The sequence below is a fragment of the Nannocystis pusilla genome (assembly GCF_020073745.1).
GTDB classification, from domain to species: Bacteria; Myxococcota_A; Polyangia; order Nannocystales; family Nannocystaceae; genus Nannocystis; species Nannocystis radixulma.
The window spans coordinates 1-115,343 of sequence record NZ_JAIRAU010000040.1 but is presented as its reverse complement, the minus strand read 5'-3'; the positions used below and the strand labels follow the sequence as shown (position 1 = coordinate 115,343).

The following is a 115,343-nucleotide window of genomic DNA, read 5'->3' as shown; positions in this document are numbered from 1 at the left end:
AAAGGTCACGCGCACGACGCACCGCAGGCGCCCGTCGTCGCCGCTCAGCCAGCGCGGATAGGACCCGATCTCGACGTCCGGGTAGTCGGCCACGACCGCGTTCAACGGGGCGGCGAGGTCCGACTCGTCCATCTCCGTGTGCAGGGTCTCCAGCGCCCAACCTCCGGCGTCGGGCAGCTCGCCCGGGATCTTCTCGAGCGCCTCGATCTTGGCCCGACACAGCTCGGGGATCCCGGGCAACACGTAAATCCGCCGCGCACCGGGCTGCGCACCCGGAGCCGCCGAGGCCGGCGCCGGCAGGTCGATCCGCATCACCGGCCAACCCTTGGCGGCGGTCAGCGCGGTGCCCTCGGGCAGGTCGGCCATCTTCAGCGCGGCCTCCGTGATGCGCTCGCCGAAGTGCGCGCGCAGGGTCCGCTCCATGTCGGGGTCGCGGCGCAGCGGGCGATCGATGGCGCGGGCGATCGCCTCCATCGTCACGTCGTCGTGGGTGGGGCCGACGCCGCCGCTCGTGAACACCAGCGGCACCCGGGCGAGCAGCCGCAGCAGCGCCTCGCCGATCCCGGCCAGGTCGTCCTCGACGGTGCACATCTCGACCAGGCGGATCCCTCGCCGGCGCATCATCTTCGCCAGCTCGTGGCCGTTCTGGTCGCGGATCTTGCCGCTGAGGAGCTCGTTGCCGATGAGGAGGACGGCGGCGCTGGTGACGGAGGGTTCGCGGTCCATGGGCCTCGTCGCAGCGTACCAGGAGTGAGCGGCGGGTGAGCCAGGACACCGCCGCGGTCCGGGCGCGAGGGGGTGCGCGGGTTGACGCGACGCTCGGCCCGGCGCTATCCCTCCGCGCCAGGTAGAAGCGATGCACCGCGCAGGCGACAGCGGCGACCGGGGCGCGGCAGCGCGGCGGGTTCGTCGTCCCGGCCGCGACCTGTGCGAGATCGCCGACCTGTCGCCCGCCGAGGCCTGCGCCGTGCTCGCGGCCGCGACCCGCGTGCTGCCGCTGGCCGAGGGCACCGGCGCGCGCGAGCTGCCGATCCTCCGCGGGGCCCAGATCTTGAGCGTGTTCTCCGAGCCGAGCACGCGCACGCGCCTCAGCTTCGAGGTCGCGGCGCGCCGGCTCGGCGCCGAGGTGGTGCACTTCGTCCAGGACGCGGCGAGCTCGGCCAGCAAGGGGGAGAGCGAGCGCGACGCGCTGCAGAACCTCGACGCGATGGGCTTCGACGCCGTGATCGTCCGCGACCGCCGCGACGGGGTGCCGCGCGCCTGGACCGAGGTGATGCGGGCCCGCGTCGTCAACGCCGGCGACGGCGTCAACGAGCACCCGACGCAGGCGCTGCTCGACGCGCTGACGATCCTCGAGGCGTTCGGCCGCGCGCCGGCGCAGGACGCGATGGCCGGCTTGCGCGTGGCCGTCTGCGGCGATGTCCGCCACGGCCGGGTGGCCCACTCCGACCTGCAGCTGTTCCGCACGCTCGGGGCCGAGTGCGTGGTCGCGGGTCCGGGCGACCTGGCGCCGCCCGACCTGGCCGCGCGCCTGGGGGCGAAGGTCGCGCCGAGCCTCGACGAGGCGCTGGTCGGGGCCGACGTGGCGGTGATGCTGCGGATCCAGCGCGAGCGCCTCGGCGCCGACGTGGCGATCCCCGACGCCGCGAGCTATCACGCCGCCTGGGGGCTGACGCCCGCGCGGGTCCGCCTGCTCAAGCCCGGGGCGATCGTCATGCACCCGGGGCCGATCAACCGCGGCGTCGAGATCGCCGACGCGGTCGCCGACGGCCCGCACAGCCGGATCCTCCGCCAGGTCACCCTCGGCGTGGCGGTCCGCATGGCGGTGCTGGCCCGCGCCTGCGGGGTCGAGCTGCTCTGAAGAACATGTCTGGAGGACCATGACCCAAGCAACAGCCCGCCCCGACCTCGCCGCTCGTCCGCTCACCGCCGCCGGCCCGGCCGCGCGCCCGGGGGCGCTGGTGCTGGCCGACGGCCGGGTGTTCCGCGGGCTCGGCTTCGGCGCGGCCACCACGGTGGTCGGCGAGGTGGTGTTCAACACGTCGATGACGGGCTACCAGGAGATCGTCACCGACCCGTCGTACACCGGGCAGCTGGTGTGCTTGACGGTGTCGGAGGTCGGCAACGTCGGGGTCAACGCCGACGACGAGGAGTCGCGCGAGCACGGCTGCGCGGGGCTGATCGTCCGCGCGCTGTCGCCGGTGGTCTCGAGCTGGCGCTCGCAGCAGGACCTCGGCGGCTACCTGGCGCGCAAGGGCCTGCCCGGGCTGGCCGAGGTCGACACGCGGGCGCTGACCCGCCACCTGCGCGACCGCGGGGCGATCATGGCGGCGCTGTCGAGCGAGCACGACGACGTCGACGAGCTGCTGGCGCTGGCCCGCTCGGCGCCGTCGATGGAGGGCCAGGACCTGACCGGCCGGGTGACGACCGGCAAGACCTACGCGTGGGACCAGCCGAGCTGGCAGCACGCGGCGCCGCCGGCCGACGTGCACGTGGTCGTGTGGGACTACGGGATCAAGCTCAGCATCCTCCGCCGCCTGCGCGACGCCGGCGCCCGCGTGACGGTGGTGCCGGCGAGCACGCCGGCGAGCGCGGTGCTGGCGCTGCGACCCGACGGGATCCTGCTCAGCAACGGCCCCGGCGACCCGGCGGCCGCGACGGCGGTGATCGCCGAGCTGCGCGCGTTGCTGGCGGCGCAGGGGCTGCCGCCGGTGTTCGGGGTGTGCCTCGGCCACCAGCTGCTGGCGCTGGCGCTCGGCGGCCGCACCTTCAAGATGAAGTTCGGCCACCACGGCGGCAACCACCCGGTTCGCCACGAAGACAGCAAGAAGGTGGCGATCACCTCGCAGAACCACGGCTTCGCCGTCGACCTCGAGTCGCTCGGCGCCGGCGCGACGCTGACCCACCTCAACCTGTTCGACCGGACCTGCGCCGGCCTGCGCGTGCGCGGCCGGCCGATCGGCTCGGTCCAGTACCACCCCGAGGCCGGCCCCGGCCCCAACGACGCCACCGACCTGCTGGCGAGCTTCGTCGCCCAGGTCCGCCGGCTCCGCCGCGAGCGCGCCGACTAGCCGAACGGACAGGTCCGATCGGGCATGGCTGCGGGGCCAGGTGTGAACGGACAGGTCCGCAAGGACATTGATCGAAGGACAGGCGCGGCCGTCCGGCGGGGCAGGTCGCCCGGGAGGCCGGCGTGAGCGGCGAGGGCGAGTTCCTCGGCCGCGCGTGGCTGTCGGCGGCGCTCGACGAGCTCGGCGAGCAGGTGTTCGGCGGGCGCGACGGGGCCCGCCGGGCGGCGCCGCTGCTCGAGCGCTGGGACCGCGAGGTGGGGGTGCACACGTCGCTCGACAGCGGCCACGAGGCGCTGTCGGCCGCCCGCATCGACTGGGCGCTGTGCGACGCGACGCCGCCGGGCGCGGCGCCGGGCGACACGTGGGCCTGGCGGGCGGCGACCGGCCGCGTGCCGGGGATCGAGCCGACGCCGGTGATCCACCTGCTGGCGACCACGCAGGTCGGGCTGTTCGAGGTCTGGCCGGGCAGCCCGCTGCTGCTGCGCGATCGCCTGCGCGGGCTGGTGGCCCGCGTCGACGAGCCGGCGCCGTGGCTCGGCGAGTCGCGCCGGGCGGTCGCGCTGTGGGAGATGCGCCTGGCCTTCGGGGCAGGTGGTCCGTGGGCCTGCCGCACGCCGATCGAGTACCCGCTGGCGATCGCGCCGCTGCTGCAGCGGGCCCACGAGGGCCACTGGCGGGCGCCGGAGCGGATCGAGCTGACGCCGTGGCGCCGCCAACGACTCCGCTGGGCCCGCGACCGCCGCGGCGAGGATCCTCGCGGGTTCTTCTCCGGCCTGTGAGCCGGCCGGGAGCGGCGTTGCGAGGGTGCGGGCAGTCTTTGTAGACTGCGTGCTTCGGATGGCTGAAGCCGCGCAGTGGGCGAGCAGACTCGCGATCGTCGGCGCGCTCGGGCTCGGGTGTCACGACGCCGACGACGACGCCGACGCGCCGGCGTTCGCGGGCGAGTACGTGGCGGTGTACGCCGAGCACGAGCTCGAGCCGTGCGGCGGGACGCTCGCGCACATGGACGCGTTCGTCGTGGCGCTCGCGCAGGAGTTCGCGCTCGCGTTGCCGTCCGGGGCCGAACGGATCCGCTTTCACTGGGAGACGACGGCGTCCGTGGCGGCCAGTTGCGGCCGCGAGGTGGCCGGCTGTGTCGTCCGCGGCGAGGCGTTCGCCGCGTCGATGCCCTTGAACCACGAGCTCGTCCACGTGGTCGCACGTGCCCTCGGGCAGCCGCCGGCGTTCCTCCGCGAGGGCCTGGCGGTGGCCTACGAGGGGCTCGGCGCCGAGTTGTTCGGGATCGGCTGGGCGCCCGAGGAGCCGGACCTGCGCGCGCTGGTGACGATGTCGGGGTTCGAGCTCGCCGACCTGCTCGGGGTGTACGAATTGGTCGGCGGGTTCACGGCGTTCCTGATCGAGACGTACGGGTTGCCGGCGTACCTGCGCGTGTACGGGGGGCTCGCGGCGGGCGCGTCGGTCGCCGAGGTGGACGCCGTGTTCCGCGAGGAGTTCGGCGACTCGTTCGAGGAGACGGTGGTCGCGTTCGAGGCGGACGCGTCGGCGTGTGCGCACCAGCGATTCGACGCCAAGCTGATCGAGTGCGCCGCGCCCGAGGTGGCGTGGGACGGCGCGAGCTACTCCGAGCGAGTCGAGCGCGCCTGCGATCAGGACGACGCGATCGGCCCGTACGGCGACGAGCCCCCGTACGGCGACCAGATGTTGTTCCTGCGCACCATCACGATCCCGACGACCGGCAAATACGAGCTGCGCATGGCCGGCGACGACGCGCCGAGCGCGACGCTCCCGGACACCGGATACATCGGCGGGCAGGCGCTCGGCGTGTCGCTGATCCGCTGCGGGGCGTGCGACGAGGGCGGGTGGTTGACGACCCGTCGCGGCGACAGCCCGCGGGCGTGGACGCTGGCGGCGGGTCGCTACGCGCTGCGGGTCCACGCGCTGGCGAGCGAGCCGGCGGAGGTCGGCTTCTCGCTGACGCGCGTGGCCGAGGATGCTCCTTGAATCGCAAGTCACACCGCGCCCGGAAGTCATATGTCCTTGAAGCCATCTCGACTGTATCTGCCGCCGCTGTTGCTCGGCGTGTGGGCCCTCGCGGGGTGTTTCTACAACCCCACGGGCAGCACGACCGACACGGCAGGCACGACCGGCTCGACCACGAGCGCGGAGCTCCCGCCGCAATTGCGCGGCTGCCTCGAGTGTCCGGATACGGCGAAGCTGTGCTTCTGCCTCGACCCCGACCCCGGCCCCGAGGATGACCCGTGGAGGCCGCCCGACTTCGCGTGCACGCACGAGAGCGCGGCGAACCACGAAGAGGCGTGTCGCAAGGTGTGGGACCTCGAGGAGGAGGAGGCGCTCACGCCGGAGCAGTTCTTCTGCGCGTCCCTGATGTGCGGCGAGGACACGGAGGACGTGCCGACGACCACCGAGGAGCCGCCGGAGTGCACGAGCTGGAGTCCGGCGAGCATGGTCACCAGTTCGGGCGGCGTGCACCTCATGGACGACGCGGACGTCGAGGCCCTGATCGCCGACCCGTCCCCGCTGATCCTGTGCGACGACGTCACCCTGACGGAGCTCCCCGCCGGCGGCGGCTTCGAGGTCGATCAGGCCGACCTCGGCGAGCTCCTCCACGCGCTCGGCCTGCGCGACGGCGACATCCCGCTGACGCTCAACGGGCTCCCGCTCGCGACGGTCGAGGACGCGATGTTCGCGTTCAACGAGCTGTGGTTCGTCGAGGGCGAGACGGACTTCGAGCTCGAGGTCCAGCGCCCGTTCGCCGTCGTCACGCTGTACTACAGCCTCTACTGAGCGGCGGCGCCGGCGCGACGGGGCTCGCGGCGGAAGCCGACCTCTGGTATTGCACAGGCTCGCCGTGACCGCCGACGCACCCCCGAGCGCCCCGCCCTCCTCGCGCGAGTTCACGGTCCGCGCGGTCGTCACCGGCGTCGCCCTCGGGGTCGTGTTCGGGGCCGCCAACGCGTACCTCGGGCTCAAGGTCGGGATGACGGTGTCGGCGTCGATCCCGGCGTCGGTGATGACGGTGGCGCTGCTGCGCGGGCGGGCCAGCCTGCTCGAGGCCAACCTGTCACAGACGATCGGCTCGGCCTCGACGTCGCTGGCGACCGGCACGATCTTCACCATCCCGGCGCTGTTCCTGTGGGGCCTCGCGCCGCCGTTCTGGCAGATCGCGCTGCTGGCCCTGCTCGGCGGGATCCTGGGGCTCGCGGCGATGATCCCGCTGCGGCGCATGCTGATCGTCGAGGCCCACGGCGAGCTGCCGTACCCCGAGGGCCGCGCGTGCGCGGAGGTGCTGAAGGCGACGACGACCAGCGCGAGCGGCAGCGCGTGGATCTTCCGCGGCATGGCCGTCGGCGCGGGCATGAAGCTGCTGGTCGCGCTGCTGTTCGCGGTGCCCTCCGAGGCGGGCGCGGCGGTGCCGCTGCTGCCGAAGGCCGAGGTGGCGCTGGAGTTCGCGCCGGCGCTGCTGGCCGTCGGCTTCATCCTCGGCTACCGCCAGGCCGCGGTGGTGGTCGCCGGGGCGGTGGTGTCGTCGCTGGCCCTGATCCCGCTGATCGCGTGGATCGGCGCCGGCCTGCCCGGGCCGCTCTACCCCGAGCGCGAGCTGACGATCGCGCAGATGGACGCGTCGCAGATCTGGCGCCAGTACATCCGCTACATCGGTGCGGGGGCGGTGGCGACCGCGGGGATCCTGACTGTCCTGCGGAACATGCCCATGATGGCAGGTGCTTTCGTATCTGTCGCAAGGGGCATGCGCAAAGAGACAGGTTCAACGGCGGGCGCCGCGGCGCCGACCGACCGCGACCTGCCGGGCGGGTTCATCGCCGCGGCCATCGCGGTGGTGATCGCCGCGGTCGCGCTGGTGCCGGGGCTCATCGCCGGCGACCTCGGGTTCGTCGGCCGGCTGGTGTGCGCGGTCGGGGTGGCGGTGTTCGGCCTGCTGTCGGTCGCGGTAGCGGCGCGGATCGTCGGCATCGTCGGGGTGTCGTCGCAGCCGACGTCGGGCATCACGCTGGTGACGCTGCTCGGCACCGCGGCCGTGTTCGCGGCGTTCGGCTGGGACGACCTCGGCGCCCGCGCGGCGGTGCTGACGGTCGGCACCGTGGTGGCGGTGGCGACGTCGAAGGCCGGCGACATCTCCCAGGACCTGAAGACCGGCTACCTGGTCGGGGCGACGCCGGCGCGGCAGCAGCTCGGGCAGCTCATCGGGGCCGCGTGCGCCTGCTGGGTGGTGGCCGGGACGGTGCTGCTGCTGTCGAGCTACGGCTTCGGCGGAAAGGAGCTGGCGGCCCCGCAGGCGACCCTGATGAAGACGATCATCGAGGGCGTGCTGAGCGGCGAGCTGCCGTGGGGCCTGGTCGCCACCGGCGCGGGGATCTCGGGCGCGGCGATGCTGTGCGGGGTGTCGGGGCTGGCGTTCGCGATCGGGGTGTACCTCCCGATCGCGTCGATGCTGCCGATCTTCCTCGGCGGCTGCGTGCGCGCGCTGTCCGAGCGCGGTCGCCCGACCGGCGGCGAGGCCCGCAGCGGGATCCTCGCCGCCGCGGGGGTGGTGGCCGGCGAGGGCCTGGCAGGCGTGCTCGTGGCCGGGCTCGTGGTCTCGGGGCTGGTGCCGAAGAAGGCCCCGCCGCTGCTCGGCGGCGAGGTCGGCGAGCTGGCGACGCTGGCGCTGGTGGCCGCGATCTGCTGGTTCCTCTACCGCGGGGCGCGGACGGACGCGTGACGACGGCGGTGTTATCGGACATGTTCGGAGAGACATGTTATAAAAGGCATGTCGTTGCGGACTCGCGCGCGGGGACATGTGTCGCGGGACATGTTCGAATGCACATGCCGGAAGGGCGGGGGCGATGAGCGCGGGTGGTGAGCTCGACGCGGTCGATGTGCTGGTGGTCGGCGGCGGGCCGGCCGGCAGCACGGCGGCGGCGGTGATGGCGAAGGCTGGGCTTCGGGTCCTGCTCCTCGAGGCAGGTTCGCATCCCCGCGCGCACGTCGGCGAGAGCCTGCTGCCGGGGATCATCCCGATCCTGGCGGAGATCGACGCGCTGGCGGAGGTCGAGGCAGCCGGCTTCGGGCGCAAGACGGGGAGCACGCTGTGGGGGTGGGGCAAGACGCCGCGCTGGGACCTGTGGTTCCACGACAGCGACGCGTATGAGCACGCGTGGCTGGTCGAGCGCTCGCGCTTCGACGCGATCCTTTTCAACGCGGCCCGACGCGCCGGCGCCGAGCTGCGCGAACGTGCGGTCGCGCGGTCGCTGCTGTGGGACGGCGAGCGGCTGGTCGGCGTGACGTGGGAGCAAGAGGGCGTGTCGCGCGAGACGCGGGCGCGGCTGGTGATCGACGCGACCGGGCAGTCGATGCTGCTCGGCCGCGCGAAGGGCCGGCGCGAGGAGATCGGCGGGCTGAAGCACCAGGCGATGTGGGCCCACTTCACGGGCTGCGTCGGGGTGCCGCCGCCGCGCCACGAGCAGGCGCTGTTTTTGGCCGAGGCCGATCAGTGGTGGTGGTTCTTCCCGATCGGCGGCGGGCGGGCGAGCGTGGGCGTGGTGCAGCTCGACGCCGGCGAGGCCCGCGGGGCGCCGCGGCGCGACTACGACGGGCTGCTGGCGGCGGTGGGCGAGCTGCGACCGGTGCTCGGCCCGGCGGCGACGCGGGTGACGCCGGTCCGCCACGAGCGCGACTGGAGCTACCGCATATCCGAAGTGACAGGTCCGGGGTGGATCCAGATCGGCGACGCGGCCGGGTTCATCGATCCGGTGCTGTCGACCGGGGTGCTGCTGGCGCTGCACTCGGCGTGGCACGCGGGGCGCACGGCCGTGGCGGTGCTGCAGGGCGGCGCCGACGAGGCGGCCGCGCGCGCCCGCTACCAGGCGCACCACCGCGAGATGTTCGGCGACCTGCTGCGGATGGTCCGCTTCTACTACCAGCAGAACCTGTACCGCGACGACTACTTCTGGGAGTCGAAGCGGATCTTGCTGACCCGCGACACCGAGCTGAAGCCGCAGAAGGCGTTCGTGGTGCTGACCAGCGGGCTGGTGCAGAACCTGGCGCTCGACGAGGTGCGCGACGAGGCGACGGCGCGCCAGACGGCCCGCGCCGAGGGCCTGGGGCGGCCGCTCGGCGAGGCGCCGCCCGAGCGCCTCGGGTTCGTGTGCGTGCACCTGCGCGAGCGCGCGGCGGCGCCGGGGCAGGGCGACCTGTACCTGCTCGTCGAGCCGCGCGACCCGGTCGCGCCGGCGCTGGCCCGCACGCGCAACTTCGACGTCGGGGCGATCGCGCCGCGCCACGGCAACGACCCGCTGCGCGTGCCCGCCTTCGCGCCGGTGATCCGCGGCTTCGTGGCGGCGGTGCAGGGGCTCGACGCGGCGGCGGGGACCGATCTGGCCGCGTTCTGGCGCGAGAGCCGGGTGCGCCTCGGGACATGGCTGAAGGAGCATGTCCCGGAGAACATGGAGCTGGTGCGCGTGTTCGGCGAGTGAGGCCGGAGGCGCGCGACGGGATCAGTACTCGGCGTCGGTGTCCGCCTCGGCCAGCGCGGGCAGACCGGGGTAGCCGTGGAGCGGGGCGCCGATCAGCCACAGCGGGTCGACGGCGAGCGCGCCGATCTTGACGGTGAGGTGGAGGTGCGGGGCCTCGCTGCGGCCGGTGTTGCCGACCAGGCCGAGGGCGGTGCCGCGGTCGACGGGCAGGCCGACGTGGACCAGGAGGTCGTGCATGTGCCCGTAGTAGGAGGTGACGCCGAGGCCGTGGTCGACGATCACGAGGTTGCCGAGCAGGATGTCCCGGCCGGCGAACACGACCACGCCGGGGCCGATGCTGAGGATCAGGTCGCCGATCCCGCCGCGCAGGTCGAGGCCGCGGTGCAGCTTGGTGCCGACGCCCGTCATCGGGTTGGTGCGCCAGCCGAAGTACGAGGTGATGTGCGGGCTCTCGACCGGCCAGCCGAAGCGCAGACCCGGTCGCGCGGCCTCGATGTCCTCGGCCGTGAACGGGTCGCGCGGCGGCGGCGGCGGCTCGGCGGGGGCCTGCTCGACGGCCGCGGCGTCGGACGCCGCGTCGGCCGGCGTCGCGGGCTCCTCGGCGCCCCCACACGCGAGGACCACGGCGAGGGCGATGGACGAGGATGTCCGGAGGGACAGCGTCACGGCGCGCGCACACTAGCAGATCCGCGCGTCGCGGTCACCGGGGCCGGCGAGCGCGGGCGTCGTGTATCGTGGGCGGGCGTGCGTGACTCGGACCCCCTCGTCGGCGCGGTGCTGGGCGACAAGCTGCCGGTGCGGATCGTCCGCCGCCTCGGCGAGGGCGGCATGGGCACGGTCTATCTGGCCGAGAGCACCGCGGCCAGGCTGCCCTACGCGGTCAAGGTGCTGCAGCCGCGCCTGTGCCGCTCGGAGCCGGCGCTGCGCCGGTTCTTCCGCGAGGCGCTGGCGGCCTCGAGCATCCGCCACCCGGGGGTGATCAGCGTCGTCGACGCCGGCAATCTGCCCGATGGGACAGGTTACTACGTGATGGAGTTCCTGGCCGGGGAGGACCTGTCCGTCACGCTGTCGCGCGCGGGTCGGCTGCCGTGGCGGCGCGTCCGTCACATCGCGCTGCAGATCTGCGACGCGATGGCGGTGGTCCACGCGCACGCGATCGTGCACCGGACGAGGTGACGGCCGCGGACGAGCTGCGTTCGCGCTGCGCGACGGTCGACTGGATGGCGGCGACGAACGGCGAACAGGGGGTGGTGCCGATGATCTGCTCCACGTTCACGAGCACCCAGGAGCTCCTCGATTACGTGTGGGCGACGTTCCCGCCGCGTCGCCGGCCGCCGCCGCGCACCTACGGCTCGCTGTGGCTGCTGCGCAACCGGGCCTCCGGCGAGACCGTGCCGCTCGACCGCAGCGGCGCGACGCCGGTCGCGGCCGTGGACTTCGTGCCGGGGGCCGAGTTCGAGGTGGTGATGTTGCCGCCGGAGACATGAATGTCAGGGCATGTCTGAGCGGGCATGTGTTTACAAACATGCCTGATCGGGCAGGCCCCTTCGGGCATGGCCCGAAGCTCAGGCGACGGCGGTCAGGAGCTCGAAGTCGACGAGCAGGCGCAGCAGGTCGGGCGAGACCTCGACGCCGAGGCCGCGCAGTTCGGTGAGGACGTCGCCGGTGGGGCGGCCGTCGAAGCGCGGCAGGAGGTCGAGGAGGGCGGTCGGCAGCTCGAGGGCGTCGGTGTCGAGGTAGGTGACGACGCGGCTGCGGTCGTCGCCGCGGTGGGACACGCGGATCGTGCCGAGCCGGAGGGCGGCGGGCAGCGGGCCGGCGAGGGCGGCGTGGGCGGCCAGGAGGTCGCCCACCTGGACCTCGATCGCGGGGCCGACGAGCGCCTGTACTTCGGACCAGGTCAAGGCCTCGACCAGCTCGGCGGCGCGGCGGAAGAAGTCGGCCTCGCGGCCCGACCAGCGGCTCCACGCGGCCTCGCCGTCCTCGATGTCCGGGGTCTCGTCGAACAGGATCGTGCAGGCGCACCAGTGGCTGAGCTCGCGCTCGACGGCGGTCAGCAGGACCTCGAGCGCCTGCCAGAACCGCTGGCCGCGGGCGCCGCGGTCGTGCTTGCAGTACCAGGTGGCGCAGATGCCGTTGCGGTGGCGCCACACGCCGCACAGACCGCCGGCCTCGTCGATGTAGTAGGGGCAGAACAGCGAGGGGTCGCGGCCGAACTGCTCGGCGGCGAGGATGTCGCGGTAGCGCTCGCGCTCGTCCTCGGTGGCGTCGAGGCCGTGCGGGGTGACGCTGGCCGGCAGCGCGCTCATGCGCCGCAGCAGGCGCTCGCGCCCGACCAGCGAGCCGGCCTTGAGCCCGCCGCCGACGAGGAAGTTGGCCAGCGCCGGCACGTAGGTGCAGCACTTGGTGGCGTCGGCGAACCGGTAGCCCTCGGGCACGTGGCTCTGACACTGCACGCAGTCGCCGCACGTCGCGGCCTGTTCTTCGGGTAATGGCCCTCCGAGCAGGTCGGAGATCCAGCGGCCGTACAGCGACGGGAGCATCGGCGACGAGGTCGGGGACGACGCTAGCACGCGCCCGGGGGCGAGGGCGCTCTGCCGTCACCCGCCGACCTTGCGGGCGGGGCCGCGTGCCGGATAGGTTCGCGGCATGGGTGGGGTGCAGGCGGGGCCGCGTCCGGCGGCGCAGGTGAAGTTCGACGTCGACGCGATCCGGCGGGTGCCCGGCGGGATCGCCTCGCACCGGGCGACGCTGCAGGTGCTGGGTCCCGACCGGCCGAGCCCGGCCGCCGACGCGCGCCGCTGAAGGGCTCGCGCGCGCCCGCAGGCCCGTGCTCTACTGGCGGCCGATGACGGCCGACCTCACGGCGATCGCGGGCGTGTTCGATCACCACCACACGGTGACGCCCGCGGAGATCGACGAGCTCGATCACGTCAACAACCTCCACTACCTGGCGTGGACGCAGGCCGCCGCGAAGGCCCACTCGAGCGCGGCGGGCTGGCCGTTCGCGCGCTACCGCGAGCTCGGGGCGACGTGGGTGGTGCGCTCGCACGCGATCGAGTACCTCCGCGCGGCCCGCCTCGGCGACGGCGTGGTGGTCCGCACGTGGGTGACCGAGATGGGGAAGATCCAGTCGCTGCGCCGCTACCAGATCGTGCGGGCGAGCGACGCCGAGGTGCTGGCGACCGCCGAGACCCGCTGGGTGTTCGTCACGATCGCCGGCCAGTCGCTCGCCCGCGTGCCCGAGGAGCTGCGGGCGGCCTTCCCCGTGGTCGCGCGCTGACGCAGACGCGGTGTAAAACCAGAGGCGATGACGAACGACCCCGCGTCCCCGCCGCCACCGACGGTCGCCGTGCTCGGCGCCGGCAGTTGGGGCACCGCGCTGGCCCTCCACTGCGCCCGCCGCGGCCTCGTGACGCGCCTGTGGACGCGCAGCCGCGAGCACTTCGAGGCGATGGCCGGGGCCGGCGTCAACGGCCGCTACCTGCCCGAGTTCCCGTTCCCCGACAACCTGTCGGTCGAGCACGACCTCGGCCGCGCGCTCGCCGGGGCGGGCTTCGTGATCCTCGCCATCCCCAGCCACGGGCTGCGCGCGACGCTCCACCTGGTCCACGCGGCGCTGGCCGGGCTCGGCGCCGCGGCGCCGCGGCCGTACTACTTGGTGGCCGCGAAGGGGGTCGAGATCGACAGCCTGCGGACCATGGCCGACGTGGTCCATGAGACATTGCCCAAAGAACATGCGGCCCGCATGGCGGTGCTCGGCGGGCCGAGCTTCGCCGCCGAGGTCGCGCGCGGGCTGCCGACGGCGGTGGTGATCGCCAGCGCCGACCCGGCGGCGGCGGGGGCGATCCAGCAGTGGATGCACGGCGACGGGCTGCGGGTCTACGTCACCCACGACGTCGTCGGCGTCGAGCTCGGCGGGGCGTTCAAGAACGTGATCGCGCTGGCGGCCGGCGTGTGCGACGGGGCGGGGCTGGGACAGAACGCCCGCGCGGCCCTCATCACGCGCGGGCTGGCGGAGATCGGCCGGCTCTGCATCGCCCTCGGCGCCGACCCCGTGACGCTGTCGGGGCTCGCCGGGCTCGGCGACCTCGTGCTCACCTGCACCGGCGGTCTGTCGCGCAATCGCAGGGTCGGGCTGGCGCTCGGCCAGGGTCGGGCGTTGCAGGAGATCCTCGACGAGATGGGGATGGTCGCCGAGGGCGTCAACAACACCCTCAGCGCCCACCGCCTGGCCCAGCGCGAGCGGGTCGAGATGCCGATCACTCAGATCATGCACGCGATCCTCTACGAGGGCATGAGCGTGCGCCGGGCCGTGGCCGCGCTCATGCAGCGCGACCTGAAGCCCGAACGGGATTGACGCGGCGCCCGCCCGGTCGGCCGCGTCGCCCGAACTGCAGGTCTCGACTTGCCCGGACGACAGGTGGGCGCCCGCCTACCATTGCGACGAGAGTGCGCGATCCCGGTTGCGGCCTGGGCGCAGGTTCAGGTCTCCATCGCCCGACCGGCGGCCCCGAGCGCGCGCTGCCGGGAATTTAGCCCGCAACGCCGCGGCTTTATCCGCGTCGCCGCGGGCGCAGGTCGGCGCCCGCGGCCGGGGCTTGGCGGCAGATCGCAGATCCGTTAATCTGGAGCCGCCTTGAGCAACATTGAGCCAACGCCCTTCGGCGACAAATATGTGCTTGTCGAGCACATCGCTACCGGCGGCATGGCCGAGATCTATCGCGCCACGTACTCCGGCATCGAGGGGTTCGCCAAGGAATTGGTGGTCAAGCGTCTGCGCGAGGAGTTCGCCGAGCGGCCGAACGTCGTGCGCATGTTCCTCGACGAGGCGCGCGTCGCCGCCACGCTGACGCACCAGAACGTGGTGCACACCTACGACCTCGGCGAGATCGGCGGCGAGTACTTCATCGCCATGGAGCTCCTGAAGGGCGAGGAGCTGGTCGCGGTCCTGCGCAAGTCGGCCAAGACGGGGCTGCAGCTGCCGCTGCAGATCTCGCTCGGCATCATCATGCAGTCGCTCGAGGGGCTCTACTACGTGCATTCGCGGGCCGACGATCGCGGCCGGCTGCTCGGGCTCTGCCACCGCGACATCAACCCGACCAACATCCACGTCGGCTACGACGGCACCTGCAAGATCGTCGACTTCGGCATCGCCGCCACGCGCGCGAGCGTGCAGGGCGGCGAGGGCCAGTTCGCCGGCAAGCTGGCGTACATGGCCCCGGAGCAGGTGCTCGGGCACCCGATCGACGCGCGCGCCGACATCTTCGCGCTCGGCGTGGTGCTCTACGAGATGTGCCTCGGTCGCCGCCTGTTCCGCGGCGCGGCCGACGAGGTGGCCGAGCGCATCGTCGAGGGCGACATCCCGGCGCCGACGTTCGTCGACCCGGAGTTCCCGCCGGCGCTCGAGGCCATCATCATGAAGGCGCTCGAGGTCGACCCGGCCGACCGCTACCAGAACTGCGACCACATGTTCCGTGACCTCGAGCGGTTCACGGAAGAGGCGGGCATCCGCAGCACGCCGCGCATCATCTCGAACTACATGGCCGAGATGTTCGGCGAGGGCGCGCCGGCCGAGGTCAACTACGACGACCTCTACGACGACCTCGCCGACGAGGCCCTCGACTTCGACCAGTTCGACCGCCTCGACTCGCAGGACCAGAAGGACGACGCGCCCGACTGGGCCAAGCCGGCGCAGTCCGACTCGCGCAGCAAGAAGTCGATGACGATCGGCAACCTCGACGCGGTGCTCGCCGAGGCCCAGCGGCTGCAACAGGCGCAACAACAGCAGGCGGCGCAGCAGCAGAAGCCGGCGACCGGGTCGGCGCCGACGGCCCGCAGCAAGCGCGCGGAGTCCGAGGCGGCGGCGGTGGCCGGGGCGCGCCGCGCCCACCGCAAGTCGTCGTCGGCCCGGCACAAGACGGTGCCGCCGGCGGCGACCCAGAGCACGGGCTCGGGTCCGCGGCGGCCGCCGACGGGGGCCAACCGCTCACTCACGGCGGGGCGCTCGATGACGAAGGGCACGCCGACGACGGCGACGTCGTCGATGCCGGTGGTGGTGGTCGATCCGGGCGCGACGAGCACCACTTTCGGCCACGGCATCATGGCCGACCAGACCAAGCGCGGCGGCGCGGCCATCACCTGGATCCTCGTGCTGTTCGGGCTCGGCGGCCTCGGGTACGTCGCGTACACGATGTTCTCGATGAAGTAGGGCGAGGCGGGCGCGGGGCAGCAGACAAGTAGCGGGCGAGACGGGAAAAGCCGATGCACAGCGTCGAGGTCCAAGGCAATCACACCTGGGGTAAGTTCTCCGCCTTCCGCGTGCTCGGCGATCACGAGCCGATGCCGGGGTTCCGTCTGGTGATGCAGTTCGCGCCGCGCCCCGAGGGCGTGGCCCGCCTGCTCGAGATGCGCGCGCGCGCCAACGACCCGCTCGACTCGGAGCTGGCGCGCCTCACCGTGCGCGCCGGCATCGGTCTGCTGCAGTCGCACAACGTGTCGTTCGCGTACGCCAGCGCCGAGGAGGTCGTGGCCCTGGTCCGCGCCGACGCGGTCCAGCGCATGGGCAGCTCGATGGCGGTCTACGAGCAGCTGCTGTCGATGTACTCGGCCCGCCTGGCGGTGCTGCTCGGCGAGGAGCTGGTGGTCCACGGGCACATCTTCGAGTTCCCCGACATCGGCATCGCCCGCCGCGCCTTCGTGTCGGCGCAGGAGTGGCTCGAGGAGGCCACGCCGCTCCGCTCGTCGCGCCGCCTCGGCCTGCAGATGCGCGGCCTCGGCCAGCCGTTCCACCCGTCCAGCCTCGAGACCGTCGAGGCCCAGGCCAGCCTGCTCCGCTCGGCCGGCGTCGACCTCGAGACGCTGCCGCACTGGTGGTGGCGCGGCGTCGCGGCCCGCTTCCGCTCGGACGGCGGCGTCGAGCTCTACGACGATGTCCCCCACGGCGCCGACTTCGCCGCGCTCGTCTCCGACGTGTGACGCGGCAGGCGCCGCGGGGCGAGGCCGGGGCGCGGGGACGCGGACGAGGGCGCTCCGGCGCGTCGTCCCGGGCGTGACGGGCGTCGGGCCCCGCGGCGGTGCATGAGCGAGGTGCCGTGATGCGCGGGCTCTACGTCCACGTGCCGTTCTGCGCCCGGGCCTGCCCGTACTGCGACTTCGACTTCCAGGTCGGCCGGACGCCCGACGCGGCCGGCTTCGTCACCGGGCTCGAGCGCGAGCTGGACGCGCGGGCGCAGGAGCTGGCCGAGTGGACATGCCCGGACGAGCATGTCGATTCGGGCATGTCCGATGGGACATGGTCGACGGTGTACCTCGGCGGCGGCACGCCGAGCCTGCTCGGGCCGGCCGGGCTGGGGCTGCTCGGCGAGTGGCTGGCGCGGCGCTTCCCGGGCGCGGGCGGGCGCGAGTTCACGGTCGAGGTGAACCCCGAGCACGGCGATCCGGCGCTCTATTCGGCGGTCCGGGCGATCGGCGGCACGCGGGTGTCGCTGGGGACGCAGAGCCTCGAGCTCGCGGGCCTGCGCACGCTCGGGCGGATGCACACGCCGGCGCAGGCGCTCGCGTCGGTGGCGGCGGCGGCGGCGGCGGGGCTGCGCGTGAGCGCCGATCTGATCGTCGGCTGGCCGGGGCAGACGGCGGCGGGCGTGGCGGCGGATGTCCGCGGGCTGGTCGAGGCCGGGGCGGAGCACGTGTCGGTGTACGCGCTGACGATCGAGGCCGACACGCCGTGGCCGACGCTGGTGCGGCGCGGCAAGCGGCGGCTGCCCGACAGCGACCACCAGGCGGACATGCTGGCCGCGGCCGAGCAGGCGCTGACGGCCGCGGGGCTGCGGCACTACGAGGTCGCCAGCTACGCGCGCGCGGGCGCGGAGGCGCGGCACAACCTGCTCTACTGGACCTGGCAGGACTACCTCGGCCTCGGGCCCTCGGCGCACTCGGCCCGCTACTTCGCCGACGGCGCGGTGCTGCGGCGCGGCAACCTCCGCGGGCTGCCGGCGTGGGTGAACGATCCGGGGACCCCGGCCGAGGCGGAGCGGCTGACGCCGGAGGCCGCGGCGATCGAGGGGCTGTGGACGGGGCTGCGCGACCTCCGGGGGCTCGACGTGGCGGCCTACCTGCGCCGCTTTCCCGCGGTGACGCGCGCGTGGGTCGAGGCGCGGGCGCGCCGACAGGTGATGCGCGGGAACCTCGAGTGGGTCGACGAGGATCGGGTGCTGCGGATCGCGCCGGGGCGCTGGTACTGGCACGACGCGGTCGCGGCCGACCTGCTGGCGTGAGGTGAGAGTTGGCGCGGGGCGAACCGGGTGCATCGGGCCGCCGGTCGCGAGCGGTGATGGCCGAATGGCGGGAGGTACGGGGGGGGTTGGCGCTGGCACGACGCGGTCGCGGGGCGTGCCCGCGGGGGATCTATCTGTATGGTCGACAGGACATGTCCTGCGAGGCATCTCGATGGACGTGGAACGATGTCCGTCCGGACATGCCATCAAGGACATGTCCGGACAGACATGAGCTAGCCGAGGTCGAAGACCAGGGCTTCCCCGCCCGTGGTGCCCTCGAGGGTCACCGCCGGCTCGTCGGACAGGGCCAGGGCGTCGCCGGCCTGGAGGTCGTGGCCGTTGACGCGGACGCTGCCGCGGGCGACGTGGACCCAGGCGTGGCGACCTGGCGCGAGCGGGTGCTCGGCGCGCTGGCCGGCGGCGAACAGGCCGGCGTAGACGGCGGCGTCGGTGTGGATCGTGACGCTGTCGTCGCGGCCGTCGCGGCTGGCGACCAGGCGCAGGCGGCCGTCCTTGTCGGCCGTGCCGAAGCTGCGCTGCTGGTAGCCGGGCTTGAGGCCGCGGCGCTCCGGGAGCAGCCAGATCTGCAGGAAGTGCACGGGCTCGGTGCGCGAGGCGTTGAACTCGCTGTGCGTGACGCCGGTGCCGGCGCTCATGACCTGCACGTCGCCGGGGCGGATGACCGAGCCGGTGCCCATGGAGTCGCGGTGCTCGAGGCCGCCCTCGAGCACGTAGGAGAGGATCTCCATGTCGCGGTGCGGGTGGGTGCCGAAGCCGCGGCCGGGCTCGACGCGGTCCTCGTTGATGACGCGGAGGTCGCGGAAGCCCATGTGCGCCGGGTCGTGATAGTCGGCGAACGAGAAGGTGTGGTGGGAGTCGAGCCAGCCGTGGTCGGCGTGGCCGCGGGCGTCGGCGGGGCGCTTGGTGATCATGACGGAGCCCATCATGACGCGGCTTTTCATGCTGTAAACGAATAAAAATGTGATGTCATCCATCAGTTTCTGCGATACTTCGTGGATGATCGGCGAGGTCACGCTCGACCAACTGCGCGTGCTGGTGGCGGTCGCCGAGGCCGGCAGCTTCTCGGCGGCGGCCCGTCGGCTGCGGCGGGTGCAGTCGGCGGTCAGCCAGGCGATCGCCAACCTCGAGCGCCAGCTCGAGGTCGCGATCTTCGACCGCTCGACCCGGGTGCCGACGCTGACCGAGCCGGGGCGGGCGATCCTGGCGGCGGCCCGGCGGGTGGCCGGAGAGGTCGACGCGCTGCGCGGGGTGGCTGCCGGGCTGGCGCAGGGGCTCGAGCCGGCGGTGTCGCTGTGCGTCGACGCGTTGTTCCCGCTGCAGGTGCTGGTGGCGCTGTGCCGCGAGTTCGCGGCGGCGTTCCCGAGTGTGGCGCTGCGCGTCGACACGGAGACGATGTCCGACGTGGCGGCGCGCGTGCTGGCAGGAGCCGCGACGCTCGGGGTGGCGGCGCCGATCGCCGTGGCCCCCGGGCTCGAGCGGCGGCCGCTGGCGCCGATCCGGATGATCGCGGTGGCGGCGGCCGGGCACCCGCTGGCGCGCGTGCGGGGCAAGATCGCCAGCGCCCGCCTGGCCGACCACGTGCAAGTGGTGCTGTCGGAGCGCGGGACGGCGGGGGTGCCCGACCAGGCGGTGCTGTCGCCGCGGACCTGGCGCGTGGCCGATCTGCACACGAAGCAGGCGCTGCTGCGCGCGGGGCTCGGGTGGGGCAACTTGCCGGCGGCGATGATCGAGGACGATCTGCGGGCGGGTCGACTGGTGGCGATCCGGCCGGCGGCGTGGGCCGAGGACGAACACACGCTGCACCTGGCGGCGATCCACCGCGCGGACACGATCCTCGGGCCGGCGCACCGGTGGATCGTCGAGCGCCTGGCGACGCTGTGCGCGGCGGACCAGGCGAGCGCAGGGACGGCGGGGGCGGACGCGAGCTCGAGCAGGACGCGAGCGGGCGCGGCGGGCAGGAGGACGGCGAATTCGGTCGCGCCGGGGCTGACGAGTGAGACGCAGCCGGGGCGGGCGAGGGAGACGCGGGCGGCGAGGGCTCGGGGTCGGCCGGGCAAGCGCGGGCGTCGGGACAAGGCCGCGAGGCCGGTGAAGGCGGGCAAGGCTTGAGCCGCGGCTGCGCGAGCGCGCGGGCGAGCGTGCTGGCATCCGGGGGCGAGACGAGGTAAGAGCGAGTCGAGTGGAGCTGAGCCCGAGACGCCAGCGGATCCTGTTCGCAGTGTGCCGCGAGTACATCGTCTCCGGGCGCGCGGTGGCGTCGGGGGCGCTGGTTCAGGTCCACGGGCTCGAGTGGTCGCCGGCGACGATCCGCAACGAATTGGTGGCGCTCGAGGAGGCCGGGTACGTGTCGCAGCCGCATCAATCGGCCGGGCGCCTGCCGACGGCGCTGGGGATGCGGCTGTACGTGCGCTCGCTGGTGCGGCCGCCGCCGCTGCGGCCGGAGCTGCGGCGCGCGGTCGACGTGTCGCTGTCGGAGCCGGTCAGCGGCCCCGAGGGGATGCGGGTGGCGGCGCAGGTGCTGAGCGAGGTGGCGAGCTGCGTGGCGGTCACGTTCGTCAGCGAAGACCGCGGCGGCCGGGACGGGAAGGTCCAGCAGGTCGACCTGGTGCCGGTGCAGGGCTGCCGGGCGATGGTGGCGCTGACGCTGGCGGGGATGCACACGCGGCTGCACCCGGTCACGATCGACGCCCGCTTCGCCGAGGGCGGCGGGATGCTGCGGCTGCAGGAGCGGCTGCGCGGGCTGTGCGTCGGCAAGACGCTGGCCGAGGCGCGCGCCGAGCTGTCGCGCCTGTGGGCCGAACACGAGGCGCGCCTCGACCGCCTGCTGGCCGAGAGCCTGCGGCTCGGGCTGTGGCTGTGCACGGCGGCGGCGCTCGACCCGTTGTGGGTCCAGATCGCCGGGCAGCGGCTGCTGGCGGGCCAGAGCGACCAGACGCTGGCGCAGGTGCTGGCGCTGTTCGACGACTATCACGGGCTGGCGGAGCTGCTGTGTCAGCTGCTGCCCGAACACTCGCTCGACCAGGCGCGCGCCGAGGTCCACGTGGCGGCCGAATTGCGGCCGGCGCTGACGGGCCTGGGGCCGACCGGGCCGTGCGTGCTGGCGGGCATGAGCCTGATCGGCTGCCGCGTGCAGCCGGTCGAGGACGGTCGCACGGCGGCGGTGGCCCTGCTGGGCTCGGATCGCATGGATTACGAGGCGGCGATCCCTCTGGTAGAGTACGCGGCGCAAGCGCTGGCGGCGCGCACGAGCGAGTGATCCCTCACTGCGGTCGGCGCTCCGAATTCGAGGTCGCGATTCGGGCTTGTCTCGCGCGCTCGCCGGCCTTAAAGCGGGAGCCGCATGAGCCAGGATCCACAGGAAGAGAACACGGACGGCGCGGGCGAGAACGGCAACGGCGCGCCCGTGGAAGCCGAGTTGGTCATCACTCCCGAGGAGCGGGCCGAGCAGGCCGAGGCCGAGAAGGCCGACCTCAAGGACAAGTGGCTGCGCGCCCTGGCCGAGCTCGAGAACTACAAGAAGCGGACGCGGCGCGAGATCGACGACAACGTGTTCCGGGCCCAGCAGAACCTGCTGAACGCGTTCCTGCCGACGGTCGACAACCTCGGGCGGGCGCTCGATCTGGCGCGCGACAACGAGCAGCTCCACAAGGGCATCCAGATGGTCGTCAACGACTTCATGAGCGCCCTCGGCCGCTTCGGCGTCGAGCCGGTGCCGAGCGTCGGCCACCCGTTCGACCCGGCCATCCACGAGGCGCTGCAGCAGATCGACACGCCCGACTTCCCGCCCGGGGTGGTCGCGCGCGAGTGGGAGAAGGGCTTCCGCCAGGGCGACCGCCTGCTCCGCCCGGCCCGCGTGGTCATCGCCGGCCCCGGCTCGACCGGCGGCAAGGCCGAGGGCGCAGCGTCGTAACGCATGGCCGGTCCGCGACCGAGCCCGATCCTCGGCATCGACCTCGGGACCACCAACTCGTGCGCCGCGGTGATGGACGGCGGCGAGGTCCGCGTGCTCGTCAACGCCGAGGGCAGCCGCACGACCCCGAGCGTGGTGGCGTTCGCCGGCCAGGAGGTCCTGGTCGGCACGCTGGCGCAGCGACAGGCGGCGGTCAGCCCGGCGACCACGATCTACGCGGCGAAGCGGCTGATCGGCCGCAGCTACGCGGCGGTCGCCGGCCTGCGCGCGCGGCTGACCTACGACCTCGTGCCCGGCGACAACGGCGACGCGTGGATCGAGGTCGCCGGCCGCACGATCGCGCCGGCCGCGGTCGGGGCGCACGTGCTGGCGGCGCTGCGCGACGCGGCGGAGGCGGCGATCGGGCAGCCGGTGACGCGCGCGGTCATCACGGTGCCGGCCTACTTCGACGACGCGCAGCGCCAGGCGACCCGCGACGCCGGGACGATCGCGGGGCTGCGGGTCGAGCGGATCGTCAACGAGCCGACGGCGGCGGCCCTGGCCTACGGGCTGGCTGACCGCAAGGACAGGCCGCCGAAGATCGTGGCGGTCTACGACCTCGGCGGCGGGACCTTCGACCTGTCGCTGCTCGAGCTGCGCAGCGGGGTGTTCGAGGTGCTGGCGACCGCCGGCGACACGCTGCTCGGTGGCGAGGACTTCGACGCGGCGCTGGTCGACCACCTGGCCGAAGGGTTCAAGCGCGAGCACGGCGTCGACCTCCGCCGCGACCGCGCGGCGCTGGTGAAGCTGCAGGACGCGGCGCAGCGAGCCAAGCACGAGCTGAGCTGGTCGCTGGCGACGGACATCGAGGTGCCGTTCGTGGCCTCGGCCGGCGGCCGGCCGTTGCACCTGCAAGCGAGCCTGTCGCGGCTCGAGCTCGAGCGCCTGGTGCGGCCGCTGATCGCCCGCACGCTCGAGCCGTGCCGCCGCGCGCTGGCCGACGCGAAGCTGCGCGCCCGCGACGTCGACGAGGTGATCCTGGTCGGCGGGCAGACGCGCATGCCGCGGGTGGTCGAGGCGGTGGCCGAGTTCTTCGGCCGGGCGCCCAACACGTCCCCGAACCCCGACGAGGTGGTGGCCGTCGGCGCGGCGATCCAGGGCGCGGTGCTGGCGGGCGAGGTCGAGGAGGTGCTGCTGCTCGACGTGGTGCCGCTCGACATCGGCGTCGAGACGCAGGGCGGGGTGTTCACATCGCTGGTGCCGCGCAACACGACGGTGCCGACCCGCCGCGCGGAGGTGTTCGGCACGACGCTCGACGGCCAGACGGCGGTCGACGTGCACGTGCTGCAGGGGCTGCGTGAGATGGCGGCCGACAACCAGACGCTGGCGCGCCTGCGCCTGTCGGGCATCGCCGAGGCGCCGCGCGGGGCGCCGCAGATCAAGGTGACGTTCGAGGTCGACGCCGACGGGATCTTGCACGTGTCCGCGCGTGAGCTCGGGTCCGGCGCGGAGGTCGCGACGACGGTGCAGCCGGCGGCCGGGCTGACCCGGGCCCAGGTCGAGCAGCTGGCCCGCGAGGCCGCAGCCGCGCGCCAGGCCGATGCGGTCCGCAAGGACGCGGCGCTGCTGCGAAATCGCGCCGAGGCGCTGGCCTACGCGTGCGAGCGGGCGGCAGAGGGGCTGCCGGGGCTGCAGGCGCCGCAGCGCGCCTCGCTGCAGGCCGAGGTGACCGCGCTGCGCGAATTGCTCGCCGCGGCGGCGCCGGCGACGGCGATCGAGGCGGCCCTCTTGACCCTCGAGCGCTCCTCGCAGCAGATCTACGCGGCGCTGCTCGGCGCCGAGTCCACCGGGAGCTCCTGACCGCGGGAACCGAGAAATTCATGGCGCAGCACCAAGACCACTACGCCGTGCTCGGCGTGGCCTCCGGGGCCACGCTCGACGAGATCAAGCGCAGCTATCGCCGCCTGGCGCTGGCCAACCACCCCGACCGTCACCCGGGCGACGTCGAGGCCGAGGAGCGGTTCCGGGCCGTCAGCACGGCGTACGCGGTGCTCAGCGATCCGGTCCAGCGGGCCAAGTACGACGCGCAGCGGCACCTGCCGGTCGGGCTGTTCGACCAGCCGGTGACGATGCAGACGGCGCGCGACCTGCTCAGCGCGGTGGTCGGCGACGTGTTCGGCCGCCAGCGCCGCGAGCGTCGCCGCGGCCGCGATGTCCGCTACACGTTGACGGTCGACCTGGCAGAGGCGGCCCTGGGCTCGGAGCACGAGATCCAGTTCGAGGCGCTGGGACCGTGCGCCAGCTGCGGGGGCACGGGGGCCAAGCCGGCCGGGCGCCCGCCGACGACCTGCCCGCTCTGCCACGGCCGCGGCGAGGTCAAGGGCGAGGGTTTTTTGGCGCGCCACACGACGTGTGGCCGCTGCGCCGGGACGGGGATGATCCAGCTCGACCCGTGCGAGACGTGCCGCGGCCGCGGAGCCCGACGCGAGCAGCGGTCGTTCAAGGTCCGCCTGCCGCCCGGGACCGAGGGCGGGGCGGAGAAGGTGATCCAGAACCACGGCGAGCCGGGCCAGTTCGGCGGCGGGCCCGGCAACCTGCGCGTGACCGTCAGCGTGCGCCCGCACGCGTGGCTGCGCCGCGAGGGCCAGGACATCCACTGCGACCTGTTCGTCAGCCCGCTCGAGGCGGCCCGCGGCGGCAAGGTCCCGGTGCCGACGCTGACCGGCTCGGCGCTGCTCGAGCTGCCGCCCGGGGTGGCCACCGGCGCCAAGCTGCGCCTGCGCGGCAAGGGCGTGCCCAGCGAGGGCGGCCGCGCCGGCGACCAACTGGTGACGGTGGTGGTCGAGACGGCGAACCTGTCCTCGAGGACTGGCGCGGTCGTGGCCGCGCTCGAGGGGCTCGAGCGCGCGCTGCAGGCCGAACCGCAGGCGCTGCCGAAGCGGGCGGCCCAGCGCGGGCTGAAGTGAGCGCCCGAAGGGGCATGCCCGAAGGGGCATGCTCGGAGGAGCATGTCTTGAGGCGCAGGTACGTCGCCGCGCGCAGAGCTGCCGCGTGAACCGGGACTGGCTCGCGCGCGGGCGAGAGCTCGAGACCCGGCGGCGGTGGGACTCGGCATGGCGACGCGTGGCCCGATCTGCTCGAGCGCCGCGCCGCGGAGGGCGACCTCGATCGCGCGGGGCCCGCTGGGCGGTCCGCGGCGAGCACTGCGCGTCGAAGACGGCGCGAGTGACCAGGTGTCCTCCGAGACATGTGATGCGCCCGGGTACGCCCCGATAGGTTGGAAGGGACAGGTGCGGAGGCGGCCGGTGGCGGCGAGTGACATGTCCGGAGAGACAGGTGCACGAGCCATCCGCTGCACCGGGGTCTGGAGCCCGTGGGGGCTCCAGTATTGGCAGGGGCGGGCTGGGGCCGCGGCGGGCCGCTGCTTTGACGCCGGGCTGCAGTTCTTCAACAATGCCGGCGATGCTCCGCCCGTGCGCCGCCTCGCTCCTCGCGCTGCTCATGTCCGGCTGCTTCTCGCCGAGCGGGAGCGACTCGAGCGGCGGCCCGCTCACCGCGAGCGAGACGCAGGCGGCGAGCACGAGCACGCTCGGGATGACGAGCACGAGCGAGCCGACGACGACGCCGACGACCATCTCCACCGGGTCGACGACGGAGCACGTCGACCCGCCGACGACCACGGAGAGCACGACGGCCGAGGTGTCGAGCAGCTCGACGACCGGGATGGCGGGGGAGTGCGGCAACCAGATGCTCGATCCCGGCGAGGAGTGCGACGACTCGAACGCGTTTCCGGGCGACGGCTGCTTCCAGTGCATGAACGAGGCGATCTGCGGCGACGGGGTGGTCGACGCGGGCGAGGAGTGCGACGGCGGCAAGGCCTGCTCGGATTGCGTGCGCACGCATTTCTGGGCGTTCGTCACGACCGATCCGGTCTCGGTCGTCGAGTTCGGCAGCGTCGACGGCGCGGACTCGTACTGCACCAAGCGGGCCAACGACGCGGGTCTGCCCGGCAAATTCGTCGCCTGGCTGGGCACCGGCACGCAGCCGGTGGCGATGCGGCTGGTCCATTCGTCGCGTGAGTGGCGGACGACGAACGACCTGCCGATCGCCGCCAGCTGGGACGACCTGGAGGACGGGGATCTGGCGCGATCGCTCAACGTCACCGAAAAAGGCGCGGAGCTGCTGCTCCGGCCGCAGTGCGGCGCCTGTCCGGTGTGGACGGCCTCGACCGTCGACGGTCTGGCGCTGATGCCGAACTGCAGCGGCTGGACCGCGGTCGGCATGGAGTCCGCCGCGGTCGGCGAGTGCTCGATGGCCGACAGCCACTGGACCGAGGGTTGCGACACGGCCCCGTGCACCGCGACGGCGCGGCTGTACTGCTTCGAGCAGCCGCCGCCGCCGTGAGTCAGTAGTCGAGCCGCACGCCGAGCACGGGGAGGATCGGGACGCCGACGATGCTGCGCGTGCCCGAGTAGTCGTCGAGGTACCACACGCCCTCGGCGTTCTGCCGGTTGTACACGTTCTGCACGTCGAGGTAGGCGGAGACGATGGCGCGCGAGAGGACCCACGTCTTGTCGACGCGCAGGTCGAGCTGGTGGAACACGGGCATGCGGGCGCTGTTGTACTCGCCGGCGAGCGGCTGGGTGATGGGGCGCGCGCCATCCTGCTTGATGCCGCCGACGATCGGGGTGTAGGGCAGGCCGGTGACGACGCGGAAGCGGCCGGCGAGCTGCCAGCGGCGCGGCAGCTTGAGGCCGAGCACGGCGACGAGGTTGTGCCGCTGATCGAACTCGTTGGGGAAGCGCAGCTCGGCCCGGCCGTCGCTGGTGAAGGTGCCGAAGCGTCCGCGCATCCAGGTGTAGGCGAGCCAGCCGAACAGCCGCCGCGTGAGGTCGTGGCGCAGCATCACCTCGAGGCCGTAGGTGAGGCCGGCGGCGTCTCGCTGCCCGTAATGCCAGCCGCCGGTCGGCGCGGGCGACTGCGTGCGATCGCGGCGCCAGAAGGCGGTGGCGTCGAGGCCGAGCGCGGCGGTGAGCTGGAGGTGGACGCTGGCGCTGAGCTGCAGGGCCTGGCGCAGGCCGAGCCGGCTGTGCGGGCTGATGTCGAGGCGCGGATCGAGGTAGCGGATCGCGCCGGGGAGGACGATCTGGGTGTCGATGCCGAGGCTGTCGAGGGCACTGAAGCTGTTGGAGACGTTCGGGAGCGGGCTGCCGGGGACGAAGTGCGGCTGCGAGTAGCGGCCGGCGCCGAGCTGGACGGCGACGCGGGCGTGCGGGGCCCAGCGAGCGTGCAGCCGCGGGTCGATCGAGAACTTCGGCTCGCCCCTGGCGGCGAACAGGCTGGCCCGAAGACCAGGTGAGAGGGTGAGCCGGCCGAGCGTGAGCAGGGGTGTGACGTAGGCGCCGCTCGTCGAGGTCACGCCGCGGGCGACGTCGTCGACGGAATTTATGTACGAGACGTCGATGTGCGTGCGCGTGCGGTGGCGATCGATCTGGGCGTCGGCGCCGAAGGTCAGCTGGAACCGCCGCGACACGCGCGCGGTGGCCTCGGCGCGCAGGAGGCCGACGACGTCGGTGCGCCGCTGGACCTGGGCCTCGCTCTCGACGCCGCTGCGATCGAGGCGCAGCGCCGGCGAGAGCAGGAAGTCCCACGCGCCGTGGCGCTTCTTGTAGACGAGGTCGAGCCGGTGGAAGGACGAGCTGAGCGCGACGCCCTGCGCGCCGGCGATGTGGCTGTCGAAGCGGAGGAGGTCACTGGCGCCGAGCAGGCGCGCGGTGAGGCTGGCGCCCGGGCCGACGGGGTGATCGAAGACGACCTGATAGTCGCTGTACTTGGGGCGCAGGTAGTCGCGGCCAAACGCGAGCCGGCCGACGACGCCGAGCGCGAGGTCGAGGTAGCCGCGCTGGGCGGCGATGAGGAAGGAGCCGCGACCGACCGGGCCCTCGACGAGCGCGCCGGCGGAGATGATGTCGAGCTTGGCGTGGCCGTGGAGGCCGTCGCGCCGGCCGACGCGCGGGGTGAGGACGACGAGGCCGCCGGTGGCGTTGCCGTAGTTGGCGGCGAAGTTGCTCGGGACGTACTGCAGGCCCGAGAGCACGCCGCCGGGGACGATGCTGGCGAGGCCGGGGATGTGGAAGGCGCGCGGGACGGGGTGCTCGCCGACGAACACCTGCGACTGGTTGGGCGCGGCGCCGCGGAGGACGAGCAGGCCGAGGCCGCCGGGGACGCGCGCGGCGCCGGGCAGGTTCTGCAGGGCGCGCAGCGGGTCGCCCTGGCTGCCGGGCAGCGCGGCGATCTCGTCGGGTCCGAGCTCGACGCTGAACGGGCTCGGTCGCGGGGTGCGCTCCTGGGCGACGATGGTGCGGTAGCGGCCCGAGCCCGTCGGTTGCAGGTAGATGACGGGCGGACGCCGGCGGCGCCAAAAGGCGGCGGTGGTCGGCTGCTCGAGCCGCTCGTGCCCGCCGGCGACGACGACGAGCTCGAAGTCGAGGGCGGGCAGATCGGCGAGGACGAAGCTGCCGTCGCCGGCGGTGACGGCCTCGCGCGTCCACGCGGGGCCGCGCCGGGCACGGGCGAAGATTCGCGCGCCGGCGAGCGGCTGGCGCTCGCCGGCGCTGCGGAGGGTGCCGCGGGCCTCGAGTCGGATGGTCGAAGGGACAGGTTGATTGCGGGTGGTCGAAGGGACAGGTCGTGAGGTGGCCGCGGCGAGGGCCGGGGTTTGTGTCCGGCTGGTTGAAGGGACAGGTTTTGCGCCGACGGCGGGGGGTCCGGCGAGCGCGAGGAGGAGCCCGAGGAGCGCCGTGATCATGGGGCGGGGGCGGCGTCCTCGGCGACGAAGCGCAAGGTGGCGAAGGCGCGACCCTGGCGGGTGTCGGCGACGTAGAGGTAGAGGTCGACGGGCTCGGGATCGTCGGGGACGACCCACAAGCGGATCTCATCGTCGAGCGGGTCGCCAATCTCCTGGACCTCGGCGGACAGGCCGATCCTGGCGACGAGTTGCTCCTCCCTGGGCATGACGGTGAGGTGGTCGGAGGCGGCGACGGAGGTGAAGGCGTAGTACTCCTGCTGCGAGTCGTCGCTGTACTGCGGGGTGACGGAGATCCGGTCGCCGGCGTGGACCCGCACGGTGTCGCCGTCCTGCGCCAGCTGCTCGCGGCCGTTGCGGCGCACCAGCAGGCCGGTGAGGACGGGGTTGAGGTCGGGCGGAGTGTCGGCGAGGTCGGGCGGCAGCTCGCCGTCGAGGGGGTACAGGCTCATCAGCGCGGGTACGGTGGTGAAGGCCTTCCACTCCGGCCCGAGGGTCAGGGCGCGCTGCTGCATGAGGCACGACTCGAGGCCGGCCCGCGGCAGGCTGGTGTAGCGCTGCAGGCAGGTCTCGGGGTCGACGTCGCCGTGGGCGGTGAAGGCCATGACTTGGATCCACCCGCGGAACTCGGGGTTGGCAGTGTAGGCCCCGCCGAGGCTCAGGCGCACGCGCTCGCCCTCGCCGAGGCGGCACGTCTCCGGGAACGACAGCGGCAGCGGGACGGGGCAGGCCGGGAGCTCCTCGTAGGTGAACGGGAAGCCGCAGCCGAAGGGACACGCCAGCCAGGTCGGCGGCGGGACGGAGATGTCGGGCGGACCGACGCCGATCCACTGCAGCTCGAGGGTGTCGAGCGGCAGGGCCTCGGCGCGCTCGCGGCCGTCGGGGACGACGAGGTCGGAGGAGTAGCCGCCCGGTTCGACGACGCGGACGACGAGGCCCCACGCGACCGGATGATCGACGACCCAGGGCGGTCGATCGTACTGCACGCAGCCGCCGAGGAGCCCGAGGCCGACGACCAGCGCTGTCCGCATCGCCGCTCAATGTAGCGGGCATGAGCGGGCGAGGAAAGCGGTATGCACGGGGCGCGAGCGTCGGGGCGAATCGGATGTCCGGAGGGACAGGTCGTGGTGCGGCGCGTCGGATGTCCGGAGGGACAGGCCGCGGCGCGGGACCGGCGGATGTCCGGAGGGACAGGTCGTGCGCGGGGCGAATCGGATGTCCGAAGGGACAGGTCGTGGTGCGGCGCGTCGGATACCTTCGCCGCCCGAGGTCGACGGTGTCGAGGGGATATGTCCGCATGGACATGTCGCGGCGGGTCGTGCGGGGCTGGCCTCGGGGACAGGCCGCTCGCGCCGGGCCGCGAGGCTGTGTGATGGGACATGTCCTGCGGGACAGGCTGATCTCGGTGCGAGGCGAGACGAGCTGTCCGGGGGGACAGCTCGATCTCGACGAAGCTCGGCTGTCCTCGGGGACAGGTTAGTCGTGCTCGATGCGGACCCAGCCGGCGCGGGTGCGGCGGAGCTCGTAGGTGGGGAAGTACTCGAGGTCGAGGCGGAGGGTGAGGAGGTCGACCTTGCCGTCGAGGTCGACGGTCTTGAGGCGGACGGAGGCGCGGTCGGGCTTGCCGGAAACGGCAGCGAGGAAGCTGTCGATGTCGGGGGTGGGGCGGTCCTCGGCCGCGACGATCCTGCGAGCGGCGCGCAGCCGCGAGCGGCTGGCCGGCGAGCCGTACCAGTAGAGCGAGATGTAGACGCCCTCGTCGGGGACGGCGCGCTGGATGAGGGCGGCGTGGTGGGGGGCCTGGAGCAGGGCGCCGGCCCAGTGGAGCACGCGGTCGGTGCCGCGGCCGTCGTCGGGCCGGGTCACGACCTCGAGGTCGAGCTCGACGCCGTCGCGGAGGAGGCGCACGGTGACGCGGCCGCGCCGCAGCGCGCCCTCGATCTCGCGGACCGAGGTGACGGCGACGCCGCCGGCCCGCAGGACCAGGTCGCCGGCCTGCCAGCCGCGGGCGAACGCGGCCAGCCGCTGGACGACCAGCACCTGGCGGCGCAGCGGGTCGTGGCCCTCGAGCTCGGCGGCTGTCTCGGGGGACAGGCCGCGGTGGCGCGCCTCGGCGAGGGTGACGGTGCCGAACTCGACGCCGAGGTCGCAGACGATCGGCGACTCGCCGCGGCGGAGGATCTCGACGGCCTCGGCGAACAGGTCGGCCGTGATGCCGTACTCGGCGACGCGGTGGTCCTTGCCGTCCTGGTAGGAGAAGCCGGCCCACAGCGCGAGCACGCGGGCCTCGCTGTCGACGATGGCGCCGCCGAGCGAGGCGGTGGCGCTGGTGAGGGAGATCCGCTCGAGGTTCATGGCCCGGAAGCGGGGCGGGCGCGGCAGCGGCAGGTCGACGGCCTCGACGGCGGTGCTCTGGGCGAACACGCGGTGGCCGGACTTGAGGCCGACCAGCCAGACGGGGTCGCCGGGGTGGAGCGGCCGCGGGGCGAGGTCGACGGCGCGGATCGGCGTGTCGCCGAGGAGGGCCGGGTCGTACGAGAGGATCCCGTAGTTGTGGTGCGGGTGGAGGAACGCGATCTCGCCCGGGATCTCGACCGCGCCGGCGACGGTGAGGGTGATGTCCGCCAGCGGGATCGGGACGGTGTTGCGGTCGACCAGGACGAGGCCGCGCTTGGCGTCGACGACCAGGCCGGCGCCGACGAAGCGGGTCGCGTGGATGCCGTCGATCTTGTAGGGGATGTTGCAGGTCACGGTGACCAGCGAAGGCTGGACCTGCTGCACGCGGACGTCGTCGCTCGGCGGCAGGTTGGTGGTGACGGGCGTGCGCGGCGGCGGGGGCGGCGGGGGCGGCTCGACGGTCGAGGGCCAGCGGCCGGTGCGGTCGTCGCGGGTCGAGCGGGTCATGGCGAACCACCGCCGGTCCATGGTGATGACGGTGACGTGCTCGCGGGTCGGCTGGTCGAGGTCGATCCAGCGGACCATGAACGGTGCCGCGTGCGGCAAGCCGGACAGCACGGCCTCGGCCGCGGCCAGGTCGGGCGTCGGCACGCCGGCGATGGCCCGGATCACGGCGCCGCGGTCGAGGTCGAGGGGCGAGAAGAGGTAACCGCTGTTGGCGAGGTAGACGCCGGTCAGCGCGACCTGGGGGTTGCGGGCCCGCTGGTACGAGAGGTCGTGGAGGATCGCGCCGCCGACCTCGAGATAGGTGCTGGGCGTGATGGCGTGGAGGTCTTGCACGCGGGCGCGGACGGTCAGCGGCCGGCCGCCGCGCTCGAGCTCGAGGGTGACGGTCTGGCCGACGGAGGCGTCGAGCACCGCCTCGAGCGGGACGAAGCGGGGGATGAACTGGCCCTCGACGCGCAGGAGGATGTCGCCCGGCTCGAGCAGGCCGTGGGTGACGCCGCCGGGGATCAGCTTGTCGACGATGAGGAGGCCGATCCCGCCCGGGTCGGCGGCGCGGGCGACCTGCTCGGTCTCCGGACGCAGGCCGAGGCGCGCCAGCTCGTCGAAGGGGGTGTACGAGAAGGTTGTCATCAAGGTGCCGCGCGGGATGGGCTGACCCGTGCGCAGCAGCTCGAATGCGCGCAGCACCCGCTCGAGCGGGAGGAAGAAGCTCGAGGCAGCCTGGGTCCGACTGCCGGCGTTGAGGGCGATGACGTCGCCCTCGATGTCGACCACCGGCGAGCCGGAAGATCCACCTGTCGCACCACTTGCAGCCTGCAGGTAGAACGTATTGAAATCGTTATACTTGCTCTGGCCGTATAGCGGCGCCGGGCGATCGACGCGGGCGAGCGTGCCGGCGAGGATCGAGAGCTTCTCGCCGGCGTCGTTGCCGACGACGCGCAGCTCGGTGCCGACGATGGCCTTGTCGGGGCGCAGGCGCAGCGCCGGCGGCCGGATGAAGCGCAGCGCGGCGGGGTCGTAGCGGAAGAAGCCGAAGTCGTGGACGGGGTCGCGGTAGACCGGCCGCAGCGGGATCTCCTCGTGGTTGAGGAACACCGCCTCGGCGACCACGGGGCCCGGCTGGACGACGTGGCGGTTGCTGAGCATGAGGCCCTGCTCGGCGTCGACGACGAACGCGGTCGCCTGCGAGCTGCCGTTCCACTCGGTGTCGAAGGGACGCGGCGCGTCGATGCGGACCGAGACCACGGCCGCGTAGACGCGCTCCAGGCTCTCGCGCCAGGTCGGGGTCATGGCTGGAGCTTCAGGTACGGTCACGAGGAGCATCGTGGTAGCACTCGCCCCATGGGGGGCGCAAAGGCATCCGTACACAGGCTCGAAACAACTTGATATTATGTGGCGTAAGTGTTTGAAATGTGATGATTAAGAATATGCGACATTTTCGGTCGTGATGACCGCGATCGCGGCCCTCGTCGCGGGCCGTGCTCAGCCGATGGCGGGGTATGCGTCATCGATCCCCTTGCAGGCGAGCGGGCCGAGCCGTCGCTCGCCCGTCGCTCGCGGTCGTCTGTCCGCGGGGCCCGACGGACGGACGTCGGCGAGGGCGAGGCGAGCGCGAACAGAGGTGGATGCGTAATTTGCGAGGGGTGCGGAGGGTTCGAAAGCGAAGGTCGCGAGGCTCGGACGATCGCGCGTGTCGATCGGAGGATGCGGGCCGGCGATGGTGCTCCGTGGCCGACCTCGCGAGGGTGCCGGTGCTGCTCGAGTGGAGCGTGTCCTGCTTCGCGGACGGTCGCGAGATCGAGGCCCGTCGTGCCGTGGAGTCAGGACCCTGCCAGTGAGGCCGTGATGGCGCGCGGGTGCTCGCGACTCCACTGGCAAAAGCCGCGAGGCCCGTCGAGCCGTGGCCGGCGAAACCCGTGCGGCAGGTCTCGGAAATGGCTTCCGTGAGCCCCTGTGCCTGGGCTCGCTTTTCTCTTGACCCCCGGGCAGCGCCATTGGGATAAAGGCGCCATGATCGCCTGGCGTACGCTCGCTTGCTCCGTTGCTGTCCTGTGCCTCGTCCCCGGCTGCGGTGATGATGGCGAGCCCGGTGGGTTCGGTACCGGCACCAACAACCCCTCCGGCACGCCGGCCACGGACACGTCTTCCGGCACGGACACCTCGACCAGCGCGCCGGGGACGACCACGAACCCCGACCCGACGACCGGCCCCGATACGACCAGCACGACGGCCGCGCCGACCACCAACGGGCCGACGACGACGCCGCCGACCTCGACGACCGACGCCGACACGACCACCGGCGACGTCGACACGACGACGACCCAGACGACGACGACCCAGACGACCGACCCGGCCGGCTGCGGCAATGGGCAGATCGATCCGAACGAGCAGTGCGACGGCGCCAACCTCAACGGGTTCACCTGTGAGTCGCTCGGCAACGCCGGCGGCTCGCTCGGCTGCGACCCCGTGACCTGCACCTTCGACACGTCGCTGTGCATGGGCAACAGCTCCAGCGGCACCTCGGGGTAATCGCTGAGTTCGTCGAAGCCGAGCTTGAATCCGCGTACGCCCGGCGCAGCCGCCCTGTTGGTGGCCTGCGCCGTGTTGTTTTTGTGCACCGCGCCCGGGCGGATCCAGTTCCCGGACGACGAGATCGTGTTCCAGACGACGGCGAGCCTGGTCGACCGCGGCTCGTTCGCCATCGCCGGGATCGGCCATCGCACCGGGGAGCCGCCCGGCCGGCCGCCCGGGACGTTCGGCTGGGCCGAGGGGCGGGACGGCCGTCGCTACGGGTTCTTCGGCCACGGCCTGTCGCTGGTCGCCGCGCCGATGTACGCGCTGGCGCGCGTGACCGCGCCCGTGGTGCCGTTCGCGTGGACGCGGGCGGTCCGCTCGGACCACTTCACGTTCCATGTCCGCGAGGCCAGGTCGGACTGGCACCACCTGGTCGTCAGCCTGACGCACTGCCTGGTGACGGCGGCGACGGCGTGGCTGCTGGTCCGCTGGCTGGCGTGGCTCGGCTTCTCGGCCCGGGCGGCGCTGTGGACGGGGGTCGCGTACGCGACGGCCACGGCGGCCTGGCCGTACGCGCGCACGTTCCTGAGCGAGCCGCTGTCGGCGCTGGTGCTGCTGGCGGCGGCGCTGGCGATCGCGCAGGCGCACGCGCTGCGGGCCGACCGGCCGCGCGCGGCCGATTGCCGGTTGTGGCTGGCCGGGGCGGCGGCCGGCTTCGCGGTCCACGTGCACGTGGTGAACCTGGTGGCCTGGCCGTGCCTGGCGGGGTACGCGCTGTTGCCGATGCTGGCAAGTCTGAAAGGACAGGACCTCAAGGGCAGGTTCGTGAGGACATGTCTGAAAGCGCTGGCGCCGGCGCGACGCGGGCTGAGCGGGGCGGCGCTGCTGGCCGGCGCGGGCCTGGCGGCGCTGCTGCTCGGGCAGTGGCTGCGCTTCGGCGATCCGCTCGAGACCGGTCGCTTCGGCCACTACAGCGCGTGGACGAACCCGTGGACGGGGCTGTGGGCGCTGATGGTGGCGCCGGGCCGGAGCCTGTGGCTGTACGCGCCGGCGGCGACGCTGGGGCTGATCGGAGTAGGCGCGGCGCTGCGGCGGGCGCCGGCGGCGACGTGGTTGGCGCTGTCGCTGCTGGTGACGCGCTGGCTGGTGGTGTCGGCGCGCACCGACTGGTACGGCGGCTGGGGCCTGGGGCCGCGCCACCTGGTGCCGGCGATCCCGCTGCTGATGCTCGGCTTCGCGGCGGCGGTCGAGACGCTGCCGCAGCGCGCGAAGGCGGTGCAGCGGGTGTTCTGGGCGGCGCTCGCGAGCAGCGCGGCGCTGACCGGGTTCCTGGCGACGCGATCGATCTTCGAGTGGATGATCGTGCTGACGAACGATCCGCGCGCGGCCGGGCACGTGCTCGAGACGTCACACTTTGCGCCGTGGGCCAGCCCGATCGCGGGGTTCATGACGCTCCAGCCCGACGTGCTGGTGCTCGGCGCGGTCAAGCTGGCGCGCGCAGGACACCCGGGGATGCTGATCGGGTTCGCGGGGCTGGCGGTGATCGGGGCGATCGCGGCGGGGCTGGTGGGGCGCGCGCTGTGGCGGGCGCGCGAGCGTCGGTGAATGTTTTTGGGGACAGGTGTGCAGACTGTGGAACAGGCGCGTCGCGTGTCCGAAGGGACATGTCCGAGGCGTCGGTCCGAGGCTGTCCGCGAGGACAGGTCGATCAGCCGGCCTTGAACTTGTGGGTGTAGGTCTCGCCGGGGGTCCAGGCCAGCTCGCTGCGGGTGAGCTGGCGGACGGCGCAGGTCTCGGCGTCGTTGAGGAGGGTGCGCTTGCCGACCAGCGCCTTGACCGAGCCGGGGATCAGCCGGCCGTCGGCGTCGGCCTTCCACTGCAGGGTGACGTCGTAGCCGAAGGTCTCGCCGCAGCGGCGGCGGATGGCCTTTTGGACAGCTGCAGGGCTGCCGGGCGGGAGCGGCTTGCCGGCCTTCGGGGCGGGCCCGGGCGGCGCGGCCGAGGGGTCGATGGCGGTCGGCGACGGCTCGGAGGGAGCGGGAGGTGGCGGGTCGGGCGACGCCGGCGGCGGGGCGGCGGGTTCGAGCGCGAGAGGGACGGCGACGGGCGGCGGGACGGGAGCGGGAGGCGGCAGGGCCGGGCGCTGGAGCTCGAGCGGGCGCGGAGCGAGGGGCGCGCCGACGGGCTCGGTGGGCGGCAGGGCGACGGCGCGCAGGCTGAAGTAGGCGAACACGCCGAGGCCGAGCACCAGGGCGCCGAGCAGCGGGGCGCCGATCGTGAACGAGAGTCCGCGGGCGTCGCGGGTGACGGTCAGCAGCGGGCCGCTGGCGGCGGGCGGGTCGGAGCCGGGGTCGAGGCTGACACCTGTCCCTGCGGCCAGGCGCCGGAGGTCGCCGGCGAGGGCCTGGGCGGTCGGATAGCGGGCGGCGGGGTCGTCGGCGAGGGCGCGGCGCAAGATAGCCTGAAGGCCAGGTGGGACGGCGGCCAGCGCGAGCTCGGACGGGCCGTCGAGGCCGAGGCGCATCGGCGGCAGCTCGCCGGTGAGCAGCTTGTGCATGAGGGCGCCGAGGGCGTAGATGTCGACGCGATGGTCGGCCGCGAGGCCGCGGTACAGCTCGGGGGCGATGTACCCGGGCGTGCCGAGGAGCGCGCCGGTCTGGGTCAGCGAGGCGTCGCCGTGCCGCGAGGCGCCGACGACCTTGGCCAGGCCGAAGTCGAGGACCTTGATGTAGTCGGGGTCGTCGTCGCGGGTGAGGCGGAAGCAGTTGGCCGGCTTGATGTCGCGGTGGACGACGCCGTGCTTGTGCGCGGCCGCGAGGGCGCGGGCGATCTGCTCGCCGATGTGGACGACGCGCTGCCAGCCGAGCGGCCCCTCGCGCGTGACGGTGGCGGCGAGATCCTCGCCCTCGAGCCGCTCCATGACGAAGAAGGCGGTGCCGTTCTCGGTCTCGCCGAAGTCGGTGATCTCGACGACGTGGGCGTGGGCGATGCCCGAGGCGGTGCGCGCCTCCTGAATGAAGCGCTGGGCGATGCCGGGGTCGTCGCCGAAGCGCGGCTTGATGATCTTCACGGCGATCGGCCGGTCGAGCAGGAGGTGCGTGCCGGCGTACACCGCCCCCATGCCGCCGCTGCCGAGCCGGCGATCGATGCGGTAGCGGCCGGCGAGGACGCCCCCGAGCAGCGAGTCGGGGGCGTCGGCGCGGCGCGGCCCGGCGTCGGAGGCGAGATCGGTCGGGGCGTCGCCGGGGGGACTGGCCTGCGTGGGACCGGTGCCGTCGACGTCGTCGCCCGTCATGGGGGCGATTATACGGGCGCAGGCGCCGGGTTCGGGGCCTCGCGGAGGCGCGGAAGCGACCGCTGCCCGGGGCGCCGAACTGGCCGATACTCGCAGGGCGATGGCGAGGAGCAGGACGACGGCGCTGGCCTGCGCGCTGACGCTGGCGAGCACCCACGCCGAGGCGGCGAACCCGGCCACGGAGGCGCTGCGGCGCGAACACGAGGGGTGCAGGGCGCTGCGCAAGGACGGTCGCAACGCCGAGGCAGGGGCCTGTTTCGAGCGGGTCTACGTCGGACTGACGGAGCTCGAGCCGCGGGCGAGCCGCGATCTCTTCAATGTGCTGAGCGACACTGTGGCGGCCTACGAGCAGGCCCATGCGGACAACAGCGCGGAGAGCCCGATGTGCCGCGCGGCCGGGGTGGTGCGCGACTACCTCGAGCGGCCGCAGAAGGCCGAGGCGATTTACCTGCGCCGGCGAGCGCTCGGGCTGGCCGACCGGATCGATCAGAGCCTGCGCGGGGCCAGTCAGTCGGTCGGCCGCGACGTGTGCGCGGAGCCGCCGGGGCTCCCGGCGGCCGAGCCCGAGCCGAGCGCGACGGGGGAGGCGGCGCCGGCGACACCGGCTCTGCCGGCCCTGAAGCGGCTGCCGCCGCCGCGCCCCGGTCAATGGCGCGGGCAGACCAGCTGGGCCGCGCCGTCGGAGCCGTCGCTGGAGCTGCTGGCCGCCGGCTTCGGGGTGTCGATCGGCGGGGCGCTGACGTCGGCGGTGGGCATCGGCCTGTTGCTGTACCGCGCGGAGTGCACGACGGCGACGCCCGACTGCTCCGACGCAGCCCTGGCCAGCTACCACGACGCGGGCTACCTGACGCTGGCCGCGGGCGCGGGCGTGCTGCTGGCCGGCGCGAGCCTCCTGTTCGCCGACCGGATCCAGGAACGCAAGCGCCGGGCGGCCCGCGCGGTCCCGACGTTCGGGACGAACGGGGCGGGGATCGCGGCGTTCGGGCAGTTCTGAGCCGAGGGTGTCTCTCAGGGCATGTGCGATCGGGCAGGTCTGGCGGCGGCGTCGCAAGTGAGTCGAGCGCGGCCGGCGCGACGGTTGCCGCGGCGGCGCGGCTGGCGTAGATCGTCGCCGTGGAGCTGCCGGAGATCGGGGCGCGCTGCGAGGTGGTGATCGAGTACCCCCGCGGCAGCTTCGTCAAGCGGCGCAGCGACGGGCGCGTCGACTTCGTGTCGCCGCTGCCGTGCCCGTACAACTACGGACATGTCCCGGGGGTCATGTCCGGCGACGGCGACCCGCTCGACGCGGTGGTCCTCGGCGGCCGCCTGCCCGCGGGGGCGCGGGTCGAGCGGGCGGTGGTGGGGATCATCGGCTTCGTCGACGTCGGCCAGGAGGACCCGAAGGTCATCTTCAGCGCGCAGCCGCTGACGCGCGCGCAGCGGCGGGGGCTCGAGCTGTTCTTCACCGTGTACGCGCTCGGCAAGCGCGCGCTGGCGGCCGCGCGCGGGCTGGACGGCCCGACGCGGTTCGCGGGCTGGCGGGCGCGCTGAGCCTGCGGTTCGCGGCCCCGTCCCGCGAGCGCGCACCAACTCGATCTTCGCCGGTCTCGTGGCGTTCAGCCTGCCGGCGGCTTGCAAGCGGAACAGTGACTCTCGCGGCCGGATGAATGCGGCGGTTTGTGTGGCAAGGGCACTCGCCGCGACCGCGGGGCGTCGGGCGGCTAGACCTCAAAGACATGTTCTGAGGGACATGTCCCGGCGCGCGGCCAGGCGGGCTACTTCGCCGGGGCGACGGCGACCGGCGGGGCGGCGACCGGGACGAGGCCGTCGCGGCGCGTGCCGGCGATGTCCTCGGGGGCGGCGATGATGTGGCGGAGCAGGCCGCCGACCTTGTCGTCGCTGCAGCTGGAGGTCTTCCAGGCGAACATGCGCACGGACTTCCAGCCGGGGAGGAAGGCCCAGCGGTACTCGTTTTGCCGGGTCCAGTAGGCGCCGGGGACGTCGGGCACGGGCTCGACGGTGACGGTAGGGTCGGTGTGGCGCATGACCTTCAGGTTGTCCTCGGCGGCCTGCAGCGGGGTGTCGCCCATGATGAAGGCGATCCGGAACCACTGGGCCAGGCTGTTGGGCTCGGGCACGAAGTAGAAGCCGCAGCTGTTGTGGAAGGACTCGCCGAGGTAGACCTGCAGGCCGCAGGTGGCGGCGGCGACCTTGCTGTCGAACCCGAGGGTGTGCTCGCAGCACTCGGGGTTGGGCAGCTCGGGGGCGTAGAGGCGGCACACGCCGTTGGTCTCGTCGGGGCGGCCGGTGCCGGGCGACTTGGGCGCCGGGTCGGCCTCAGGTTGCTCGAGCGCGGTCGGGGCGGCCTGGGCGGCGTAGAGATCGCCGGTGACGGCGACGACGCGCGGATCGTCGGGGGCCGGGTGGGCGCCGTCGACGGTGGGCGTGGGCGCAGGCGGCTGTGCTTGGGGACAGGCGGCGAGGAGCACGAGGGCGAACGGGGCCAGGTGCAGGCGGTGCGTCACGGGTTCTCCATGTAGCGCGGCGCGGGCGAGGTTGCCAGAGCCGGAGGACGAGGCCGTCGCCGGCGGGCGAAGAGGAGGAGGAGCGGCCAGGCGGGCCCCGTCGCGGCGAGCGCGAGGTCGCAGCCCATCTGCTCGGACGACCCGCCGGACCCGCTGCCGCCGGTGTCGGTGTCGCCGGGGTCGTCCCCGGTGGTGCTGTCGGGATCCTCGCTGCCCTCGGGGAGGATCGTGAAGCGCACGCGGTCGCTGCCGGCGTTGCCGCCCTCGTCGCGGACGGTGACGAGCAGGTCGTAGGTGCCGGGCGGCGGGTTCTTGAGCCGCAGGTCGACGCGGATCGCCTCGTCGCTGAACAGGGTCTGACCGTCCTGCTGGATGTCGACGGCGTAGAACTGCGGCTCGAGGTCGTCGGTGACCTCGCCGTAGAGCGAGAGCTCGACCGGCAACACGTGGTACGAGCCGTCGGCGGGGCTGGTGAGCTCGAGGACCGGGGCGACGATGTCGGGCTGGGCCGGGCCGAACAGGTAGAGCAGCTCGCGGAAGCTGTTCTGAAAGCCGGTCTCGCAGAACATCTCGTGCACGAGGTTGCAGGTGCCGGCGGTCTCGACCAGGTCGGTGTTGGCGACGATCTTGTTGCACTGATCCTGGAAGAACGGGGTCGGGGCCTCGACGAACGGGTGCAGGTTGTCGAACGGGCTGTTGACGTGCTCGAGACCCCAGGTGTGCGCGGCCTCCTGCAAGATGATGGTGGCGCCGGTGTTCGAGCCCTGGAAGGCGCCGGCGAAGCAGGTGTCGTTGGCCCACAGGTTGCCGCAGTCGATGTACGGGGCGATGCCGGCGAAGTCCTGGGCGCCGATGTCGCCGTAGAGGACCATGGTGTAGCCGGGGTCGTCCGGCGGGCGCCTCCAGGTGGTGCGCACGCCGATCTCCCGCAGGTCCTTGCGCACCGACTCGATGATGGCGACCCGCCGCGCCTCGGTGCCGACGAACGGACCGATGTAGCCGTCGAACAGATCGGCGAGGGTGCTGCAGTCGTGGCGCGAGTCGTTGCCGCAGCCGCGCCGCAGGACCGCGCCGTCGAAGTTGACGTAGAGGGTGTGCGGCGTGCCCGGCATGGCCGGGAGGACGTCCGGGCCCCGCGCCGTCAGCGGCGCCGTGGCTGCCGGGCGCGGGCGCTCGAGCTCGGGGCGCGCCGAGGATGGCCGCAGGGACAGGTCGAGGGCGGCCGGGGATGTGCTTCGGGACAGGTCCGAAGGGGCATCCGCGGATGCGCTTCGGGACGGGTCCGAAGGGGCAGGTTGACTCGCGCTCGGGAGAGGCGGGGCCGACGCGTCCGCGCCCCGCTCGCCGGCGGCGGACAGCGCGGCGAGGAGGGCGGGAGCGAGCGCGGGGTTCACCGGGCCAGGGTACGCGCTTTGGCGCGGAGGCGCAGCGGTCAGCGGCGGGCGCGTCGACGCCCGCGCGCGAGGCCGAGGAGGAGCAGCAGGGCCGGCGCGCCCGAGGTCGGTGCGAGGTCCGATCGACAGGCGCAGCCGTCGTCGCCGCCGCTCTGGTCGCCGGTGGTGGCAGAGTCGCCGGGGCCGCCGGTCGCGCCGGTGACGCCGCCGGTCTGGCTGCCGCCGCCGGTGGTCGGGGTCGGCTCGCCGGTGGGATCGGGCTCGTCGCCGGTGGTGCTGTCGTCGCCGGTGGTGGTGCCGGGCTCGCCGGTGGTGCCGGGCTCGCCGGTGGTGCCGGGCGCCGGCTCACCCTTGACGGTGAAGTGCACGATGTCGACGGCCTCGTTCTTGTCCTCGTCGACGACGGTGGCGGTGATGGTGTACTCGCCCGCAGCGAGGCCGGCGATCGGGAAGGTGAGGTCGGAGGGGCTCGGCCAGGCCGTGGGGTCGGTCTCGGCGGCGCTCGGACCGTCGATCTTGAGCGAGACGGCGAGGATCTGCGGGCTCAGGTTGTCGGCGGCGGTGATCTGGAGGTCGAACTTGGGATCGACCTCGGCGCCCTCGGCCGGCGCGGTGATCTCGACCGTCGGCGCGGTGAGGTCGGGCGAACCAGGGCCGAAGATCTGGAGGAGCTCCTGGTAGCTGTTCTGGAAGTTGCTGCCGTTGCAGAACTGCGAGTGCTGGTTGGGGCACGAGATGTTGTTCTCGGGCACCGGCTGGGCGTTGTCGTCGAGCCGGACGATCTGGAAGCACTCGTCGAGGAAGGTCGGGTCGGGGACGCTCTGGGTCGTCGGGTAGAGCAGGTCGGACTTCGAGTCGACGTGTTCGAGGCCCCAGGTGTGGGCGATCTCCTGCAACACGGCCTTGGCGATGCCGGTCGCCGCGTTGGTGTAGTCGAGCGTGTAGCTGACCTCGCCGCCGTCGCTGTTGAAACAGTCGATGCTCGGCGCGACGCCGGCGAAGCCGCCGCCAGGGGCAGGGTTCCAGTCGCCGATCATCTCCATGTCGTAGTCGCCGCTGGCGGGCCGGACGTCGGTGACGTGGATGTTGAACTTGCCGAGGTCGTTGCGCATGACCTGGACGACGGCTGCCCGCCGACCGGGGTCGCCGGTGAACGGCAAGACCTCGCCGTCGAAGATCGTCGAGCAATTGTTCTGCGGGTCGTTGTTGCCCCAGCCGCAGAAGTTCATCTTGCCGCCGTCGAAGTTGGTGAAGACGATCCACTCGCCGGCGCGCACGGGCGGCTCGGTGAGATCGGCGCCGAACACCAGCGGCTCGTGAAGCGGCGAGGTGATCGGGATCGCCGCGGTGAAGTCGTCAGGTCCGCCCGCAACGGCCAACCCGGGCACGAACAGAGCGGTCAACACGAGGCAGGAAAGACGGGTCCGGGTGTTTTGAGGGGCCATCGTGGCGACGGTACCAGAGGGCCTGCAAAACACCGCGGACGCACCCGCGTGTGTGTGATCACCCGTGGATGGTGATGTCAGCCGCCCTCAACGAGTCGCCGCACGAACTCGGGCAAGGCGAAGGCACCAGCGCCGAGGCTCGGACCGACGTAGCGCCCGGCGACCGCAGCGAGTCGCGTGGCGTCGAGATCGGCCGGGCCGACGCGGTCGCCGGCGAGGGCGAAGGTCCAGCAGCCGCTCGGATAGGTGGGGATGCAGCCGTAGTAGGCGTGGACGCTCGAGAAGACGCCGCGCAGCTCGGCGAACACGCCGCGCACGGTGTCGGCGGCGTAAAACGGCGACTCGGTCTGGGCGCTGACGATGCCCCCGGGTCGCAAGGCGCGGCGCAGATCGGCGAAGAAGGCCCCGCCGAACAGGCCGGCCGCGGGACCGATCGGCTCGGAGCTGTCGACGAGGATGGCGTCGAAGCTGTCGGGGTTGTTGCGCACGTAGTCGACGGCGTCGGCGAACACGAGCTCGACGCGCGGGTCGTCGAGGCGCCCGGCGACCGCGGGGATCCACTGCTGGCAGACGCGGGTGACTCGCTCGTCGATCTCGCACAGGACCACCCGCTCGACGCCGCGGTGGCGCAAGACCTCGCGCACGGTGCCGCCGTCGCCCCCGCCGACGACGAGGACGCGTCGCGGGTCGCGATGGATGCACAGCGGGATGTGGCTGATGAGCTCGTGATAGACGAACTCGTCGAGCTCGGTCAGCATGACCATGCCGTCGAGCATGAGCAGACGGCCGTGGCCCCGGGTGTCGTAGACCTCGATGCGCTGGAAGGCGCTCTGCTCCTCGTGCACCTTGTCGGTGACGTGGAGGCCGATCGCGGAGAGGTCGTGGTAGTGCTCGTATAACCAGGGCATGGCGGGCTCGAGTGGGTGAGTGAGTGAGTGATTAAAAGGCTCCGGGCGGAGGCTGGGCCTTATAGCCCTGCCGCCGCCCGGGACTCAAGCCGCGGAGCGAGTCCGCGGCGCGAGAGACTCAGTGCAGCCAGCGACCGCGGCGCTCGTCCTCGGCGTCCTCGTCCGCCTGCTCGTCGGCGTCGGCCGCGGCAGCCCGCGCCTGGTCGCGCTCACGCAGCAGGGCGGTGAGGATGAGGCCGAAGCCGGCGCCCCAGGTGAGGATCATGAGGGCGATCCAGTAGGGCGAGGCGTTCATGCCGTAGAGGAACGGCATGCCGGCGCTGTGGGTGAGGGCGACGTGGTCGACCTCGAGGCGGTAGACCAGCACGGCGAACACGATCTGCAGGAGGAGCAGCGCGCCGCCCATCATGGCGATGCCGAGCTTGCCCTCGCGCTTGCGCGAGGCGAGCAGCAGGGTGGCGACGGCGGTCTCGGCGATCAGCAGGACCTGCGTCAGCGTGGCGTACATGATCTCGCTCTGCTCGCCGGCGAGGCCGTTGCGCTGCATCACGGCGCTGTAGGCGAAGCCGACGACCAGCATGGCGACGGCGAGGACGCCCTGGAAGCGCATGAAGGCGCCGCGGGCCTCGACGTGGCTCGGGACGGCGTGCGCCCGGGCCGGACGACGCAGGCTGGCGACCAGCAACCAGCCCAGGACGGGCAGGAGGAAGGCGCTGGCGAGGAAGGTGACGAGGTTGAGGCCGTCGAAGGTCTGGGTGTTGGTGCGCGACGAGAGGTCGAGCAGCGTGAGGCCCGAGCAACCGACGCACGCGAGCGCGAGCGCGATGCCCTCGGCCGGCCGGAACAGCGGGGCCCAGGCCTGCTCGACGCGGCGGCGCCAGCTGAACAGGCAGATCGTGGCGAGCATGACCTGGGTGCCGACGGCGTAGGCGAGGAAGGAGGAGCCGAGCTCGGGGTCGCCGGCGGTGACGAGATCGGCCGAGCCGGGCAGGCCGGTGAAGCCGAGGATCCCGCCGAGGACCGCAGGCAGCGGCCCGAGCAGGAGGCCGGCGCTGGCGATGTTGGCGCCGACGAGGGCGGTGCCGAAGAGGCCGGCGCCGGCGATGCCGACGGCCATCAAGGCGCCGACGAGCAGGGCGTTGACCCGCTGGCCGAGCGCGTCGCCGAGGCCGATCGCGGTGAGGTGCGTGGCGCCGGTGAAGAGGACGAGCAGGCCGAGCGGGAGCAGCAGCGGGCCGACGCCGACGGTGAGGCCGAGCAGGGCGAGCGCGGGCAGCAGCAGCAAGGCGCCGGCGACCATGGCGAACACGTTGGGCCCGACCGACATGGCGAGGGCGAGGTCTCCCGCCGACAGGCCGGTCATGCGCAGGACCGGCAAGGTGCCGGCCTCGCGCTCGCGGGCGGTGTGCGTGGCGGTGACGACCGGGCCGACGAGCAAGAGCATGAAGGCGGCGAAGCCGAACAGCACCGAGCCGATCAGCTGGCCGCGCTGGGTGTCGGAGACCGGCGAACGGTAGCGGACCGAGGGCTTCTGCAGGGCGGTGAACTCGGCGATCGGGTCGACGAGCCCGCCCTGCCACAAGGCGGCGCTGGGGTTGAAGACGGCCTCGGCGAGGGTGCGCAGGTCGCCCTGGGCGAGGTTGGCGAGGGTGTTGGAGATGTGCGGCAGGCCGCCCGAGCTGAGCACCCAGCCGGCCAGCTGACCGCCGTCGCCGTAAGGATCGTTGTTGAAGAGGTCGGCCCACAGGGCCTGGCGATCGGTGCCGTTGGTGTCGATGGCCACCGCGCCGTCGCGCCGCTCGAGGCGGTCGATGCGGGCGGCGAGGGTGGTGAGCTGGCGGCGCTGGGCCTCGATCTCGCGCAGGAGCGGGCCGGCCGGGTCGCCGAGCTTGCCGTTCTCGACGTCGACGGCGAAGGCGGCGGCCTGGATCGCGGCGGTGCGGGCGAGGTCCTCGTCGCGGGTGGTGAGGGGGCGGAGATCGACGGTGCTGAGCAACAGCTCGTGCAGGTCGCTGCGCCCGCCGAGGAGGTCGCCGCGCAGGTCGACGGCCTCGCGCTTGAGGATCGCGGCGGCGCGGTCGAAGTTGCGGATGGTCTGGTCGACGCGGGCCCGCAGCTCGGTCAACACGGCGACCCGCACGCGCTGCTGGGCGGCGAACTCGCGGTCGACCACGGCCTGCTCGCGGTCGTCGAAGCTGCAGCGCGGCATCTGCGGGCCGTCGCACACGGCCCAGGCGTCCTCGAGGCCGACGGCCACGCGCACGTCCTGGGCGGCGGGGCTGTCCATGCGCGTCAGGGCGGAGGTCCCGAGCCACGTAAGGCCGCTGATCAGGGTCGCGGCGACCAGGGCCGAGGCGGTGCGCGACCGGAGGTCGCGGCGGAGGAAGGGTCGAAGTCGTTGAGAGAGGGACCGGGTCGGGCTCGAGGTCCCGGTCGGTCGTGAAGGTGTACGAGGATCCTGGTTCGCCATAAACCCGCCTTGCGTTGTGGCCCGGACAACCGGCAGCCTTTGAGTGTTCCACAAAACGTAGGCGCGGCGCAGATGATTTCACTGGCGTGCATGTCGCTGAGGTAAGATCCGCCCGTGACCGCGAACCCCAGCGCCCTCCGCCTCCCCGCCGATGTCGAGCGCACCCTGTCCCACTGGCTCTCCGAGGCCCGTTTCGCGTCGGAACGCGAGGCGCTGCAGGCGCTGGTGAGCGCCGCCGAGGCCGGGTCGGCCACCGCGCAGGCGGAGATCCTGGACGCCTTCTCCCAGGTGCTCCCGATCGGCACCGGCGGCCGCCGCGGCAAGGTCGGGCCCGGTCCCAACCGCTTTAATAAGGTAGTGGTGCGCGAAACGGCGCAAGGCCTGGTGCAGGCGATGCGCGCGGCCGGCGACACGCCCCAGGTGGCTGTCGTGTACGACACGCGCACGCACTCGCGGGACTTCGCGTTCACGGTGGCCGAGCAGTGCGCAGCCGGCGGGATGACGGTGGTGCTGCTCGACTCGCCGCGGCCGACCCCCGAGCTGTCGTTCCTGGTCCGCCGCCTCGGCTGCGGGGCCGGCGTGGTCATCAGCGCCAGTCACAACCCGCCGGAGGACAACGGCATCAAGATCTACGGGCCCGACGGCGCGCAGGTGCTGGGCGAGCGCGACGCGGCGTTGATGCGCGCGATCCTGTCGGTGACCGAGCTGCCGGAGCTGCAAGAGGAGCAGCGCAAGCAGATCCACGTGCTCTCGCCCGAGCGGGTGGTCTCCGAGGCCGACCCGGCCTATCACGCCTACGTGCTGGCGCAGGGGGTCGCGCCCGGCGACCTGTCGGCCGCGGGGCTGCGGGTGGCGTTCACGCCGCTGCACGGGGTCGGACACACGAGCGTGCTGCCGGCCCTGCGCGCCCGCAAGATCGAGGTGCTGCCGGTCGAGCGCCAGTGCGACCCCGACGGCGGCCGCTTCTCGACGGTCCGCTCGGCCAACCCGGAGGCGCCGGAGTCGATGGCGATGGCGATCGCCCTGGCCGAAGAGACAGGTGCGCAGCTGGTGCTGGCGACCGACCCCGACGCCGACCGTCTCGGCGCGTGCGTGCGCGGGCGCGACGGCAAATTCGTGCCCCTCGACGGCAACCGCCTCGGGGTGCTGATGCTCGACCACGTGCTCGCCCACGCGACGATCGCCGACAACGGGTGGGTGCTGACGACGCTGGTGACGACGCCGCTGATCGCGACGATGGCGACGGCCCGCGGGCTGACGGTCGTCGACGATCTGCTGGTCGGGTTCAAGCACCACGCCGGCATGGCGGCCGAGCACCCGGAGCGCACGGTGGTGTTCGCGTGCGAGGAGAGCCACGGGTACCTCCGCGGCGACGAGATCCGCGACAAGGACGGGTCGATCGCGGCGCTGCTGCTGGCCGAGGCGGCGGCGCTGGCCAAGCTGCGCGGCGAGACGCTGCTCGACGTGCTCGACGCGATCTGGTGCCGGTTCGGCTACCACCGCGAGAAGACGCTCAACTACATGGCGCCAGGGCTGGCCGGACGGCAGGCGATCGCGGCGCTGATGCAGGCGTGGCGGACGTCGCCGCCCGCAGGCTTCGCCGGTTTGACGACGCGCCGCTTCGAAGACCGGCTGCAGCCGCGCCACACCGGCTCGCCGACGCGCGACCTGCCCGGGGACGTGCTGAGCCTCGAGCTCGAGGGCGAGGGCGGCAAGAAATGCCGGCTGGTGCTGCGCCCGAGCGGGACGGAGCCGAAGCTGAAGATCTACGGGCTCGCCCGCAGCGCGCCCGGGATCGAGCCGGCGGCGCTGCCGGCGGTGGTGTCGCAGATCGACGGGGTGGTCGAGGCGGTGCTGGCCGACGCGCACGCGCAGATCGAGGCGACGATGCGGCCCTGGCTGGGTTCGGCTTCATGAGGCGGATCGCGGTGGTGGCGGCGCTGCTGGCCCTGGTGGCGGCGCTGGCGGTCTGGCTGAAGACGGACGCGCGCACGCCGTCGCGGCCGGGGGGGCGCAAGAGCAAGGGGGCGGCGACGCAGGTGACCGCGGCGGTCGAGGCCGGCGCGCCGGCGTACGGGGTGGCGCGCCGGGCCGATGTCGACCGCAGCGGCGTGGGGGTGGTGCGCGCGCGGATCGTCGACCGCGACGGCAGCCCGGTGAGCGACGGGCGGGTCATCCTGCACTGCCTGGCGAGCGGGACGGACCACAGCGCGCCGATCGAGGGCGGAGTGGTCGAGGTCGGCGCCGAGGGCGAGTTCAGCGGGCCGGGCTGCCGGGGGATCGTGTGCGCGGAGCTGCGGCACCCGACGCTGGTGCCGCGCGATCCGTGGGTGCTCGAGCCGAATCGGCCGGCGGTGACGCTGGTCGCGCAGGCGCTCGAGCGGGTGGTCGGCTCGGTCAGCGACGGCGAGGGCCACGCGGTGGCGGGCGCGCAGGTCTGGGTCCGCCGCGGCGACGACGACGACCCGGGGGCGCTGCCCCCGTTCACCTCGCGCAACACGGTCAGCGACGGCGAGGGCTTCTTCAGCTTCGCGCGGGTGGAGAAGCCGCCGTGCGACCCGTGCGGCGAGGCGAGCGGCCGCTGCGAGCCCGGGGACGCGCGCGACGTGCCGACGTACGCGTCGCTGATGCTGATCGCCCGGGCGCCGGGCTTTCGCTCGACCGAGAAAGAGGTGTCGGTCGACGACGAGGAGGGCTGGCAGATCGTGCTGGCGCCGCCGCTGGCGCCGCTCCACGGGACGGTGCGCGACGCGGAGGGGCGGCCCTATCCGCGCGCGCGGGTGCTGGCGCGGGCGCACGCGCGGGGCTACGAGGTCCATCAGGCGCGGGTCGAGGACGGGCAGTTCAGCCTGGGCGAGCTCGGCGAGGGCAGCTACGACCTGCGCGTGGTCCAGGACGGGGTCGAATTGGCGAATTCCGGCGGACACGTGGCCGGAGAGGCGGTGGCGCTGGTCGGGAGCGTGCCGGCGCCCGGTCGCGCCGTGACGCTCGCGGTGGTGCGGCGCGGGACCGACGAGCCGGTGAGCGGCGCGGTGGTCGACGGCGGACCCTTCGCCGGCGCGCGCACGAGTTCGGACGGGACCGTCGGCGCGGGGGACGTGCTGCCGGGGACGTACACCGTCGGAGTGAGGGTGCGCGGGCTGCGTTCACAACGCGGGCAGGTGACAATTCCCGGCGACGACGCCGGCCCGTGGACGGGGCGCATCGAAGTCGACGACTCGCCGTAAACTCGGGTCCGGCGGGTCGCGCGGGAGCTCTTCGCGGACATGTGGGCCCGGCAATTCGCTCGCGGTGTCGGGTGAAGAAGCAGTTTGCAGCGCGCGCTGCCTGAATTTGCGCGGGGGCACAAATTTGAGGGTGTGACCGGCTCGCGTTAGCCTTGGGGGCCCGGCGCGCCGGGACAAGTTCGAATCATGGCCGATATCGAGAACGACGGGCTTCTCAGCAACCCCAACAGGCTGATCTTGTCGCCGCGCGAAGCCGCGGAGCAGCGCTGGGGCACGATGATCGCGCAGCGCTACCGGGTCGAGGAGCTGTTGTCCTTCGACGACATGGGGGCGCTGTACCGGGCCCGCGACACGGAGCGCGGGGTGCCGTGCGCGTTGCGGATCTTGCCCGAGATCTACGCGCGTGACCCCGAGATCCGCGATCGCTTCCTGCGCGACGCCGAGGCGGCGCAGGTGCTGCAACACCCCAACATCATCGAGGTGTTCGGCACCGGCAAGCTCGACGACGGCGGCGTGTACTCGGTGATGCAGCTGCTCGACGGGCAGAACCTGCGCAACGTCATCGAGGAGGAGCGCCGGATCTCCGCCGGCCGCGCGGTGCACATCGCCAGCCAGGTCTGCCGCGCGCTGGGTACCGCGCACGACATGGGCATCATCCACCGCGACCTCAAGCCGAGCAACATCGTGCTCGTCACGCAGGACGGCGAGCTCGACGTCGTCAAGGTGCTCGACTTCGGGGTGTGCTCGCACGTCGACAGCGAACGCTCGGGCGTGTCGACGATCGAGAAGCTGGTGGGGTCGACGGCCTACATGGCGCCGGAGCAGGCGGCGGGCGAGGAGGCCGACCCGGTCTCGGACATCTACGCGCTCGGCACGGTGCTGTTCGAGATGCTGACCGGGCGGCTGCCGTACACCGGCCGCAACGACTACGACATCATGATGAAGAAGGGCCGGCAGGAGGCCCCGCGCGTCGACGAACTGGTGCGCGACGTGCCGGCGGCGCTGGCCGACCTGGTGGCCCGTTGCCTGGCGCCGCGGCCCGAGAACCGGGTCCGCTCGATGCGCGTGCTCGAGGTCGATCTGCTGCGCTCGCTCGACGCCCCGGCGGCGCCGCGGCCCGCTCGCTCGGCTGGCGATTCGGACAGGGCCGAAAGGGCAGCCGCGATGTCGATGAGCTCGGGCGCCCTGGTGCCGCCCCCCGATCCGATCGCGGCGGTCTCCAACCCGGCGATGATGCTGGCCAGCGCGTCGATGAGCGCGCCGCGGCCGACGATGGAGACGCGCACGATCCAGGTGCAGCCCAAGGAGCACCCGCACGCGTGGCTGTGGCTGGTCGGCGCCGGCTCGATCGCGGTGGTGCTGGTGCTGTTCGGGCCGCAGATGTTCGGCGCCGCCAAGACGCCGCCGGAGGAGCCGCCGCCGCCGGACATCGTGACCCCGGACGTCGACGACTCGACGCCGCCCGAGCCGCCGAAGCCGATCGACCTCTCGGTCCCGCAGGCGGTCGAGAACGTCGGCGACCCGCTGGTGCTGGCCGGGCGCGCCGACCTGGCGCTCAGCGAGGGCCGCTTCTGCTCGCCGCCGGGCGAGTGCCTGCGCGACTACCTGGCGGCGCTCAAGGAGATCGACCCGAAGCACGAGGCGATCGAGCGCCTGACCCAGAAGATGCCGGCGGCGGCGATCGAGTCGGGCAGGACGGCGATGGCCGAGAAGCGCTTCCACGACGCCGGCCAGACGTTCCGCTGCATCCAGGCGCTGGCGCCCGACGCCCCGGGGGTGAAGGAGCTGCTGGCCGAGGCGCTGGTCGGCGAGGGCAAGATCCTGCGGCTGATGAAGGCGTGGGACGAGCTCCTGCCGCTGGTCGAGGAGTTCGACAAGCTCGGCGTCAAGCCGGGCTTCGACGCGCTGGTGCTCAAGGGCCAGGTGATGGCCGCCAAGGCCCGCTGGCAGGAGGCGGTCGACGCCTACGCGGCGGCCAGCAAGCTGCGCTCGAACGACAAGGACGTGCGGAAGGCGCTCGACGAGGCCAAGCAGCAGCTCAAGGCCGAGAACAAGAAGTGAGCGCACGGACATGTCCTTCGGGGCATGTCCAATGGTGCGAAGAATAGGGCTGAAGGGACATATTCGAGAGGGCATGTCCCTTCGAGCATGTCAGAAGCGCATCCACACGCCGAGATCGATCTCGACGGCGCCGCCGGGGCGGGCCGCGCCGCCGAGCAGCGGCCGGACGCGCTGGCGCAGGCAGGCGGTGATGGCGGGGGCGAGGCGCTCGCGGCCCTTCACGTCCATGCGCGCGAGGGTGCCGGCCGCCGTGAAGCGCAGGACGAGGACGAGCTTGCGGTGGAGGCGGTAGGTCGAGCGCCCGGCGTCGACGAAGCAGCGGGCGAGCGGCTCGGCGTCGCCGCGCAGGCGGCCCTGGAGGCGCTCGGCCTCGAGCTCGTCGGCGCCGCGGACGGCCCCGATCCGCGCGCGGGCGTGGGTCTCGACGGGGGTGAAGCCGCGGCCGGGCGGGAGGAGGGCGTCCGGGGGCGCCGGGGCGGACCAGCCGGGCTGCGCGCCGCTGCTGCGGACGCCGTCGATGACGTAGCGCGACTCGGCGCCGGTGCTGCCGCCGAGGCGGATCGCGCCGGCGTCGTGGCTCGGGGTGGGGGACATGTCGACGACGGCGGTGAAGTCGCGCGAGGTGCCGCCGAGCGGGATGTTGTGGATGCGGCTCGTGCGGGTCACGGCCTGCATGCCGCGGACGGGCTCGACCGGCTGCACGACCTCGACGGCGAGGCCCTCGACGCGGCGCGAGCGGTCGACGGCGACCAGGCTGGTGAACTGCGTGACCAGGTGGTGCTGCAGGCCGAGGCGCAGGATCTCGGCGCGGGCGTGCTGCTCGGTCTCCGCGGACGTCGCGGTCATGCGCGTGAGGTCGAGGGCGGCGATCCGGTCGCGGGCCCACAGGCGCGCCAGCGTGGGCGCGGACTCGGAACTGGTCACGACCTCGACCGGGAAGGTGACGGAGCGCTCGCCGACGCGGGCGAGCAGGCGCACCTCGGTCGGCGCGGCGCCGGCGTAGCGGCCGTGGACGACGAGCGGGTGGCTGGCCAAAAGGTCAGGTGGTAGCGCGGCCGAGAGGTCGCGCGGGACAGGCGAGTCCCACTGGAGGGCGACGTCGGTGAGCACGGGGGCGTCGATGGTGCGCTCGATGATCTGGCCGGCGCCCGTCAGGTCGGCCGGCTGGCGCACGTGCAGGGCGGCGCCGTCGCCGGCGGCGGCGAGGGTGGCGATGAGGTGGCTGTTGGGCGACTCGCCGATGCCGAGGCCGAACACGCGGGCGCGCCGGCCGGCGGCGCGCTGGCGGGCGACGAGGCTGCGAGCGGCGCGGGCGATGGCGTCCTCCTCGCCGATGTAGCCGTCGGTCATGAGGAAGACGTAGCGGTGGCGGCCGTCCTCGATCGGGCTGTCGAGCGCGGCGTCGACGGCGGCGAGCATCTCGGTGCCGCCGCCGGCGCCGAGGGCGTCGACGAATTCGGCGGCCTGGCGCAGGTTCTCGGCGTTGGCGGGGCGCGGGGCGCCGAACAGCCGGCGGGTGTTGCCGGCGAAGGTGACGACGTCGAAGGTGTCGACGGGACGGGCGCGGGCGAGGGCCTCCTTCATGGCGGCCTTGGCGAGCGCGAGCGGGGGGCCGGACATCGAGCCGCTCACGTCGACGACGAAGATGAGCTCGCGCCGGCCGACGAGGTCGTCGACGTCGAGCCGCGGCGGATCGACGACGAGGAGGAAGTGGCCGCCGCGGGCCTCGCCTGGCCCGAGGAACAGCTTGGCGGTCGGCTGGGCGCCGGCGCTGCGGTAGCGGAGGACGAAGTCGCGGTTGGGGAGCTCGTCCTTGCGGGCGAGGGTGACCTGGAGGCGGCTGCCGGCGGCGGAGGCGACGACGTCGTGCGCGGGCGCGGCCCAGGCGTCGATCGGGGCGGCGGCGTCGATGTCGACGGTGATCGAGAGGTCGTGACCGGTACGCACGCCGCGGCCGAGGATCGGCGGGGAGATCCGCGAGGCGTCGGGGACGCGATCGTTGTCGGCGCTGGTTCCGGCGCCGCGATCGCGGCCTGGCAGCGGAGCGCCCGGGAGGTAGCGCGGGCCGACGACGGTGGGGAACACGAACTCGTACTCGCCGCTGTCGTAGCTGAGGGTCTGCAGGTAGCGCAGCTCGACGTCGACGGTCTCGCCGGGCGGGATGTTGGCGAGCGACTGGGTGAAGACGTTGGGCCGCTCCTGCTCGAGCAGGGCGGCGGTGTGGCCGGCGTCGCGCGCGGCGAGGTACTCGGCCCGCGCCTGCTCGCGCGCGCGGATCTCGGCGACGATCGTGCGCGGGCCGACGACCATGCGCATGTCGGTGACGGCGCTGTTCTCGGGCAAGGGGAAGGTGTAGATGGCGTCGAGGGCGGCGGCGTTGTCGTTGACGAAGCGCTGGGTGACGACGACCTCGGCGACGGGGCCGCGCAGGCGGGCGCGGACGTCGGTGTTGCGCAGCGGCAGGGCGACGCCGGCGTGGAGCAGCTGCGGCATGGCGCCGGGGTCGGTGTAGACGACGTCGCGCACGGGCAGGTCCTGCGGGGCGAGCTCGAGGCCCTTGGCCGGCAGGCGCACGTCGAGCTCGACGGGGGCCCACACCGGCTCGTCGGCGAGCGCGAGCTCGGGGGGGGTGAGCGAGGTGGTCCCCGCGCGGCTACAGGCGAGGAGCGCGGCGAGACCGAACAGCGCGGAGATCCGGATCGTCATGCGATCGGTGTAGCGCGAGGCGACGAGGCGCGGCTCCGACTGCGATCGGACGATCGAGACGGAAGAGCGCCGCGGCGGACAGGACATGGCGAAATGGACATGTTTTCGTGAACATTTCACGAGGGACATGTTCATATGGATATGTCGAGGAGGACATGTCCTGTTCACCGGCCGAAGGCTGCGTCAGGTGCAGACGGCGAGCCGTAGAGGGGCGGGCCACGCGGGGCGCGCGGACATGGTCCTTCATGGTGAGCCGGGCGGGGGGCGGGGGGTCCGGGCGGCGATCGGACGCCGGCGTGGTCACGCGGGCGCCGGGGCGAGCACCAATTCGTGGAGCGTCTGCAGCAGGACGTCGAAGTCGGGCGGCTTGCCGAGGTGGCGATCGAAGCCGGCGGCCCTGGCTCGCTGGCGATCCTCGGGCGAGGCGTAGCCGGTGAGCGCGATCAGGCGTGTCGTACACCGGGCCGGATCGGCCCGGATCGCGCGGGCGACCTCGTAGCCGTCCATGCCGGGGAGGCCGATGTCGCAGACGACGACGTCGGGTCGAAACGTGCGCACCTTCTCGAGGCCTTCGGGGCCGGAGTGGGCCAGGCACACCTCGTGGGCGTCGAGCTCGAGGGCCTCCTTCAGGCTCTCGGCGGCGTCGAGGTTGTCCTCGATGACGAGGATCCGTCCCGGCGGGGTCCCGCCCGCCTCGACGCATGGCGCGGCCTCGGGCGCGGGCGCGGGCACCCCGGGCAGCCGCACGGTGAACTCGGCGCCGTGGTCGAGTCCGGCGCTGCGCGCCTGCACGTCGCCGCCGTGCAGCTCGACCAGACCCTTCACCAGCGCGAGGCCGAGGCCGAGGCCGCCGCGGCTGCGCGCGAGGGTGGTGTCGGCCTGGATGAAGGGGTCGAACAGGCGCGGCAAGATGTCGGCACCGATGCCCATGCCGTCGTCGCGCACGTGGACGAGCACGCCGGACCCTTGCGCCTCGACCGCGACCTCGGTCTTGCCGCCGCGGCCCGTGAACTTCGCCGCGTTCTGCAGCAGGTTGCCGACGATCTGCGACAGCCGCGTGGGATCGCCGTCGACCCACAGCGGCCGGCTCGCGGGGGCGAACGCGAGGCCCACGCCGCACGCGTCGAACACGGAGCGGTGATCCTCGACCGTGCGGCGGACGAGCTCGTTCATCTCCACGGTGGTCCGCTGGAGCTGGATCTTGCTCCGCGAGATCCGGGTGACGTCGAGCAGGTCGTCGATGAGCCGCGTCATGTGCTCGACCTGGCGCTCGATCACGTGCTCGGCGCGGCGGGCCTGGTCGCTCCCGGGCTGCACGTGCGAGAGGATGTAGAGGCTGTTCTTGATCGGCGCGAGCGGGTTGCGCAGCTCGTGCGAGAGCATGGCGAGGAACTCGTCCTTGCGCCGGTCGGCCTCGCGCAGGGCCTCGGCGAGGGCGCGGTGCCGTTCCTCGCTGGCGCGCAGGGCGGCCTCGGTGCGCTTGGCCTCGTGGATGTCGGTCGAGGTGCCGTACCAGCGGAGGATCCGCCCGGCCTCGTCGCGCACGGCGAGCGCGCGGCCGAGGTACCACCGGTATTCGCCGGTGGCGGGGAACTTGAAGCGATACTCGACCTGGTACGGCTTGCCGGTGTGCATCGACTCTTTCCACGCGGCGATGCAGCGCTCGCGATCGTCGGGGTGGAGGACGGGCAGCCAGCTGGCGTCGCCGATCTGGCCCTCGCTCGCGCCGGTGAGCTCGTACCACTTGCGGTTGTAGTAATCGGCGGTGCCGTCGGGGCGCGTGCACCAGATGATCTGCGGCATCGAGTCGGCGAGCTGCTGGAACTTCGTCTCGCTGGCGCGCAGCGCCTCGAGGGCCTGGCGAGCCTCGGCGGCCCTGTGCTCGGCCTCCTCGGCGGCGCGGGAGGCGGCGATGCGCGCCTCGGCGTCGCGCGCCCGCCTGTTGCGCAGCGAACCGGACACGAGGCTGACGAGCGTGCCGGTGGCGAGGAAGCCGACGAGCTGCAGGACGTCGCTGGGCTGCGGCGCTTGCCCCGGGACGTGCAGCAGGGCCCCGATGCCCAGCGTCGCCAGCACCGTGGAGGTCAAGGCGGGGCCGATGCCCGTCACCAGCGCGGAGAGCGAGATCACTGCGACCGGCAGGGCGAAATAGACGCCGTCGAGCGGGCCGGCCAGCGCGGCGGCGACGCCGGCCGCGGCCGCGCCGCTGAGCAGCGAGAACCACCACCGCGACGCGGTGTCGAGGCTCGCGCGCGCGAGCGGCCTCGTGATGGTGGTGCGGTCGCTGGTCGTCATCGCGGCTCCGCGCGGAGCCCGGTCGTCGGGCTCGCGTCACAGCGTAGTGCCAGGTGCCGCAGGGGTCCGGCAGGCGCCGTCGCGCCGCGCCGGTGCGCCGTCAAGGCCGCGTCAGGGGCTCGACGCGACCAGACCGGGCCCAGGCGCGCGCGACGTGGTGCGCTCCCGGTGCGACGGCGCGGGGGCGAGGCCGCGGGCCGACAGGTTCGTTACCTGTCTCGAGGGACATGTCACGGCCGCGTCCGCCGGCGGGCCCGGCGGGCCGGCGAGCGCCGTGAGGTGCGGTCGACGCTCCCGGCGCGGCGACCGGCACGCCCGGGTCAGGCGGCGATGTAGCCGAGCACGAGGTAGGCGAACAGGAAGCCGGTGATCACGACCATCGCGCCGCCGAGGCCCCACTCCTTGAACACGCGGGTCTCCTGCGGCGGCGAGTAGACGGTGTCCTTGAGCATCTGCGGGATCTGGTTGAACAGGTAGTCGAAGAACTCGCGGAAGGCGAGCACGACCGGGCGCACGAGGTGCTTCCACGCGCCGGGGAACAGGCGGCGGTAGAACCAGTCGGCGTCGAGGGTGATGGTCAGCGTGCGCTTGAGGACCGGGAGCAGGGCGAAGAACGCGAGGCCCGAGAACAGCAGCAGCTGCAGCTGGTTGATGACGTGCGGGACGGTGTAGGGCGCGTAGAGGGTCTCGCCCTCGGCGGCCGGGAACGGGAGGATGCTGTAGAGCGGGCCGTAGAGGCCGGGGACGCCGAGGAGGATGCAGACGGCGGCGAAGAAGATCATCGCGGCGCGCATGTTCCACGGCGGGTCGGGCGGGCGCAGGCCCGAGTCCTTCTGGAAGAACACGAACCACGGGAACTTGATGCCGGCGTGGAGGAACACGCCCGCCGAGGCCGCGGTCAGCGTGAACCACGCGAGCGCGAGGTGCTGGTCGGCGGCGGCCTGGTTGATCATCGACTTGGTGACGAAGCCCGAGGTCAGCGGGAACGACGAGATCGCCAGGGCGCCGATGATGCCGCACGTCATGGTGATCGGCATCGAGTGGTAGAGGCCGCCGAGGTCGGTGCACTTGCGCTTGCCGGTCATGTAGAGGACCGAGCCGGCCGACATCAGCAGCAGCGCCTTGTAGACGATGTGGGCGAACGCGTGGGCGGCGGCGCCGTTGAGCGCCATGGCGGTGCCGATGCCGATCCCGCAGACCATGAACCCGACCTGGTTGACGATCGAGTAGGCGAGGATCCGCCGCATGTCGTTCTCGAGGATGGCGTAGACGATGCCGTACACCGCCATCAGGAGGCCGACGTAGACCAGCAGCTGGGTGCCGGCGAACAGCAGCATCAGCACGTAGACGGCCGTCTTGGTGGTGAAGGCCGACAGGAACACGGTGCCGCTCTCGGACGCCTCGGGGTAGGCGTCGGCCAGCCACGAGCCGAGCGGCGGGGCGGCGGCGTTGACGAGGATGCCGAGCAGGATGAGCCAGGCGGCGAGGTCGCCTGTCCCGAGGGACAGGCCCTCGAAGCCGGCGGCGCCGAAGAAGTAGTGGTGCAGCGCCAGCGGGTCGGCGACGCCGGCCGACTGCAGGGCGAACACCTTGGCGAGGATGCCGGCCATCAGCAGCACGCCGCCGACGAAGTGGACCAGGGCGTAGCGGTAGCCGGCGCGCCCGGCCTCCTTCGTGCCGGCGCTCCAGATCACGGTGGTGGAGCCGATCGCCATCAGCTCCCAGAAGATGAAGAGGCTGAGGATGTCGCCGGCGAAGGTGACGCAGATGGCCGAGCCGGCGTAGACGAAGGCGGCCGGCAGCTCGACGCGCCAGCGCTTGCCGCGTTCGCTGTCGATGCCGGTGATCGGGTGGGCGAACAGGGCGCCGGCGAAGGCCATCACCGCGAAGATGGTGGCGAACACCCGGGTCGGCGGGTTGAAGGCCAGGACCGTGAGGTCGTACTGGCCCATGAACGGCATGGTGACCGTGAGGTCGGTGGGGATGGCCCAGATCGCCGCCAGCGTGAGCAGCGGCAGCAGCAGGGCGATCGCCGGCCCGAGCCCGCGCAGGAGCGGGAGGACGAGGCCGCCGAGGACGAGGATCAGGCCCGGAGGAGGAAGGCCGGCTTCAGTCATCGTAGAAGGTGTCCTTCCGCTTCAAGATCAGGCCGACGACGAACTTCGACACCAGGACCATGACGGCGCACACGCCGAAGCCGTACCAGGAGTAGAAGCCGAAGCTGCCGTCGATGCCGAAGTGGGCGTGGTGGTGCGGGTCCTTCATGACCCAAAAGTCGGCCAGCACCAGGAGCGCCAGCACGACCAGGGACACGATCCACAGCTTGCGTATGGTCTGAGGGTCTTCGAGGCTCATGGCAGGCCGCTCCGGAGCTGGGTCGCCAGACCGATGGCGAGGTCGCTGTAGAAGAAGAAGGCGATCGTGGCCGCGGCCGTGCACGACAGCGCCACGACGATCGGCCACGGGGCCTCGCCGTGCGGGCCGACGACGTGCGGGGCGTGACCGTGGTGGCTGTGCTGCGGATCGGTGTCGTCGCCGAACTCGCCGTCGGCCGAAGACAGGTGCGGGATCACGTCGTGCTTCGGCTCGGCGACGAAGAACGCGCGGTAGACGATCGGCAGGAAGTAGGCGGCGTTGAGCAGGGTCGACAGGATGACGACGACGAGCACGAACGGGGCGTCGGTCTCCCAGGTGGCCTGCAGCAGGTACCACTTGCTGACGAAGCCGGCCGTCGGCGGCAGGCCGATCATCGACAGCGAGCCGATGGTGAACGCGGCCATGGTGATCGGCATGCGCCGGCCGATGCCGTCGAGCTGGCTGATCTCGGTCTTGTGCGCGGCGGTGTAGATCGAGCCGGCGGCGAAGAACAGGGTGATCTTGCCGAACGCGTGGGCGGCGATGTGCAGCGCGGCGGCGGTGATCGACAGCGGCGACAGCAGGGCGGCGGCGATGATGACGTAGCTGAGCTGGCTGACGGTCGAGTAGGCCAGCCGCCGCTTGAGGTTGTCCTGGAACAGGGCGATGCAGGAGGCGATCAGGATGGTCGCGCCGGCGACGTAGATCAGCCACGAGCCGACGCCGTAGCGCACCAGCACGGCCGGACCGAACACGTAGACGATGACTTTGAGGACGGTGAAGACGCCGGCCTTCACCACCGCCACCGCGTGCAGCAGCGCCGAGACCGGGGTGGGGGCGACCATGGCGGCCGGCAGCCAGCGGTGCACCGGCATCAAGGCGGCCTTGCCGATGCCGTACATGTACAGGATGAACAGGATGCCGAACGCAGGCGCGGTGAGGCTTCCATCTGCCAGCGCGCGCGTGAACACGCCGCCTGGCCGGAAGGTCATGTCGCCGCCGGTGAACACGTAGGTGCCGATGATGCCGGCCAGCAGGAAGCACACCGAGGTGACGACGAGGATCCCGAGGTAGGTGCGGGCCGAGCGGATGGCCTCGGCGGTGCCCTTGTGGGCGACCAGCGGGTAGGTGGTCAGCGTCAGCGCCTCGTAGAAGACGAACAGGGTGAACAGGTTGCCGGCGAAGGCGAGGCCCATGACGCTGGCGATCGCCAGGGCGAAGCACACGTAGAACCGGGTCTGGTTGTTCTCGTGGTTGCCGCGCATGTAGCCGATCGAGTAGACCGAGTTGAGGATCCACAGGCCGCCGGCGATCAGGGCGAACAGCATGCCGAGCGGCTCGACCTTGAGCTCGAGCCAGACGCCCGGCAGGACCTCGGCGATCTTGAGCGCCGGGGCCCTGGCGAAGCTGGCCCAAAAGTCAGGTGCGAGCACCGCGGGGGCCATGCCCGCGACCACCCACAGCAGCGCGCCGGCGGTCAGCAGGGTGACGAGCTCGCGCAAGTTGGGCCAGCGGCCGGCGAGCGAGATCAGCAGGGCGCCGAGCAGCGGGATGTAGATCGCCAGCAGCGGCGGGCTCACGTCGAGGTGGATCATGGGGCCCCTCCGAGCAGGCTCTTGGCGGCGCGCATGCTGATCTCGCCGGTGAAGGTGGCGGACACGCCGAAGTACACGCTGGCGCCGATGAGGATCCACATCGGCGCGACCATCGACAGCGGGGCCTCGGTGACGAGGGCGCTCTCGCCCTCGGGCTCCTGGAAGTAGGCGGCCTCGACGACGCGCCAGGTGTAGGCGACGGCGAGGAGCGAGCCGACCAGGACGACGGCGGCGACCGGCCACATGTGCGGGGCCTCGAGGGCGCCCTGCACGAGGTACCACTTGGAGATGAAGCCGGCCGTGAGCGGGAAGCCGACCAGGCCGAGGCCGCCGGCGACGAAGGCGGCCATGGTCAGCGGCATGCGCTTGCCGAGGCCGCGGATCGAGCGCAGGTCGCAGCGGCCGAGGCGGTACATGATGGCGCCGGCGGCCATGAACAGGCCGCCCTTCATGACGGCGTGGTTGAAGATGTGGATGACCGAGCCGGCGACGCCGTGGACGTTGGCGAGCGCGAAGCCGGCGACGATGTAGCCGAGCTGGCCGACCGAGGAGTAGGCCAGCATGCGCTTGAGGTTGGTCTGGCGCACGGCGGTGACGCCGGTGACGAGGATGCCGGCGCAGGCCGCGACGCTGAGCACGACGTGGGCCGGCATGGCCACGAACGAGAAGCCGACGCCGAAGATCGTAAACAGGAAGCGGAAGGCCATGTAGATGCCGACCTTCGTCGCGGTGGCCGACAGCAGGGCGCTGACGGCCGAAGGCGCGTAGGTGTAGGCCTTGGGCAGCCACATGTGCAGCGGGAACAGGGCCATCTTCATGCCCAGCCCGACGAGCAGGAGCGCGAAGGCGACCAGGACCGTGCGGTTGTGGACCGCGTCGGGCAGGGCCGCGAGGCGGTCGTGCATGTCCTCCATGTTGAGCGTGCCGGTGACCATCAGCAGGTAACCGATGCCGAGGAGGATGAAGCTGGCGCCGACGCTGCCGAGGATCAGGTAGCGCAGGCTGGCGGTGAGCGCCTGGCGGTTCAGGTCCTTGCCCATGGCGATCAGCGCGTACACGGTGAGCGAGCTGATCTCGAGCAGGACGTAGACGTTGAAGGCGTCGCCGGTGACCGTGATGCCCAAAAGGCCGCACACGGCCAGGACCCACACCGCGTAGAAGAAGTTGTGGCGGTCCTGCGGGATCTCCTTCTCGACGCTCTTCTGGGCGTACAGCGTGGTGACGAACGAGACGCCGGCCACGGTGAGCAGGATGAAGGCGTTGAGCGCGTCGACGCGGTACTCGATGCCCCACTGGCGCGGCCAGTTGCCGAGCTCGTAGGAGATGTAGCCGGTCTTGGCGGCCAGGACCTGCTGCATCAGCAGGACGGTGAAGTAGAACACCAGGCCGGTGATGAGGGTGGCCCACGCCCACGGGCCCTTGCCGCGGCCCATGGCGATCGTCAGGACGCCGCCGATCAGCGGCACGGTGACGACGAGGACCGGGAGGTTCGGGATGATCTCGAACGCCTCAAGCATGGTGATGCCCCTCCAGCCTCTGCTCGAGGTCGTCGGCGGCGTCGACGACCTGGCTGCGCTGGTAGTCGGCGCGCTTGTCGGCCTGGTCCATCGCCTCGATCTCGTCGTACTCGATGGTGCCGTAGGTGCGCTTGATGTTGATGATGAGCGCGAGCGCGACCGCGAGGACGCTGACGCTGACGACGATGGCCGTCAGGATCAGGACGTGCGGCAGCGGGTTGTCGTAGGGGCCCTCGAACTTCTGCGCCCCGTCGAGGATGGTGGTCCACACCGGCGCGGTGCCGCCGTCGATCACCGCCATCGAGATGTAGTAGAGGAAGATCCCCGTCTGGAACAGGCCCAGCGCGATCGCCTGCTTGATCAGGTTGGGCTTGGCGATGACGCCGTACAGCCCGATCATCATCAACAGGACGTAGATCCAGTAGTTGTAGATCCCGAGGGCACCGGTCACGTGGAGCGCTCCTCCGCGAGCTGATTGAAGATCGTGAGCATGACCATGCTGACGGTGATGCCGACGCCGTACTCGACGAGGGTCATCCCCAGCGACTCGCCGTCGCCCGGGAGCTCCCGGTTGAGCATCGAGTAGTCGAGGAACTTGCCGCCCAGCAGCATGCAGACGGCGCCCGTGCCGCTGTAGATCAGCACGCCGACGCCGGTGAGGATGTCGCTGACCGGCGGCGGGACCACGCGGTAGAGCGCCGCGCGGCCGAAGATGAGGGCGTAGAGGATGAACGCGGTCGCCAGCACGACGCCGCCCTGGAAGCCGCCGCCGGGGCCGAGCTCGCCGTGGGTGATGACGTAGAAGCCGAAGATCAGGATGAAGGGGATCGACAGCTTGCTGACGACGCGCAGGATGACCTGGTCGCTCATCACCGCGCCGGACTGCAGGTAGCCCTCGCGCCGCGGGCGACGCAGCAGGAGGATCAGGCTGACGCCGGCGGTGAAGATGACGGTGGTCTCGAACATGGTGTCGTAGCCGCGGTAGGCCGCGAGCAGCGAGGTGACCGAGTTCGGGACGTGGCCGTTGAAGTCGTCGGGCGGGTGGAGGTGGTGGCCCGGCTCGGCGTGGGGCTCGTGCGCGGCATGGACCTGCGGGACCATCAGGCCCTCGAGCCGCAGGGCCGAGTTCTCGCGCCAGGCGGTGTCCTTGGGGTCGTCGGGGATAGGTCCGGTGATCCGGCCGTCGAACCGGCGGTAGCGCTCGACGTCGAAGCCCTCGGGCGGCTTCTGCTTGCCGGGCGTGCCGTTCACGAAGCCGACGGTCTGGGCCATCATCTCCGGCACGCGGTAGTGGTGGATCGGCGCGGCCGGGTCGCCGAAGCGCGGCATGTCGAGGGTGCCGTAGATCAGCGCGGCGCCGGTCAGCGCGGTGAAGACGAGGGCGGGGACGTGGAGCCGCTTCTTGATCGGCTTCTCGTCGCGGCCGACGTGGACGAGCGTGCCGATCAGGAGGATCGTGCTGATGCCGCCGCCGACGGCCGCCTCGGTGAACGAGACGTCCATCGAGTGCATGTTGACCCACACCAGCGCCATCAGGAGGCTGTAGATGCCGGTGAGGATCGCGGAGGCGTAGAGGCTGCGGACCTCGATGATCGCCACCGCGGTGACGGTGACGAGCAGCAGCAGGAGGGTGTCGATGAGGACGACGGCGTTCACTGCCGGCCTCCTCGCGTCCACGGGCGGAGGCCGTCGAGGTGGGCGGCCTTGGTGATGGCGAAGGTGGCGGTCGGCGCGACGATCAGGAGGATGAAGGCGACCATCAACAGCTTGATCTGGGTCAGCACGTCGGGCGTGACGAACACGAGCCCGAGCAGGATGAGCACCTGGGCCAGCGAGTCGGTCTTGCCGGCCGCGTGCAGGCGGGCGTAGAAGTCGGGGAACCGGAGGACGCCGTAGGAGCCGGAGAAGGTGATCACGCAGCCGAGCGCGAGCAGGACGGTGCAGACGACTTCGTTCCAGGGCATGGCTAGTCGAGCCGACCTTTCTCGATGTACTTGAGGATCGCGATCGTGGTGATGAAGGTGATCAGCGCGTAGATGATCGCCATGTCGATGAACTCGGTCCGGCCGCTGATGTAACCGAGCAAGGTGACGAACACGATCGTCTTGGTGCCGATCGCGTTGGTGGCGAGGATCGTGTCGTAGACGGTCGGCCCGGTCAGCGCGCGGTACAGCAGCATGAAGGCGCCGACGATCAGGATGACGGCGGTGATCAGGTAGACCGTGGACATCAGCCGCCCTCCAGCTTCTTGCACTGGCGCTCCATGTCGCCCTCCAACAGGCTGTCCTCGCCCTCCTTGGTGAGGGCGAGGACCAACAATTCGGATTCGGTGACATCCATCGTCACCGTGCCCGGCGTCAGCGTGATCGAGTTGGCGTAGGTGACGGTGACGAAGCCGGCGCGCGTGCTGTGCGGGACTCGCACGAGGCGCGGGTCGATCGGCATGTCCGAGGCCCAGATCCGCTTGAGCACGTCCCAGTTGGCCAGGATGACCTGCCAGATGATGTAGGGGACGTAGAGCAGGAGGCCCACGTAGTAGCGCGCGGGGACGCCCTCGTCGTCCACCAGCCCCATCCGCGTCGCCATCCAGCACACAAAGGCGATGCAGACGGCGCCGCAGGCGATGAGGAAGCTGTTGTGGAACTGGCCGGACAGCAGCGCCCAGTACACCGCGAGGAGGATGACAAGCGATAAGGCGCGCATCATCGGGTAACGTACCCTATCTCGTTTGCGCCATGCGTGCCTAGTCGAAAAGTCGCCAGCGGCAACTCCTGACGGCCCCGACAGACCGCCGCGGCGCAGTGCGCGGGCGGCGAGCGATTTCAGGCACAGGAGGTCCGCCGAACGCGGGAGTCCGGAGGTGCCAGGGCCGGCGAACGGGGCATAATCCGCGGCCGTGAACGGCCAGGAGACATCGCGAACCACCAAGGCCAGGACCCGCTCGCCCGGGGCGCGCTCGGTGCTCGTGCACCTCGGCTGGCCGCTCCTCTGCGACCGACTGGCGGAGCACCTCCGCACGCCGATGGCCCGCACGCTGCTTGCGGCCGAAGTCGCGGCGGAGCTGACTCAGAAGGAGCACGACCCCGACGCGGCGCCGGTGCTGCGGCGGACGGCGGAGCCGGCCCAGGTGCGGACGCTGCTCGCCGAACAGGACGGGCTGCAGGCGCTGCTGGCCGTGCAGGCGTCGCTGGAGCGCGAGTCCGGGGCCCCCGGCGACCTCGCGGAGGCTCTGGGGGCGCTCACCGACATCTCCGACGCGGCGCTGCGCGCCAGCCGCGGGGCGATGCTGGTCCCGGCGGAACTGCTCGCAGCCCTGCGCCAATTGCAGGCAGTGCGGTTGTGCGTGGATCTGCACGCGGCGGCCGCGGCCGAGCGAGGGTACGCGAGCGATCCCGGGGTGCTGACGCTGGCGACACGCGTCGGGGAGCTGAACCCCCAGCGCGATCTCGCGTCGGCGCTCGCGCGATCGATCGCCCCCGACGGGCCGGAAGGGGAGCCGTGGGTGGTCGACGGCGCGAGCCCGGGGCTGCAGCGGGCGCGCCAGCGGGTCCGCGAGCTGAAGGCGTCGCTGATGAAGGCGGCGGGCCGCCTGGTGAAGCAGAGCGGCGTGGCCGAGGTGCTGCAGGACGCGTACTACACCGAGCGCGAGGGCCGGGTGGTGCTGCCGGTCCGCGCCGACGCGTTCGCCAGGCGCGGGTCGCTGACGGGGATCATCCACGACAGCAGCGCGACGGGGCAGACGCTGTTCGTCGAGCCGAGCGAGCTGATCGAGGAGAACAACTCGCTGCGCGCGGCGCAGATGCAGGCGGCGGCGGAGGAGCGGCGGGTGCTCGAGCAGCTGAGCCGCGGGGTGGGCCTGGCGGCGAGCGCGTTGCGGGTCAATCAGGCGCAGCTGATCGCGCTCGATGCGATCCACGCGCGGCTGCGCTTCGCCGACGCGTACCACGGCTTGGCGCCCGAGGTCGGAGCGGCGCACGCGAGCGAGGACGCGGACGCGATGGGCCGCTTCGAATTGATCGGGGCCCGCCACCCGCTGATGGTGCTGTCGGGGGTCGATGTGGTGCCGAACGACATCGTGCTCGAGGTCGGCTCGGCGCTGGTGATCAGCGGGCCGAACGCGGGCGGCAAGACGGTGGCCCTGAAGACGCTGGGCCTGTGCGCCCTGATGGCGCAGGCGGGCCTGCGGCTGCCGACGCGTCGGCCGGCCCGGCTGCCCCTGGTGCGCAGCATCGTGACCGACGTCGGCGACGACCAGTCGATCGCGGCCAACCTCAGCACGTTCTCGGCGCACATGCAGCACGTGTGCGCGGCGCTGGCGGCGGCGCAGGCGCTGCACGGCGGGACGCTGGTGCTGCTCGACGAGATCGCGGTCGGCACCGATCCGGAGCAGGGCGCGGCGCTGGCCGAGGCGATCCTGCTGGCGCTGACGGAGGCCGGGGCGACGGTGGTGACGACGACGCACTACGAGCGGCTGAAGCTGCTGGCGCAGCGGTTCCCGGGGCGGTTCGTCAACGCGTCGGTGGGCTTCGACCTCGAGAGGCTGGTGCCGACGTTCCGCCTGCTCATCGGGGTGCCGGGGCCGTCGAGCGCGCTGACGGTGGCGCGCCGCCTGGGGCTGCCGAAGCCGGTGCTGCAGGTGGCGCAGAGCCTGATGGACGAGGGGCGGCTGCGGGTCGACCAGCTGCTGCAAGAAGTGGTGGCGGAGCGCGACCGGCTGATCACGACGCGGCAGGCGGTCGACCGCGAGCGGGCCGAGCTGCGCAAGCGCCATCAAGAAGTGGCGAAGCGCGAGGCCGCGGCGCTCGAGCAGGCGAAGAGCCGCAAGCAGAAGGCGTACGACGCGGCGTCGGCGGAGCTGCGGGCGCTGCACGCGGAGGTGGCCGAGCTTCGCAAGTCGGTGCGCAAGGCGGAGAAGGAGGGGAAGATCGACGCGGCGCTGGGGGCGGCGAAGGAGGGGCTGCAGGCCGGGCGCGAGCAGCTGCACGAGCGGCGCGAGCCGGCGCCGAAGGCCCCGGGCGAGCCGCCGGCGCAGCTGGCCGTGGGCGACCGCGTGAAGGTGCTGTCGCTCGGCAAGGAGGGCGAGGTGCTGGCGGTGAAGGGCGAGCGCGCGGTGGTGCAGGTCGAGGCGCTGAAGACGACGGTGCCGCTGACGGAGCTGCGCTCGCTGCGGGCGCCGACGCGCACGCGCGCGAAGGTGAAGCCGGACGTGGCGGCGCCGATCCACAAGTGGGACGCGCCGGAGCCGCTGCCGTCGACGGCGGCGCGTCACTTCGGCGAGTCGGCGGCGGCGATCGAGGTGGGGATCGACAACAGCGTGGATGTCCGCGGGGCCCGGGCCGACGACGCGCTGCGGGCGATCGACCGCTTCCTCGACGAGGCGATGCAGAAGGATCGCGAGGTGGTGGTGGTGATCCACGGCCACGGCACCGGGGCGCTGCGCAAGGCGGTGCGCGAGTACCTGGCGGAGCAGCCGTTCATCCGCCGCACGCGCCCGGGCATGCAGGCGGAGGGCGGCGAGGGCGTGACCGTGGTATGGGTTCAGCCGTGATGGCCGCTCGCTCCCGGTCGCCCCGCACGTCGCTGGTGTGTGCGCTGCTGTTCGCCGGCCTGGTGACGCCGGCGCGCGCGGCCCCGCCCGAACCGGCGCCGTTCGGCGCGGGCGAGGGCCGCTCGCTGCTGCGCGACATCGACATGCCGCAGAGCCACGTGGCCGGCGAGGCCGACGCGGCGGCGGTGGCGGTCAACCCGGCGGCGATGGGCTTCCTCCGCGGGTTCAGCGGGGTGCTGGCCGGCAACTACACGCGCGCGGCGTCGCAGCGGCGCGGCGGCGGCTTCGGGGTGTTCGTGGCGGTGCCGCTGACGCTCAAGCTGTTCGGGCAGAAGCTGGCGGAGAACTTCCTGTCCCTCGGGGCAGGTTATCAGCGGCTGTGCCCGTTCGGCTGCGGGCGCCTGCCGAGCCAGGACTCCGTCGAGTGGTACCGCGACGACTGGGTCCCGGCCGACCTCGACTACAACAAGCTGACGCTGGCGGCCGCGGTGCCGCTGATGCGCTGGGCCCCCGGGCTGTCGCTCGGCATCAGCTACGCGCGCATGTGGTCGGAGCACAACCTGTACGCGCAGCGGCTGCACCAGGCGGAGCTGTCGCTGGCGTACCGCCCGAGCCGCTACGTGGCGCTCGGGCTGGTGGCGCGGGCGATCAACTCGCCGAAGGCGGGCGCGGACCTGCGGATCCCGGAGCCGCCGCGGCCGGGGATCCTCGATCGCCGCCAGCCCTTCGAGCTCGACGCGGAGGTGGCGGTGCGGCCGATCAAGGGCTCGCGCTCGCTCGAGCTCGGGGTCGGGGCGCGCGTGGTGCCGATGCCCAACAACGACCCGCGGTTCCACACGCCGGTGGTGGCGCCGCGCGGCCGGATCGCGGCGGGCGGCAAGGGCTGGCGGCTGTTCGGCGAGGTCGAGCGCTACTACGTCAACACGATCGGGCAGTCCGGTGGCGCGGACGCGCTGCGGGCGATGGTCGGGCTCGAGCTCGACTTTACCCACGTCGGCGTGGCGGCGGGGCCGGTGCTCGGGCCGAGCGGGCCGGAGGGCTTCGGCGCGCAGGGCGGGGCGTTCAAGCTGCGCGCGTCGGCCGAGCGCTACACGACGCTGGCCCAGCCGCCGCTCGAGGCGCTGCGCTTCAACGTCGACAAGTACGCGGGCGATCGCGGGGCCGGCAGGTTGGTCGACGCGCTCGACCGCTACTCGGAGCTGCGTCGCGATCGCGCCGTGGTGGCGCTCGAGGTCGACGGCTCGGGCAACGGGTGGGGCGAGATCGAGGAGATCCGCGAGGCGATGCTGCGGGTGCGCGCGCGCGGCGGAAAGGTGGCGGTGTACCTGCGCGGCGCGGGCCTGAAGGACTACTTCCTGGCGACGGCGGCGGACCGGGTGATCCTGCACCCGGGGGCGCGGCTGTCGATCGTCGGCATGCGCTCGGAGATTTTCTACTACGCGGAGCTGCTGGGCCGGCTCGGCGCGAAGGCGGAGTTCGTGCGCGCGTACGAGTACAAGTCGCGGCCCGAGCAGTGGGAGCGCACCGGGCCGACGCCGGAGTCCGACGCGCAGCGGCGGCTGCTGCTGACCGACATCTGGAACCACGTGGTGCGGATGGTGGCGCAGGGCCGGCAGACGACGCCGGAGAAGGTGGTGCGGTGGATCGACACGGCGCCGCACACGGCCGAGCAGGCGCTGCGGGCCGGGATGATCGACGCGGTCGGCTACGCCGACGAGCTCGAGGGCGAGCTCGAGAAGTGGTTGACGCGCAAGGTGAACCTGCGCGCCCCGAGCTCGCTGCCGGTGCACGACCAGTCCTTCGGGCCAGGTCCGGTGATCGCGGTGGTCCACGTCGAGGGCACGATCAGCGACGGCGAGAGCCTGACGGTGCCGCTGGTCGGCAGCGTGCTGGCCGGCGGGCGCACGCTGGTGCGCGCGATCGACAAGCTGCGCGAGGACCGGCGCGTCAAGGCGGTGGTGGTCCGCATCGACAGCCCGGGCGGGTCGGTGGCGGCGTCGGACGACATGGCCCGCGCGCTCGACCGGATCGCCAAGATCAAGCCGGTCGTGATCTCGTTCGGCGACGTGGCGGCGTCCGGCGGCTACTACGTGGCGACCGCGGGCAGCTACATCTTCGCCGACGCGACCACGAAGACGGGCAGCATCGGGGTGTTCCGCCCGAAGGTCGACGTGTCGGGGGTGCTGGCGAAGTTCGGCGTGCACGTCGAGTCGATCGACTACGGGGCGCACGCGGGGCTGTACACGTGGTTCAAGCCGTACACGCCGGAGGAGCGGGCGGCGGCGCAGGCGGGGGTCGACGCCAGTTACCAGGAGTTCATCGCCAGGGTGGCGAAGGCGCGCAAGATGACGATCGAGCAGGTCGACGCGGTGGCGCGCGGTCGCGTGTGGAGCGGGGTGCGGGCGCGCGAGCTCGGCCTGGTCGATGCCTACGGCGGGTTGCGCGAGGCGGTCGCCCACGCCCGCGAACAGGCAAAGTTGAAGCCCGGCGAGGGCGATGTGCGCCACGTCCCGGCTCCGCCCAGCCTCGGCGACCAGATCAGCGCGATCTTCGGGCTCAAACTGCCGTCTCCGCTCGGTCTGGGTGAGTCGGCGATGGTGTGGGTGTTGCGCCGGCTGCCCCCGAGTTTGTGGCTCTCCGAGCGTCCTGCCGACCTCGCCCTCGCCGAGGAGACCATCGTCGTCGAGTAGCCCGGCCGCCGCACCGGTCGATCTGTTGTACCCTTCGAGGAGGCGAAAGAGAGGCATGGTGGCGCTCACTTCCGAGCAAGAATGGATTTTGGTGGGCTGCGGGCTCATCGCCCACGCCGACGAGATCCTCGACATCGGTGAGTGGGACGAGGTGTTGCGCTACGTCGGCTCGGCCCTCAGCGAGCAGGACCAGATGACCTGGATGGAAATCCTGTCGCGCCAGGAGCAGCTCGAGCGCCGCTTCAACGACCTGCCGCCGTTGACCGACGAGGCCAAGCAAGAAGACGTCCTGCGCCGCTGCTGGCAGATGGCCCTGGCCGACGGCACCGGCTCCGATGTGGAGGCGACGGTGCACGACCGGATCGCGCGCCGGCTCGGCCTCGACCTCGACCAGGTGGCGCAGCTGCGCGAGACGTGGACGCAGCAGGCCCACCTGCGGGCGGAGCTGACCGTCGGCCTGGCGGCCATGTTCGTCAACCTCGACGGCCACCTCGACTTCCACGAGGCGATTCACTTCGACAACCTGCTCGAGCGCCTGCCGATCCCGGTCGGCCGCCGCGTCGAGCTGTCCGAGCTGCTGCACAAGCCGCCGACGCTCGACTCGCTGGTCGAACGCCTGCTGACGCTCGACCTCGCCGAGCGCGTGAAGGCGCTGCACTCGCTGGTGCCGATCCTGCGCGCGAGCCGGCGCGGCGGCCGCGAGCGCGAGCTGTACTTCGAGCTGTCGCGCCGGGTGCTCGGCTCGCATGCCGAGGTCGAGCAGCTGCTCGGCGGGAGCTGAGCGAAAGGACAGGTGGCGCGGCGCCGGCCGCGGCGCCCGCGGGGTAGGGACGGCGGAGGAGCGCGGCACGCTTGCCCTCGAGGCCGCCGGCTGCGCGGGGGCTGGCGAGGCGGGCCGATCGAGCATGTTCTCCGGGGCATGCTCGAGCGAACATGGTCCCGAGGGCAGGGCCTCCGGGACATGTCCTCGGGTCAGCGAGCGTGCGAGAACAGCGCCGACGGGGTGACGACGTGGACCTCGCCGAGGGCGCGCAGGCGGTCGAGGTCGACGCGCTTTCGGTCGCCGAGGACGCTGACGATCGGGGCGGCGCCGGCGAACTCGGCCAGGTAGGCCTGCAGGGCCGCGGGCTCGACGGTGCGGATGGTCTCGGCGGCGGCGAGGCGCGGGTCGGCGAGGTGGCCGAGGTCGGCCCACGACTGGACCCAGCCGGGGCGCGAGCGCGGCGAGATCCGCTCGCTGGCGTACTCGCGCAGGAGGGCGAGGCGGGCCGCGGCGACGCGGTCGGGGGCGAGCTCGCGGGTGCGCAGGAGGTCGAGCATGAGGGCGAGGGCGCCGCCGGCCTTGTCGCACTGGGTGCCGAGGCTGCCGACGAGGGCGGCGTCGTCGCCGAGGCGGTCGCCGAGGTCGAGGTGGGCGCCGGCGTGGTAGGCGAGCCCGCGGGCCTCGCGGATCTCCTGGAAGGCCATGCCGCTCATGTCGCCGCCGAGCACGTGGCCGAGCAGCTCGGCGCGCGGGCGCTCGCCGACCGGCTGCGGCGGGCGCGGGAGGACGATGTCGATGCGGGCCTGGGCGACGTCCTTGTGGAGGAAGAAGATCGTCGGCGCGGCGACGCTGCGGTAGCGCAGCGGCGGCGGCGGGTCGACGGGCCGGCCCTGGCCGAGCACCAGCGCGGCGGCGGCGAGGTCGGCGGGACGTGGCCCGAAGTACAGGCTGACGTGGGCGGCGTCGCGGAGGGCCCGGAGCTCGGCGACGAGCTCGGGGCCCCGGGCGCGCCTGAGCTGCCTGTCGCTCGGGCGGGTGAGGAACGGCGAGGCGTCGCCGAAGGCGGCCCAGTCGCGCAAGGCGGCGGCGAGGTCGTCGGGGTCGTCCTCCTCGTCGCGTCGGCCGCTGAGGGTGTTGGCGACCAGATCGGCGAGCACGGCGTCGGTGAACACGGGCTCGGCGAGCCAGGCGTCGAGGAGGGCCAGGCTGGCCTCCATGTTGCGGTCGATGCCGCTGACGGTGATCTCGGTGCGGTCGGCGTCGACGTCGACGTCGATCTCGGTGCCGAGGGCGTAGAGGCGGCGCTGCAGCGCGGGGGCGTCGAGGAGCTGCTCGCCGTCGCGGACGCCGCTGCGCGCCAGCAGGCCGGCGGCGTGGCCGAGCAGCGGGCGCCGGCGGGTGCCGAGGTCGTAGCGGAGGATCAACGAGAACAGCTCGCTGCGGCCGTTGCGGGCGGCGATGAGTGGCCCACAGGACATGTCCTTGCGGACATAGTCTCGATCCGGCAGGAGCTGCTCGGCGGGCGGATCGTCGACCGGGCGGGCCAGGACCTCGCGGGCGTAGGCGCTCTGGCGGGCGGGGTCGATGGCGACGGGGGTGATCCGCGGCTTCTCGATCTCCGGCGGGGCGAAGCGGCCGCGGCGGCGGAGGACGACCACGACGTCGTCGCCGAGGTAGGTGCGGGCGACGCGGGCGAGGTCGGCCGGGCCGAGCGCGCGCAGGGCGTCGAGGCGGCGGACGTGCGCCGGCCACGAGCGGCCGCCGGTGTAGGCCTCGAGCATCTGCTCGACGCGACGCTCGCCGTTCTCGAGGTCGCCCTGGGCGTCGAGCGTCTCGTGCAGGACGGCGGCGTCGAGGTCGTCCTGGGCGACGGCGCCGTCGCGGGCGGCGGTGATGACCTCGCGGAGGAGGCGCTCGACGTCGGCGAGCGACTGGCCGTCGCGGGCGACGCCGGTGAACGCGAGGTAGCCGCCCTCGTTCATCAGCGCGCCGTGGACCTCGGCGTCGGGCAGGCGCTGCGGCAGGATCAGGCGCGCGGCCACCATGCCGCCGACCTCGTCGCCGAGGACGCGCTCGAGCAGGCGCAGGGCCGGCTCGTCGGGATGTCCGATGGGTACTGTGCGAAAGGCCAGGGTGACCGACTGCTCGCCGTCGGCCAGGAGCTCGCGGACGATGCGGCCGCGCGGGCCGCCGAGGTCGCCGGGCGCGGGGGCGCTGAGCGGGGCGGGGCGCCAGCCGGCGAAGGCCCGCTCGAGCGCGGGCAAGGCGGTGGCCGGGTCGACGTCGCCGGCGAGCAGGATGGCGGCGTTGTTGGGCAGGTAGTTGCGCCGGTGGTAGGCGACCATCTCGCCGTAGGCGGGGGTCTTGAGGTGCTCGGCGCTGCCGATGGTCGGCTGGGTGCCGTAGGGATGGCCGGGGAACAGCGCCAGGCGCATGGCCTCGTCGAGCCGATCGTCGGGCGCGTCGAGGGCCATGTTCTTCTCCTCGTAGACGGCCTCGAGCTCGGGGTAGAACAGGCGAAACACCGGCTGCTGCAGCCGATCGGCCTCGATCTCGGCCCAGGTGGCGAGCCGCGCGGCCGGCACGTCGGCGCTGTAGACGGTCATGTCGTCGCTGGTGAAGGCGTTGACGTCGGTGATGCCGAGCTGGGCGTAGAGGCGGTCGACCTCGTTGGGGATCGCCAGGGCGGCGCAGGCCTGGGTGGCGCGATCGATGTCGGCGAGGATCGCCGCGCGCGCGGCCGGTTCGACGGCGGCGCCCAGGCGATCGTAGAGCTCGGCGATCGCGGCGACGTGCGGGGCCTCGGCGCCGCCGTCGAGGGTGCCGAGCCGCGCGGTGCCCTTGAACATCATGTGCTCGAGGTAGTGGGCGAGGCCGGTCGAGTGCGGCGGGTCGTGCCGGCTGCCGGCGCGGAAGGCGATCCACGCGGTGACGCGCGGGGCCGCGGTGTCAGGGCTGATGTAGACGGTGAGGCCGTTGCTCAGGCGGTGGATGGTGACGCCGAGCGGATCGTCGGGCAGCGCGACCGGGAGCAGCTCGGGCAGCGCGGAGGCGGCGAGGATGGCGGCGCGCTCGGGGTCGATGTCCGGGACAGGCGCTGGAGGTGTCTGATCGAGCATGTGCGAAGGGGCAGGTGCTGGCGCAGGGCGCGGCGCGGGCGAGGGTCCCGACGCGGAGGTGGACGCGTTGCACGCGAGGATGCAGAGGACCAGGCTTGCGAGGCGCGTGCTCATGCGAAAAGCGGAGTGAGTGTGCGCGAGGGCCGGTGGAGGCGCCAGGCTGGCGCGAGGGCGAAGACGCGTGCGGGAGAGGGGCGGGGGCGGGTTGAGCGCCGGTGCTCGGAGGGGGCGCTCACGTCGAGCCTCGCGCGATCGCGCCGCCGGAGCGCGCGGCCCCGCAGGCGATCGTGCGCGAGCGCGGCGCGGATCGGCGCAGGCTGGGAAGGCCGCGCATGACGTCACTCGATCGCGTGGAGGACCGGCATCAGGGCGCTGGGCTGATCCTGGGGGAGGAACAGGAGCGCGAGCGGGAGGCGGGCGATCGCGGTGGTGAGGACCAGCGGGAGCGGGGGCTCGGCGGCGCGGCGGGCCTGGATCCGCCCGCGCAGGCCCTTGTCGCCGCGGTCGGGGCCGAGCAGGTCGAGGACGAGGTCGAGGATGGTCTTGCGGACAGGTAGGACGCGGACCTGGAGCTCGCGGCGCGCCCCGACGCCGCCGCGCTGGCGCACGAGGGCGACGGCCTCGCGCAGGCCGCCGAAGGCGTCGACGAGGCCGAGCTCCTTCGCGTCTGTCCCGGAGTACACGTGGCCGCGGCCGAGCTCGTCGACCTGCTCGGGGGTCTTGCCGCGAGCGTCGCTGACGCGCTTGACGAAGAGGTCGTAGACGCGGCGGATCGAGGCGTCCATGCGCGCGCGCTCGTCGCTGCTGAAGGGGCGGTAGAAGCCGGCGATGTCGGCGTTCTTGCCGCGCTTGAAGGTGTGGGTGGCGACGCCGAGCTTGTGCAGGAGGCCGGAGACGTCGAAGTGGAGGGTGACGACGCCGATCGAGCCGGTGAGGGTGGTGGGCTGGGCGAACACGTGGTCGGTGCCGGCAGCGACGTAGTAGCCGCCCGAGGCGGCGACGTCGCCCATCGACACGACGATCGGCGGGCTCTTGCGCGGGTTCTTCTTCCACGCCTCGTGGGTGCGCGAGACCTCGCGCCAGATCAGGTCGGAGGCGAGGGCGCTGCCGCCGGGGCTGTTGACGCGCAGGACGACGCCCTGACAGGCAGGGTCGTTCCGTACGGCCCGCAGCTGGGCGACGATGGTGTCGCCGCCGGTGAACTGGGTGCCGAGCAGGGGGATCGTGCGGCTCTCGCCGTCGATGATGGTGCCCTCGACGAGCACGACGGCGACGTAGGGCGCGGTCGACCAGGTCTTCGGGTCAGGTTCGGTGTCGTCGAAGCGGGCGAACTTGACGCGCGCGCCGACGGCGTCGCCGATCTTCTCGACGACCTGATCGCGGTAGACGACGGCGTCGACGAGGCCGAGCTGCTCGGCCTGCGCGGGGCCGTGGGGGGCGTCGTCGACGAGCTCGCGCACGCGGGCGACGCTGAGGCCGCGGGCCTGGGCGATGTCGTGGGTGACCTGGGCGTAGGTGTCGTCGAGGATGGCCTCGCGCTGCTCGCGGTCCTTGTCGGAGGGACCTGTCCGCGAGAACATCTCGTGCGCCGACTTGTACTCGTCGATGTGCAGGGCCTCGACCTGGACGCCGAGCTTGTCGAGGAGGCCGCGCAGGTAGAAGGAGGTCGACTTGAGGCCGAAGGTGGCGAGCTCGCCGGCGGGGTGGAGGTAGACCTGCTCGGCGGCGCTGGCGAGGTAGTAGTCCTTGAGCTTGGTGTCCTCGAGGTAGGCGAAGACGTGCCCGCCGGCGTCGCGCACGCGCACGAGGGCGGCGCGGATCTCCTGCAGGCTGGCCCAGCCGAGCGCGGTGGCGCGGGCGTCGACGAGGAGGATCGTGCGCGCGCCGGACCGCTCGGCCCGCTCGAGCCGCTGCAGCACGGCGAGGAGCTGGCGCTCGCTCTTGATCGCGGACAGGTCGAGGCGCTCGACGTCGACGAGGCGCGGCCAGAACACGCGACCCTGACGCGCGGTGGAGAAGCGGGCGGCGAGGCCGAAGCCGTCGAGGCCCTCGCCGAGGCCGGCGTGCACGCCGCCGCTGGCCTTGACGAAGTCCCAGGCGACGGCGAGCTGGACCGAGCCGCGCACGGCCCGGTCGGCGCGCACGAAGTTGTAGGTGGAAGGATCGAGGAGGCTGACGCGGACCTGCTCGACCTCGGCGGCGAGCTCGAGGCCGTGGTGACGCACGGCGATCCGCCCGCGCGGCTGGGCGCCGAGGGCCTCCCACTGGCTGGCCCGAAGGCCAGGTTCGGCGGCGCGGAAGCGGCCGCGCACGCCGGCGGCGAGCTCGAGGGTGCGGTTGCCGAGCGGGCGCACGGCGAGCTCGCCGAGCAGCGAGAGCTCGCCCGGGAGGTCGCCGTAGGCCTGGACGTCGGCGGGCCCGAAGCGGGCGACGGCGCCGATCGAGGCGTAGTTGCGGATCCGGAGCAGGAGGCCGAAGTCGAGGTCGGGCGCGCGCAGCAGCTCGCCGGCGCGCAGCCAGTGGACGCCGAGGCCGAAGGCGGCGACCTTGCCGTCGCCGCCCGAGACGGCCCACGAGATCTTGGTGACGTCGGGGTTGCGCGCGGCCAGCGGGTCGGGGAACCCGCCGCCGAAGCCGGGCCGCAGCGCCTGCACGCCGATGCCGGTGGCGAGGCCGAAGCCGAGGTTGAAGGTCATGAAGCCGCCGAGGCCGCTGCCGCGCGTGAACGGGCTGACCGAGCGGTAGCCCATGATCACGAGGTCGAGGCCCTTCACCGCGGAGAGCAGGGCGGGGTTGAGCTCGATGCTGCTGGCGTCGCCCTCGCTCGAGTAGTCCTTGATCGGGCGGTCGACGCCGTCGGAGACGGCGCGGTCGAGGGCGCGCGGCTCCTGGGCGCTGGCTGTCCGAAAGGACAGGACGAGGCCGAGGCTGCCGGCGAGGGCGGCGCGGCGGATCACTGCAGGTGGTCCTCGGAGATGATGTCGACGATGGCGAGGACGTGGCGCACGCCGAGGATCCGCAGGCTCTCGTCCCAGGGGACGGCGATGCCCTGATCCTTGGCGAACAACACCTGGGCGCCGACGGGGATCCCGCTGACGTTCTCGCCGAGGTCGGCCTTGGGCTCGTCGTCGTCGTCGTCGTCGCCGTCGAGCACGAAGCCGGGCTTGGGCATGGTGCGCGCGACCTCGACGACCTCGGCGAGCAGGGCCTCGCTGTGGCTGTCCTTCGCGCCAGCCGGGAGGAACAGCCCCGACTCGCTGCGGTCGGGGCTCTTGATCACGCGCACGAGGACGCGCGGGCCGAGCGGTTGGATGTGCCGCGAGACGCGTCCGGGCGGGGTGCGTTCGTCGTCGGCGGGCGGCTTGCTGCGAGAGGGCATCGCCCGGACTCTAGCCGAGACGGCCGCAGCGGTGCAGTGGCCGCGGCGAGGGGCGCACGTGCGCGATCAGGCGAGGCCGATCCGGCGGCGCACGAGGACCTCGCCGCCGAGGCAGAGCACGAGCAGGAGCATGGCGAAGCCGCCGCTCCAGACCGGGACGTCGCGCCGGCTGTCGACGCGCTCGCGGTCCTGCCTTTCGGCCTTGAGCGGGGGCTCGGCCGGCAGCCCGTCGCCGGCGCGCAACCAGCGACCGCCGGTGGCCTCGGCGAGCCGCTCGAGCCGCTCGTCGCCAGGGCCGCTGGCGAGGCGAGTGAGCTCGCGCCCGGCGGCCTGGACGAGGAAGACGCGGCGGGCCTGCTGCGCCGCGCCGGCCGATTCGTCGCCGGCGCGCTGGGCCACGGCCTCGTAGGCGCCGACGCTCAGGCCGCCGCCGAGGGTCTCGCTGGCCCGCCCGAGGGCGTCGGTGGTCCATGTCCCCTGGGACAGGATCGTGACGGGGGCGTTGGGATCGGCGCCGGGATCGTCGGCCGCGTGCCCGAGCGGCTGGACGCGCCAGGCGACCTCGACGCCGGCCTCGGGGGCGTACGAGGGCGAGAGCGCGGCGGCCCGCAGGGTGATCGGGGCGCCGAGGAGGTAGGTGGGGCGGTCGGTCTCGAGGGTCAGGCGATCGGCGGCGCTGTCGCGCAGCAGCCAGCGGATCGCGCCGAGCCACAGGAGATCGTAAGGACGCGCGCCGTCGACGATCGGGAGGTCGGCGTGGAAGCCGAGCCGCCAGCTGGCGCCGGTGCTGAGCACGAGGACGCGGCCGCGCCCGGGCTCGGCGATCGTGAGCAGCGGGCCGCCCTCGGGGTGGCGCAGCAGCACGGCGCTGCCGATCTCGGCCTCATGCCGCGCGAGCTTGGCCGGGTTGTAGCTGTCGAGCGCGGGCAAGGCTGACCAATCGGACAGGCCGCTGTGATCGATCCACGCGGTGATCGGGTGGCGGCGGCCGGCGTCGGTGACGGCCGGGCGGAACGCCTCGGTGTCGAGGCCGGTGGGCACGCGCAGGTCGACGGGGACGACGGCCGAGAGCGCGGGCGCGGGGTAGTCGCCGGTGGCGAGGCCCATGTCGCCGCCGATCATCACCAGCGCGCCGCCCTCCTCGACGTAGCGGCCGATGTCGGGCAGGTAGCGGCCGACCTGGTGGTTGAGGGCGTCGAAGTTGTGGAGGATGACGAGGTCGAAGCTGCCGAGCTGCTCCTTGAACAGCTCGTCGGTGGGGAAGGCGATCAGCGACAGCGGCGCCAGCGGATCCTCGCGGTCGGCGTCGTCGGCCCCGCGCAAGATGTAGTAGCTGAGCAGCTCGACGTTGGGGTCGCGGCCGAGGAGGGTGCGCAGCGCCCGGACGTCCCAGTCGGGCCGGCCGGCGACGTGCAGCGCGCGGACCTTGTCGCGCAGGACCTTGACGACGAAGGCGCGGCGGTTGTTGTGCGGGCTGGCCTCGCCCTCGACCGGGCGGACCTCGATCTCGTAGACGAACTGACCGACGCGATCGGGGGCGACCTCGAAGCGGACGGTGGTCTCGCCGCTCGCGGGGGCGACGAACGGCTCGGTGGCGACGACCTGGCCGTCGCGCCGCAAAACCACTTCGGTGCGCGCGCCCTCGAGGCCGTGGGCCTCGATGTCGGCGGCGAACTCGACGACGTTCTCGACGAAGGCGAATTCGCCCGCGCGCAGCTCGGTGAGGGCGAGGTCGACGAGGTGCGGGGCGCCGGCGCTGACGGTGGTGATCGGGACGCCGAGCTCGCGGGCGGCGAGGACGAGCGGGTCGTCGGCGCCGCGGTCGGTGCGGTCGAAGAGGCCGTCGGACAGGACGATGACGCCGGCGAGCGGGCGCGGGTCGACGGCGGGGTCGACGGCGGCGAGCTCGGCGAGGGCGCGGGTGAGGTCGCTGGCGGGCTGGCGCGCGGTGAGCTCGAGGTTGGCCTCGGCCTCGCCGGTGAGCGCCTCGCTGCCCTCGCCGAAGCGCCGCACCTGGACGGCCAGGCCCTGCTCCTTCCAGGCGGCGCGCGCGTCGGCGGAGCGCTGCCACAGGTCGCGCACGCGGTCGACGCGGCGCATGGCCTCCTGGCCAGGTGCGCCGGCGTCGGCGATGCTCATGCTGGCGCTGTCGTCGGCGAGGATGACGAGGCGCGGGCCGGCGGCGCTGGTGGTCTCGAAGCTGAGCGAGAGCTCGAGGGCGACGGCGAGCAGGGCGAGGGCGCCGGCGCAGCGGAGGGCGAACAGGCCGGCGCGCAGGCGCGGGCTGACCCCGGGGACAGGTTTACGGTAGGCCCGCGCGGCCTCGACGATGGCGAACACCACGGCGATGAGCACGAGGGCGAGGCCGAAGGGGCCGGGCACGTGGCCCGCGGTGATCCGCCAGCGCTCCATGAGGTTCGCGGCTCAGCGCCACCGCCGGTTGCGGAGGAGCGTCTCGACGTGGGCGCGGTCGGCCTTGTAGTCGGTGCAGGTGGCGTAGAGGAGGATGTTGACGGCGAAGCGGAAGGCCCACTCGCGCTGATCGGCGCCGCCGGGGGTGCACGGCCAGGTGAACAGGCCGCTCTCGCCGCGGGCCAGCGCGCCGCCGAGGTCGTTGCGGACGAGGAGCGCCTTGAGCCGGCCCTCCTCGTGGATCCCGAGCACGTGGTCGAAGGTGTTGGTGCGGCCGAGCGGGGTGTCGACGAGGTAGAAGGAGCGGTAGAGGACGTGGTCGGCGGCGACGCGGGTGAGCGCGGCGCCGGGCAAGATCCGGCCGAGGAGGGCGGCGACGTCGCGCTCGAAGCCGAGGTCGGTGCCGCCGTCGGCGGCGTCGAAGAGGATCATGCCGCCGAGGTCGAGGAAGCGGCCGAGCGCGGTCTCGGCGGCGCCGCCGAGGGCGGGCAGCTGGCCCTCGCCGGCGACGTAGAGGAACGGGGTGTCGAACAACTTGCGCGACTCGGCGGTGACGACGCTGGGCTCGCGCACGGGCTCGAGGCGGGTGCGCAGGCGCAGCTCGACGGCGAGCTCGCGCATGGCCCCGGGGCGCGGGTTCCACTTGCCGGGGTACTGCAGCTGCGGCAGGTCGACGGTGAGGACGGCGGTCGGCTCGCGGAACTCGTCGCCGATGAGCGGGCCGAACAGGCCGGGCTCCTGGGCCCGCAGCGGGCGGGTCGCGGCGGCGGCGCAGAGGCCGGCGGCGCCGGCGAGCAGGCTGCGACGGGTGCGGAGCATGAGCGGCGAGGATAGCACCGCGGCGCGGCCGGGGTCAGGCAGAGTCACTCCGGCAGCGGCTTGGTCATGTCGAGGGTCCAGTAATACGTGAGGCTCCCGGGGCCCTCGTAGAAGCCGAGGCCGATGTGGACGTAGTCGGGGGTCATGAGGATGGCGCAGAACTCGTCGTCCTCGAGCCACTTCTCGACGGTGAAGGCGGGATCGATGGTGCCGGCGGCGATGGTCTCGCCGAACAGCTCGGCCGGGTAGCCGGCGTGCTGGAGGCGGGCCTGAAGACCCTCGCCGTCGGGGTCGACGTGGTCGAAGAAGTCGCGCTCGCCCATGTCCTGGGCGTGCTTGCGCGCGGCGCAGTGGACCCGCGGCTCGACCGCGAGCGGCTCGGCCGGGGCGAACTCGCCGGCGCTGCGGCAGTCGGCGCCGGCCGCCCGCTCGGCGTTCACAAGGGTCACGACCTCGTCCTCGCGCTCGATCCACGCGGCCAGCCACTTCTTGTCGGCGACGGTGTAGCAGTACGGGGTCATCCACGGGTCCTCGGCCGCGCCGGTGGTGCCCATGGTCGGGTCGTCGGTGGCGGCTCCGGTCGGATCGTCGGTGGCCGTGCCGCCGGTCGGGTCGTCGGTGGCCGCGGCGTTGGTCGGGTCGGTGTCGGTCGAGCCGCCGTCGTCGCCACAAGCTGCGCCGAGGGACATGGCCGAACAGACTTGTACCAAGAGACAGGTGAGCCGCAGGCGCGCCGACATGCCGGCAGGGTAGCAGAGGCGCGCGGCCGGCGTCAGCGCGGGGTCGCCAGCGTGACGGTCCAGTAGGCGGCGCGCTTGACCGCCTCGGGGTCCTTGACGGCGTAGGTGCCCTCGAGGCCGCCGACGCCGACGTGGGTGAGCTCGCGCGCGTAGAGCTGCCAGCAGCTGGTGGGGTTGTCGCGCCAGGCGGTGACGACGTCGGCGGCGTCGTCGGCCTCGTCGACGTCGTCCTCGGTGACGACCGCGACGATCTCGCTGAAGGTGGCGGGGTCGTAGCCGAGGGCGGCGAGGCGCGGGCCGACGCCGAGGCCGTCGGGATCGACCGAGCTGACGTAGGCGCGCTCGATCATGTCGTCGCTGTGCAGGCGGGCGGCGCAGCGCAGCAGCGGGTGCATCGCCAGCGGCGGGGCGGGGGAGAACTGCAGCGCGCCGCAGGTGCCGCCCTCGGCCCGCAGGGCGTTGATCCGCGCCAGGACCTCGCGCTCGGCGACGGACCACGCCTCGGGCCAGGTGTCGGCGGTCACGGGCTCGCACGCGGCGAGCTCGGGGACCTCGGGGGCCGGCTCCTCCTCCGGCGGGAGGGCGCTGTCACAGGCGAGGAGGAGCGCGCCGATGCACGCGCCGCGGAGCGCGAAGGACATGGTCCGCCGACGATAGCCGAAAACTCGGGGGCGCAGACCGCCGGCGACCAAAGAGCATCGGGCCGAGCGTGGCTCGACCCGATGGGGTGGTGCGGATGGCGGAGGGCTAAGTTAGAAGAGGGCCAAGTTCAGGGATAAGTCAGTCGTCAAGCCAAATAAGCCAAGGTCGGGGCGGCTCGCAAAGAAGCGGAGGAAGGGGCGCGCCGTCCGTGCCAGACTGGGATTGCAACCCCGGGGCCTGGCGTGGAAGTCGTGGGAATAACTTGGCTTTGGTGCAGGGGCCCGAGGCGGCCGGGAGATCGCGCGACGCCCGTGCCCGGGTGCTGACGGATCCCGCGTGACAGCGCTGTCAGGGGGTTTGCCGACGCGACGTGATCGACGATCGTGACGGCGATGGACACGGAGAAGCGGGTCCGGATCAGCAAGTTCCTCGCGCTGCACCTGCGCCACGATCCCGCCGGCCTCGGCCTCGAGCTCGAGCCGGGAGGCTGGGTGGCGGTCGAGGCGCTGCTCGCCGCGTGCGCGCGCAAGCGGCGGCCGATCTCGCGGGCGGAGCTCGAGGAGGTGGTGCGCACGAGCGACAAGCAGCGCTTCGCGTTCGACGCCGCGAAGACGAAGATCCGCGCCAACCAGGGGCACAGCGTCGACGTCGACCTGCATCTGACGCCGGCGGTGCCTCCGCCGATCCTGTACCACGGGACAGGCGAGCGCTCGCTGGCGGCGATCCTCCGCGACGGGCTGTCGAAGATGCAGCGCCATCACGTGCACCTGTCGGCCGACGCGGCCACCGCCCACAAGGTCGGCGCGCGCCACGGCCGCCCCGCGGTGCTGCGGGTCGACGCGGCGGCGATGGCGGCGGCGGGGATCGTGTTCTACCGCGCGGCGAACGGGGTGTGGCTGGTCGAACACGTGCCGCCGCACTACCTCAGCGGGCCGTGAGGGCGGCGAGTGTCTTCAGGACCATGGCCGATCGGGCATGTCGAGATGGACATGTCCGTACGGACACGCGAACCGGTTCACTGCGGCATGTAGGCGTGGATCGTCTGCAGGCTCGGGCCGCGGGAGGCGGCCGAGGCGGGGACGAAGAAGCGGTACTCGACGGGGCGCAGGGCGGGCTCCACCGGGTCGGGGTCGACGACGATGCGGGCGTCGTCGATGCGGCCGCGGGCGGCTCGCAACATGGCCTTGCGGACAGGCTCGGCGCGCGGGCCGACGAGGCGGAGGCAGAGGTTGGGGTTGCGCTCGAGCTCGGTGATGGCCTGGACGAACACGGCAGGCGGCCGGCGCGGCTGGGTCCGCGCGGCCTCGGCGCGCGCGGCGGGCCGTTCCGGCGGCGCCTGCGTCGACGTCGTCGGGGCGCACCCGAACGCGGCGAGGACGAGGAGCAAGGTAGCGCGGCGGACCACGCTGTTACCCTGATCGATGCCAGGGCGGGGGGGTGTGCCGGGCCTCACCAGTCGACGATAGCGGCGCCCCAGGTGAATCCGCTGCCGAACGCGACCATCGCGATCTTCTTACCGCGCACAAGGCGCCCGTCTCGCGCACTCTCCGCGAGCAGCAGCGGGATGGTGGCCGCGGTGGTGTTGCCGTAGCGCTCGATGTTGTGCGGCACCCGGTCCTCGCCGATCTGCAGCTGCTGGGCGATGAACTGGTTGATGCGCAGGTTGGCCTGGTGAAAGTAGAAGAGGTCGATGTCCTGCAGGTCGAGCGACAGGCTCGAGCAGGCGCGCATGAGCGAACCGACCATGGCCGCGACGGCGTGCTTGAACACGACCTTGCCGTCCATGCTGGCCCACAACATGTCCGCCGGGACAGTGCCGCTGCGGTCGGGGTTCTTGGCGACGAAGGGGCGCCGGCGGATGTCCCAGATCTTCTGGCACAGGACCTCGGCGAAGCGGCCGTCGGCGCCGAGCCAGACGCCCCGCACGCCGCGGTCCTCGTCGGTGGCGGAGACGATCACCGCGCCGGCGCCGTCGCCGAACAACGACGAGACGGCGCGCCCCTCGGGCGAGAGGTCGAGCGCGGCGGAGTGGGTCTCGGCGCCGACCAGGAGGACGTGGCGGGCCATGCCGGCGCGTACGTGGGCGACGGCGGTCGACAGGCCGTAGAGGAAGCCGGAGCACTGGTTGCGGACGTCGAGGGCGGGCACGAACTTGGCGTCGTCGCCCTCGCACAGGCCGAGCTTGCGCTGGAGGTAGACGCCGCTGCCCGGGAAGGCGTGCTCGGGCGAGAGGGTGGCGACGATGATGAGGTCGAGGTCGTGGGCCTGCAGACCGGCGTCGGCGAGGGCGGCGCGCGCGGCCTCGGCGGCCATGTCGGCGGTGCCCACCCCGGCCTCGGCGAAGCGCCGGGCCTCGATGCCGGTGCGCTGGACGATCCACTCGTGCGTGGTGTCGACGCCGAACTCGTGGATCAGGGCGTCGTTGCTGACGACCCGCGGCGGCACGTAGGAACCTGTCCCTGAGATGTAGGCGTTGACCACGGCGGGTCCTCCGGCGGCGCAGTCTAACACGCACGTCCCACCCGGCCAGGTCACTCCGAAGGGTCGCGAACGACCGGCTCCGATCCGCCCGCCGTGCCGCAGATGCCGGCAGGCGGGCATCGACGCGGCGTTGCGAGGCGCCGCTCGCCGGTGCTCGACCACGCGGGCTGCGTCGCCCGTCGGTCATGGTTTCGTCGATGTGTTCGCGTCGCGTCGGAGTCGGGCGCGGCACCGGCGCGAGGAGCGACGCGGCGCCGGGCGCCCGCGCTCAGTGGCCGCGGCGCGGGCCGCCGATCGTCATGCCCTCGATGCTGTCGAAGCCGTCGGGCAGGAACTTGCTCGGGTCGGGCGGGCCGAACATCTTGAGGCCCTTGTCGCTGCACGGCTGACAGGCGGTCTCGGCCAGGAAGTTCTGCAGGACCTCGCCGCGGTGCGGCAGGAACACGAAGCGGACCGCGTCGGACAGCGGGAAGCGGGTGCCGAACGGACCCTCGGCGGTGAACTCCTCGCTGATCTGGACGAACCCGAGGCTCGGCTCCCACGGCAGGCCGTCGCCGAATTCGAGGTTCTCGCCGAAGTTGTTGTGCTCGTGGCAGCCGGCGCACGACAGCGCGAGCGCGCGGTTGAGGATGTTGTCGGCGGTGAGGCCCGGGACGGTGATCGCGTCCTCGATCTTCTGGCGGAACGAGCCGCCGAAGCCGGCCTGGATCCGGTAGTTGTCGAACTCGCCCTCGGAGTTGCTGGCGCCCGAGGCGAAGGTGCCGACGTCGGTGGTGAAGAACAGGTTGCTGCCGGCCTTCTCGAGGTTGGGCACCTGGCGCACGAACCACTCCTGAAACGCCTCGGCGCCGAGCCACGGCGAGTCGTCCTGGAAGAGCTCGGGGAACGGGTTGTCCTTGAGGAGCGTGGGCTTGATGCAGGCGAACTCGCCGCAGTCGTGGACGAACTCGAACTGGCGCAGCTGCCAGGCGTTCGGCCCGTTCATGAACTGGTTGGTGCGGATCTGGCCGCCCCTGGGGCCGTAGTTGTCGGCGTGCACGACGGGCCCGGCGCCGGCGGCGTCGACGAAGTAGAAGTCCTCGACGCGGTCGCGGATCTCGGTGATGTCGTCGATCTGGCTGAGGTCGGCCCAGAACTGCGCGATCGGCCGGCAACCCTCGATGCCGCAGCTCGGGTTCGGGTTGGGCAGCGCGGCCTCGAAGATGATGAGGTTGCGGTCGTTGGTGTCGAACAGGCCCGACTGCTTGGCGAACACGATGCGGTACTCGCCGCAGTTGCTGCCGTCGAGCGGGGCGAGGTCGAAGCGGTTGAACACGCCGAGCGCGATGTACGAGTCGGGGTTGTTCAGCGGGTCGTCGAACGGGTCGGTGTCGGCGAGCTGACCCTCGGGGCGCGGGCAGGCGTGCGGGAAGGCGCCCATGGCCGGCGCGCCGTCGACGAGCTCGTCGTCGCAGTGGAACGCGTCGGGGTGGAGGCCGGGCCCCTCGTTGAAGAAGTCCCACCAGCGCTGGTAGAGCTGCGTCGGCGTGACGTTCGGCGCGGGGCTGGTGGCGAGGATCTGCTCGACCACCCGCGTGAACGTGAACGGCTCCATCACCGTGAACTCGCTCAGGACGAGCGAGCGCCGCAGGTCGATGGCGATGTTCTCGCCGCACAGCTGGCCGCCGCCTTCAGGGGCTGCCAGCGCGGCTGGGCCCGGGGCGCCGGGCGAGGGCTCCGGCTTCGGCGTGAAGCTGTCCGGAGGGTCACATGCCACCGCGGCGACGGCCGCAGTCAACAACCATAAGTTAAGGTGCAACGTACGAGCGAGCACCGGATCAAGATAGCGGGCGGGGCGCCGGTCCGCCAGCGGGGACGGCGCGCGCTGGCGACCCCGGGGACCGCCGGGGAGGCTGGCGAGGGAGCCGTACGGGGTTTGCGGCGCGAGCCGGGCGGCCAGGTCCGAAGCGGGTCGGAGTGCGCGGGCGACGTTTCAGGGGGGGCCGGGCGGCGACAGTGACAGTCGGGGGTCCGGAGGCCGCCTCGGCCAGGGCGCCGCGATGTGAGTATTTGGCCGTTCTGCGGCGACGACCCGGTCGCGGCTCTAGCTGCCCTTGCGGGCGATCTTCACCGGCTCGTCGGCGTCGATCGGATGCACGGCCCACTCGGCCTCGAGCTCGGCCCACAGCCCCATGACCACGGCCTCCTGGTCGGCCCACGTGGTGCCGTCGAGGGCGCGGGTCGGCTCGACGCCGAGCATCTTGGTGGTGACCGGCTTGTCGGGGTCGAGCCCGAACTTGGCCGCGCGGCCGCGGAAGTACTTGCCCATGATCGCGGCCACGTTCTCGCTCTTGCTCGGGCACAGCTTGCCGCCGCTGACGGCGCGATGGACGGTCTCCCAGGTGGCGCGGGTGGTGTGCTGGAAGCGGCGGCCCTGGGCGTCGGTGCACTCGATGGCAGATCCCGCCTTGCGGATCACGCGGACGACGGCGCGCCGGTAGACCAGGATGTCGACGATCGCGTCGCACAGCACGCGCGGGTCGGCCTGGTTGTCCCAGACCTGCGTGAAGTAGTTGGAGTTCATGCCGAATAGGCCGTAGGTCTGCCAGTGGTCGGGCTCGGCGTGGTGCGGGTTACCCTCGTAGAGGTTGGCGGTCTTGCGCCACGCGGCTAGGCTGGCCTCGAGGTCAGGTGACAGGCGATGCACGAGGCCCTGCTGCAGGCTCGACTCGCGCGCGGCGACCAGCTGGAGCAGCTTGAGAAAGTCGTCGCTGGCCTTGAGCCGCTTGACGACGTGGGCGAGCACGGCATAGGTCCGTTTCTGCTCGTTCCGCGTCAGCCGCGGGCGCTGCTCGTCGACGCCGTGAACGCACTGACGGGGCAGGAACTTCGCGACCTCTGCGCGATCGGCGGCGCGGGAGGCCGCCTCGTCGGCGTCGGTCTCGACGACCGCAGGAGGAACGGTCGCGGTCGCACGCGTGAGCGGGGGCATGACCTCGTCCAGGCTGCTCGAGCCGTTGCGCCGGGCGCTGCTCAGGTCGCCGTCGACGTCGTAGCCGTCGTCGAACAAGCGCTCGTGCGCCGCCTCTGCGCTGGCGCCGTCGTCGAAGACGTCGGTGACGACGGCGACGATGTAGGCGAGAGCTGTCAGTTGCACCAATCTCATTCCGCTACACTCCTTCGTCTCCGCTGAGCTCGCTGAGGGGGTTCGGCGGCTTGGCTCATCAGGTCGACAAGAAGAAACCGAAAGCGGTGGTCCGTCCAGTGCGCGCGTCCAGGAATTTGCCGCGCCACTTGGCGTAAAGGCCGCATCGACGGCGAGCGGGTCGTGCGAGCGACAGGCGTGAGAATGTGACAGTCGCTCGCCTGTGTCCGCGCGTCGCGCGAGCGACGGACACAAGTTGTGGGCCTCAACTCGCGCTTCTACCCAAGATGTTGTGGTGGAGCGACTTCGACGTCGCGCACATCATCGCCGTGGTCTACGAGCCGCATGCGGCGCACCACACCCGTGGTCGCGCGGCGCAGAAATGCATGCTCTGGCACAGATCGAGTCACTCCTCCGATCGACGTGCGCGTGCTGCGGTGCGGTCAGGTGACCGCGTGCGCCCGTGCCCCGCGCGATGCGGCGCGACGATGCATGTGCAAGCGTCGCGTCAGCTGGCGAGCCCGCGCAAGCCCCGACGCCGCAACAACCACAAGAAGAACGGGGCGCCGACGAGGCTCGTGATCACTCCTGGAGGGATCACGACGCCGCTGGCCGAGCGAGCGACGGCGTCGACGACGATCGTCGCGCTCGCGCCGTGCAGCGCGGCCAGCGGGACGAGCAGGCGATGACCTGGCCCCGAGGACATGCGAGCGACGTGCGGCGCGACGAGCCCGACGAACGCGAGGACGCCGGTCAGCGCGGTCGCGGCGCCGACGAGCAGGCCGACGGCGACGACCACGAGCAGGCGGAGGCGCGCGAGGTCGACCCCGAGCGAGGCGGCGGCGTCGGTGCCGAGGTGCAGCGCGTCGAGGTCGCGCCGCAGCCACAGCGCGAGGCCGAGGCCGAGGCCGCACGGCGGCAACGCCCACGACAGGTGCGGCCAGCTGCGGCCCTCGAAGCTGCCCATGAGCCAGTAGACGACCTTGAGGCCGAAGTCCCACTGGTGCGAGGCGAGCGCCTGACACACGGTGATGAGCGCCGAGCACAGGGCCCCGAGCGCGACGCCGGCGAGCAGCAGGACGGCGAGGCTGGCCCGTCGTCCGGCGGCGGCCAGGAGCAGGCCCATGGCGGCGGCGGCCCCCACCGCGGCGACGACGGGGATCGCCCACAGGCCGGCGCGGTCGAGGCCGAGCAGCAGGCCGACGACGGCGAACAGCGCGGCGCCCGAGCTGACGCCGAGGACCCCGGGGTCGGCCATGGGGTTGCGGAACAGGCCCTGGCACAGCGCGCCGGCGGCCGCCAGCGCGGCCCCGACCAGCCCGGCGAGCAGCGCCCGCGGCAACCGCAGGTCCCACACGATCGCGCCGCGCAGGTCGAGCTCGTCGCCGGCGAGCCGGCGCGCGACCGTCCGCAGCGCCTCGCCGAGGCCGATGTCTCCGGGGCCTGTCCCAAGAGACAGGAGGAGCGCGAGCGGGATCGCGGCGGCGGCCAGCGCGGTGCTGCGCTTCACGGCGGCCCCGCGCCCAGGCGGGCCTGGAGGAGCTCGGCGGCGCGCGCCATGCCCTCGCCGGTGCTGGTGAGCGCGCGCCCGGGCACGGCGACGATCCGGCCGTCGCGGGCCGCCGCGGTCGCGCGTACGCCCGGCAGCGCGGCGGTGGCCGCCTCGGCGGCGCGGCAGGCGGGGTCGTCGGGCTCGGCGGCCGGGCAGGCGATGACGATCACCGGCGGGTCCCACGAGACCATCAGCTCGAGCGCGACTGGTACATGTCCTTCGAGACCTTTCTCTTTAGCCAGGTTCGAAAGGCCAGCCGCCTCGGCGATGTCGTCGAAGCTGGTGCCGGCGGCGGCGGCGTGGCCGTCGCCCCAGCTGATCGCGGCCAGGCGGGGCGCGGGCTCGCGGGCGGCCAGGCGCGCGAGGCGGGCGTCGAGGTCGGCGACCAGGCGCTCGCCGGCGGCCGGGTCCTCGACGACGGCGGCGAGCCGGCGCACGTGGGCGCGGTAGTCGGCGAACCCGCGGAACTGGGTCAGCTCGAGCAGGCGCACGCCGTGGGTCGACAGCAGCTCGCGCACCTCGGGCGCGGTGAAGCTGGCGATGACGGCGAGGTCGGGCTGGAGCGCGAGCAGGCCCTCGGAGGTGAGGGCGCGGCGCGGCACGGCGGGCGGCCACACGCCGGCGGCGCCGGAGTAGCGGGGGTCGTCGGCCAGGGCGCTGACGCCGACGACGCGGGCCTGCGCCGCGGGGCCGAGCGCCCACAGTACCTCGTCGCTGAGGATCGTCTGCGAGACGATCCGCCGCGCCGGCGGGTCGCCGGGCTCGCGCGCGGGCTCCGGTTCGCCTGTGCATGAGGACAGGGCGAAAAGGACAGCTGCGAGGCGGCGCGGCACCGCGGGCAGTGTAGAGCGGGGGCCATGACATTTCGACCCTGCGCCGCGGCGCCCTCGGGCGCCGATCGGCTCGAGACACGCGCCCGGGACGTCGCCCGGCTCGCGGCGCGGCGTCATGGCAGCGCCACGGCCGCGTAGGGGGCCAGGCCGAGCGCCAGCGGCGTGCCCGGCAGCGGCGTGGGGGGGTCCTGGCGCAGGTCCCAGGCCCGCAGGCCCGAGGCGCCGTGGGCGCGGTCGGCGAACCAGAGGGTGTCGCCGACGACCTCGAGGCTCTGCTCGATCGACTGCAGGCCCGCGGCGATCTCCACCAGCGGCTCGTCGCGGTCGAGCGCGGCGCGGAAGATCGCCACCTCGGCGAATTCGGCGCGGTAGGCGGCGAGGTAGATGTCGTCGCCGCCGGGGCCGAGGTCGAACGCCTGCGGCTGGCGGTAGTCGGTCAGCCCGGCCGCCTGCAGGCGGGTGTCGGCGACCGCCCACTCGGATGTCCCGGAGGACAGGTCGACGCGCTCGAGGCCGGTGGTCAGGACCAGCGCGGTGCGGCCCGAGGGGTCGGCGGGATCGAGGCGGAACTGCCGGGCCCAGGTGCCGCGCAGGGCCAGGCCCTGCGCGCCGGGGGCGGCCGGGTCGAGGTCGTGGACGGCGCCGCTGGCGAGGTCGATCGCGGCCAGGCGCGCCTGCAGCTCGTTCGGCACCAGGCTCCTGTCCTGGTCGACGCGGTCGACGGCGACGAACAGGACGCCGCCGCACAGCAGGACGTCGGAGGCCTCGGGGTTGCCGTCGGCGTCGGCCAGCGGGGTCAGATCGATCCTGCCCTCGAGGACAGGATCTGCGGCGTCGCCGAGGTCCCACACCTGCACCTCGGGGGCGCCGAACAGGCTGACGTAGCCGCGGCCGTCGGGGCCGACCACGAGCGCGTGCGGGTTGGCGCTGACGACCTCGGGGTCGCCGGCGACGATCGCCCGCTGGGCGAGCAGGCGGAAGCCGTCGTCGGGGTCGAGCACGTCGAGGGCGTCGAGGCCGTAGCGGTGCAGCACGTAGGCGAGGCCGCCGTACCAGAACGGCTTGGCGTCGGTGCTGCCGAGCGCGACGTCGGGCGCCACCGCGAGGTCCGCGAGGTCGACGGCGGAGACGCCCCCGGTGGCGAGGTCGGTGGTGGTGACGAGCAGGCGGGTCGGCGCCTGCGCCTCGCCGACACAGGCGCCGACCTGCTGCGGCCAGCCGGCGATCGGCGGCGGGGCGTCGGAGGGCGGGGGGCCCTGGCCGACCGGGGGACCGGCGGCGTCGCAGGCCGCGACCATTAGTACAAAGAGACAGGTGCGATTGGACATGTTCATGAGAACCTGTCTCTCAGGGCAAGGGGATGAAGGCCCACGGCGGGACGGCGGTCTCGAGGCCCTCGCTCACCAGCTCGGAGCCGGTGGCGATGTCCCACACGCGCACGCGGGGCCCGGCGGGGTCGGCGTCGCCGAACCACAGCTTGCCGCCGAGCTGCTCGAGCATGCGGTCGCCGGAGGTGAGGCCGCCGAACAGCTTGACCGGCTCGGCCGGCTCGGCGCCGTCGAGGCCGACCTGGAACACCGCGGCGCCCGGGAACTCGCCGTCGGTGGCGGTGATGAACACGGAGGCGCCGTCGGGCGCGACGGCGAAGGCCTGCGGGTCGAAGCCGTCGATGCCGGCCGCGGCCAGGACCTCGGGGGCGACCGCCCACTCGGATGTCCCACGGGTCAGGTCGACGCGCTCGACGCCGGAGGTCAGGACCAGCGCGGTGTGGCCGGCGGCGTCGGCGGGGTCGCGGCGGAGCTGCTTGGGGTAGGGGCCGAGGAGGCCGATCGCCTGGGCGCCCTCGGCCTCGGCGTCGAGGTCGAGGACGGCGCGCGCGTCGAGGTCGATCGCCACGAGGAAGCTCCGGTCGACCGGGACGAAGTCGACCAGGCGCTGGATGCCGACGAACAGCACGCGGCCGCAGGCGAGGGCGACGCCGGCCTCGGGGCTGCCGTCGTCGTCGGCGAACGGCGACAGATCGATCTCGCCCTGCAGCCAGGCCGCCGATTCGGCGGCGGAGAAGTCGTAGATCTGCACGGCCGGCGCGGTGAACAGCGGGACGTAGGCGAGGCCGTCGCCGGCGAAGGTGACGCCCTGCGGGTTGGGATCGGCCGAGGCCGCGTGGGTGACGTCGACCGAGCCGCGCAGCAGCCACTCGCCGGCGCGGTCGACCACGTCGATGCGGTTCTGGCCGAAGCGGTGGACCATGACCAGCCAGTCGGCGTGCGCGCCGAGGGCGGTGTCGGTGCTCGCCGGCAGGATGTCGGGCGTGACCACCATGTCGCCGGTGGCGACGCGGCCGAGCCCGGGCGCGGCGACGAAGTCGTTCGTCACCAGCGCCAGCTCGTCCGCGTGCTCGAGCCCGAAGTCGCACGGGGCGTCGAGCTCGAGCACGACGGGCGCATCACCTGTCGTCGGGGACATGTCCGTCGTGCCCTGTCCTTCAGTTTCAGTGCCGGTGTCGGTGTCGCTGTCGCCCTTGCCCGGGTTGCAGGCGGCGAGGGCGAGGGCGGTGGTGAGGAGGGCGGGGCGGCTCGTCATATGGGTCTTTCCGTGGTTCGCGGGCGGCGCGGCGGCTGGAGGTCGACGCGCAGGGTGGTCCAGAGGCTGGTGCCGGGGAGCGGGAAGAAGAAGAAGTCGCTGATCGGGACGGTGACCGCGGGGCTGCCGGCGACCGGCGGGTGCCAGGTGGCGACGCGCGCGCCGAGCAGGTTCCGCACCTCGGCGCCGAGGTGGATCCGCCCGAGCAGGTGCAGCTCGATGAAGGCGCCGAGGAGGGTGCGCGCGGGCACCTCGAAGCGGCCGCTGGGGTCGAGCCAGGTGCGCGCGGCGTGCTCGACGGTGACGCCGAGGCGCGGCGCGAACGCGAAGCCGCGCAGGTCGTAGGCGTGGCCGGCGGCGACCTGCACGAACAGCTCGTGGCGCGGGCGCCCGGGCAGCGGCTGGCCGCGCATCGACGGCTCGGCGCTGCCGTTGCGGGTGGCCAGCAAGGTGTAGTTGCCGCGCAGCTCGAGGTCGCCGCCGAGCAGGCGCAGCGCGGCGGCGGCCTCGAGGCCGGCGACGCGGGCGCGATCGAGGTTGGTCGGGCGGAGATAGGGGCCGGTCTGCGCCCACGCGATCAGGTCCTGCGACCAGGTGACGAACCCGGCGGCGTGGGCGTAGAGGCTGGTCCGGCCCGGCGCGGTGTCGACGACGAGGCCGGCGTCGAGGCCGGTGCCGCGCTCGGGCCGGAGGCCCTCGTTGCCGACGGCGTAGCCGCGATCGCCGAACAGCTCGACCAGGGTCGGCGGGCGGAAGTAGCGGCCGGCGCTGGCGCGCAGGCTGATACCTGGCCGAAGAGACATGCGCGCGCCGAGCCGCGGCGACACGCCGAGGCTGGTGTGGTCGCGGCCCTCGTCGCTCTGCTCGCCCGCGCCTGCGGGCACGGCGAAGCGGCTGCGCAGGACGTCGAGGCGCACGGCCGGGGCCAGCTGCAGCCGCCCGGCGAGCAGGCGCTGGTCGAGCTCGATGCCGAGGCCGCCGGCGACGCGTCGGCGGCGAGCGTCGCCGGTCGTGCCGAGGCCGCCCATCGAGGCGGCGCGCTCGTCGACGCCGACCAGCTCGCCGCGCACGTCGGCGACCAGGCCGATCTCGGCGCCGCGCCAGGCGGCGACCCGGCCGCGCGGCGAGGCGTAGAGGTCGAGGGCGCGGGTGCGCAGGTCGTCGCGGGCGAGGCCGATCTCGCCGACCGGATCGCGGAAGCGGACGTGCTCGGCGAGGACGCCGAGCACGCCCTCGACGTGTCCTTTCGACCATGTCCGGCGCACGCGCGCGACGGTGCGGGCCGACATGGTGGCGAGGCGGGTGTGACGCGCCTGGGCGCCGGTCGCCATGCTCGGCACGCCCTGCTCCTTGAAGAACAGCAGCTCCTGCACGCTGTAGCGCAGGCCGCCGGTCCGCCCGTGGAACGCGACCTGGGTCAGCAGGCGGTCGTAGCCGTTGTTGACGCGGCGGTCGAGGCGGTCGTCGCTCGGGTCGAGCGGGGTCTCGCCGATGTTGTGGAAGCGGAAGTCGCCGGCCGAGCCGGTGTAGCCGGCGCGCAGGTCGAGGCAGTGTGGCGCCGTGGATGTCGTTTTGGACATGTCCAGGCGGGCATGTCCTCTCGACCTGGTCCGCAGCGGGACGGTGGCGCCGACGCGGGCCTCGCGGGAGGCGAACGAGCCGGCGCCGACGCCGGCGCGCAGGCGCGGGTCGGGGTCGCAGCGCAGGTCGGAGCCGAGGTCGACGGCGCCGCCGAGGGCCGCGCCGCCGTAGGCGATCGGGACCAGGCCGCGGTAGATGGTGACCGCGCCGAGGGCGTCGAGCGGGAGGTCGGCGAGGTTGACGACGCCGCCGCTGCCGGACGACAGCGGCACGCCGTCGAGGAACAGCGCGACCTGCTGCGCCGACGAGCCGCGCAGCGACAGCGCCGAGAACTGACCGAGGCCGCCGAGGCTGCGCACGGTGGCGCCGGCCGAGCGCGCGAGGATCTCCGGCAGGCCGTCGGCCGAGCGCGCGCCGCGTTCGGCGGCCAGCTCGATCGCGGTATGGAAGCCGGGCCGCTGGGCGTCGAGCCGGCGCTGGGCGTCGAGGCCGTCGTCACGACCGGCGCGCACGACCGTGCGGTACGGCGAGGACGGCCCCGGCGCGCGCGCCGGCGGACGCGCCGTGGCGACGCTCGGGATCACCACGAGCGCCGCGACGGCAGCGCGCACGAGGCCGCGGAGGCCCGGTATGAGAGATGCGAGGGCGATGGCGAGTGAACTCCCGTCTCACCGGGCTCCGATCCGGAGCCCTCACGGCCGGCGGCCGTGAATGCGGATCGCGGGAGACAGGGGCCACGCCATGCGCGCCCGAGGTCGAACTCCCGCGACCTCCCGCCCGCAGAGCGGACGGACGTGGCACGCGGCAGGTCTCCTGGCTCACGGGTCATCCTCGACCGACGCCCTTCCCACGGCCTTCAGCCGCAGTGGGTCCCCTCGCGGGGTCGTCGGTCTCGTCGCCGTTCACAGTGGCGGGAGCCGCATCGGAATGGGCGCGCCCGACGTGAGTCGAGGCACCGCACCGATTTCCCTCTTCGAACCGGGCTGGAGATCCAGCCCGACCGCGTGCGCGGATGGCTTGTCAAGCAACGGGCCGCGGACCTGTTTTGCCCGCGACGAGGGCCTTAGTGCGCGATCGGGCGCGCGATTGTCAACGGCGCGATCGCGCGCTGACTCACACATTCCTCGCGTGCTTATCCCGGGCTGCCGGGGTTTTTTCGAATTGAGAAGCCCATAAAGAAAACGTAAGTTCCGAAACATGCTGCGCTCCTCGATCGCTCTCGCGCCTCTCCTCTGTCTGTCGGTCGCGCCCGCGTGCTCGGACGACCTCAGCGCCAACTCGGGTACGGAAGGGCCCGACACCGCCGGTGTGAGCGCCACCGACACCGATCCTCCCGGCGACACCACCACCGGCGAGCCGACGACCGGCGAGGCGTTCGAGCCGTTCCCGGCGCGCGGGGGGATCGTCATCGACCGCGTCGAGGCCAACTCCGGCGTGGCGGTGATGATCGGTAAGGACGGCGGCGAGGTCGCCGGAGCCGAGCGCGTGGCCTACTTGCCGGCGCGTCGCGACACCCTGGTCCGCGCCTACTTCAAGCTGCCCGCGGACTGGACCCCGCGCGAGATCGAGGCGCGGCTGCAGCTCTCCGGGGGCGGCGTCGACAAGGTCTACAAGAACATGCTGCTCGTCGAGAGCGACTCGCGCGACTCCGATCTCAAGAGCACCTTCTCCTTCGGGGTCAAGGCCGAGGACGTCCAACCTGGCCTCAAGTACAGCATCACGCTGTGGGAGACGGCGCCGGGGCAGGAGGACACGCCCGAGGGCGACGTGCCGCCGCAGGCGCCGCACAGCGGGGCGGCCTTCGTCGGCATCGAGAACACGGTCGCCAAGATGCGCGTGGTCCTCGTGCCGGTCGCCTACGACTACGGCGAGTGCCAGGCGACCGTCGACGGCGCCGAGGTCGAGGCCAAGTTCAAGTCGGCGCTGTTCCAGCAGAACGCGCTCGAGGAGCTCGAGTTCACCATCCACGCGCCGTACGCGGTGGGATTCGACATGACGGAGTACCAGGGCCTGTCGCGCCTCGTCAGCGAGATGAGCCAGCTGCGCACGGCCGAGGGCGCCGACCCGAACGTCTACTACTACGGCCTGTTCGACAACTGCGGCGCGTGCATCGGCGCCGGCGGCGGCACGCAGGCCGGCTGCACCGTCGGCCTCGCCGCCGACATCACCGGCGACAGCAAGTCCGACGCCTCGCGCCGCGCCGCCGCCGGTCAGATGATCGGCAAGCCCGAGGAGACCTTCGTCCACGAGATCGGGCACACGCAGGGCCGCCGCCACATCGAGTGCCCCGGCGGCAACTCGCAGGGCAACGACGGCACCTACCCGCACGACAACGGCATCATCGGCGTGTGGGGCTTCGGCATCCAGGACATCCGCCTGCGCCACCCGAGCACGCACTCCGATTACATGAGCTACTGCGGCTCGACGTGGGTGTCGGACTGGCAGTGGAACGCGACGTACCAGCGGATCCGGACCCTGAGCGCGTGGGACCTCGAGGGCGCGCCGGCGCCGGGCAGCGAGGGCCCGGGCGAGGGCGGGCTGCTCCTCGGCGCCATCGACGACGGCCAGGAGATGTGGTGGACCGCGCCCGGCTCGCTGCCGATCGACGCGCCCCGCAGCGCCACGCACACCGTCGAGTTCGAGTTCGCCGACGGCGTCGCGCCGGTGGCCGCTCAGGTCAGCGTCCGGCCGCACGGCACCACGCTCAACATCGTCGCGCCGCTGCCGGCCGACTTCGATCGGCGGCAGCTGCAGCGCCTCACCTTGCGCGCGCCCGAGGGCGCCAGCGAGGTCGCGCCGACGTCCGTGCGCTGGCTTCACGGTCCGGATCGTCTCAAGGCCGCCGAGTGAGTCGGCGACGGTCGGCCGCGGCGCGCGGAGTAGATCTCCCAGGCGCCGCCTGGCGCGCGGACCGCTCGCTGTCCGCACGCCGGTCCGGCGGTGATTTCCGGCCCGCGGATGCATTTGCGCGCCGGCTATCCAGGGGCGGGGAGTTGGGTTAGCCTGGGCCGACTGGAGTAAGCGGATGCTCGACTTCCCGATCGCAGAGCTCATCACCCCCGAGGAGCAGGTGGCTGTCGCCCGCGCCGTGGCGATCATGGCATCCCGCGACAATCAGGTCTCCGACAGCGAACGTCACTTCGTCGAGGAGCTGATGGGCCAGATGATGCTCCTGCCGGAGGAGCGCGACCTGGTCCGCCGCGAGTTCTCCCACCCGTCCGACCTGTCCAACGTGGCGCGGTCGGTCCAGCACCGCGAGGCGCGGATCTTCCTGTTCTACCAGGCGGTCTGCGCGGCCCTCGCCGACAACAAGATCGTCGACGGCGAGATGGAGGCGCTGCTGTTCCTGGCCGAGGCGTTCAACTTCCGCCGCGAGCACGCGACCGCCTTCATCGCCTGGGTCCGCGACACCCTCGACCTGCGCGAGCGCGGTCAGCAGCTCCTGATCGAGATGTGAGCCGCCGCAGATCCGGCCCCGGCGGCCCTTCCGGGCCCTCCGGCCGGGACTTGCGCCTTCGCCCCTCACCCCCCATACTCCGCCCCCCATGGCCCGCGTCACCGTCGAAGACTGCCTCGAGCTGATCCCCAACCGCTTCGCCCTCACGATCCTCGCCGCCCGTCGGGCCCGGGCGTTGCTCGAGGGCAAGGGCACCGCGCAGGTCGCCTGCGACAACAAGCAGGCCGTGACCGCGCTGCGCGAGATCGAGGGCGGCCAGGTCCGCTACGCCGAGCAGATCACCGGCGTGATGCTCGAGTACATCGAGGAGCAGCGGCAGAAGCTCAAGCTCACCAGCAACGACAACACCTTCCTCGAGGCCGCGGCCTTCAGCGTCATCGAGGGCGAGGAGGAGTCGGAAGAGGGTGACACGATCCCCGAGCTCACCGCCGACTTCGAGAAGGTGGGCATGGCCCCCGAGAGCACCGAGGGCGACGAGAACGTCGACGTCGAGGAGACCGAGACCGAGGCCGAGGAGGCCAGCGAGGAAGAGGAGGAGCTGGGCCCGGCGCCCGACCTCGACGACGCCGCCGGCCTCGAGGACCTCGACGACGCGGGCCTCGACGACGAGGAGCTCTCCGGCAGCGAGGGCGAAGAGGACGACGAGTAGGCGAGGACCTCCGGTGCGTCCGTCCGGCCCGAGCTCGCGCCGCAGCACTCGTTCGGTGCTCGTGGTGCTGCTCGGGCTCCTCGCTTTCGGCGGGTGCGTCGACAAGACCCCCCCGCCGCTGTGGCCCACGCCGCCGCCCCCGCCGATGGCCACGCCGATCGGCGTGCCCGACCGGCCTACGAGCGCCGGGGGCGGGCAGGGCAGCGAACATGAAGCCGCGCTCACCGAGGTCGTCGCGCCGGCACTCGCCGCGCCCGAGACCGCGGTCGTCGAGCCGGGGAAGCCGCCCGAGCAGCCCGGTGCGCTCGGTCCGTGGCAGCCCGGCCGCGCGCATCGCTGAGGCGCGCCGTCCGGCGTTTTGTGCTACCGATCCGGCGTTCTGCCATGACGCCGCCTTTTCGCAAGATCCTGGTCGCCAATCGCGGTGAGATCGCCCTGCGCGTGTTCCGGACCTGCGCCGAGCGAGGGATCGCCACGGTCGCCGTCTACAGCGACGCCGACCGCGACGCGCTGCACACCACCATGGCCGACGAGTCGGTGCACATCGGCGCGGCGCCGGCGGCCGAGAGTTACTTGCGCATCGACCGGATCCTCGCCGCCGCCAAGGCGACCGGGGCCGAGGCGATCCACCCCGGCTACGGCTTCCTCAGCGAGCGCGCCTACTTCGTCGAAGCCTGCCGCGAGGCGGGCGTCGTGTTCATCGGCCCGAGCGCGCACGCGATGAACGTGATGGGCGACAAGGCCGGCGCCCGCAAGGCCATGCGCGAGGCCGGCGTGCCGGTCGTGCCGGGCTTCGACGACATCGCCGACGCCGACCAGGCCGAGGCCGCTGCGCGCGAGATCGGCTTCCCGGTGATGCTCAAGGCCTCGGCGGGCGGCGGCGGCAAGGGCATGCGGATCGTGCACGACGCGGGCGAGCTGCGCCGCGCGTACGAGGGCGCCGCGCGCGAGGCCAAGGCCTCGTTCGGCGACGACCGGATGTTGATGGAGCGCGCGGTGCTCAGCGCTCGCCACGTCGAGATCCAGCTGATGGCCGACCAGTACGGCGAGACCGTCTACCTCAACGAGCGCGACTGCTCGGTCCAGCGCCGCCACCAGAAGGTCATCGAGGAGAGCCCCAGCCCGAGCCCGCAGATGACCCCCGCCGTGCGCCAGGCCATGGGCGAGGTCGCCGTGCGCGCCGCCAAGGCCGTCAACTACTGCGGCGCCGGCACCGTCGAGTTCCTGTTCGAAGAGACAGCCTCGGGCCCGCGCTTCTACTTCCTCGAGATGAACACGCGGCTGCAGGTCGAGCACCCGGTGACCGAGGCGACCTGCGGACGCGACCTCGTGTGGGATCAGATCCGCGTCGCCGCCGGACAGCCGCTCGGCTACAGCCAGGCCGACGTCGAGCTGCGCGGCCACGCCGTCGAGTGCCGCGTCTACGCCGAGGACCCGCGCAAGTTCTTGCCCTCGCCGGGCCAGGTCCGCCTGGTGCGCTGGCCCGTCGGCGCCAACCTGCGGATCGACACCGCCGTCGCCTCGGGCAGCGTCGTCTCGCGCTTCTACGACCCGATGATCGCCAAGATCACGGCCTGGGGCCCCGACCGCGCCGCGGCGCTGGCCCGCATGCGCGAGGCCCTGCGCGACACCGTCGTCCTCGGCATCGAGACCAACCTCGCGTTTCACCTGCGCTGCCTCGACGAGCCCGACTTCCTTGCGGGTGAATTCTCGACCCGCTACATCGACAAGCACCCCGACCTCGTCGCCGAACATGTGGCCGGCGACGCGGACGCACGGGCGATCGCCGCGGCCGCCGCGTTGCGGGCGAGCCAGTCGTTGACGCGTGGTGCGTCGACTCAAGGCGCCGAGCCCGACGTGTCCGCCTGGCGCCGCTCGGCCCGCTGGCGCGGCTGACGGCGCAGGATCTTCGTGCGCGTCGCGTGAGCTAGGCACGCGGCGACGGCGATGGATCCGGCCGCGCTTTTTTGCCATACCACGGCTCCGTGGCAAGCAGTCGCGGGAAGCACACCAAGTTCATCTTCGTCACGGGCGGCGTCGTTTCCTCGCTGGGCAAGGGTCTGTGCGCAGCGTCGATGGGCGCGCTGCTCGAGGCCCGCGGGCTCAACATCGGCCTGCAGAAGCTCGATCCGTACCTCAACGTCGACCCCGGGACGATGAACCCGACCCAGCACGGCGAGGTGTTCGTCACCGACGACGGCGCCGAGACCGACCTCGATCTGGGTCACTACGAGCGCTTCGTCTCGCACCGGATGTCGCGCCACAGCAATTATACTTCGGGACAGATCTACGAGTCGGTGATCCGCAAGGAGCGGCGCGGCGAGTACCTCGGGCAGACCGTCCAGGTCATCCCGCACGTCACCAACGAGATCCGCAGCTGCATCCTCGCCGCCGCCGAGGGGCTCGACCTCCTGATCGTCGAGATCGGCGGGACCGTCGGCGACATCGAGAGCCTCCCGTTCCTCGAGGCGATCCGGCAGCTGCGGCTGACGCTCGACCCGCGCGACACCGTGTTCGTCCACCTCACGCTGTTGCCGTTCATCCGCACCGCCGGCGAGCTCAAGACCAAGCCGACCCAGCACTCGGTGATGAAGATGCGGGAGATCGGCATCCAGCCCGACCTGCTGGTGTGTCGCTCGGAGCAGCCGATCAGCAAGGGCACGCGCGACAAGCTGGCGCTGTTCACCAACGTGCGCGCCGACAGCGTCATCTCGCTGCCCGACCAGGACATCATCTACAAGGTGCCGCTGGTGCTGCGGGCCGAGGGGCTCGACGACAAGATCTGCGAGATGCTCAACATCTGGAGCCGAGAGCCGCCGCTCGAGGAGTGGCGGCGGATCGTCGACACGCTCGAGCACCCGCAGCACCGCGTCTCGATCGGCATCGTCGGCAAGTACGTCGACCTGGCCGAGAGCTACAAGAGCCTGCACGAGGCGCTGGTCCACGGCGGCCTCGCCTGCAACGCCGCGGTCGACATCGTCTACGTCGACGCCGAGCAGATCCAGGCCTCGGGCGCCGAGGCCTTGCTCGGCGGGCTCGGCGGCGTGCTCGTGCCCGGGGGCTTCGGCTCGCGCGGCAGCGAGGGCAAGATCGCCGCGATCCGCTACGCCCGCGAGCGCAAGATCCCGTTCCTCGGCATCTGCCTCGGCATGCAGATGGCCGTCTGCGAGTTCGCGCGCCACGTCGCCGGCGTCGCGCGGGCGCACAGCACCGAGTTCGACCCCTCGCTCGACGGGGCCGTGATCGCGCTGATGGCCGAGCAGGAGGACGTGGCCGACAAGGGCGGGACCATGCGGCTCGGCGCCTACGACTGCGACCTCACGCCCGACAGCCTGGCCGCGCGGATCTACGGTCGCAGCCGGATCTCCGAGCGCCACCGTCACCGCTACGAGGTCAACAACCGCTATCGCGATCGGCTCGAGGCCAGCGGCCTCGTGCTGTCCGGACGCTCGCCTGACGGCACGCTCGTCGAGATGATCGAGCTGCCGCAAGACCGGCACCCGTTCTTCGTCGCCTGTCAATTCCACCCCGAGTTCAAGAGCCGGCCGACCGCGCCGCATCCGCTGTTTACGGCGTACATCGCCGCTTCTTTGCAGTACCAGCGCGAGCGCGCGTGAGGGCGGGGTCCCGTGAGGGGCCCGCGTGGCCCCCAAGCGGGAGACGGGCCGGCCATCGGGGACTGCGCTGGATCTCGCCGCCGCTCTTGCGGTGAAATGTCGCGGTGCCGTGGGTGCTTCCCGAGGTGGGTGCGGGGGGCACCCGGCCGGTCGCCGTTGGTTCCAGGAGTACGCTCTGCTAAAATTCCCGTTTAGCGAGGCGAGGGACCATGGCACTTCAGATGCGCCAAGACCTGCGGATGAGCACGCAGCTCGTGATGACGCCGCAGCTTCAGCAGGCGATCAAGCTGCTTCAGCTGTCCCGTCCCGAGCTGGTCGACCTGGTGCGCAGCGAGCTGATGGAGAACCCGCTGCTCGAGGAGGCGCACGAGATCGGCACCAGCGCCGAGGAGCCGGTGAGCTCGGTCGAGCTGCAGGACGCGGTCGACGCGCCGCAGCAGGAGCAGGCCTCTGCCGAGCCCGAGCGCAGCGCGCCCGAGGTCAAGGTCGACGAGGTCCCGAAGGAGGGCGCCGACTGGGAGGCCTACGCCGACTCGATGGAGTACTTGCCGTCCTCGGCGGGCACCGCGACGCGCACCAACAACGACGACGAGGAGGGGCCCTCGCTCGAGGCGACCCTGACGCGGGCCGAGACGCTGGCCGAGCACCTGATGTGGCAGGTGCGCCTGTCCAACTTCGGCGAGACCGGCGAGGACGTCGCCGAGTACATCGTCCGCTGCCTGTCGCCCGCCGGCTACTTGCAGGAGAGCGCGCCGCAGGTCGCCCGCAAGCTCGGCGTCTCGACGCTCAAGGTCGAGACGCTGGTGCGGAAGATCCAGCAGCTCGACCCGGTGGCGATCGGCTCGCGCAACCTCGCCGAGTGTTTGTGGGTGCAGGCCAACCACCCCGAGCACCCGGTCGAGGACCCGCTGGTGCGGGCGATCATCGCCAAGCACCTGCACAACCTCGAGATCCGCAACTACCAGGCGGTCGCGCGCGACACCGGCGAGGCGCTCGAGGAGGTCTACGAGGCGACGAAGGTGATCATGGGCATGGACCCGCGTCCTGCGCGGGCCTACGGCGTCGAGACGCCGCAGTACATCACGCCCGACGTCTACATCATCAAGGTCGGCGACGAGTTCGTGGTCAGCCTCAACGACGACGGCCTGCCGCGCCTGCGGATCAGCGGCCTCTACAAGGAGGCGGTGGGCGAGCACCCGAAGGCCAAGGAGTACATCCACGAGCGCATGCGCTCGGCGCAGTGGCTCATCCGCTCGATCCAGCAGCGCCAGCGCACGATCGTCAAGGTCACGCGCAGCATCCTCAAGTTCCAGCGCGAGTTCTTCGAGCGCGGCCCGCAGCACCTGCGGCCGCTCATCCTCAAGGATGTCGCCGAGGACATCGAGATGCACGAGTCCACGGTCTCGCGGGTCACGACCAACAAGTACGTGCACACCCCGCAGGGAATCTTCGAGCTCAAGTACTTCTTCAACGCCGGAATCAGCCGGACCACCGGCGACGACCTCGCCAGCGAGGCCGTCAAGGAGCGGATCAAGAAGCTCATCGACCAGGAGGACGAGGCTCATCCGTACAGTGATCAGCGGCTCGTCGAGCTCTTGCAGGAGGAAGGCATCGACATCGCCCGGCGGACGGTCGCCAAGTACCGCGAGCAACTCGGCGTGCTCTCGAGCGCGAAACGCCGTAAGCTGTTTTGAGCCCAATTTGCCTGGCCTTTCCCCGCCCTGCGGTCAGACAATCCCATGAAGCCGGCCACTGCCGGATCCAAACCCACCAAGAAGGTGCCCGATCGATGCAGACTCACTTCGTTTTTCGCCAGATGGAGTCTTCAACCGCCCTGCGCGGCTACGCCGAGGAGCGCCTCGAGAAGATCAAGCGCTACTTCTCCGAGCCGCTCCGGGTGAGCTGCACGTTCACCGTCGACAAGGTCATGCACATCGCCGCCTTCGACGTCACCCTGCGCAACGGCCTGCAGCTGCACGCGCAGGAGTCGACCGAGAACATGTACTCGTCGGTCGACATGGCGCTGGCCAAGATGGAGCGGCAGGTACGGCGCTACAAGGCGCGGATCAAGCACCACAAGAGCAATGAGGGCCGCACGGCCAAGGTCCGCCTCGGGGTCATCGCCGCCGAGAGCATGGTCGACCAGATCGTCGAGGAGGAGGACGCCGCCGCCGAGGCCGCCGCGACCGTCGCCGCCCTCAACAACGGCAACGGGCACGCCAAGCCCGAGGCGCGCCCCGTCATCATCCGCCAGACCGAGGTCACGACCGAGCGCATGACCGTCGACGGCGCCATCATGCAGATGAACCTGCTGCACAAGCAGTTCTACGTGTTCACCAACGCCGGCTCCGGCGAGATCAACGTCGTCTACGTGCGCGAGGACGGCAACTACGGCCTCATCGAGCCCAACGGCAGCGAGGCCGAGGCCGCCGTCGCGGCCACCTGAGGCCGGCCGTCGGCCCACGGGGCCCGAGGCTGGCCGCAAGGCCATTCGGGCCCGAGGCTGGCCTCACACGGCCCTCCGGACCTGAGGCTGGCTCACGGCCCTCCGGACCTGCTCCTCGTCGCACGGGCCCTCGGGACCGCACGCTCGCTTCCTCGACCGGTGGGTCGGAGCCGTCGGCGCCTGTCTCGAGGGCTCGCTCCTGCAGGGCGGCGCCTGCTAAACTGCGCCCACCATGCGCAGAGACGCCTCGATCGAGGTCGGCAAGTTCCTCGACGCCGCCGCCGAACCGCTCCAGTTGACCCTGCTGTCGGACTGGGGCGAGCTCGACCGCAAGATCGGCAGCATGCGGATCCAAAAGCCCGGGCTCGCGCTGTCGGGCTTCGTCAAGCACGTCTTCCCCGACCGGATCCAGGTCCTGGGGCTCACCGAGATCGACTACCTCCTGAGCCAGTCGCCGGAGCAGGCGCGGGCCGGCCTCGAGGCGTTCTGCAGCAAGCCGCTGTGCTGCCTGGCGATCTCCCGCGGCCTCGACCCGCCCGACTTCCTGATGGACGTCGCGCGCCGCCACGGCGTCCCCGTGCTGCGCAGCCCCTTGATGAGCTCGGTGTTCATCTCCCGGCTCACGCGCAAGCTCGAGGATCTGCTGTCGCCGCGGGCCACCATCCACGGCGTGCTGATCGACGTGCTCGGCGTCGGTCTGCTCTTGATCGGTCGCAGCGGCGTCGGCAAGAGCGAGGCGGCGCTCGACCTGATCCTCAAGGGTCACCGTCTGGTCGCCGACGACATCGTCGAGGTCACCGTGCGCCCGCCCGACACCGTGTGGGGCGCCGCGCTCGAGATGCACCAGCACCACATGGAGATCCGCGGCCTCGGGATCCTCAACATCACCCACCTGTTCGGCGTCGCTGCCGTGCGCGACAACAAGAAGATCGAGGTCGTCGTCGAGCTCAGCGAGGCGCAGGAGGAGGACTACGACCGCCTCGGCACCGAGCCGCAGGTGTGGCCGATCCTCGGGGTCGATGTCCCGCTGGCCAGGATCCCGCTGCGACCGGGGCGCAACATCGCCTCGCTGATCGAGGTCGTCGCCCGCAACCAGGTGCTGAAGTTCCGCGGCCACGACTCCGCGCGCGAGTTCCAGGAGAAGATCAACGCCCGGATCGCCGCCAGCGCCCGAGGCGTCAACATCCGCGGCCCGGACGTCCCGGTCGCGGCGCCGCGCGCGAGCTCAGGCGCCGTGCCGGTCCCCGAGGTCGAGTAGGTCGTGGAGCTGCTCGTCGTCACGGGCATGAGCGGGGCGGGCAAGTCGACCGCCCTCGCCGCGCTGGCCGACATCGGCTTCTACTGCGTCGACAACATCCCCGTGTTGTTGTTGCCGCAGCTCGTCGACGTGCTCGCCGCCGAGGAGGCCTCGCGGAGGATCGCCGTCGGCATCGACGCGCGCGAGGTCGGCCACCTCGGCGCCTTCGCCGGCGTGCACCTCCAGCTGGTCCAGGCCGGCCACCGCGTCGAGGTCCTGTTCCTCGACGCCCCCGACGACGTGCTCGTGCGTCGCTTCGCCGAGACACGCCGGCGCCACCCGCTCGGCGAGCTGCCCGACGCGATCACCGACGAGCGCGCGAGCCTGCGCTCGTTACGGGCCCGCACCACCGCCACCATCGACACCGGCGGCCTGCGGGCACGCGAGCTGCGGCAGATGATCCGCGACCGCTACAGCGCCGCCTCGGTGCTGCACCTCGTGCTGATGTCGTTCGGCTTCAAGACCGGCCTGCCGAGCTTCGCCGACCTCGTGTTCGACGTCCGCTTCCTCGCCAACCCCTACGATGTCGCCGCCCTGCGCCCGCGCACCGGCCTCGACGCCGAGGTGGCCGCCTTCGTGCTCGGCCAGACCGACGCCGGCGTGCTCCTCGACCACCTCGAGGGCCTGCTCCGATTCGTCGTCCCGCGCAGCGTGCGCGAAGGGCGCTCCTACCTCACCGTTGCGCTCGGCTGCACTGGCGGGCAGCATCGGAGCGTGGCCCTCACGGAAGCTCTCGCGCAAAGACTGACCGCGGGCGAGCTGCTGTCGCGGCCGCCGCCGCAGCTCATCATCCGCCACCGCGACCTCCCGGAAGCGGCGGCCAAGGAGACGGTTCATGCCTGAGGTCGGCATCGTCCTCGTGGGTCACGGACGCAGCGCCAGCGCCTTGCTCGAGGCTGCGCGCGGCGTGTGTGGAGAGTCCGGCCTCGCCGACGTCGTCGCCATCGACGCCGGTCGCGGCGAGACCGACGACCTGAAGAAGCGCATGCGCGCCGCGCTCGACGCCGTCGATCGCGGCGCCGGCGTCCTGATGATCGCCGACGCCTACGGCGCCAGCCCCTGCTCGTGCGGGATCCGCGAGGCGACCGCGCCGCCGGTGGTGCTCAGCGGGCTGAGTTTCAACATCCTCCTCAAGCTCGCCAGCCTCGATCGCAGCACGCTGTCCCCCGAGGAGCTCGCGCGCGCCTGCGTCGACTCCGCCAGGCGGGCCCTCGCCGTCCACGTTCCGTCGCCCGCGCCCGCCAAGGAGACCACCGCATGAGCAAGCAGATGCAGGGTGAGTTCGAGATCGTCAACAAGCTCGGCCTCCACGCCCGGGCCGCGAGCAAGCTGGTCAACCTCGCCAACAAGTTCAAGTCCGACGTCTGGATCGCGCGCGAGGGCACGGAGGTCAACGCCAAGAGCATCCTCGGCGTGCTCATGCTCGCCTGCGGCCAGGGGAGCCGTGTCATGCTTCGCGTCGAGGGGGCCGACGCCCCGCCGGCCTTCGACGCGCTGAGCAAGCTGATCAAGAGCGGATTCGGAGAGACGTGAACGACGGAGCGGAGAGCGCCGCATTTTCGGGTCTGTTCCGCCAGGCCGACCTCGGCCTGCGGCGCGAGATCGACGGCGCCGCGGCCAGCCCGGGCGTCGGCATCGGCCCGGCGTACGTCGTCGATCGCCGCCGCGTCCACGTCCTTCACCGCCACATCGAGCGCGACCTGGTCGAGGCCGAGATCGAGCGCTTGCACGAGGCGCTGCGCGCGTGCCGGCAGCAGATCGAGGTCGTCAAGAGCCGCCTCCCGCACGGTGAGCACCGCCAGATCTTGAAGGCGCAGCAGATGATCCTGCGCGACCCCGATCTGATCCAGCGCACCGAGACCTTGATCCGCGAGGAGCTGGCCAACGCCGAGTGGGCGCTCACCACCGTCACCGATCAGATCCTCGAGGTCCTCGGCAACGCCGACGACAACTACTTCCGCGAGCGCGGCAGCGACCTCACCTACCTGATCGAGAACGTCTTGCAGGCGCTGCTCGGCGAGCACGGCGACGAGATCGATCCGCCGCCTGGTTCGGTGGTCGTGGCCCAGGATCTCAGCCCCGCCGACACCGCGCGGATGCACCGCTGCCAGGTCGCCGGCCTCGTGACTGGCGTCGGCGGCAAGACCTCCCACAGTGCCATCATGGCGCGCTCGCTGCAGATCCCCGCGGTCGTCGGCGTCGACGACGTGCTGGCGGCGGTCGACGCCGGCGACCTCATCGTCGTGGACGCAGTCCGCGGCCGCATCATCGTCCGGCCCGGCCCCGAAGAGGTCGCTCACTTCCAGGCCGAGCGCGACCGCCACCTCGCGTTCGAGCAGAAGATCCGCAAGGAGCACGCCTTCCCCGCCGTCTCGCAGGACGGCCTGCACGTGCGCGTGCGCGCCAACATCGCCATCTCCGAGGAGCTCGACCTCGCGCTGCGCCACGGGGCCGAGGGCGTCGGCCTGTACCGCAGCGAGTACATGTTCATGAACCGCGACACCCTCCCGAGCGAGGAGGAGCACTACCGCATGGCGAAGCACGTCCTGCGGCGCTGCGCCCCCTACACGGTGGTGTTCCGCACCTTCGACCTCGGCGCCGACAAGCCGACCAAACTCCTCGAGCTCGAGGAGGAGCGCAACCCGGCGATGGGCATGCGTTCGCTGCGGCTCGCGCTGCGCGAGCGCGACATGTTCCTCGCCCAGCTGCGCGGCTTCCTGCGCGCCGGCGTGCACGGCCCGCTGGCGATCATGCTGCCGCTGGTCGGCGGCGTCGACGAGCTCGGCGCCGGTCTCGACGCGATCGAGGAGGCGCGCGACCAGCTGGCCACCGCCGGGGTCGCGCACGCCGACGACATCGACATCGGCGTCATGATCGAGACCCCGGCCGCCGCGCTGACCGCCGAGCACTTCGCGCGGCGCGTCGACTTCCTCAGCATCGGCACCAACGATCTCATTCAGTACACGCTGGCGATCGACCGCGAGAACGAGGCCGTCTCGTACCTCTACCAGCCGATGCACCCCGCGATCCTCCGCCTGATCAAGGAGGTCGCCGAGGCCGGCGCGCGCCACCACGTGCCCGTCAGCCTGTGCGGCGAGATGGCCGCCGACCCGCGCTACACCTGGGTCCTCCTCGGCCTCGGCGTCGCCGAGCTGTCGATGCACCCGAGCGCGATCCCCGTCATCAAGCACATCATCCGCTCGTCGAAGACCGACGACATGAAGGAGCTCGCCGAGCGCGTGCTCAAGGTCGACTCGGCCAGCGAGGCCGACGAGATGGTGCTGGCGGCCATGCGCGCGCGCTTCCCCGAGCACCTCCGCCACGGCTGCAGCGAAGGGGAGGGCGGGCCGTGAAGCCCCCGGGCTACCGGCCCGCGATCCCCGACCGCTCGCGGCTGGTGTCCCTCGACTTCGGCCGCCTCTACCTCCGTGACCTCGGCCCCGCCGGCGCGGCGGCCGGCCCGCCGCTGCTGCTGATCCACGGCCTCCTCGTGTTCGGCTACGCCTTCCGCGCCGTCGTCCCCGAGCTGGCCGGGACGCACCGCCTCTTGATCCCCGACCTGCCTGGCGCAGGCGACAGCGATCGTCCGCCGCCGGTGCACTGCGCCGGTTACAGCCCGACCTGGCTCGCGCGCGTCCTGCTCGCGCTGCTCGACGACCTCGGGCTCGAGCGGGTCGACGTGCTCGGCCACAGCTGGGGCGGCGCGATCGCCGTCTGCCTCGCCGACGCCGCCCCCGAGCGCGTGCGTCGCCTGATCCTCGCCGACGCCACCTGCTTCGCCATGCCGCTGCCGCTCGAGGGTCGCCTCGCGCTGGTCCCCGGCGTCGGCCCGTATGTCTTCAAGAACCTGTACCGAAGGGCAGCCCTCGCGCACTACCTCGCGCGCGCGCTGGCCGACCCGAGCCTGCTCGGCGACGACCACCTCGATCTCTACTGGGACCGACTCGCGCGCACCGGCGGGCGCGAGGCGGCCTACGCCATGTTGACCCAGCTGGCCAACGACGAGCGCATGGGCGCCATGTTGCCGCGGCTGCGCGCGCTGACGTGTGACACGCTCGTCATCTGGGGCGAGCGCGACGCCATCGTCCCGCGCGAGCACGCCGAGCGCCTGCGCGACGCCATCGCCGGCGCCGGTCTGGTGTGGATCGACGGCTGCGGCCACGCCGTCGCCGAGGAGCGTCCCGCGGCGGTGACGGCGCTGGTCCGACGGCACCTCGGCGCACCGGCCTGATACCATCCGAGGGTGTCCGCATCACCCCCCGGCCGCGCGCGCTGGTTCGCGTTGGGGTGCCTGTTGTGGCTCGCGCTGATCGCCGACGTCGCCCGCGCCGGCACCCGCGATCAGCGGTGGCGCACGCTCGAGACGGAGCACTTCGTCATCCACTACTACCAGGGCAGCGAGGTCGCGGCCGAGCGCGCGGCCGCCACGCTCGAGCGGGCCCACTCGCGGCTCGCGCCCGACCTCGGTCACAGCCCCTTCCTGCGCACGCAGGTCGTGATGACCGACGACACCGACTCGGCCAACGGCAGCGCCACCGTCGTCCCGTACGCGCACATCAACGGCAACGTCACCGCGCCCGAGTCGATGTCCGTGCTCGAGAGCTACGACGACTATCTCGACGTGCTGCTCACCCACGAGTACACGCACATCGTCCACATCGACACGATCCACGGCATCCCGCGCCTCGTCAACGCGATCCTCGGCTTCGGCGTGCTCGGCAAGGTGTGGCCGCCGAACGGCGCCCAGCCGCGGTGGTTCATCGAGGGCCTGGCGACCTACGAGGAGTCGCGCCTCAGCTCGCAGGGCCGCCACCGCTCGGCCCAGTTCGACACCATGTTGCGCATGCACGTGCTCGAGCACGGCTTCCAGCCGATCGACCGCGTGTCCTCGCCCGGCACGGTGTTCCCCAACGTCACCACCGTCTACCTCTACGGCCTCCACCTCGTCGACTACATCGGCACGCACTACGGCCACGACAAGCTGCGCGAGCTCAGCCACACCTACGGCGGCCAGGCCGTGCCGTACGGCATCCACCGCGCCTGCGAGAAGGTCCTCGGCATCACCTTCGAGCAGCTGTGGAAGGAGTTCGAGCTCGACACCACGCGCCGCTTCCAGGCCCAGGCGCGGGCGATCCGGGGCAGGGGGATCCGCGAGGGCCGGCGCCTCACCTACACCGTCTCGGCCGAGGCCAGCAACGCGTTCACGCGCCGGCCCTTCTGGTCCGACGACGACAGCAAGATCTATTTCTACGACGACGACGGCCACTCGAACCCGGGGATCCGGCGGATCTCGAGCCGTGGCGGACGGATCCGCGAGGGCGTCGGCGTCGGCCGCCAGGGCCAGAGCACCGACATCGAGCGCGTCCTCGAGGTCCAGGGCTCGACCTCCGGCTCGTTCCTGCCTGGCGGAAAGGACATCGTCTTCGAGCAGTACAGCCGCCACGACCTCCGCTACGCGTGGAACGACCTGTACCTGTGGCACGGCGAGCACGGGGCGCCCAACGCCCGCCAGGGCCCGGCCGACGTCGAGCAGCTGACCTTCGGCCTGCGCGCCCGCGACGCCATGGTCGCGCCCGACGGCCGCAGCGTCGTGTTCGTGCGCAACGACGCCGCCCAGTCGCGCCTCGCCTTCCTCGACCTGCACACGCGCGAGGTCACCGAGATCGCGCCCGTCGAGCGGACGCAGCAGGTCTACACCCCGCGCTGGTCGCCCGACGGCAAGAAGGTCGCCTACTCGATGCACCGCGCCGGTGGTTACCGCGACCTCTACGTCTACGACCGCGAGGCCGGCACGCACACGCGCATGACCGCCGACCGCTGGATCGACACCACCCCCGCGTACTCGCCCGACGGCCGCTGGCTGCTGTTCTCGTCCGACCGCGACCGCGTCATCAACGTCTACGCCATCGACCTCGCCACCGGTCGCACGTGGCAGATCACCAACGTCCTCGGCGCCGCCTTCGACGCCGTCGTCAGCCACGACGGCACGCGGATCGCCTACATCGGCGCGAGCTCGACCGGATATGACCTTTGGGTCATGAAGTTCGACCCCGCGAGCTTCCTCGAGCCGCTGCCGGTCGTCGACGACCTGCCCGTCGCCGACGAGCCGAACCCGCCGCTGCCGGGGGACCGCGGGCGCCCGAGCACCGCCCGCAGCAAGCGCTACCGACCGATCCGCACCATGTACCCGCGGGCGATCGCCCCGGCCTCGCTCGACTTCGGCGGCGCCGGCCAGGGCCTCGAGCTCGGGGTCAAGCTCGAGCTCGCCGACGTCGTCGGCTACCACCGCCTCACCGGGACCTTCCGTCAGTTCATCGCCTACAACCAGCCGACCGGCTCGGTCGAGTACACCTTCGCCCGCTTCGTGCCGACCTTCCGCCTCGGCTTCCGCCGCGACTTCCGGATCCACGACAACGCCCAGCGCTACAGCTACGACAACATCTCGCCCGACGGCAGCTTCCAGCCGTACCTGCAGTCGGGCTACCGCGAGCGACAGACGGCGGTGCGCGTCGGCGTCGACGTGCCGATCATCCGCCACGCGATCCACAGCGCCAGCGCCAGCCTCGACTACGTGTTCACCCGCTTCCGCGACCTCGACCGCGACCGCGAGCGCCTCGACCCGAACGCGCCCGCGAGCACCCCGCCGGCCGCCGGCGACCTCGGGCGCGTCGACCTCGAGCTGCGCTACAGCAACCTCCGCGCCGTCCGCTACGGCTACGCCGAGGAGACCGGGCGCGCCGCCTCCGTGCGCCTGTCGGTCGTCGACCCGCACTTCGGCGGCGAGTACGGCGACATCCAGGTCGGCGCCGCCTACACCGAGCGGATCCGCATGCCCTGGCGCGGCCACCAGGTGCTGGCGCTGCGCCTCGGCGGCGGCGCCTCGGCGGGCGGCCTCGGCCGGCTCGGCGGCTTCCGCCTCGGCGGCCTGCGCGACCAGCCCGACGTCATCCAGTCGTTCCTCCGCCGCGAGGCTTTCGGCGAGGCCGGCTACTTGCGCGGCTTCGCCTGGCGCTCGCTGCCCGGCGACTACTACGCCGTGCTCAACACCGAGTACCGCACGCCTCTGGTCGACGTCGAGCGGGGCATGAGCGCCCTGCCGCTCTACCTGCGCCGCCTGACGATGATCCCGTTCGCGGACGTCGGCGTCGCCTGGACCGAGCGCCTCGACCGCGAGGCGCTGCGCTGGAGCCTCGGCATGTCGCTCGTGTTCAGCTTCCGGATCGGCTACCGCGAGACCATCGACCTGTTCTTCACCTACGCCCACGGCTTCGCCCAGCGCGGCGACGTCAACTACCTCCGCGCCCTGATCGCCCGCAGTTTTTGACATGCTCCTGAGAGCATGCTCGCAAGGACATGTCCTTCGCGGCCAATACGAAAGGCCATGCCCTCATGGACATGGCCTTTCGAACACAGACCTTGAGTCAGGGTCGCAGCGCCGCGCCGGCCGGGTCGTCGAGCACGCTGGGCAGGCCCGAGCTCGCCGGCGCCTCGTCGGCGCGGCGGGCGGGCGAGTGGGCCAGCGGCCGCTGCGGGACCGGCTCCCCGTCCTCGCGTGCCTGCGCGGGCGCGGGCGGTTCGGGCGCGACGGGGGCGGGCGCGGGCGCGGTAGCGATCACCGGCGCGGGCGCGGCCGGCGGCGCCGCCTCGATCTTCTTCTGCACCGGGAACCGCAGCGGCTGGTCGGGGACGGGCAGGGGGGACAGCGAATCGCCGCGGCCCTGCCAGCGGCTCAGCGCCGCCATCACCCGCTCGTCGCGGCTCTCGGCCAGCTCGCCGCGCGGCACCCCGTCGGGCCCGCCGAGCAGCTCGCCGACGATCAGCTCGGTCACCAGGTCGGCCGGGTCGTCGGCCGCGTGGTCGAGCATCCGGCCCTCGTAGCGCGGGCGGTCGCGATCGATCGCCGCCGCAGCCGTGGCCCCGCGGATGCTCGCCACCGGGTCGCGCAGGCCGACCTCGATCGAGTCGGCGTGCCCGCGGCGCACGCGGAGCCCGGCGACCAGGGCCCGCACGCGCGGGTCGAGCCCCGGCTCCGCCCACAGCGTCCGCAGCAGGTTGTCGTACGCCTGCGGGTCGGCGGCCGCGAGGCGCGAGCGGGCGGCCAGCGCGTAGTCGCCGAGCGGGCGGAACACCAGGTCCTCGCCGTGCTCGACGGCGACGCTGCGGTCGCGGATCGCCGCCTCGACTTCGCGCCCGTCGAGCTTGACCAGCGCGCACGCACCGGCCGGCGTCGTCGCCAGCCAGGTCCACACGTGCGCGCGCAAGGTCGGCGAGTCGGCCTGCAGCAGGGTGGCGATCGCCGCCGGGGTCGCGGCGGCCAGCACCTTGTCGACGCGGCTCAGCTCGCGCTCGGTCAGCAGGTCGACCGCCTGCGCCGAGGCCAGCGACGCCAGCGACTTGCGCGACAGGCCCGAGCGGCGGATCGCCTCCTCGGTCGGCAGCGTGCCCTCGCGCCCCACCTGGCGCGGCTCCGGCTCGGCCTCGTCCGCCGCCGTCTCGAAGAAGTAGGCCATGTCGGCCCACGAAAACTCGCGCAGCGTCGCCCGCGTGCGGTCGAACTGCAGCGCCGGCGCCGCGCCCAGCCCGGCCGCGCAGCTGCTCGTCGCACTCGGCCGCGGCCCGCTGACCGTCGCCAGGAATTCGTCCTCGTCCTGGCTGTCCTTTCGGCGCTGTTTCTTCGGACCGGTCTTTTTCACCATGTCGGAAGAGGCAGCCATCTGCGCGGCCGCCGATGCCTCCGCGTGCGTCGGCTCGCTCGCCGGGGCGGAGATCGGCTCGCGCGTGACCACGGCCGGGGTCTGGCGACCGGACTTCGCCGCGAGTCCGGCCCGCGGCTCGCTCTCGACCGCCGCGCCGTGGACCTCGGCGCGCGGGCCTCCGTTGCGCGCGCCGCTCCTCTCGTCCGCGCGCCCGTCGTTCCGGGTCGTCGGCAGCGGGCGCGCCGCCTCGTCGCGCGGGCTCGCCTCGGCCGAGCGGGTCGGGCGGGCCGTCGCCGGCTTGCGCTTGCGGTACAGCTCGCGCAGCGCCGCCGCGTCGCGGCCGTCGATCACGTCGCTGCGCTTGCCCGCCGCGGCGCGCTTGCCCGCCGGCGTGCGGCCGTCGATCACGTCCGGCCGCTTGCTCCCGGCCGGCGCGGCGGCGCGTGGCCCGTTCGCCGGTCCGGCGCTCGCAGCGGTCGTGCTCGAGCGCACATGCTTCGCGCCCGCCGTGGCACCTGGCTTTTTCACCATGTCCTCACGGCCAGCCGCCGGCGTCGACGCGGCCGGGCGGCTCGGCGCCGGGCGCGTCGACTTCGCGTCCGTACGACCGGAGGGGGCCGCCGCGGCGCGATGTGCGGATCCGCCCGTCGCGGAGGACGCCGCGGAGGCCGGAGGCGCGAACAGGGCCGCGAGCAGGGCGGCGCAGACGAACAGCGACGGACGGGCGGACATTGGCCGGACCCTACGAGTCCGGGCGGCGGAGGGCAAAAAAAGGGCGGGGCGCCGAGACAACCGCCGCGGTGCGCGCGGCGCGGCGCTGGCGTACAATCGCGCCGCCGATGATGCATATGCCTGCGCTCGATCCAGACCAGACCTCTGTCCGTAAGGAGAGCCGCCATGGCTGAGGCGGGCGACCGGTTCGGGCTCGTCGGCACCCTCGTCGCCGACAAGTACTTCATCGAGAGGGTCGTCGGCGAGGGCGGCTTCGGCATCGTCTACCGGGCCGTCCACCGGATCTGGGACGAGCCGGTGGCGGTCAAGTGCTTCACGGCGCTGTCGAACGCCCCCGTCGAGATGCGCGAGGAGCTGCTCGAGCAGTTCGTCCGCGAGGGCAAGCTGCTGACCGCGCTGTCGAGCCGGACCACCGGCATCGTCCAGGCCCGCGACATCGG

The 115,343-nt window shown here is 72.6% G+C and carries 88 protein-coding genes, 1 pseudogene and 1 riboswitch (1 of these 90 running past the window's edge); of the genes and pseudogenes, 48 read left to right on the top strand and 41 right to left on the bottom strand.

What is annotated here, in order from left to right; translation table 11 throughout:
• Positions 1-726: the 5' portion of a competence/damage-inducible protein A gene (locus tag K7C98_RS28980; protein WP_224195037.1), read on the bottom strand. The gene continues 111 nt to the left of window position 1, outside the view; the window shows 726 of its 837 coding nt (coding positions 1-726); it begins with the start codon at positions 724-726; the stop codon falls past the left edge of the window.
• Between the two features lie 130 nt (positions 727-856).
• Here K7C98_RS28980 and K7C98_RS28975 point away from each other — a divergent pair, with 130 nt between their 5' ends.
• From K7C98_RS28975 to K7C98_RS28945, 7 genes are all read left to right on the top strand, one after another.
• Positions 857-1,861 (top strand): aspartate carbamoyltransferase catalytic subunit, encoded by a 1,005-nt coding sequence (locus tag K7C98_RS28975; protein ID WP_224195036.1) that lies wholly within the window; start codon positions 857-859, stop codon positions 1,859-1,861.
• A 19-nt stretch (positions 1,862-1,880) separates the two neighbouring features.
• Positions 1,881-3,071, top strand: a complete 1,191-nt coding sequence (carA, locus tag K7C98_RS28970) for a glutamine-hydrolyzing carbamoyl-phosphate synthase small subunit (RefSeq protein ID WP_224195035.1) — start codon at positions 1,881-1,883, stop codon at positions 3,069-3,071.
• Between the two features lie 122 nt (positions 3,072-3,193).
• Positions 3,194-3,850, top strand: a complete 657-nt coding sequence (locus K7C98_RS28965; RefSeq protein WP_224195034.1) for a hypothetical protein — start codon at positions 3,194-3,196, stop codon at positions 3,848-3,850.
• A 58-nt stretch (positions 3,851-3,908) separates the two neighbouring features.
• Complete coding sequence (locus tag K7C98_RS28960; RefSeq protein WP_224195033.1) at positions 3,909-5,072, top strand: hypothetical protein; 1,164 nt, start codon at positions 3,909-3,911, stop codon at positions 5,070-5,072.
• Positions 5,073-5,108: 36 nt separating this feature from the next.
• On the top strand, positions 5,109-5,876 hold the full coding sequence (locus K7C98_RS28955) for a hypothetical protein (protein WP_224195032.1): 768 nt from the start codon (positions 5,109-5,111) through the stop codon (positions 5,874-5,876).
• A 64-nt stretch (positions 5,877-5,940) separates the two neighbouring features.
• The gene (locus K7C98_RS28950; RefSeq protein WP_224195031.1) at positions 5,941-7,809 is read left to right on the top strand and encodes an OPT family oligopeptide transporter; all 1,869 of its coding nucleotides are present in this window, start codon (positions 5,941-5,943) and stop codon (positions 7,807-7,809) included.
• A gap of 124 nt (positions 7,810-7,933) precedes the next feature.
• Positions 7,934-9,562, top strand: coding sequence for an NAD(P)/FAD-dependent oxidoreductase (locus K7C98_RS28945; protein ID WP_224195030.1), 1,629 nt, complete (start codon positions 7,934-7,936; stop codon positions 9,560-9,562).
• 21 nt (positions 9,563-9,583) lie between these two features.
• Here K7C98_RS28945 and K7C98_RS28940 read toward each other — a convergent pair whose 3' ends face one another.
• Positions 9,584-10,228 carry a M23 family metallopeptidase gene (locus tag K7C98_RS28940; RefSeq protein WP_224195029.1) on the bottom strand — a complete coding sequence of 215 codons (645 nt, stop codon included), beginning with the start codon at positions 10,226-10,228 and terminating at the stop codon, positions 9,584-9,586.
• Between the two features lie 78 nt (positions 10,229-10,306).
• Here K7C98_RS28940 and K7C98_RS28935 point away from each other — a divergent pair, with 78 nt between their 5' ends.
• Positions 10,307-10,738: a protein kinase domain-containing protein gene (locus K7C98_RS28935; protein WP_224195028.1), complete on the top strand. Its 432-nt coding sequence runs from the start codon at positions 10,307-10,309 to the stop codon at positions 10,736-10,738.
• Entirely contained in the window at positions 10,735-11,049 is a 315-nt protein-coding gene (locus K7C98_RS28930; RefSeq protein WP_224195027.1) for a hypothetical protein, read from the top strand. The genes K7C98_RS28935 and K7C98_RS28930 overlap by 4 nt, the downstream gene beginning before the upstream one ends.
• Positions 11,050-11,127: 78 nt before the next feature.
• On the opposite strand, the gene K7C98_RS28925 is transcribed toward K7C98_RS28930, so the two are convergent.
• Positions 11,128-12,105 carry a hypothetical protein gene (locus K7C98_RS28925; RefSeq protein WP_224195026.1) on the bottom strand — a complete coding sequence of 326 codons (978 nt, stop codon included), beginning with the start codon at positions 12,103-12,105 and terminating at the stop codon, positions 11,128-11,130.
• A 106-nt stretch (positions 12,106-12,211) separates the two neighbouring features.
• On the opposite strand from K7C98_RS28925, the gene K7C98_RS28920 reads away from it, so the two are divergent.
• The 6 genes from K7C98_RS28920 (at position 12,212) to K7C98_RS28895 (ending at position 17,838) form a co-directional block, all read left to right on the top strand.
• Positions 12,212-12,367: a hypothetical protein gene (locus K7C98_RS28920; RefSeq protein ID WP_224195025.1), complete on the top strand. Its 156-nt coding sequence runs from the start codon at positions 12,212-12,214 to the stop codon at positions 12,365-12,367.
• Positions 12,368-12,410: 43 nt separating this feature from the next.
• Positions 12,411-12,845: an acyl-CoA thioesterase gene (locus K7C98_RS28915; protein ID WP_224195024.1), complete on the top strand. Its 435-nt coding sequence runs from the start codon at positions 12,411-12,413 to the stop codon at positions 12,843-12,845.
• Between the two features lie 27 nt (positions 12,846-12,872).
• Positions 12,873-13,922: an NAD(P)H-dependent glycerol-3-phosphate dehydrogenase gene (locus tag K7C98_RS28910; RefSeq protein ID WP_224195023.1), complete on the top strand. Its 1,050-nt coding sequence runs from the start codon at positions 12,873-12,875 to the stop codon at positions 13,920-13,922.
• Positions 13,923-14,240: 318 nt separating this feature from the next.
• On the top strand, positions 14,241-15,773 hold the full coding sequence (locus tag K7C98_RS28905) for a serine/threonine-protein kinase (protein ID WP_224195056.1): 1,533 nt from the start codon (positions 14,241-14,243) through the stop codon (positions 15,771-15,773).
• A 53-nt stretch (positions 15,774-15,826) separates the two neighbouring features.
• Positions 15,827-16,540: a hypothetical protein gene (locus tag K7C98_RS28900; protein ID WP_224195022.1), complete on the top strand. Its 714-nt coding sequence runs from the start codon at positions 15,827-15,829 to the stop codon at positions 16,538-16,540.
• Positions 16,541-16,659: 119 nt separating this feature from the next.
• Positions 16,660-17,838, top strand: a complete 1,179-nt coding sequence (locus K7C98_RS28895) for a coproporphyrinogen-III oxidase family protein (RefSeq protein ID WP_224195021.1) — start codon at positions 16,660-16,662, stop codon at positions 17,836-17,838.
• A gap of 233 nt (positions 17,839-18,071) precedes the next feature.
• Here the strand turns inward: K7C98_RS28895 and K7C98_RS28890 are convergent, their stop codons facing one another.
• Positions 18,072-18,770 carry a pirin family protein gene (locus K7C98_RS28890; protein WP_224195020.1) on the bottom strand — a complete coding sequence of 233 codons (699 nt, stop codon included), beginning with the start codon at positions 18,768-18,770 and terminating at the stop codon, positions 18,072-18,074.
• A 52-nt stretch (positions 18,771-18,822) separates the two neighbouring features.
• On the opposite strand from K7C98_RS28890, the gene K7C98_RS28885 reads away from it, so the two are divergent.
• The 6 genes from K7C98_RS28885 to K7C98_RS28860 all read left to right on the top strand — a co-directional run bounded on the left by K7C98_RS28885 (position 18,823) and on the right by K7C98_RS28860 (position 26,152).
• Complete coding sequence (locus K7C98_RS28885; RefSeq protein WP_224195019.1) at positions 18,823-19,968, top strand: LysR family transcriptional regulator; 1,146 nt, start codon at positions 18,823-18,825, stop codon at positions 19,966-19,968.
• A 70-nt stretch (positions 19,969-20,038) separates the two neighbouring features.
• Positions 20,039-21,115 (top strand): hypothetical protein, encoded by a 1,077-nt coding sequence (locus K7C98_RS28880; RefSeq protein WP_224195018.1) that lies wholly within the window; start codon positions 20,039-20,041, stop codon positions 21,113-21,115.
• An 84-nt stretch (positions 21,116-21,199) separates the two neighbouring features.
• The gene (locus tag K7C98_RS28875) at positions 21,200-21,769 is read left to right on the top strand and encodes a nucleotide exchange factor GrpE (protein WP_224195017.1); all 570 of its coding nucleotides are present in this window, start codon (positions 21,200-21,202) and stop codon (positions 21,767-21,769) included.
• A 3-nt stretch (positions 21,770-21,772) separates the two neighbouring features.
• The gene (gene dnaK, locus K7C98_RS28870; protein WP_224195016.1) at positions 21,773-23,608 is read left to right on the top strand and encodes a molecular chaperone DnaK; all 1,836 of its coding nucleotides are present in this window, start codon (positions 21,773-21,775) and stop codon (positions 23,606-23,608) included.
• A gap of 20 nt (positions 23,609-23,628) precedes the next feature.
• Entirely contained in the window at positions 23,629-24,714 is a 1,086-nt protein-coding gene (locus K7C98_RS28865) for a DnaJ C-terminal domain-containing protein (protein ID WP_224195015.1), read from the top strand.
• 496 nt (positions 24,715-25,210) lie between these two features.
• Positions 25,211-26,152: a DUF4215 domain-containing protein gene (locus K7C98_RS28860; protein WP_224195014.1), complete on the top strand. Its 942-nt coding sequence runs from the start codon at positions 25,211-25,213 to the stop codon at positions 26,150-26,152.
• A gap of 1 nt (position 26,153) precedes the next feature.
• Here the strand turns inward: K7C98_RS28860 and K7C98_RS28855 are convergent, their stop codons facing one another.
• The 3 genes from K7C98_RS28855 to K7C98_RS28845 form a co-directional block, all read right to left on the bottom strand.
• Positions 26,154-28,556, bottom strand: coding sequence for a TonB-dependent receptor (locus tag K7C98_RS28855; protein WP_224195013.1), 2,403 nt, complete (start codon positions 28,554-28,556; stop codon positions 26,154-26,156).
• Positions 28,553-29,584 (bottom strand): hypothetical protein, encoded by a 1,032-nt coding sequence (locus tag K7C98_RS28850; RefSeq protein ID WP_224195012.1) that lies wholly within the window; start codon positions 29,582-29,584, stop codon positions 28,553-28,555. Before K7C98_RS28850 ends, K7C98_RS28855 begins: the two co-directional genes overlap by 4 nt.
• 445 nt (positions 29,585-30,029) lie before the next feature.
• A complete protein-coding gene (locus K7C98_RS28845; RefSeq protein WP_224195011.1) occupies positions 30,030-32,747 on the bottom strand; it encodes a trypsin-like peptidase domain-containing protein in 2,718 nt (905 codons plus the stop codon).
• Between the two features lie 720 nt (positions 32,748-33,467).
• Here K7C98_RS28845 and K7C98_RS28840 point away from each other — a divergent pair.
• Both K7C98_RS28840 and K7C98_RS28835 read left to right on the top strand, forming a co-directional pair.
• A complete protein-coding gene (locus tag K7C98_RS28840) occupies positions 33,468-33,986 on the top strand; it encodes a hypothetical protein (protein ID WP_224195010.1) in 519 nt (172 codons plus the stop codon).
• Between the two features lie 24 nt (positions 33,987-34,010).
• Positions 34,011-35,576 carry a hypothetical protein gene (locus K7C98_RS28835; protein ID WP_224195009.1) on the top strand — a complete coding sequence of 522 codons (1,566 nt, stop codon included), beginning with the start codon at positions 34,011-34,013 and terminating at the stop codon, positions 35,574-35,576.
• 103 nt (positions 35,577-35,679) lie between these two features.
• Here K7C98_RS28835 and K7C98_RS28830 read toward each other — a convergent pair whose 3' ends face one another.
• Positions 35,680-37,266 carry a serine/threonine-protein kinase gene (locus K7C98_RS28830; RefSeq protein ID WP_224195008.1) on the bottom strand — a complete coding sequence of 529 codons (1,587 nt, stop codon included), beginning with the start codon at positions 37,264-37,266 and terminating at the stop codon, positions 35,680-35,682.
• Between the two features lie 100 nt (positions 37,267-37,366).
• Between K7C98_RS28830 and K7C98_RS28825 the strand changes: the two genes are divergently transcribed.
• Positions 37,367-38,260: a hypothetical protein gene (locus K7C98_RS28825; protein ID WP_224195007.1), complete on the top strand. Its 894-nt coding sequence runs from the start codon at positions 37,367-37,369 to the stop codon at positions 38,258-38,260.
• A 119-nt stretch (positions 38,261-38,379) separates the two neighbouring features.
• Positions 38,380-38,796: an inorganic diphosphatase gene (locus K7C98_RS28820; RefSeq protein ID WP_224195006.1), complete on the top strand. Its 417-nt coding sequence runs from the start codon at positions 38,380-38,382 to the stop codon at positions 38,794-38,796.
• 224 nt (positions 38,797-39,020) lie between these two features.
• On the opposite strand, the gene K7C98_RS28815 is transcribed toward K7C98_RS28820, so the two are convergent.
• From K7C98_RS28815 to K7C98_RS28795, 5 genes are all read right to left on the bottom strand, one after another.
• On the bottom strand, positions 39,021-39,770 hold the full coding sequence (locus K7C98_RS28815) for a hypothetical protein (protein WP_224195005.1): 750 nt from the start codon (positions 39,768-39,770) through the stop codon (positions 39,021-39,023).
• A complete protein-coding gene (locus K7C98_RS28810) occupies positions 39,767-40,882 on the bottom strand; it encodes a hypothetical protein (RefSeq protein WP_224195004.1) in 1,116 nt (371 codons plus the stop codon). The genes K7C98_RS28815 and K7C98_RS28810 overlap by 4 nt, the downstream gene beginning before the upstream one ends.
• A gap of 320 nt (positions 40,883-41,202) precedes the next feature.
• Complete coding sequence (locus tag K7C98_RS28805) at positions 41,203-42,609, bottom strand: Ig-like domain-containing protein (protein ID WP_224195003.1); 1,407 nt, start codon at positions 42,607-42,609, stop codon at positions 41,203-41,205.
• A gap of 77 nt (positions 42,610-42,686) precedes the next feature.
• Entirely contained in the window at positions 42,687-43,517 is an 831-nt protein-coding gene (gene speE, locus K7C98_RS28800) for a polyamine aminopropyltransferase (RefSeq protein WP_224195002.1), read from the bottom strand.
• Positions 43,518-43,635: 118 nt separating this feature from the next.
• Entirely contained in the window at positions 43,636-45,804 is a 2,169-nt protein-coding gene (locus tag K7C98_RS28795) for a hypothetical protein (RefSeq protein ID WP_224195001.1), read from the bottom strand.
• A 297-nt stretch (positions 45,805-46,101) separates the two neighbouring features.
• On the opposite strand from K7C98_RS28795, the gene K7C98_RS28790 reads away from it, so the two are divergent.
• The 3 genes from K7C98_RS28790 (at position 46,102) to K7C98_RS28780 (ending at position 51,275) form a co-directional block, all read left to right on the top strand.
• A complete protein-coding gene (locus tag K7C98_RS28790; RefSeq protein ID WP_224195000.1) occupies positions 46,102-47,904 on the top strand; it encodes a phospho-sugar mutase in 1,803 nt (600 codons plus the stop codon).
• A complete protein-coding gene (locus K7C98_RS28785) occupies positions 47,901-49,214 on the top strand; it encodes a carboxypeptidase-like regulatory domain-containing protein (RefSeq protein WP_224194999.1) in 1,314 nt (437 codons plus the stop codon). Before K7C98_RS28790 ends, K7C98_RS28785 begins: the two co-directional genes overlap by 4 nt.
• A gap of 186 nt (positions 49,215-49,400) precedes the next feature.
• On the top strand, positions 49,401-51,275 hold the full coding sequence (locus K7C98_RS28780) for a serine/threonine protein kinase (RefSeq protein ID WP_224194998.1): 1,875 nt from the start codon (positions 49,401-49,403) through the stop codon (positions 51,273-51,275).
• 90 nt (positions 51,276-51,365) lie between these two features.
• Here the strand turns inward: K7C98_RS28780 and K7C98_RS28775 are convergent, their stop codons facing one another.
• From K7C98_RS28775 to K7C98_RS28725, 11 genes are all read right to left on the bottom strand, one after another.
• Entirely contained in the window at positions 51,366-53,981 is a 2,616-nt protein-coding gene (locus K7C98_RS28775; RefSeq protein ID WP_224194997.1) for a VIT and vWA domain-containing protein, read from the bottom strand.
• Between the two features lie 300 nt (positions 53,982-54,281).
• On the bottom strand, positions 54,282-56,276 hold the full coding sequence (locus K7C98_RS28770) for a hybrid sensor histidine kinase/response regulator (protein ID WP_224194996.1): 1,995 nt from the start codon (positions 56,274-56,276) through the stop codon (positions 54,282-54,284).
• A gap of 320 nt (positions 56,277-56,596) precedes the next feature.
• The gene (locus tag K7C98_RS28765) at positions 56,597-58,393 is read right to left on the bottom strand and encodes a Na(+)/H(+) antiporter subunit D (RefSeq protein WP_224194995.1); all 1,797 of its coding nucleotides are present in this window, start codon (positions 58,391-58,393) and stop codon (positions 56,597-56,599) included.
• On the bottom strand, positions 58,386-58,631 hold the full coding sequence (locus K7C98_RS28760; protein ID WP_224194994.1) for a hypothetical protein: 246 nt from the start codon (positions 58,629-58,631) through the stop codon (positions 58,386-58,388). The genes K7C98_RS28765 and K7C98_RS28760 overlap by 8 nt, the downstream gene beginning before the upstream one ends.
• Positions 58,628-60,226 (bottom strand): monovalent cation/H+ antiporter subunit D family protein, encoded by a 1,599-nt coding sequence (locus tag K7C98_RS28755; RefSeq protein ID WP_224194993.1) that lies wholly within the window; start codon positions 60,224-60,226, stop codon positions 58,628-58,630. Before K7C98_RS28755 ends, K7C98_RS28760 begins: the two co-directional genes overlap by 4 nt.
• Complete coding sequence (locus K7C98_RS28750; RefSeq protein WP_224194992.1) at positions 60,223-61,743, bottom strand: monovalent cation/H+ antiporter subunit D family protein; 1,521 nt, start codon at positions 61,741-61,743, stop codon at positions 60,223-60,225. Before K7C98_RS28750 ends, K7C98_RS28755 begins: the two co-directional genes overlap by 4 nt.
• Positions 61,736-62,194 (bottom strand): cation:proton antiporter subunit C, encoded by a 459-nt coding sequence (locus K7C98_RS28745; protein ID WP_224194991.1) that lies wholly within the window; start codon positions 62,192-62,194, stop codon positions 61,736-61,738. Before K7C98_RS28745 ends, K7C98_RS28750 begins: the two co-directional genes overlap by 8 nt.
• Positions 62,191-63,399, bottom strand: coding sequence for a Na(+)/H(+) antiporter subunit B (locus K7C98_RS28740; RefSeq protein ID WP_224194990.1), 1,209 nt, complete (start codon positions 63,397-63,399; stop codon positions 62,191-62,193). Before K7C98_RS28740 ends, K7C98_RS28745 begins: the two co-directional genes overlap by 4 nt.
• Entirely contained in the window at positions 63,396-63,707 is a 312-nt protein-coding gene (gene mnhG, locus K7C98_RS28735; protein ID WP_224194989.1) for a monovalent cation/H(+) antiporter subunit G, read from the bottom strand. Before mnhG ends, K7C98_RS28740 begins: the two co-directional genes overlap by 4 nt.
• Before the next feature lie 2 nt (positions 63,708-63,709).
• Complete coding sequence (locus K7C98_RS28730; RefSeq protein ID WP_224194988.1) at positions 63,710-63,973, bottom strand: monovalent cation/H+ antiporter complex subunit F; 264 nt, start codon at positions 63,971-63,973, stop codon at positions 63,710-63,712.
• Positions 63,973-64,446, bottom strand: coding sequence for a Na+/H+ antiporter subunit E (locus K7C98_RS28725; RefSeq protein WP_224194987.1), 474 nt, complete (start codon positions 64,444-64,446; stop codon positions 63,973-63,975). The genes K7C98_RS28730 and K7C98_RS28725 overlap by 1 nt, the downstream gene beginning before the upstream one ends.
• A 193-nt stretch (positions 64,447-64,639) precedes the next feature.
• On the opposite strand from K7C98_RS28725, the gene K7C98_RS45080 reads away from it, so the two are divergent.
• From K7C98_RS45080 to K7C98_RS28710, 3 genes are read left to right on the top strand one after another with little or no spacing between them, the layout of a single operon-like run.
• On the top strand, positions 64,640-67,291 hold the full coding sequence (locus K7C98_RS45080) for an endonuclease MutS2 (RefSeq protein ID WP_224194986.1): 2,652 nt from the start codon (positions 64,640-64,642) through the stop codon (positions 67,289-67,291).
• Entirely contained in the window at positions 67,291-69,981 is a 2,691-nt protein-coding gene (gene sppA / locus K7C98_RS28715) for a signal peptide peptidase SppA (RefSeq protein WP_224194985.1), read from the top strand. Before K7C98_RS45080 ends, sppA (K7C98_RS28715) begins: the two co-directional genes overlap by 1 nt.
• Before the next feature lie 58 nt (positions 69,982-70,039).
• On the top strand, positions 70,040-70,762 hold the full coding sequence (locus K7C98_RS28710) for a TerB family tellurite resistance protein (RefSeq protein WP_224194984.1): 723 nt from the start codon (positions 70,040-70,042) through the stop codon (positions 70,760-70,762).
• A gap of 191 nt (positions 70,763-70,953) precedes the next feature.
• Here the strand turns inward: K7C98_RS28710 and K7C98_RS28705 are convergent, their stop codons facing one another.
• The 7 genes from K7C98_RS28705 to K7C98_RS28675 all read right to left on the bottom strand — a co-directional run bounded on the left by K7C98_RS28705 (position 70,954) and on the right by K7C98_RS28675 (position 81,854).
• Positions 70,954-73,863, bottom strand: a complete 2,910-nt coding sequence (locus tag K7C98_RS28705; protein ID WP_224194983.1) for a M16 family metallopeptidase — start codon at positions 73,861-73,863, stop codon at positions 70,954-70,956.
• A gap of 338 nt (positions 73,864-74,201) precedes the next feature.
• Positions 74,202-76,820: a signal peptide peptidase SppA gene (gene sppA, locus K7C98_RS28700; protein WP_224194982.1), complete on the bottom strand. Its 2,619-nt coding sequence runs from the start codon at positions 76,818-76,820 to the stop codon at positions 74,202-74,204.
• The gene (locus tag K7C98_RS28695; protein ID WP_224194981.1) at positions 76,817-77,242 is read right to left on the bottom strand and encodes a co-chaperone GroES; all 426 of its coding nucleotides are present in this window, start codon (positions 77,240-77,242) and stop codon (positions 76,817-76,819) included. The genes sppA (K7C98_RS28700) and K7C98_RS28695 overlap by 4 nt, the downstream gene beginning before the upstream one ends.
• Before the next feature lie 66 nt (positions 77,243-77,308).
• Complete coding sequence (locus tag K7C98_RS28690) at positions 77,309-79,654, bottom strand: hypothetical protein (RefSeq protein ID WP_224194980.1); 2,346 nt, start codon at positions 79,652-79,654, stop codon at positions 77,309-77,311.
• Positions 79,655-79,666: 12 nt separating this feature from the next.
• The gene (locus tag K7C98_RS28685) at positions 79,667-80,473 is read right to left on the bottom strand and encodes a DUF4159 domain-containing protein (RefSeq protein WP_224194979.1); all 807 of its coding nucleotides are present in this window, start codon (positions 80,471-80,473) and stop codon (positions 79,667-79,669) included.
• Between the two features lie 44 nt (positions 80,474-80,517).
• A complete protein-coding gene (locus tag K7C98_RS28680) occupies positions 80,518-81,213 on the bottom strand; it encodes a CAP domain-containing protein (RefSeq protein ID WP_224194978.1) in 696 nt (231 codons plus the stop codon).
• A 32-nt stretch (positions 81,214-81,245) separates the two neighbouring features.
• Positions 81,246-81,854, bottom strand: a complete 609-nt coding sequence (locus K7C98_RS28675) for a CAP domain-containing protein (protein WP_224194977.1) — start codon at positions 81,852-81,854, stop codon at positions 81,246-81,248.
• 393 nt (positions 81,855-82,247) lie between these two features.
• Here K7C98_RS28675 and K7C98_RS28670 point away from each other — a divergent pair, with 393 nt between their 5' ends.
• Positions 82,248-82,793 carry an RNA 2'-phosphotransferase gene (locus tag K7C98_RS28670; protein ID WP_224194976.1) on the top strand — a complete coding sequence of 182 codons (546 nt, stop codon included), beginning with the start codon at positions 82,248-82,250 and terminating at the stop codon, positions 82,791-82,793.
• 77 nt (positions 82,794-82,870) lie between these two features.
• Here K7C98_RS28670 and K7C98_RS28665 read toward each other — a convergent pair whose 3' ends face one another.
• From K7C98_RS28665 to K7C98_RS28625, 9 genes are all read right to left on the bottom strand, one after another.
• Entirely contained in the window at positions 82,871-83,260 is a 390-nt protein-coding gene (locus K7C98_RS28665) for a hypothetical protein (RefSeq protein WP_224194975.1), read from the bottom strand.
• Between the two features lie 44 nt (positions 83,261-83,304).
• Positions 83,305-84,336, bottom strand: coding sequence for a 3-oxoacyl-ACP synthase III family protein (locus K7C98_RS28660; RefSeq protein WP_224194974.1), 1,032 nt, complete (start codon positions 84,334-84,336; stop codon positions 83,305-83,307).
• Between the two features lie 268 nt (positions 84,337-84,604).
• Positions 84,605-86,134: a hypothetical protein gene (locus tag K7C98_RS28655; protein ID WP_224194973.1), complete on the bottom strand. Its 1,530-nt coding sequence runs from the start codon at positions 86,132-86,134 to the stop codon at positions 84,605-84,607.
• A gap of 285 nt (positions 86,135-86,419) precedes the next feature.
• The gene (locus tag K7C98_RS28650) at positions 86,420-87,472 is read right to left on the bottom strand and encodes a hypothetical protein (protein ID WP_224194972.1); all 1,053 of its coding nucleotides are present in this window, start codon (positions 87,470-87,472) and stop codon (positions 86,420-86,422) included.
• A gap of 496 nt (positions 87,473-87,968) precedes the next feature.
• Positions 87,969-88,970, bottom strand: coding sequence for a FecCD family ABC transporter permease (locus tag K7C98_RS28645; protein WP_224194971.1), 1,002 nt, complete (start codon positions 88,968-88,970; stop codon positions 87,969-87,971).
• Entirely contained in the window at positions 88,967-89,845 is an 879-nt protein-coding gene (locus tag K7C98_RS28640; RefSeq protein WP_224194970.1) for an ABC transporter substrate-binding protein, read from the bottom strand. Before K7C98_RS28640 ends, K7C98_RS28645 begins: the two co-directional genes overlap by 4 nt.
• 113 nt (positions 89,846-89,958) lie before the next feature.
• The gene (locus tag K7C98_RS28635) at positions 89,959-91,143 is read right to left on the bottom strand and encodes a hypothetical protein (protein ID WP_224194969.1); all 1,185 of its coding nucleotides are present in this window, start codon (positions 91,141-91,143) and stop codon (positions 89,959-89,961) included.
• Between the two features lie 49 nt (positions 91,144-91,192).
• Positions 91,193-92,428, bottom strand: a complete 1,236-nt coding sequence (locus K7C98_RS28630; RefSeq protein WP_224194968.1) for a hypothetical protein — start codon at positions 92,426-92,428, stop codon at positions 91,193-91,195.
• The gene (locus tag K7C98_RS28625; RefSeq protein WP_224194967.1) at positions 92,425-94,620 is read right to left on the bottom strand and encodes a TonB-dependent receptor plug domain-containing protein; all 2,196 of its coding nucleotides are present in this window, start codon (positions 94,618-94,620) and stop codon (positions 92,425-92,427) included. Before K7C98_RS28625 ends, K7C98_RS28630 begins: the two co-directional genes overlap by 4 nt.
• A gap of 175 nt (positions 94,621-94,795) precedes the next feature.
• Positions 94,796-95,029, bottom strand: a riboswitch (cobalamin riboswitch).
• 177 nt (positions 95,030-95,206) lie between these two features.
• On the opposite strand from K7C98_RS28625, the gene K7C98_RS28620 reads away from it, so the two are divergent.
• The 15 genes from K7C98_RS28620 to K7C98_RS28550 all read left to right on the top strand — a co-directional run bounded on the left by K7C98_RS28620 (position 95,207) and on the right by K7C98_RS28550 (position 112,799).
• Positions 95,207-96,859: a hypothetical protein gene (locus tag K7C98_RS28620; RefSeq protein ID WP_224194966.1), complete on the top strand. Its 1,653-nt coding sequence runs from the start codon at positions 95,207-95,209 to the stop codon at positions 96,857-96,859.
• Positions 96,860-97,034: 175 nt separating this feature from the next.
• Positions 97,035-97,466: a DUF533 domain-containing protein gene (locus K7C98_RS28615; protein ID WP_224194965.1), complete on the top strand. Its 432-nt coding sequence runs from the start codon at positions 97,035-97,037 to the stop codon at positions 97,464-97,466.
• Positions 97,467-97,554: 88 nt separating this feature from the next.
• A complete protein-coding gene (rpoZ, locus tag K7C98_RS45545) occupies positions 97,555-98,115 on the top strand; it encodes a DNA-directed RNA polymerase subunit omega (protein WP_276572717.1) in 561 nt (186 codons plus the stop codon).
• Positions 98,116-98,128: 13 nt separating this feature from the next.
• Positions 98,129-98,455 carry a hypothetical protein gene (locus K7C98_RS28605; RefSeq protein WP_224194964.1) on the top strand — a complete coding sequence of 109 codons (327 nt, stop codon included), beginning with the start codon at positions 98,129-98,131 and terminating at the stop codon, positions 98,453-98,455.
• A gap of 44 nt (positions 98,456-98,499) precedes the next feature.
• Positions 98,500-100,011, top strand: coding sequence for an acetyl-CoA carboxylase biotin carboxylase subunit (locus tag K7C98_RS28600; protein WP_224194963.1), 1,512 nt, complete (start codon positions 98,500-98,502; stop codon positions 100,009-100,011).
• 89 nt (positions 100,012-100,100) lie between these two features.
• Positions 100,101-101,732 (top strand): CTP synthase, encoded by a 1,632-nt coding sequence (locus K7C98_RS28595; RefSeq protein WP_224194962.1) that lies wholly within the window; start codon positions 100,101-100,103, stop codon positions 101,730-101,732.
• Between the two features lie 221 nt (positions 101,733-101,953).
• The gene (rpoN, locus tag K7C98_RS28590) at positions 101,954-103,426 is read left to right on the top strand and encodes an RNA polymerase factor sigma-54 (RefSeq protein ID WP_224194961.1); all 1,473 of its coding nucleotides are present in this window, start codon (positions 101,954-101,956) and stop codon (positions 103,424-103,426) included.
• A 95-nt stretch (positions 103,427-103,521) separates the two neighbouring features.
• The gene (hpf, locus tag K7C98_RS28585) at positions 103,522-104,178 is read left to right on the top strand and encodes a ribosome hibernation-promoting factor, HPF/YfiA family (RefSeq protein ID WP_224194960.1); all 657 of its coding nucleotides are present in this window, start codon (positions 103,522-103,524) and stop codon (positions 104,176-104,178) included.
• 232 nt (positions 104,179-104,410) lie between these two features.
• Positions 104,411-105,436, top strand: coding sequence for an HPr(Ser) kinase/phosphatase (gene hprK / locus K7C98_RS28580; RefSeq protein WP_224194959.1), 1,026 nt, complete (start codon positions 104,411-104,413; stop codon positions 105,434-105,436).
• A 3-nt stretch (positions 105,437-105,439) separates the two neighbouring features.
• Positions 105,440-106,318 carry an RNase adapter RapZ gene (rapZ, locus tag K7C98_RS28575; protein WP_224194958.1) on the top strand — a complete coding sequence of 293 codons (879 nt, stop codon included), beginning with the start codon at positions 105,440-105,442 and terminating at the stop codon, positions 106,316-106,318.
• A complete protein-coding gene (locus K7C98_RS28570; RefSeq protein WP_224194957.1) occupies positions 106,311-106,736 on the top strand; it encodes a PTS sugar transporter subunit IIA in 426 nt (141 codons plus the stop codon). The genes rapZ and K7C98_RS28570 overlap by 8 nt, the downstream gene beginning before the upstream one ends.
• The gene (locus K7C98_RS28565) at positions 106,733-107,008 is read left to right on the top strand and encodes an HPr family phosphocarrier protein (protein WP_224194956.1); all 276 of its coding nucleotides are present in this window, start codon (positions 106,733-106,735) and stop codon (positions 107,006-107,008) included. Before K7C98_RS28570 ends, K7C98_RS28565 begins: the two co-directional genes overlap by 4 nt.
• On the top strand, positions 107,005-108,828 hold the full coding sequence (gene ptsP, locus K7C98_RS28560) for a phosphoenolpyruvate--protein phosphotransferase (protein WP_224194955.1): 1,824 nt from the start codon (positions 107,005-107,007) through the stop codon (positions 108,826-108,828). The genes K7C98_RS28565 and ptsP overlap by 4 nt, the downstream gene beginning before the upstream one ends.
• Positions 108,825-109,706, top strand: a complete 882-nt coding sequence (locus tag K7C98_RS28555) for an alpha/beta fold hydrolase (protein ID WP_224194954.1) — start codon at positions 108,825-108,827, stop codon at positions 109,704-109,706. Before ptsP ends, K7C98_RS28555 begins: the two co-directional genes overlap by 4 nt.
• Before the next feature lie 12 nt (positions 109,707-109,718).
• Positions 109,719-112,799 (top strand): hypothetical protein, encoded by a 3,081-nt coding sequence (locus K7C98_RS28550; protein ID WP_224194953.1) that lies wholly within the window; start codon positions 109,719-109,721, stop codon positions 112,797-112,799.
• Positions 112,800-112,896: 97 nt separating this feature from the next.
• Here K7C98_RS28550 and K7C98_RS28545 read toward each other — a convergent pair whose 3' ends face one another.
• Positions 112,897-114,579 carry a hypothetical protein gene (locus K7C98_RS28545; protein ID WP_224194952.1) on the bottom strand — a complete coding sequence of 561 codons (1,683 nt, stop codon included), beginning with the start codon at positions 114,577-114,579 and terminating at the stop codon, positions 112,897-112,899.
• Between the two features lie 489 nt (positions 114,580-115,068).
• On the opposite strand from K7C98_RS28545, the pseudogene K7C98_RS28540 reads away from it, so the two are divergent.
• Positions 115,069-115,343, top strand: a pseudogene (locus K7C98_RS28540) (bifunctional serine/threonine-protein kinase/formylglycine-generating enzyme family protein); the annotation flags it as partial.

What these genes read in the sequence shown, in the direction of transcription:
- K7C98_RS28900 (WP_224195022.1), top strand. Translation starts at nt 15,827, where the DNA reads ATGCACAGCGTCGAGGTCCAAGGCAATCACACCTGGGGTAAGTTCTCC.
- K7C98_RS28785 (WP_224194999.1), top strand. Translation starts at nt 47,901, where the DNA reads ATGAGGCGGATCGCGGTGGTGGCGGCGCTGCTGGCCCTGGTGGCGGCG.
- K7C98_RS28845 (WP_224195011.1), bottom strand. Translation starts at nt 32,747, where the DNA reads ATGACCCCGACCTGGCGCGAGAGCCTGGAGCGCGTCTACGCGGCCGTG.
- K7C98_RS28685 (WP_224194979.1), bottom strand. Translation starts at nt 80,473, where the DNA reads ATGCTCCGCACCCGTCGCAGCCTGCTCGCCGGCGCCGCCGGCCTCTGC.
- K7C98_RS28760 (WP_224194994.1), bottom strand. Translation starts at nt 58,631, where the DNA reads ATGAGCCTCGAAGACCCTCAGACCATACGCAAGCTGTGGATCGTGTCC.
- rpoZ (WP_276572717.1), top strand. Translation starts at nt 97,555, where the DNA reads ATGGCCCGCGTCACCGTCGAAGACTGCCTCGAGCTGATCCCCAACCGC.
- K7C98_RS28690 (WP_224194980.1), bottom strand. Translation starts at nt 79,654, where the DNA reads ATGGAGCGCTGGCGGATCACCGCGGGCCACGTGCCCGGCCCCTTCGGC.
- dnaK (WP_224195016.1), top strand. Translation starts at nt 21,773, where the DNA reads ATGGCCGGTCCGCGACCGAGCCCGATCCTCGGCATCGACCTCGGGACC.
- K7C98_RS28765 (WP_224194995.1), bottom strand. Translation starts at nt 58,393, where the DNA reads ATGACTGAAGCCGGCCTTCCTCCTCCGGGCCTGATCCTCGTCCTCGGC.
- K7C98_RS28755 (WP_224194993.1), bottom strand. Translation starts at nt 60,226, where the DNA reads ATGATCCACCTCGACGTGAGCCCGCCGCTGCTGGCGATCTACATCCCG.
- K7C98_RS28855 (WP_224195013.1), bottom strand. Translation starts at nt 28,556, where the DNA reads ATGATCACGGCGCTCCTCGGGCTCCTCCTCGCGCTCGCCGGACCCCCC.
- K7C98_RS28775 (WP_224194997.1), bottom strand. Translation starts at nt 53,981, where the DNA reads ATGACGATCCGGATCTCCGCGCTGTTCGGTCTCGCCGCGCTCCTCGCC.
- K7C98_RS28635 (WP_224194969.1), bottom strand. Translation starts at nt 91,143, where the DNA reads ATGGTCGCGGCCTGCGACGCCGCCGGTCCCCCGGTCGGCCAGGGCCCC.
- K7C98_RS28840 (WP_224195010.1), top strand. Translation starts at nt 33,468, where the DNA reads ATGATCGCCTGGCGTACGCTCGCTTGCTCCGTTGCTGTCCTGTGCCTC.
- K7C98_RS28810 (WP_224195004.1), bottom strand. Translation starts at nt 40,882, where the DNA reads ATGCCGGGCACGCCGCACACCCTCTACGTCAACTTCGACGGCGCGGTC.
- sppA (WP_224194985.1), top strand. Translation starts at nt 67,291, where the DNA reads ATGGCCGCTCGCTCCCGGTCGCCCCGCACGTCGCTGGTGTGTGCGCTG.
- K7C98_RS28630 (WP_224194968.1), bottom strand. Translation starts at nt 92,428, where the DNA reads ATGACGAGCCGCCCCGCCCTCCTCACCACCGCCCTCGCCCTCGCCGCC.
- K7C98_RS28730 (WP_224194988.1), bottom strand. Translation starts at nt 63,973, where the DNA reads ATGTCCACGGTCTACCTGATCACCGCCGTCATCCTGATCGTCGGCGCC.
- K7C98_RS28920 (WP_224195025.1), top strand. Translation starts at nt 12,212, where the DNA reads ATGGGTGGGGTGCAGGCGGGGCCGCGTCCGGCGGCGCAGGTGAAGTTC.
- K7C98_RS28725 (WP_224194987.1), bottom strand. Translation starts at nt 64,446, where the DNA reads ATGCGCGCCTTATCGCTTGTCATCCTCCTCGCGGTGTACTGGGCGCTG.
- K7C98_RS28805 (WP_224195003.1), bottom strand. Translation starts at nt 42,609, where the DNA reads ATGGCCCCTCAAAACACCCGGACCCGTCTTTCCTGCCTCGTGTTGACC.
- rpoN (WP_224194961.1), top strand. Translation starts at nt 101,954, where the DNA reads ATGCGCCAAGACCTGCGGATGAGCACGCAGCTCGTGATGACGCCGCAG.
- hprK (WP_224194959.1), top strand. Translation starts at nt 104,411, where the DNA reads ATGCGCAGAGACGCCTCGATCGAGGTCGGCAAGTTCCTCGACGCCGCC.
- K7C98_RS28570 (WP_224194957.1), top strand. Translation starts at nt 106,311, where the DNA reads ATGCCTGAGGTCGGCATCGTCCTCGTGGGTCACGGACGCAGCGCCAGC.
- K7C98_RS28945 (WP_224195030.1), top strand. Translation starts at nt 7,934, where the DNA reads ATGAGCGCGGGTGGTGAGCTCGACGCGGTCGATGTGCTGGTGGTCGGC.
- K7C98_RS28830 (WP_224195008.1), bottom strand. Translation starts at nt 37,266, where the DNA reads ATGACGGGCGACGACGTCGACGGCACCGGTCCCACGCAGGCCAGTCCC.
- K7C98_RS28960 (WP_224195033.1), top strand. Translation starts at nt 3,909, where the DNA reads ATGGCTGAAGCCGCGCAGTGGGCGAGCAGACTCGCGATCGTCGGCGCG.
- K7C98_RS28695 (WP_224194981.1), bottom strand. Translation starts at nt 77,242, where the DNA reads ATGCCCTCTCGCAGCAAGCCGCCCGCCGACGACGAACGCACCCCGCCC.
- K7C98_RS28620 (WP_224194966.1), top strand. Translation starts at nt 95,207, where the DNA reads ATGCTGCGCTCCTCGATCGCTCTCGCGCCTCTCCTCTGTCTGTCGGTC.
- K7C98_RS28865 (WP_224195015.1), top strand. Translation starts at nt 23,629, where the DNA reads ATGGCGCAGCACCAAGACCACTACGCCGTGCTCGGCGTGGCCTCCGGG.
- K7C98_RS28915 (WP_224195024.1), top strand. Translation starts at nt 12,411, where the DNA reads ATGACGGCCGACCTCACGGCGATCGCGGGCGTGTTCGATCACCACCAC.
- K7C98_RS28910 (WP_224195023.1), top strand. Translation starts at nt 12,873, where the DNA reads ATGACGAACGACCCCGCGTCCCCGCCGCCACCGACGGTCGCCGTGCTC.
- K7C98_RS28750 (WP_224194992.1), bottom strand. Translation starts at nt 61,743, where the DNA reads ATGCTTGAGGCGTTCGAGATCATCCCGAACCTCCCGGTCCTCGTCGTC.
- K7C98_RS28850 (WP_224195012.1), bottom strand. Translation starts at nt 29,584, where the DNA reads ATGCGGACAGCGCTGGTCGTCGGCCTCGGGCTCCTCGGCGGCTGCGTG.
- K7C98_RS28860 (WP_224195014.1), top strand. Translation starts at nt 25,211, where the DNA reads ATGCTCCGCCCGTGCGCCGCCTCGCTCCTCGCGCTGCTCATGTCCGGC.
- K7C98_RS28925 (WP_224195026.1), bottom strand. Translation starts at nt 12,105, where the DNA reads ATGCTCCCGTCGCTGTACGGCCGCTGGATCTCCGACCTGCTCGGAGGG.
- carA (WP_224195035.1), top strand. Translation starts at nt 1,881, where the DNA reads ATGACCCAAGCAACAGCCCGCCCCGACCTCGCCGCTCGTCCGCTCACC.
- K7C98_RS28885 (WP_224195019.1), top strand. Translation starts at nt 18,823, where the DNA reads ATGTCATCCATCAGTTTCTGCGATACTTCGTGGATGATCGGCGAGGTC.
- K7C98_RS28825 (WP_224195007.1), top strand. Translation starts at nt 37,367, where the DNA reads ATGGCGAGGAGCAGGACGACGGCGCTGGCCTGCGCGCTGACGCTGGCG.
- K7C98_RS28780 (WP_224194998.1), top strand. Translation starts at nt 49,401, where the DNA reads ATGGCCGATATCGAGAACGACGGGCTTCTCAGCAACCCCAACAGGCTG.
- mnhG (WP_224194989.1), bottom strand. Translation starts at nt 63,707, where the DNA reads ATGCCCTGGAACGAAGTCGTCTGCACCGTCCTGCTCGCGCTCGGCTGC.
- K7C98_RS28890 (WP_224195020.1), bottom strand. Translation starts at nt 18,770, where the DNA reads ATGATCACCAAGCGCCCCGCCGACGCCCGCGGCCACGCCGACCACGGC.
- K7C98_RS28705 (WP_224194983.1), bottom strand. Translation starts at nt 73,863, where the DNA reads ATGCTCGATCAGACACCTCCAGCGCCTGTCCCGGACATCGACCCCGAG.
- K7C98_RS28875 (WP_224195017.1), top strand. Translation starts at nt 21,200, where the DNA reads ATGAGCCAGGATCCACAGGAAGAGAACACGGACGGCGCGGGCGAGAAC.
- speE (WP_224195002.1), bottom strand. Translation starts at nt 43,517, where the DNA reads ATGCCCTGGTTATACGAGCACTACCACGACCTCTCCGCGATCGGCCTC.
- hpf (WP_224194960.1), top strand. Translation starts at nt 103,522, where the DNA reads ATGCAGACTCACTTCGTTTTTCGCCAGATGGAGTCTTCAACCGCCCTG.
- K7C98_RS28770 (WP_224194996.1), bottom strand. Translation starts at nt 56,276, where the DNA reads ATGACGACCAGCGACCGCACCACCATCACGAGGCCGCTCGCGCGCGCG.
- K7C98_RS28565 (WP_224194956.1), top strand. Translation starts at nt 106,733, where the DNA reads ATGAGCAAGCAGATGCAGGGTGAGTTCGAGATCGTCAACAAGCTCGGC.
- K7C98_RS28675 (WP_224194977.1), bottom strand. Translation starts at nt 81,854, where the DNA reads ATGTCCTTCGCGCTCCGCGGCGCGTGCATCGGCGCGCTCCTCCTCGCC.
- K7C98_RS28615 (WP_224194965.1), top strand. Translation starts at nt 97,035, where the DNA reads ATGCTCGACTTCCCGATCGCAGAGCTCATCACCCCCGAGGAGCAGGTG.
- K7C98_RS28670 (WP_224194976.1), top strand. Translation starts at nt 82,248, where the DNA reads ATGGACACGGAGAAGCGGGTCCGGATCAGCAAGTTCCTCGCGCTGCAC.
- K7C98_RS28795 (WP_224195001.1), bottom strand. Translation starts at nt 45,804, where the DNA reads ATGGACAGCCCCGCCGCCCAGGACGTGCGCGTGGCCGTCGGCCTCGAG.
- K7C98_RS28975 (WP_224195036.1), top strand. Translation starts at nt 857, where the DNA reads ATGCACCGCGCAGGCGACAGCGGCGACCGGGGCGCGGCAGCGCGGCGG.
- K7C98_RS28600 (WP_224194963.1), top strand. Translation starts at nt 98,500, where the DNA reads ATGACGCCGCCTTTTCGCAAGATCCTGGTCGCCAATCGCGGTGAGATC.
- K7C98_RS28680 (WP_224194978.1), bottom strand. Translation starts at nt 81,213, where the DNA reads ATGTCGGCGCGCCTGCGGCTCACCTGTCTCTTGGTACAAGTCTGTTCG.
- K7C98_RS28895 (WP_224195021.1), top strand. Translation starts at nt 16,660, where the DNA reads ATGCGCGGGCTCTACGTCCACGTGCCGTTCTGCGCCCGGGCCTGCCCG.